This window comes from Paenilisteria portnoyi (assembly GCF_014322795.1).
Lineage (GTDB): Bacteria > Bacillota > Bacilli > Lactobacillales > Listeriaceae > Listeria_A > Listeria_A portnoyi.
The window spans coordinates 115,344-230,686 of the sequence record NZ_JAASTT010000002.1; the positions used below are offsets into that span (position 1 = coordinate 115,344).

General features: G+C 43.0%; 121 protein-coding genes, 1 riboswitch and 1 other annotated feature (2 of these 123 cut by a window edge). Of the genes, 25 read left to right on the forward strand and 96 right to left on the reverse strand.

Features of this window, described 5'->3' with window-relative positions; translation table 11 throughout:
* The 7 genes from HCJ66_RS01985 to HCJ66_RS02015 form a co-directional block, all read right to left on the reverse strand.
* Window positions 1-267 carry the 5' portion of a thioredoxin family protein gene (locus HCJ66_RS01985; protein WP_187131647.1) on the reverse strand. 153 nt of this gene lie to the left of the window's left edge, so only the first 267 of its 420 coding nucleotides appear in the window; its start codon is at window positions 265-267; the stop codon falls past the left edge of the window.
* Between the two features lie 21 nt (window positions 268-288).
* On the reverse strand, window positions 289-807 hold the full coding sequence (locus HCJ66_RS01990; RefSeq protein ID WP_187131648.1) for a GNAT family N-acetyltransferase: 519 nt from the start codon (window positions 805-807) through the stop codon (window positions 289-291).
* Window positions 808-992: 185 nt separating this feature from the next.
* Window positions 993-1,967, reverse strand: a complete 975-nt coding sequence (locus HCJ66_RS01995; RefSeq protein ID WP_187131649.1) for a biotin--[acetyl-CoA-carboxylase] ligase — start codon at window positions 1,965-1,967, stop codon at window positions 993-995.
* Window positions 1,945-3,129 carry a CCA tRNA nucleotidyltransferase gene (locus HCJ66_RS02000; RefSeq protein ID WP_187131650.1) on the reverse strand — a complete coding sequence of 395 codons (1,185 nt, stop codon included), beginning with the start codon at window positions 3,127-3,129 and terminating at the stop codon, window positions 1,945-1,947. The genes HCJ66_RS01995 and HCJ66_RS02000 overlap by 23 nt, the downstream gene beginning before the upstream one ends.
* A gap of 13 nt (window positions 3,130-3,142) precedes the next feature.
* Window positions 3,143-3,547 carry a methylglyoxal synthase gene (gene mgsA, locus HCJ66_RS02005; protein WP_181675229.1) on the reverse strand — a complete coding sequence of 135 codons (405 nt, stop codon included), beginning with the start codon at window positions 3,545-3,547 and terminating at the stop codon, window positions 3,143-3,145.
* Window positions 3,548-3,564: 17 nt separating this feature from the next.
* On the reverse strand, window positions 3,565-4,353 hold the full coding sequence (gene dapB, locus HCJ66_RS02010) for a 4-hydroxy-tetrahydrodipicolinate reductase (RefSeq protein ID WP_187131651.1): 789 nt from the start codon (window positions 4,351-4,353) through the stop codon (window positions 3,565-3,567).
* Window positions 4,354-4,683, reverse strand: a complete 330-nt coding sequence (locus tag HCJ66_RS02015; protein ID WP_036064417.1) for a nucleotide pyrophosphohydrolase — start codon at window positions 4,681-4,683, stop codon at window positions 4,354-4,356. It abuts the gene before it with no gap.
* 144 nt (window positions 4,684-4,827) lie between these two features.
* Here HCJ66_RS02015 and HCJ66_RS02020 point away from each other — a divergent pair, with 144 nt between their 5' ends.
* Window positions 4,828-5,694: a YitT family protein gene (locus HCJ66_RS02020; RefSeq protein WP_187131652.1), complete on the forward strand. Its 867-nt coding sequence runs from the start codon at window positions 4,828-4,830 to the stop codon at window positions 5,692-5,694.
* Between the two features lie 312 nt (window positions 5,695-6,006).
* Window positions 6,007-6,198: a hypothetical protein gene (locus HCJ66_RS02025; RefSeq protein ID WP_187131653.1), complete on the forward strand. Its 192-nt coding sequence runs from the start codon at window positions 6,007-6,009 to the stop codon at window positions 6,196-6,198.
* On the opposite strand, the gene HCJ66_RS02030 is transcribed toward HCJ66_RS02025, so the two are convergent.
* A complete protein-coding gene (locus tag HCJ66_RS02030) occupies window positions 6,188-7,303 on the reverse strand; it encodes an NAD(P)/FAD-dependent oxidoreductase (RefSeq protein WP_187131654.1) in 1,116 nt (371 codons plus the stop codon). The two genes, HCJ66_RS02025 and HCJ66_RS02030, sit on opposite strands and share 11 nt — an antisense overlap.
* A gap of 132 nt (window positions 7,304-7,435) precedes the next feature.
* Between HCJ66_RS02030 and HCJ66_RS02035 the strand changes: the two genes are divergently transcribed.
* Genes HCJ66_RS02035 through HCJ66_RS02045 form a run of 3 tightly spaced genes read left to right on the forward strand, consistent with a single transcriptional unit; the run spans window position 7,436 to window position 10,506 of the window.
* Window positions 7,436-9,070 carry an NAD-dependent malic enzyme gene (locus HCJ66_RS02035; RefSeq protein ID WP_187131655.1) on the forward strand — a complete coding sequence of 545 codons (1,635 nt, stop codon included), beginning with the start codon at window positions 7,436-7,438 and terminating at the stop codon, window positions 9,068-9,070.
* 6 nt (window positions 9,071-9,076) lie between these two features.
* Window positions 9,077-10,069, forward strand: a complete 993-nt coding sequence (locus HCJ66_RS02040) for a serine hydrolase domain-containing protein (protein WP_187131656.1) — start codon at window positions 9,077-9,079, stop codon at window positions 10,067-10,069.
* Window positions 10,066-10,506, forward strand: coding sequence for a DUF1801 domain-containing protein (locus HCJ66_RS02045; RefSeq protein WP_187131657.1), 441 nt, complete (start codon window positions 10,066-10,068; stop codon window positions 10,504-10,506). The genes HCJ66_RS02040 and HCJ66_RS02045 overlap by 4 nt, the downstream gene beginning before the upstream one ends.
* 57 nt (window positions 10,507-10,563) lie before the next feature.
* Here the strand turns inward: HCJ66_RS02045 and HCJ66_RS02050 are convergent, their stop codons facing one another.
* The 28 genes from HCJ66_RS02050 to HCJ66_RS16400 all read right to left on the reverse strand — a co-directional run bounded on the left by HCJ66_RS02050 (window position 10,564) and on the right by HCJ66_RS16400 (window position 38,137).
* On the reverse strand, window positions 10,564-11,820 hold the full coding sequence (locus HCJ66_RS02050) for an aminoacetone oxidase family FAD-binding enzyme (protein ID WP_187131658.1): 1,257 nt from the start codon (window positions 11,818-11,820) through the stop codon (window positions 10,564-10,566).
* A gap of 56 nt (window positions 11,821-11,876) precedes the next feature.
* Window positions 11,877-12,560: a zinc metallopeptidase gene (locus HCJ66_RS02055; RefSeq protein WP_181675212.1), complete on the reverse strand. Its 684-nt coding sequence runs from the start codon at window positions 12,558-12,560 to the stop codon at window positions 11,877-11,879.
* 73 nt (window positions 12,561-12,633) lie between these two features.
* On the reverse strand, window positions 12,634-13,227 hold the full coding sequence (gene lhaT, locus HCJ66_RS02060; RefSeq protein ID WP_187131659.1) for a lipoprotein heptaprenylglyceryl N-acetyltransferase LhaT: 594 nt from the start codon (window positions 13,225-13,227) through the stop codon (window positions 12,634-12,636).
* A gap of 104 nt (window positions 13,228-13,331) precedes the next feature.
* Window positions 13,332-13,865 (reverse strand): ReoY family proteolytic degradation factor, encoded by a 534-nt coding sequence (locus HCJ66_RS02065; RefSeq protein ID WP_187131660.1) that lies wholly within the window; start codon window positions 13,863-13,865, stop codon window positions 13,332-13,334.
* A 30-nt stretch (window positions 13,866-13,895) separates the two neighbouring features.
* Window positions 13,896-15,146: a tetratricopeptide repeat protein gene (locus HCJ66_RS02070; RefSeq protein WP_187131661.1), complete on the reverse strand. Its 1,251-nt coding sequence runs from the start codon at window positions 15,144-15,146 to the stop codon at window positions 13,896-13,898.
* A 91-nt stretch (window positions 15,147-15,237) separates the two neighbouring features.
* Window positions 15,238-16,302 carry a Fic family protein gene (locus HCJ66_RS02075; protein WP_187131662.1) on the reverse strand — a complete coding sequence of 355 codons (1,065 nt, stop codon included), beginning with the start codon at window positions 16,300-16,302 and terminating at the stop codon, window positions 15,238-15,240.
* Window positions 16,303-16,420: 118 nt separating this feature from the next.
* Entirely contained in the window at window positions 16,421-17,695 is a 1,275-nt protein-coding gene (gene aroA, locus HCJ66_RS02080) for a 3-phosphoshikimate 1-carboxyvinyltransferase (RefSeq protein ID WP_187131663.1), read from the reverse strand.
* Window positions 17,696-17,705: 10 nt separating this feature from the next.
* Complete coding sequence (locus HCJ66_RS02085; RefSeq protein WP_187131664.1) at window positions 17,706-18,806, reverse strand: prephenate dehydrogenase; 1,101 nt, start codon at window positions 18,804-18,806, stop codon at window positions 17,706-17,708.
* A gap of 13 nt (window positions 18,807-18,819) precedes the next feature.
* Window positions 18,820-19,905: a histidinol-phosphate transaminase gene (gene hisC, locus HCJ66_RS02090; protein WP_187131665.1), complete on the reverse strand. Its 1,086-nt coding sequence runs from the start codon at window positions 19,903-19,905 to the stop codon at window positions 18,820-18,822.
* 12 nt (window positions 19,906-19,917) lie between these two features.
* Window positions 19,918-20,283: a chorismate mutase gene (gene aroH / locus HCJ66_RS02095; protein WP_187131666.1), complete on the reverse strand. Its 366-nt coding sequence runs from the start codon at window positions 20,281-20,283 to the stop codon at window positions 19,918-19,920.
* Between the two features lie 2 nt (window positions 20,284-20,285).
* The gene (gene aroB / locus HCJ66_RS02100; RefSeq protein ID WP_187131667.1) at window positions 20,286-21,371 is read right to left on the reverse strand and encodes a 3-dehydroquinate synthase; all 1,086 of its coding nucleotides are present in this window, start codon (window positions 21,369-21,371) and stop codon (window positions 20,286-20,288) included.
* Window positions 21,372-21,373: 2 nt separating this feature from the next.
* Complete coding sequence (aroC, locus tag HCJ66_RS02105; RefSeq protein ID WP_187131668.1) at window positions 21,374-22,540, reverse strand: chorismate synthase; 1,167 nt, start codon at window positions 22,538-22,540, stop codon at window positions 21,374-21,376.
* Between the two features lie 245 nt (window positions 22,541-22,785).
* The gene (gene ndk / locus HCJ66_RS02110; protein ID WP_187131669.1) at window positions 22,786-23,229 is read right to left on the reverse strand and encodes a nucleoside-diphosphate kinase; all 444 of its coding nucleotides are present in this window, start codon (window positions 23,227-23,229) and stop codon (window positions 22,786-22,788) included.
* An 11-nt stretch (window positions 23,230-23,240) separates the two neighbouring features.
* Window positions 23,241-24,206, reverse strand: coding sequence for a heptaprenyl diphosphate synthase component II (hepT, locus tag HCJ66_RS02115; RefSeq protein ID WP_187131670.1), 966 nt, complete (start codon window positions 24,204-24,206; stop codon window positions 23,241-23,243).
* Between the two features lie 9 nt (window positions 24,207-24,215).
* Window positions 24,216-24,929 carry a demethylmenaquinone methyltransferase gene (locus tag HCJ66_RS02120; RefSeq protein ID WP_187131671.1) on the reverse strand — a complete coding sequence of 238 codons (714 nt, stop codon included), beginning with the start codon at window positions 24,927-24,929 and terminating at the stop codon, window positions 24,216-24,218.
* A gap of 16 nt (window positions 24,930-24,945) precedes the next feature.
* Entirely contained in the window at window positions 24,946-25,710 is a 765-nt protein-coding gene (locus HCJ66_RS02125) for a heptaprenyl diphosphate synthase component 1 (RefSeq protein ID WP_187131672.1), read from the reverse strand.
* Between the two features lie 88 nt (window positions 25,711-25,798).
* Window positions 25,799-26,365, reverse strand: coding sequence for a GTP cyclohydrolase I FolE (folE, locus tag HCJ66_RS02130; RefSeq protein WP_187131673.1), 567 nt, complete (start codon window positions 26,363-26,365; stop codon window positions 25,799-25,801).
* Window positions 26,366-26,576: 211 nt separating this feature from the next.
* Window positions 26,577-26,852, reverse strand: a complete 276-nt coding sequence (locus HCJ66_RS02135; RefSeq protein ID WP_003720260.1) for an HU family DNA-binding protein — start codon at window positions 26,850-26,852, stop codon at window positions 26,577-26,579.
* Window positions 26,853-27,261: 409 nt separating this feature from the next.
* Window positions 27,262-28,245, reverse strand: a complete 984-nt coding sequence (locus tag HCJ66_RS02140; RefSeq protein ID WP_187131777.1) for a tyrosine-protein phosphatase — start codon at window positions 28,243-28,245, stop codon at window positions 27,262-27,264.
* A gap of 353 nt (window positions 28,246-28,598) precedes the next feature.
* Complete coding sequence (locus tag HCJ66_RS02145; protein WP_187131674.1) at window positions 28,599-29,618, reverse strand: NAD(P)H-dependent glycerol-3-phosphate dehydrogenase; 1,020 nt, start codon at window positions 29,616-29,618, stop codon at window positions 28,599-28,601.
* A gap of 109 nt (window positions 29,619-29,727) precedes the next feature.
* Complete coding sequence (gene der / locus HCJ66_RS02150; RefSeq protein ID WP_181675195.1) at window positions 29,728-31,038, reverse strand: ribosome biogenesis GTPase Der; 1,311 nt, start codon at window positions 31,036-31,038, stop codon at window positions 29,728-29,730.
* 160 nt (window positions 31,039-31,198) lie between these two features.
* Window positions 31,199-32,347 carry a 30S ribosomal protein S1 gene (gene rpsA, locus HCJ66_RS02155; RefSeq protein WP_187131675.1) on the reverse strand — a complete coding sequence of 383 codons (1,149 nt, stop codon included), beginning with the start codon at window positions 32,345-32,347 and terminating at the stop codon, window positions 31,199-31,201.
* A gap of 275 nt (window positions 32,348-32,622) precedes the next feature.
* Window positions 32,623-33,297 (reverse strand): (d)CMP kinase, encoded by a 675-nt coding sequence (cmk, locus tag HCJ66_RS02160; RefSeq protein WP_187131676.1) that lies wholly within the window; start codon window positions 33,295-33,297, stop codon window positions 32,623-32,625.
* 22 nt (window positions 33,298-33,319) lie between these two features.
* Window positions 33,320-34,282: an asparaginase gene (locus tag HCJ66_RS02165; RefSeq protein WP_187131677.1), complete on the reverse strand. Its 963-nt coding sequence runs from the start codon at window positions 34,280-34,282 to the stop codon at window positions 33,320-33,322.
* An 81-nt stretch (window positions 34,283-34,363) separates the two neighbouring features.
* Window positions 34,364-35,140 carry a LysM peptidoglycan-binding domain-containing protein gene (locus tag HCJ66_RS02170; protein ID WP_343068946.1) on the reverse strand — a complete coding sequence of 259 codons (777 nt, stop codon included), beginning with the start codon at window positions 35,138-35,140 and terminating at the stop codon, window positions 34,364-34,366.
* Window positions 35,133-35,726 (reverse strand): CPBP family intramembrane glutamic endopeptidase, encoded by a 594-nt coding sequence (locus tag HCJ66_RS02175; protein ID WP_187131679.1) that lies wholly within the window; start codon window positions 35,724-35,726, stop codon window positions 35,133-35,135. The genes HCJ66_RS02170 and HCJ66_RS02175 overlap by 8 nt, the downstream gene beginning before the upstream one ends.
* Window positions 35,727-35,735: 9 nt before the next feature.
* Complete coding sequence (locus HCJ66_RS02180; RefSeq protein WP_187131680.1) at window positions 35,736-37,136, reverse strand: RecQ family ATP-dependent DNA helicase; 1,401 nt, start codon at window positions 37,134-37,136, stop codon at window positions 35,736-35,738.
* Window positions 37,127-38,137: a helix-turn-helix domain-containing protein gene (locus tag HCJ66_RS16400; protein ID WP_187131681.1), complete on the reverse strand. Its 1,011-nt coding sequence runs from the start codon at window positions 38,135-38,137 to the stop codon at window positions 37,127-37,129. The genes HCJ66_RS02180 and HCJ66_RS16400 overlap by 10 nt, the downstream gene beginning before the upstream one ends.
* Before the next feature lie 179 nt (window positions 38,138-38,316).
* On the opposite strand from HCJ66_RS16400, the gene HCJ66_RS02190 reads away from it, so the two are divergent.
* A complete protein-coding gene (locus HCJ66_RS02190) occupies window positions 38,317-38,565 on the forward strand; it encodes a ferredoxin (RefSeq protein WP_187131682.1) in 249 nt (82 codons plus the stop codon).
* A gap of 15 nt (window positions 38,566-38,580) precedes the next feature.
* Here the strand turns inward: HCJ66_RS02190 and HCJ66_RS02195 are convergent, their stop codons facing one another.
* The 15 genes from HCJ66_RS02195 to HCJ66_RS02265 all read right to left on the reverse strand — a co-directional run bounded on the left by HCJ66_RS02195 (window position 38,581) and on the right by HCJ66_RS02265 (window position 53,007).
* The gene (locus HCJ66_RS02195; RefSeq protein WP_187131683.1) at window positions 38,581-39,189 is read right to left on the reverse strand and encodes an ECF transporter S component; all 609 of its coding nucleotides are present in this window, start codon (window positions 39,187-39,189) and stop codon (window positions 38,581-38,583) included.
* Between the two features lie 249 nt (window positions 39,190-39,438).
* A riboswitch (FMN riboswitch) is annotated at window positions 39,439-39,564 on the reverse strand.
* Window positions 39,565-39,628: 64 nt separating this feature from the next.
* The gene (locus HCJ66_RS02200) at window positions 39,629-40,138 is read right to left on the reverse strand and encodes an acyl-CoA thioesterase (RefSeq protein WP_425487907.1); all 510 of its coding nucleotides are present in this window, start codon (window positions 40,136-40,138) and stop codon (window positions 39,629-39,631) included.
* A 27-nt stretch (window positions 40,139-40,165) separates the two neighbouring features.
* Window positions 40,166-41,947, reverse strand: coding sequence for a HAMP domain-containing sensor histidine kinase (locus tag HCJ66_RS02205; RefSeq protein WP_187131684.1), 1,782 nt, complete (start codon window positions 41,945-41,947; stop codon window positions 40,166-40,168).
* 121 nt (window positions 41,948-42,068) lie between these two features.
* The gene (locus HCJ66_RS02210) at window positions 42,069-42,788 is read right to left on the reverse strand and encodes a response regulator transcription factor (RefSeq protein ID WP_036078261.1); all 720 of its coding nucleotides are present in this window, start codon (window positions 42,786-42,788) and stop codon (window positions 42,069-42,071) included.
* Window positions 42,789-43,147: 359 nt separating this feature from the next.
* Window positions 43,148-43,879 (reverse strand): pseudouridine synthase, encoded by a 732-nt coding sequence (locus tag HCJ66_RS02215; RefSeq protein ID WP_181675183.1) that lies wholly within the window; start codon window positions 43,877-43,879, stop codon window positions 43,148-43,150.
* A 45-nt stretch (window positions 43,880-43,924) separates the two neighbouring features.
* Window positions 43,925-44,497, reverse strand: coding sequence for an SMC-Scp complex subunit ScpB (scpB, locus tag HCJ66_RS02220; RefSeq protein WP_343068947.1), 573 nt, complete (start codon window positions 44,495-44,497; stop codon window positions 43,925-43,927).
* Entirely contained in the window at window positions 44,494-45,237 is a 744-nt protein-coding gene (locus HCJ66_RS02225) for a segregation/condensation protein A (RefSeq protein ID WP_187131685.1), read from the reverse strand. Before HCJ66_RS02225 ends, scpB begins: the two co-directional genes overlap by 4 nt.
* Window positions 45,238-45,249: 12 nt before the next feature.
* Window positions 45,250-46,560, reverse strand: a complete 1,311-nt coding sequence (gene lysA, locus HCJ66_RS02230) for a diaminopimelate decarboxylase (RefSeq protein ID WP_187131686.1) — start codon at window positions 46,558-46,560, stop codon at window positions 45,250-45,252.
* Window positions 46,561-46,863: 303 nt separating this feature from the next.
* A complete protein-coding gene (locus HCJ66_RS02235; protein WP_187131687.1) occupies window positions 46,864-47,682 on the reverse strand; it encodes a purine-nucleoside phosphorylase in 819 nt (272 codons plus the stop codon).
* A gap of 32 nt (window positions 47,683-47,714) precedes the next feature.
* Complete coding sequence (xerD, locus tag HCJ66_RS02240; RefSeq protein ID WP_187131688.1) at window positions 47,715-48,608, reverse strand: site-specific tyrosine recombinase XerD; 894 nt, start codon at window positions 48,606-48,608, stop codon at window positions 47,715-47,717.
* Window positions 48,609-48,637: 29 nt separating this feature from the next.
* Window positions 48,638-49,006 (reverse strand): nuclear transport factor 2 family protein, encoded by a 369-nt coding sequence (locus HCJ66_RS02245; protein ID WP_187131689.1) that lies wholly within the window; start codon window positions 49,004-49,006, stop codon window positions 48,638-48,640.
* Window positions 49,007-49,268: 262 nt separating this feature from the next.
* Window positions 49,269-49,724, reverse strand: coding sequence for a ferric iron uptake transcriptional regulator (gene fur / locus HCJ66_RS02250; RefSeq protein WP_036093626.1), 456 nt, complete (start codon window positions 49,722-49,724; stop codon window positions 49,269-49,271).
* Between the two features lie 212 nt (window positions 49,725-49,936).
* The gene (locus tag HCJ66_RS02255) at window positions 49,937-50,959 is read right to left on the reverse strand and encodes a FecCD family ABC transporter permease (protein ID WP_425487904.1); all 1,023 of its coding nucleotides are present in this window, start codon (window positions 50,957-50,959) and stop codon (window positions 49,937-49,939) included.
* Entirely contained in the window at window positions 50,959-51,984 is a 1,026-nt protein-coding gene (locus HCJ66_RS02260) for a FecCD family ABC transporter permease (protein WP_187131690.1), read from the reverse strand. The genes HCJ66_RS02255 and HCJ66_RS02260 overlap by 1 nt, the downstream gene beginning before the upstream one ends.
* Window positions 51,985-52,074: 90 nt before the next feature.
* On the reverse strand, window positions 52,075-53,007 hold the full coding sequence (locus HCJ66_RS02265; protein WP_187131691.1) for an iron-hydroxamate ABC transporter substrate-binding protein: 933 nt from the start codon (window positions 53,005-53,007) through the stop codon (window positions 52,075-52,077).
* 206 nt (window positions 53,008-53,213) lie between these two features.
* On the opposite strand from HCJ66_RS02265, the gene HCJ66_RS02270 reads away from it, so the two are divergent.
* Together HCJ66_RS02270 and HCJ66_RS02275 are read left to right on the forward strand one after the other, a co-directional pair.
* Window positions 53,214-54,059, forward strand: a complete 846-nt coding sequence (locus HCJ66_RS02270; RefSeq protein ID WP_181675174.1) for an ABC transporter ATP-binding protein — start codon at window positions 53,214-53,216, stop codon at window positions 54,057-54,059.
* The gene (locus tag HCJ66_RS02275; protein WP_187131692.1) at window positions 54,043-55,041 is read left to right on the forward strand and encodes an NAD(P)/FAD-dependent oxidoreductase; all 999 of its coding nucleotides are present in this window, start codon (window positions 54,043-54,045) and stop codon (window positions 55,039-55,041) included. The genes HCJ66_RS02270 and HCJ66_RS02275 overlap by 17 nt, the downstream gene beginning before the upstream one ends.
* A 315-nt stretch (window positions 55,042-55,356) precedes the next feature.
* Here the strand turns inward: HCJ66_RS02275 and HCJ66_RS02280 are convergent, their stop codons facing one another.
* From HCJ66_RS02280 to HCJ66_RS02305, 6 genes are all read right to left on the reverse strand, one after another.
* A complete protein-coding gene (locus HCJ66_RS02280) occupies window positions 55,357-55,887 on the reverse strand; it encodes a homing endonuclease associated repeat-containing protein (protein ID WP_187131693.1) in 531 nt (176 codons plus the stop codon).
* Between the two features lie 143 nt (window positions 55,888-56,030).
* Complete coding sequence (locus HCJ66_RS02285) at window positions 56,031-56,636, reverse strand: TetR/AcrR family transcriptional regulator (protein WP_187131694.1); 606 nt, start codon at window positions 56,634-56,636, stop codon at window positions 56,031-56,033.
* Window positions 56,636-57,451, reverse strand: a complete 816-nt coding sequence (locus HCJ66_RS02290) for an ABC transporter permease (protein ID WP_187131695.1) — start codon at window positions 57,449-57,451, stop codon at window positions 56,636-56,638. Before HCJ66_RS02290 ends, HCJ66_RS02285 begins: the two co-directional genes overlap by 1 nt.
* A complete protein-coding gene (locus HCJ66_RS02295; RefSeq protein ID WP_187131696.1) occupies window positions 57,448-58,338 on the reverse strand; it encodes an ABC transporter ATP-binding protein in 891 nt (296 codons plus the stop codon). Before HCJ66_RS02295 ends, HCJ66_RS02290 begins: the two co-directional genes overlap by 4 nt.
* Window positions 58,339-58,470: 132 nt before the next feature.
* Window positions 58,471-58,896 carry a VOC family protein gene (locus HCJ66_RS02300; protein ID WP_187131697.1) on the reverse strand — a complete coding sequence of 142 codons (426 nt, stop codon included), beginning with the start codon at window positions 58,894-58,896 and terminating at the stop codon, window positions 58,471-58,473.
* Window positions 58,897-58,919: 23 nt separating this feature from the next.
* On the reverse strand, window positions 58,920-59,468 hold the full coding sequence (locus HCJ66_RS02305) for an NUDIX hydrolase (protein ID WP_187131698.1): 549 nt from the start codon (window positions 59,466-59,468) through the stop codon (window positions 58,920-58,922).
* 204 nt (window positions 59,469-59,672) lie between these two features.
* Between HCJ66_RS02305 and HCJ66_RS02310 the strand changes: the two genes are divergently transcribed.
* Together HCJ66_RS02310 and HCJ66_RS02315 are read left to right on the forward strand one after the other, a co-directional pair.
* Window positions 59,673-60,317 (forward strand): 5-bromo-4-chloroindolyl phosphate hydrolysis family protein, encoded by a 645-nt coding sequence (locus tag HCJ66_RS02310; protein ID WP_187131699.1) that lies wholly within the window; start codon window positions 59,673-59,675, stop codon window positions 60,315-60,317.
* Window positions 60,314-61,546, forward strand: coding sequence for a toxic anion resistance protein (locus HCJ66_RS02315; RefSeq protein ID WP_187131700.1), 1,233 nt, complete (start codon window positions 60,314-60,316; stop codon window positions 61,544-61,546). Before HCJ66_RS02310 ends, HCJ66_RS02315 begins: the two co-directional genes overlap by 4 nt.
* Before the next feature lie 55 nt (window positions 61,547-61,601).
* On the opposite strand, the gene HCJ66_RS02320 is transcribed toward HCJ66_RS02315, so the two are convergent.
* The 4 genes from HCJ66_RS02320 to rnz form a co-directional block, all read right to left on the reverse strand.
* A complete protein-coding gene (locus HCJ66_RS02320; protein ID WP_187131701.1) occupies window positions 61,602-62,123 on the reverse strand; it encodes a GNAT family N-acetyltransferase in 522 nt (173 codons plus the stop codon).
* A 71-nt stretch (window positions 62,124-62,194) separates the two neighbouring features.
* Complete coding sequence (gene dinB / locus HCJ66_RS02325; RefSeq protein WP_187131702.1) at window positions 62,195-63,265, reverse strand: DNA polymerase IV; 1,071 nt, start codon at window positions 63,263-63,265, stop codon at window positions 62,195-62,197.
* A 132-nt stretch (window positions 63,266-63,397) separates the two neighbouring features.
* Window positions 63,398-64,186, reverse strand: coding sequence for an SDR family NAD(P)-dependent oxidoreductase (locus HCJ66_RS02330; RefSeq protein ID WP_187131779.1), 789 nt, complete (start codon window positions 64,184-64,186; stop codon window positions 63,398-63,400).
* A gap of 15 nt (window positions 64,187-64,201) precedes the next feature.
* A complete protein-coding gene (gene rnz / locus HCJ66_RS02335; protein WP_187131703.1) occupies window positions 64,202-65,116 on the reverse strand; it encodes a ribonuclease Z in 915 nt (304 codons plus the stop codon).
* Between the two features lie 322 nt (window positions 65,117-65,438).
* Between rnz and zwf the strand changes: the two genes are divergently transcribed.
* The 3 genes from zwf to HCJ66_RS02350 all read left to right on the forward strand — a co-directional run bounded on the left by zwf (window position 65,439) and on the right by HCJ66_RS02350 (window position 67,810).
* A complete protein-coding gene (gene zwf, locus HCJ66_RS02340) occupies window positions 65,439-66,908 on the forward strand; it encodes a glucose-6-phosphate dehydrogenase (RefSeq protein ID WP_187131704.1) in 1,470 nt (489 codons plus the stop codon).
* 310 nt (window positions 66,909-67,218) lie between these two features.
* Window positions 67,219-67,656 carry a YueI family protein gene (locus HCJ66_RS02345; protein ID WP_187131705.1) on the forward strand — a complete coding sequence of 146 codons (438 nt, stop codon included), beginning with the start codon at window positions 67,219-67,221 and terminating at the stop codon, window positions 67,654-67,656.
* Between the two features lie 13 nt (window positions 67,657-67,669).
* Entirely contained in the window at window positions 67,670-67,810 is a 141-nt protein-coding gene (locus HCJ66_RS02350; protein WP_187131706.1) for a hypothetical protein, read from the forward strand.
* Window positions 67,811-67,823: 13 nt separating this feature from the next.
* On the opposite strand, the gene HCJ66_RS02355 is transcribed toward HCJ66_RS02350, so the two are convergent.
* The gene (locus tag HCJ66_RS02355; RefSeq protein ID WP_187131707.1) at window positions 67,824-68,324 is read right to left on the reverse strand and encodes a DUF6884 domain-containing protein; all 501 of its coding nucleotides are present in this window, start codon (window positions 68,322-68,324) and stop codon (window positions 67,824-67,826) included.
* Complete coding sequence (locus HCJ66_RS02360; RefSeq protein WP_187131708.1) at window positions 68,321-68,854, reverse strand: GNAT family N-acetyltransferase; 534 nt, start codon at window positions 68,852-68,854, stop codon at window positions 68,321-68,323. Before HCJ66_RS02360 ends, HCJ66_RS02355 begins: the two co-directional genes overlap by 4 nt.
* A gap of 641 nt (window positions 68,855-69,495) precedes the next feature.
* Here HCJ66_RS02360 and ilvD point away from each other — a divergent pair.
* The 9 genes from ilvD (at window position 69,496) to ilvA (ending at window position 80,531) form a co-directional block, all read left to right on the forward strand.
* A complete protein-coding gene (gene ilvD / locus HCJ66_RS02365) occupies window positions 69,496-71,187 on the forward strand; it encodes a dihydroxy-acid dehydratase (protein ID WP_187131709.1) in 1,692 nt (563 codons plus the stop codon).
* Window positions 71,188-71,199: 12 nt separating this feature from the next.
* Window positions 71,200-72,909: a biosynthetic-type acetolactate synthase large subunit gene (ilvB, locus tag HCJ66_RS02370; protein ID WP_187131710.1), complete on the forward strand. Its 1,710-nt coding sequence runs from the start codon at window positions 71,200-71,202 to the stop codon at window positions 72,907-72,909.
* A complete protein-coding gene (gene ilvN / locus HCJ66_RS02375) occupies window positions 72,910-73,392 on the forward strand; it encodes an acetolactate synthase small subunit (RefSeq protein WP_036080183.1) in 483 nt (160 codons plus the stop codon). It abuts the gene before it with no gap.
* Window positions 73,393-73,457: 65 nt separating this feature from the next.
* Window positions 73,458-74,453: a ketol-acid reductoisomerase gene (gene ilvC / locus HCJ66_RS02380; RefSeq protein ID WP_187131711.1), complete on the forward strand. Its 996-nt coding sequence runs from the start codon at window positions 73,458-73,460 to the stop codon at window positions 74,451-74,453.
* A gap of 238 nt (window positions 74,454-74,691) precedes the next feature.
* A complete protein-coding gene (locus HCJ66_RS02385) occupies window positions 74,692-76,233 on the forward strand; it encodes a 2-isopropylmalate synthase (RefSeq protein WP_187131712.1) in 1,542 nt (513 codons plus the stop codon).
* Entirely contained in the window at window positions 76,230-77,282 is a 1,053-nt protein-coding gene (gene leuB, locus HCJ66_RS02390; protein WP_187131713.1) for a 3-isopropylmalate dehydrogenase, read from the forward strand. The genes HCJ66_RS02385 and leuB overlap by 4 nt, the downstream gene beginning before the upstream one ends.
* 2 nt (window positions 77,283-77,284) lie before the next feature.
* Window positions 77,285-78,682 (forward strand): 3-isopropylmalate dehydratase large subunit, encoded by a 1,398-nt coding sequence (gene leuC, locus HCJ66_RS02395; RefSeq protein ID WP_187131714.1) that lies wholly within the window; start codon window positions 77,285-77,287, stop codon window positions 78,680-78,682.
* Window positions 78,660-79,241, forward strand: a complete 582-nt coding sequence (leuD, locus tag HCJ66_RS02400) for a 3-isopropylmalate dehydratase small subunit (protein WP_187131715.1) — start codon at window positions 78,660-78,662, stop codon at window positions 79,239-79,241. Before leuC ends, leuD begins: the two co-directional genes overlap by 23 nt.
* A 21-nt stretch (window positions 79,242-79,262) precedes the next feature.
* Window positions 79,263-80,531, forward strand: a complete 1,269-nt coding sequence (gene ilvA, locus HCJ66_RS02405; RefSeq protein WP_187131716.1) for a threonine ammonia-lyase — start codon at window positions 79,263-79,265, stop codon at window positions 80,529-80,531.
* Window positions 80,532-80,857: 326 nt separating this feature from the next.
* Here the strand turns inward: ilvA and HCJ66_RS02410 are convergent, their stop codons facing one another.
* The 22 genes from HCJ66_RS02410 to mraZ all read right to left on the reverse strand — a co-directional run bounded on the left by HCJ66_RS02410 (window position 80,858) and on the right by mraZ (window position 104,165).
* Complete coding sequence (locus tag HCJ66_RS02410; protein ID WP_187131717.1) at window positions 80,858-81,109, reverse strand: HTH domain-containing protein; 252 nt, start codon at window positions 81,107-81,109, stop codon at window positions 80,858-80,860.
* A 202-nt stretch (window positions 81,110-81,311) separates the two neighbouring features.
* On the reverse strand, window positions 81,312-81,938 hold the full coding sequence (locus HCJ66_RS02415; RefSeq protein WP_187131718.1) for a Type 1 glutamine amidotransferase-like domain-containing protein: 627 nt from the start codon (window positions 81,936-81,938) through the stop codon (window positions 81,312-81,314).
* A 703-nt stretch (window positions 81,939-82,641) separates the two neighbouring features.
* Entirely contained in the window at window positions 82,642-82,842 is a 201-nt protein-coding gene (locus HCJ66_RS02420) for a cold-shock protein (RefSeq protein ID WP_187131719.1), read from the reverse strand.
* A gap of 365 nt (window positions 82,843-83,207) precedes the next feature.
* A complete protein-coding gene (locus tag HCJ66_RS02425; protein WP_187131720.1) occupies window positions 83,208-83,900 on the reverse strand; it encodes a phosphatase PAP2 family protein in 693 nt (230 codons plus the stop codon).
* 16 nt (window positions 83,901-83,916) lie between these two features.
* Complete coding sequence (gene dapF / locus HCJ66_RS02430) at window positions 83,917-84,906, reverse strand: diaminopimelate epimerase (RefSeq protein WP_187131721.1); 990 nt, start codon at window positions 84,904-84,906, stop codon at window positions 83,917-83,919.
* Window positions 84,907-84,975: 69 nt separating this feature from the next.
* Window positions 84,976-87,741 (reverse strand): isoleucine--tRNA ligase, encoded by a 2,766-nt coding sequence (ileS, locus tag HCJ66_RS02435; protein ID WP_187131722.1) that lies wholly within the window; start codon window positions 87,739-87,741, stop codon window positions 84,976-84,978.
* 103 nt (window positions 87,742-87,844) lie between these two features.
* Window positions 87,845-88,088 (reverse strand) — a binding site (T-box leader).
* Window positions 88,076-88,618 (reverse strand): DivIVA domain-containing protein, encoded by a 543-nt coding sequence (locus tag HCJ66_RS02440; RefSeq protein WP_187131723.1) that lies wholly within the window; start codon window positions 88,616-88,618, stop codon window positions 88,076-88,078. It overlaps the preceding feature by 13 nt.
* 148 nt (window positions 88,619-88,766) lie before the next feature.
* Window positions 88,767-89,543 carry a YlmH family RNA-binding protein gene (locus HCJ66_RS02445; RefSeq protein ID WP_187131724.1) on the reverse strand — a complete coding sequence of 259 codons (777 nt, stop codon included), beginning with the start codon at window positions 89,541-89,543 and terminating at the stop codon, window positions 88,767-88,769.
* A gap of 181 nt (window positions 89,544-89,724) precedes the next feature.
* Window positions 89,725-90,012 (reverse strand): YggT family protein, encoded by a 288-nt coding sequence (locus HCJ66_RS02450; protein ID WP_343068950.1) that lies wholly within the window; start codon window positions 90,010-90,012, stop codon window positions 89,725-89,727.
* A 14-nt stretch (window positions 90,013-90,026) separates the two neighbouring features.
* Window positions 90,027-90,518, reverse strand: coding sequence for a cell division protein SepF (locus HCJ66_RS02455; protein ID WP_187131726.1), 492 nt, complete (start codon window positions 90,516-90,518; stop codon window positions 90,027-90,029).
* Window positions 90,519-90,537: 19 nt separating this feature from the next.
* Complete coding sequence (locus HCJ66_RS02460) at window positions 90,538-91,215, reverse strand: YggS family pyridoxal phosphate-dependent enzyme (RefSeq protein WP_187131727.1); 678 nt, start codon at window positions 91,213-91,215, stop codon at window positions 90,538-90,540.
* A gap of 28 nt (window positions 91,216-91,243) precedes the next feature.
* Window positions 91,244-92,422: a cell division protein FtsZ gene (gene ftsZ / locus HCJ66_RS02465; protein WP_187131728.1), complete on the reverse strand. Its 1,179-nt coding sequence runs from the start codon at window positions 92,420-92,422 to the stop codon at window positions 91,244-91,246.
* Between the two features lie 48 nt (window positions 92,423-92,470).
* Window positions 92,471-93,745, reverse strand: coding sequence for a cell division protein FtsA (gene ftsA / locus HCJ66_RS02470; protein ID WP_187131729.1), 1,275 nt, complete (start codon window positions 93,743-93,745; stop codon window positions 92,471-92,473).
* 347 nt (window positions 93,746-94,092) lie between these two features.
* A complete protein-coding gene (locus tag HCJ66_RS02475) occupies window positions 94,093-94,881 on the reverse strand; it encodes a cell division protein FtsQ/DivIB (protein WP_187131730.1) in 789 nt (262 codons plus the stop codon).
* A 22-nt stretch (window positions 94,882-94,903) separates the two neighbouring features.
* Window positions 94,904-95,998, reverse strand: a complete 1,095-nt coding sequence (gene murG, locus HCJ66_RS02480) for an undecaprenyldiphospho-muramoylpentapeptide beta-N-acetylglucosaminyltransferase (protein WP_187131731.1) — start codon at window positions 95,996-95,998, stop codon at window positions 94,904-94,906.
* On the reverse strand, window positions 95,995-97,362 hold the full coding sequence (murD, locus tag HCJ66_RS02485; RefSeq protein WP_181675137.1) for a UDP-N-acetylmuramoyl-L-alanine--D-glutamate ligase: 1,368 nt from the start codon (window positions 97,360-97,362) through the stop codon (window positions 95,995-95,997). The genes murG and murD overlap by 4 nt, the downstream gene beginning before the upstream one ends.
* Before the next feature lie 34 nt (window positions 97,363-97,396).
* On the reverse strand, window positions 97,397-98,374 hold the full coding sequence (gene mraY / locus HCJ66_RS02490; RefSeq protein ID WP_187131732.1) for a phospho-N-acetylmuramoyl-pentapeptide-transferase: 978 nt from the start codon (window positions 98,372-98,374) through the stop codon (window positions 97,397-97,399).
* A 52-nt stretch (window positions 98,375-98,426) separates the two neighbouring features.
* Window positions 98,427-99,914, reverse strand: coding sequence for a UDP-N-acetylmuramoyl-L-alanyl-D-glutamate--2,6-diaminopimelate ligase (locus HCJ66_RS02495; RefSeq protein ID WP_187131780.1), 1,488 nt, complete (start codon window positions 99,912-99,914; stop codon window positions 98,427-98,429).
* 231 nt (window positions 99,915-100,145) lie between these two features.
* On the reverse strand, window positions 100,146-102,392 hold the full coding sequence (locus tag HCJ66_RS02500; RefSeq protein WP_187131733.1) for a penicillin-binding protein: 2,247 nt from the start codon (window positions 102,390-102,392) through the stop codon (window positions 100,146-100,148).
* A complete protein-coding gene (gene ftsL / locus HCJ66_RS02505; protein ID WP_036080136.1) occupies window positions 102,389-102,760 on the reverse strand; it encodes a cell division protein FtsL in 372 nt (123 codons plus the stop codon). The genes HCJ66_RS02500 and ftsL overlap by 4 nt, the downstream gene beginning before the upstream one ends.
* Before the next feature lie 18 nt (window positions 102,761-102,778).
* On the reverse strand, window positions 102,779-103,714 hold the full coding sequence (rsmH, locus tag HCJ66_RS02510; RefSeq protein ID WP_187131734.1) for a 16S rRNA (cytosine(1402)-N(4))-methyltransferase RsmH: 936 nt from the start codon (window positions 103,712-103,714) through the stop codon (window positions 102,779-102,781).
* 19 nt (window positions 103,715-103,733) lie between these two features.
* Entirely contained in the window at window positions 103,734-104,165 is a 432-nt protein-coding gene (mraZ, locus tag HCJ66_RS02515) for a division/cell wall cluster transcriptional repressor MraZ (RefSeq protein WP_181675333.1), read from the reverse strand.
* A gap of 275 nt (window positions 104,166-104,440) precedes the next feature.
* On the opposite strand from mraZ, the gene HCJ66_RS02520 reads away from it, so the two are divergent.
* Window positions 104,441-105,178, forward strand: coding sequence for an ankyrin repeat domain-containing protein (locus HCJ66_RS02520; RefSeq protein ID WP_246438512.1), 738 nt, complete (start codon window positions 104,441-104,443; stop codon window positions 105,176-105,178).
* Between the two features lie 58 nt (window positions 105,179-105,236).
* On the opposite strand, the gene HCJ66_RS02525 is transcribed toward HCJ66_RS02520, so the two are convergent.
* Window positions 105,237-106,484, reverse strand: a complete 1,248-nt coding sequence (locus tag HCJ66_RS02525) for an MDR family MFS transporter (protein WP_187131735.1) — start codon at window positions 106,482-106,484, stop codon at window positions 105,237-105,239.
* Between the two features lie 101 nt (window positions 106,485-106,585).
* Between HCJ66_RS02525 and HCJ66_RS02530 the strand changes: the two genes are divergently transcribed.
* On the forward strand, window positions 106,586-108,316 hold the full coding sequence (locus HCJ66_RS02530; RefSeq protein WP_187131736.1) for an ABC transporter substrate-binding protein: 1,731 nt from the start codon (window positions 106,586-106,588) through the stop codon (window positions 108,314-108,316).
* Here the strand turns inward: HCJ66_RS02530 and HCJ66_RS02535 are convergent.
* The 4 genes from HCJ66_RS02535 to HCJ66_RS02550 form a co-directional block, all read right to left on the reverse strand.
* Window positions 108,313-108,678: a DUF3397 domain-containing protein gene (locus HCJ66_RS02535; protein ID WP_187131782.1), complete on the reverse strand. Its 366-nt coding sequence runs from the start codon at window positions 108,676-108,678 to the stop codon at window positions 108,313-108,315. The two genes, HCJ66_RS02530 and HCJ66_RS02535, sit on opposite strands and share 4 nt — an antisense overlap.
* Before the next feature lie 14 nt (window positions 108,679-108,692).
* Window positions 108,693-109,583, reverse strand: coding sequence for a 2-dehydropantoate 2-reductase (locus HCJ66_RS02540; protein ID WP_187131737.1), 891 nt, complete (start codon window positions 109,581-109,583; stop codon window positions 108,693-108,695).
* A gap of 212 nt (window positions 109,584-109,795) precedes the next feature.
* Window positions 109,796-109,972 carry a 50S ribosomal protein L32 gene (rpmF, locus tag HCJ66_RS02545; RefSeq protein WP_036064226.1) on the reverse strand — a complete coding sequence of 59 codons (177 nt, stop codon included), beginning with the start codon at window positions 109,970-109,972 and terminating at the stop codon, window positions 109,796-109,798.
* Between the two features lie 96 nt (window positions 109,973-110,068).
* On the reverse strand, window positions 110,069-110,596 hold the full coding sequence (locus HCJ66_RS02550) for a YceD family protein (RefSeq protein WP_187131738.1): 528 nt from the start codon (window positions 110,594-110,596) through the stop codon (window positions 110,069-110,071).
* Window positions 110,597-110,850: 254 nt separating this feature from the next.
* Here HCJ66_RS02550 and HCJ66_RS02555 point away from each other — a divergent pair, with 254 nt between their 5' ends.
* Entirely contained in the window at window positions 110,851-112,038 is a 1,188-nt protein-coding gene (locus HCJ66_RS02555; protein WP_187131739.1) for a nucleotidyltransferase, read from the forward strand.
* Between the two features lie 28 nt (window positions 112,039-112,066).
* Here HCJ66_RS02555 and HCJ66_RS02560 read toward each other — a convergent pair whose 3' ends face one another.
* The 6 genes from HCJ66_RS02560 to HCJ66_RS02585 form a co-directional block, all read right to left on the reverse strand.
* Window positions 112,067-113,113 carry a SepM family pheromone-processing serine protease gene (locus tag HCJ66_RS02560; RefSeq protein ID WP_187131783.1) on the reverse strand — a complete coding sequence of 349 codons (1,047 nt, stop codon included), beginning with the start codon at window positions 113,111-113,113 and terminating at the stop codon, window positions 112,067-112,069.
* Entirely contained in the window at window positions 113,109-113,609 is a 501-nt protein-coding gene (gene coaD / locus HCJ66_RS02565; protein ID WP_181675127.1) for a pantetheine-phosphate adenylyltransferase, read from the reverse strand. The genes HCJ66_RS02560 and coaD overlap by 5 nt, the downstream gene beginning before the upstream one ends.
* Entirely contained in the window at window positions 113,602-114,174 is a 573-nt protein-coding gene (gene rsmD / locus HCJ66_RS02570; RefSeq protein WP_187131740.1) for a 16S rRNA (guanine(966)-N(2))-methyltransferase RsmD, read from the reverse strand. The genes coaD and rsmD overlap by 8 nt, the downstream gene beginning before the upstream one ends.
* A 73-nt stretch (window positions 114,175-114,247) precedes the next feature.
* Entirely contained in the window at window positions 114,248-114,529 is a 282-nt protein-coding gene (locus HCJ66_RS02575) for a YlbG family protein (RefSeq protein WP_181675125.1), read from the reverse strand.
* 15 nt (window positions 114,530-114,544) lie between these two features.
* The gene (locus HCJ66_RS02580; RefSeq protein WP_187131741.1) at window positions 114,545-114,994 is read right to left on the reverse strand and encodes a YlbF/YmcA family competence regulator; all 450 of its coding nucleotides are present in this window, start codon (window positions 114,992-114,994) and stop codon (window positions 114,545-114,547) included.
* A 69-nt stretch (window positions 114,995-115,063) separates the two neighbouring features.
* A protein-coding gene (locus HCJ66_RS02585) for a CAP domain-containing protein (RefSeq protein ID WP_187131742.1) crosses the window boundary here: on the reverse strand, window positions 115,064-115,343 show its 3' portion. Its footprint extends 773 nt past the window's final position; only the last 280 of its 1,053 coding nucleotides appear in the window; its start codon lies off the right edge, out of view; its stop codon occupies window positions 115,064-115,066.

Here is a 115,343-nt window from a genome sequence, read left to right on the forward strand (position 1 = left end):
TTTCTCTCGTGCAGCATCTGTATCAAAATAAGCTAAGCGCATCTTCTGGTCCTTCAAAACACTATCCAAAGTTGGTTGAAAAGCTTGGCAATCCGGGCAAGTTGGTCTACCAATATAGACAAAGCCACTTTCTTTATTGTCCAATTTCGCTTGGAATTCTGCTAATGTTATCTTATCCAGCTGCTTACTATCTTCTACCTTTTCATTGCCACATGCCGCGAGCACTAAAAAAACACTCAACATGCCTAAAAATAATAATTTCTTCATCAATTCAAATCTCCTCTTTTTTTATATCGGTAAAATCAGATGAATATCCAGCGGTTCCAGCTCAAATAAATAGATATCTGGTGGATTAGCTAATTCGGCACCTAATCTTAAATAAAAGTCAACCGTATTACGAACGGGTGTCGCAGAAATATATAGTTCTTTTCCACCGAGCTCTGTTGCCTCTTGCGAAATAATATCAATAAGACGGCGACCAAGCCCTTTCGCGCGATAATCATGACTAATATATAACATGTCAAGCTTCATCGTCTTGCCATCAATAAGATAGCTTTCCAGCGAAACTAGCCCAACTAGCACATTTTCCTCATACGCACCAATAATAATACCATCTCGGTCAAAAAGCGATTCTAGTCGTTGCACATAAATCGTTAATTCACTCTCAAGCCAGCCTTCAATATCATAGTGTTCCTTCACTAAATGCAACATCTGATTCCGAACATAGTACACTTCCCCAACGAATTCCTTACGATCGATATCCTTCAACTGAGATAATTCATCCCGAACCAACCATTTAAACTCCATCTGTCAACTCTCCTTTTCAGCGGTTTTTCTTAGTATACCTGAGTATCAACTAAAAGAAAAAAAGCTAAAAAGAGATTTTAACGCCAATTTTTAAACCGTTTAGACACGACCTTTGCCTGATTCTTATTTTCCTACAGCTTACAAACGTTTTCTAACACAGTATCTCAGCCTAAAAAAAGAATTTACTAGCCAAGCAAAATATCTGCCGAATAAATCCGATGTTCTTCACCTACAGCATCTTGAACGATAAGTACGCCCTCATCTGATATGCCCTTCACTGTTCCACGAATCTCGCCTTGGATTGTTTTAGCCACAATTTTTTCACTAAAAGGAATGGCTCTCGCTTCCCAAAGTAGTTTGATTGGTGCAAAACCTTGATCTAAAAATAGCAAATAGTATTTCTCCAACTGAGAGACTATCTCGCCATATAAAGCACCTCTAGAAATGGGATGTCCCGCTAAAATAGCCAAAGAAGTAGCTTTATCACGCAATTCTTCTGGGAAAAAATCTTGATTCACGTTAATGCCTGTTCCGATAATAATCGCGTTTACCTGCTCTGCCTCTGCCTGCATTTCCGTTAAAACACCGCACACTTTACGTTTATCAATATAAAGATCATTCGGCCATTTAATTTGTGGCTCTAAACCAGTGATATTCTCAATCGCCTCTGCAACAGCTAACGATGCGATAAAAGTGAACTGCGGAACTTGCTGCATTGGGATTTCTGGTTTTAAAATCGTGCTCATCCAGATTCCTGTCCCTTTTTGTGAATTCCAAGGTCTAGCTAAGCGTCCTTTCCCAGCGGTTTGTTGATCTGCAATAACAACGGTTCCATCGACTGCGCCTTCACCAACCAATTGATGTGCAACGATTTGCGTGGATGTCACTTCTGGATAAAATGCTACTTGCTGACCGATAAATTTCGTTTTAGCACGAAAATAAAGCATGTCTTCTGTGAATATTTCTTCGGCTGGTTGAATCGCATAGCCACTTCCCCGCTTAGCCATGGTCTCAAAACCAGATTTTTTTAATTCCTCTATTTGTTTCCATACAGCTGTCCGGCTACAATTCAGCGCATCCGCAATCTCTTGCCCTGAAACTAGTTCGCCCCCTGCCGCCCGAAATACATCTAATAATTTACGGCGATTCGTTGATAACATGCTTCACCCATCCTCTAATTTCTGACTGTGTATTCGCGACTTCCCCTTCAACGATGGCTTGATCGAGCCTCGCGAGCAACTCTTTTAGCCACGGACCCCCTTTTTTATCCACCCATGCCATAATATCATCTCCGCTCGCTTGAATCTCGCTTCGTGACTGGACAGGAAGTGTGGCAAAACGTTCATGTAAGGCCATCCATTCCGTTTCACCAGTTTGAACCAATCGCGCTTTCTCGACTAGAGCTACCGTATGTTGACCCGTTGCAAACAATTCGTAGTCGCTCCATACACGCTTATTCGCTACATCATACGCTTTTGTTACCTCACGAATCAACTTATTCGGTAATTTCCAAGCACGCAAAAAGGCCCCCACATTTTCCGGCTTCATTGCTAGCACAACAATAAACCAGATAGTTTCATCATCCCTAGCAGCCGCTAAATTCCAAGATTCCAATCTCTGAATCGCAGCACCTTGACCCACAAATTCTGGTAAATAGGGCAACATCTCGAGCTCCTGCACTAATGGTAACGCAACGTTGACCGCTTGGCCTTTCATCAATTTCACGAATTCTACGGTGATTCGTTCCACCGCAATGTTTTTCAGAAGGGAAATATTTTGTTGCATAGCCTCATATGTATCTTTTTCCAGCGAAAAATCTAGCTGACTTACAAAACGAACACCGCGCATCATTCGCAGGGCATCTTCATGAAATCGTTCCCACGGCTTACCAACGGCGCGAATCTGTTTATTTGCCATATCTTGTTGCCCACCAAAAGGATCAATAAATCGGCCATCAAGCCCCATCGCAATCGCATTCATGGTGAAATCACGACGCTCCAAATCTTTCTCCAATGAACGAATAAACACAACCTCATCTGGACGTCTAAAATCGGCATACGTACCCTCTGTGCGAAACGTTGTAATCTCATATATTTCTCCCGCCTCCAACACAGAAACCGTGCCATGCTCGATACCCGTATCAAAGGTCCGCGTGAAAATCTGCTTCACTTCTTCTGGAAAAGCGCTTGTCGCAATATCAATATCCGCTACCTCACGACCTAGCAACGTGTCTCGTACAGAACCACCTACAAAATAAGCCTCAAAACCAGCCTGTTCTAGTTTTGCTAAAACAGGCACGGCTTTCTTAAAAATTGCTTTCATCCATTAAAAACTCCTATTCTTCGTTGCGTCTTAAATCGCGCCAATCCATAAATCCTTCTTGCAAACCGCGCAATAATACTTCTGCCGTTCCGATATTGGTTGCAAGTGGAATTTCATAAACATCACATAATCTGATGAGCGCTGTCACATCTGGTTCGTGAGGCTGCGCTGCGAGTGGATCGCGTAAGAAAATCACCAAGTCTATCTTGTTCTCCGAGATTCGGGAACCAATTTGCTGATCGCCACCGAGCGGACCTGACTGAAAACGGTGTACCGAAAGTCCAGTCGCCTCCATGATTCGCAAACCAGTCGTTCCTGTTGCGAACAATGTGTGTGGCTCTAAGATGAGTTTGTAAGCTAATGTAAGCTCTATCATCAATTCTTTTTTACGATCGTGTGCGATTAAGGCAATGTTCATGTATCAACCACTCCTCATCAAATTAAATTTTCTAAACCGTAGACTAATGTATCTAATTCTGCCGTTTTGCGAATCGAAAAAGCAACACCTGACATGAAAGAAATGCGGTCATAGGAATCGTGACGAATCGTTAACCCTTGGCCTTCTGCGCCAAATTGCACTTGTTGGTGCGCAATCAAACCTGGTAAACGAACACTGTGAATACGCATGCCTTCATAATCCGCGCCACGAGCACCTTCCATCGTTTCTTCCTCGTTCGCCACACCTTGACGTTTCGAGTCACGAACTTCCGCCATCATTTCCGCCGTTTTCACAGCCGTACCGCTTGGCGCGTCTAGTTTATTATCATGATGCAACTCGATAATCTCCACATCTGGGAAGTATTTCGCCGCTTTTTGCGCAAACTGCATCATTAATACTGCACCCACCGCAAAATTCGGAGCAATTATCGCGCCAATTTTTTTCGATGCTGCAAGTTCTGTCAATTCCGTAATTTGTTCCGGCGTAAAACCAGTCGTGCCAACTACAGGACTCACACCATACGTCAACACTAATTTTGTATTGGAATAGCCAACTTTTGGCGTTGTAAAATCAACAACAGCATCCAGCTCCACACTCGTTAACAATTTCTCCAAGTCGTCAAATACAGGCACATCTAAATTGGAGAATTCTGCAATCTCGCGGATATTCTTCTCTTGTGGCGCATGATCGAGTACTGCAACCAATTCCAAATCTGCTTCACGGAGGACCGTTTTTACGACCTCATGCCCCATTCTACCTTTAAAACCGAGTACTGCTACCTTCATTTATTTGTCCTCCTTCTTGGTCCATCTATCGGCGTCACGTTCCTTGAATTTCTTCATGACCGTATCGTGAGCCTCTTCTAAGCTAATATTTAGCGAATTTGCCATACAAATGAGGACAAATAGCACATCTCCAAGTTCCGCGGCTACCGTATTCTCTGGTTCGCTCGCTTTCTTCGGTTTCTCGCCGTAATAATGATTAATTTCACGAGCAAGCTCTCCTGTTTCTTCTGTCACACGCGCCATCATCGCTAAAGGAGAAAAATATCCCTCTTCGAACTGGCCAATTAGCGCGTCTACCTCATCTTGCAACTGCTGCATCGTTTTTGCCATGCTTTATTTCGCTCCTTTTGTGGTAAACTAGTATGGAAGTTTACTTTACCCATTCTATGTTCCATATACTCATTATAGCTAAGAAATCATTGCTACGTCTATAAATAAAATTGTTATCATATTATAAAAAGGGAGTGATGGTCTGTGTGGCAAGATATTCGTACTAAAAATATCGTATTTATTTTACTTGGGACAACGATTTATGGCTTCGGCCTCGTCAATTTCAATATCGCAAATGACCTTGGGGAAGGTGGTTTAACTGGGATTACCTTACTATTACTACATTTTACAGGAATTGATCCCGCCTACTCCAACCTTATTTTAAATATTCCGCTATTTTTTATAGGTTGGCGAATTCTCGGAAATCGTGCGCTGGTTTATACAATTATTGGAACAATCGGATTATCGCTATCTTTATGGATTTTCCAGCGCGTACCGTACCGTCTGGATCTCCATGATGATCTTTTGCTGGTGGCGCTTTTTGCTGGTGGTTTTACGGGGATTGGGCTTGGCTTGGTCTTTCGTTACGGTGGGACGACGGGTGGTAGCGATATCATTGCCCAAGTATTGCATCGCAAAAAAGGCGTGAGTATGGGACGGACCTTATTTGCGATTGATGCCGTTGTGTTGACGCTTTCGCTATCTTATTTAGATGTTCGACAAGTGATGTATACACTCGTTGCTGTTTTCATTGGCGCTCGCGTGATTGATTTCATGCAAGAAGGAGCCTACGCCGCCCGCGGTGCCCTGATTATTTCCGCCCACAATGACAAAATTGCCGATCATGTCATGTTAGCGATGAACCGAGGCGTGACAGTGCTTGAAGGACGCGGCGGCTTTTCGAAAAAAGACCAAGATGTGTTGTATATTGTCGTTGCAAAAAATGAGATTGTCCAGCTAAAAAACATTGTGAACGCGACAGACCCCCACGCCTTCGTCTCCGTTTCCGTCGTGCATGATGTGATGGGAGAAGGGTTTACGTTGGATGAGGATAAGAAACCTTTGATATGAAGAGTGAAAAGCTAAAACGGCCCGTTTAGCTCCGAAAAAAACTGGAGCGGCTGCAGGAAAAAGCCTCTCTTGCTTTTTGTGGAGGGCGTGAAGTTTTCGAGAAGTTGGCCGTTGAAGCTGGATCCGGAGGCGCTGAGCATGATGCTAAGCTCGTTAAGAAAGCATGATTCCTAACACCCCCAGACCTGCGTACCCCACTAAAAAAATTCTGCATTATGTTTTAAAAATAAGTCTTATTTTGCATCTTGTAAGCCGTTTTTTGGTTTAACGAAACCAAAATTGCATAAAATTGTAGCGAGGCAACTCCGAGTCATGTTTTTCTTACCACTTTTCGTGGCAGTCATTCATTCACTCGTAGCCTTCCTCGCCCTGCAAAACTTACTCGATTTCAATATTTGGCAAAATGTCGGTATCGTCATTGGTATCTTCATCGCTGTCCAAGCTGTCTATTACTTCTTTGTGAAATATCAATACTTGAAACAGCTTCGTCGCATCATGAAGTAATCGAATGACTCGGATCAAACCCGGCAATATCGGTTTTCGGTGTCTTCCCTTGAATCAAATCAACAAGAATTTTGGCAACGTAAGGGCCTGTTGTGAGTCCTGACGAGCCTAGTCCATTCGCTACAAAAATATGCTTTGCAGTCGGCAAGGTACCAATAACTGGCGTGAAGTCTGGTGTAAATGGTCGCGTACCTACCCGGATTTCCGCCAGTTTTGCTGTTTTCACAGCTGGTGCAAAACGCGCAATCTCTTCTATAATTTCTTCCATCGCCGCCTCGGTTGGTTCCAAGTCAAAACCGCCTTCATTCTCGTGCGTCGCGCCAATGATTACCCGACCATCATCAAATGGGACAATACTTTTCGCACTTGGCGGCAAAACGACTGGCCACGCGCTTGTGTCGATGCCCTCAAATTGAAGATGCAGTAATTGCCCCTTTTGCGGATGAATTGCAGCTTGGAGTCCGAGTGGTTGCAACAATTCTGGCAACCAAGCGCCTGCTGCGAGTATGATTTTGTCGGCGTTAATGACCTTGTTTCCGACTAGAACAAGCATTGCATCTCCCTGCTTTTCGAGTTGCGCCTTATCACGAATAATCTTAGCACCATTCTTCGTTGCAGCGTCTGCTAACGCCAAAACGAGCGATTTCCCGTCCACACGGGCACCTCCACTCACAAAAACGCCTCCAAATGCTGCGTCTACAATCGGAAATTTTGCTTTCGTTTCTGCTTTTGACAGCCGTTTAATTTCACCGATTTCTGGTGCTTCCACACGACGACTAATAGCGATTTGTTCCAGTTCATCGAGCCTCTTCACGTCTTCTCGCAAACACAGCGTCCCAACCATTTTATAGCCTGTATTCAGCGTCGTATCTTGCGCAAGTTCTTGGATAAACGCCGGATAGTAGCGCGCGCTATCCTTCGCTAATTCGTACCATACTTTATTGCGGCGCTTCGATAACCACGGACAAATAATCCCAGCTGCCGCAACCGTTGCCTGACCAGGCTCTTTTTTATCGATGACGATGACTTCTTTTTGTTGTTTGGCGAGTAAGTACGCCGCCGTCATGCCCACGATTCCTCCGCCTATAATGACGATTTTCTCCATTTTATGCACCCCACTTCACTTCCTCATTATACAAATTCCAAACATTTCTGACAAGTGCAGGGAAATTAGTCGATTTTTTAGCTACTTCTAGTGTAGAATATAGACAGGATAACTAAAGGAGTAGGATGCAAAATGATGAATGGATATGCACGATTAAATGACCCTTTTCAAAATAAAGGCACGGCGTTTACAGCGGAGGAACGCGCAGAATGGGGATTGGACGGCTTGATTCCTGCGACACTCGAGACGTTGGAACAGCAAGCAACGCGTGTCTATGCGGCTTTACATAAAAAAACGACACCTATGGAGAAACATTTGTTTTTGATGACGCTGTATAGTGAGAATCGGACGCTTTTTTATAAAGTAGTGATTGAGCATGTCGCGGAATTGATGCCGATTATTTATACACCCACAATCGGAGACGCAGTGATGCAGTATCACGAAAACTGGGAAAATCCGCAAGATGCCCTTTTTTTACAAGCAGATAGTGCGGTTGATTTAGTAACGGTTTTCCAAAAGAATGTGCCGAATCCTGAAAAAGTGAAAATGATTGTCGTAACGGATGGAGAAGGTATTCTAGGTATCGGCGATTGGGGCTTGAATGGCGTCAGCATTGCGATTGGGAAATTGGCAGTCTACACGGTTGCGGCGGGACTTGCACCGGATTGTGTGTTGCCGATTGTCATCGATGCTGGTACAAATAACGACGCTTTGCGCAACGACTCTCGCTATTTAGGAAGTCGGGCGCCACGCTTAGAGACACCAGCATATGATGGATTTATCGCCCGTTTTGTGGCTGCCGTCAAAACTTGTTTCCCAAAAGCCGTACTTCATTGGGAGGATTTCGGACGAGACAACGCAAGCCGAATTTTAGAAACGTATCGTCAGCAATTATGTACTTTTAACGATGATATTCAAGGAACTGGTGCGATGGTCGTTGCCGCAGCACTTGCTACTACGCGCGTTTCTAACCTCCCGCTAAGCGAGCAACGGATTGTGATTTTTGGTGCAGGAACGGCGGGCATTGGTATTGCAGATCAACTGGTCGCGGAAATGGTCGTGAATGAAGGTTTAACCACCGAACAAGCGAAATCTCGTTTTTACTTGGTAGATCGCCCTGGTTTAGTGACCGCAGACTTACCAGACCTGACTTCTGGACAGCAAAAATATGCGCGTGATGCTACCGATTTTGCCACGCCTTTAACGAACTTACTTGAGATTGTGCAACATGTGAAACCGACGATGTTAATCGGTTGTTCTGGCGTAACTGGTGCCTTTTCAGAGGAAACCGTATTGGAAATGAGTCGCCACGTGGAGCGCCCTGCCATTTTGCCGTTATCGAATCCAACAAAACTTGCGGAAGCTACTGCACACGATTTAATTGCTTGGACAAAAGGTCAGGCGCTTGTCGTGACAGGAAGTCCTTCTGAGCCTGTTTTGTTTGAGGATGACACCTATTTTATCGGGCAGGCCAACAACGCACTACTCTATCCAGGACTTGGGCTCGCAGCAGTGATCACCGAAGCGCAGGAAATTACCGATGAGATGCTCGCCGCCGCCAGTCATGCAGTTGCCACACAAGTTCGCGATGTTAACACAGTCGGTGCCGCTTTACTCCCACCTGTTGCGACATTACGCGACACATCACATGCTGTCACGCTAGCCGTTGTTGAAAAAACAATCGAACTTGGATTAAACAAACGCGCGATTTCAAATCCACTGGAAGCTGTCAATGAAGCAATTTGGCTTCCTCAATATAAGGAGTGAACGCCCATGTTGGATACGCGATTAAAAAAACTAGTCACCGATGGCATTGTGCCAGGCATTTCCTACGCTATTATCACACCTCAGCGCACCAAACAACACGTTGTCGGTATGAAACAACTAACCCCTGAAAAAGTAATGTTAGAACCAGATGCCGTCTACGATATTGCTTCCTTAACGAAGGTCATTGCGACAACAACCCTGGTTTTGCAACATATCGAAGCTGGGAATTTGCAGCTATCCGATAAAGTATGCGATTTCCTACCAGATTTCCGCTATCCAGAAGTCACGATTTTACAACTTTTAACGCATAGTTCTGGCTTGGCAAAAAATATTCCTGGCTACACCATCGCCTCAAAAGAGGATGTCTATCGTTACTGTATCGCGACGCCACAAGCTACTCCAGCTGGAACTGATGTCACGTATGCCGATGCTAATTTTTTACTACTCGGCTATATCGTCGAGCAACTCGGTGATGATTTAGAAACACAAGTCAAACGCAACATTCTGATGCCACTTGCCTTGCAAAACACAAGTTATCGTCCTGATTCACCGGAATTTTGTGTCCCAACCGAAGACCACCCAGATCGCGGCGTTATCACAGGTACCGTTCATGATTTCAAAGCTTGGCAAATGGACGGTGTCGCAGGTCACGCAGGCTTATTCAGCAATCTATCAGATCTGATTCATTTTACAAAGACACTACTTCGTGACGGCGAACCCATTCTTAGCGAAGAAAGCATTACCAATATCGCCAAAAACTACACCCCAGATTTAAATCGATCACGCGGTCTCGGCTGGGATTTAGTCCCGTCTACAGACCATTTTGCCATCTACCATACCGGCTTCACAGGCACTTTCATCGTCATCGATTTGCAACACAAAACGGCGCTGATCGTCCTCACAAATCGTGTACATCCGAGCCGAGATAATGCCATTTTTCTAGAACGCCGTGACGAAATCATAAAACAATTCATGCAAGATTTAGGAGGAAAACAATGACAATCGAAGAATATATAGATGACATAGCACCCGACAAAAAAGAAGCTTTTGCAAAACTCATGCAAGCAGTTGATACCAACATTCCAACTGGCTTTGAAAAAGAAATCCAATACGGCATGCCTTCCTATGTGGTTCCAAAATCCCGCTATCCTGATGGCTACCACTGCGATTCTAGCCTTTCGCTTTCCTTTTTCGCCATCGCAGCACAAAAACAACATATCGCCGTCTATCACATGGGAATTTTCGGCGATGAAACCCTGTTAGAGTGGTTCCAAGCCGAGTATCCCAAACATATGACAACCAAGCTCAACATGGGCAAAGGCTGCATCCGATTCACAAATCCGAAGAAAATTCCATATGAGCTTATTGGCGAATTAGCAAGTAAAGTCACAGTGGATGACTGGATTAAACAGTACGAAACAACCATGAAAAAATAAAAATGGAAGCAATCCCAATTTTTTCTCGGGAACTGCCTCCACTTTTAAATTTGCCAATTAGCGCAATGCCGCATTGACTCCAGCCAAACGCCCTGTCACAAGCGCACACGTAATATTGTAACCGCCCGTATACCCATTAATATCTAGTATCTCACCACAGAAAAATAAACCAGGCATCAACTTCGATTGCATTTCTTTCGGCATAATTTCCTTTACTGAAACACCACCACCCGTCACAAAAGCCTTCTCGAAATCCAGCGTCCCGTTCACTTGGAATGTAAATTTCTTCAATGTTTCGATGAACGCCTGCCATTTTTTCTGCGCAACTGAAATACAATCAGCATCGATATCAATTTCCGCGCGTTCCAGTAAAAACAATAACATCCGCTCTTGCATTACCGATTTCAATGCATTTTTGACGGCCTTTTTAGGATTATCCTTCACAAGTCCCATCACTTCTTGCTCCAATTCCCCTTTTGATGTATCTGGAAAAAAGTCAATCATCATCGTTAGTTCAGGAACCGCGAATTTTTTCAAACCTTGAATCACGAATTGGCTACAACGCAATGCTGCTGGCCCTGACACACCAAAATGCGTGAAAATCATGTCCATTTGATGCGTAATAATAGGCTTTCCTTTTGGATTGAGCACAGAGAGCGCCACATCACGTAAAGAGATTCCTTGCAACACTTTACTCTTGATGAAGGCCTCACGCGATGTTATCGGAACCTCTGTTGGATATAATTCCGTAATCGTATGCCCAGCCTCGCGCGCCCACGCATAACCATCTCCTGTCGAACCTGTCCGTGGTACTGATTTGCCGCCAACAGCGACAATCACCGCTTGCGCACCAATTTCTTGCCCATCCGCAAGCGTAATGCCCACAACCTGACCGTCCTGGTAGTTCACACGCTTCACTGGCGTTTTCATATAAATTTTCACGTTCAGCTTATCAAGCCGCGAAATCATCGCATCAGCCACCGAACGTGCGCTGTCCGTCACAGGAAACATCCGACCATGATCTTCTTCCTTCAAAGCCACACCCAATTTTTCAAAAAAAGCGATGATATCTTCATTATTAAACTCCGAAAATGGACTATACATAAAACGTCCATTCCCTGGTATATTCTTGATAATTTCATCCGCTGGTTTGCGATTCGTCACGTTACAACGCCCGCCACCAGACAAAATCAGTTTTCTACCTAGTTTTGGACCTTTTTCAACGAGTAATACCCGCTTATTCTTCTCCGCCGCTGCGATTGCCGCCATCAAACCCGACGGACCACCACCAATAACAATCACATCAAAATCCACAATACCCCATCCTTTTTCCCATCAAAAAACGCCCGTTTCAGAGCGCTTTTTAAAATCTAGTTTCGGTTCATACCTGTAAAAATTAAGATTAATCTCAAAAGCTCTAAAACAGCTACTGCCATTGCTGCAACGTATGTCATCGCGGCTGCGCTTAGTACTTTACGCGCTTGAGGTAATTCCGCTGAATCAACAAGACCTAATTGGTTAATCTGTACGAGCGCCCGCTTAGAGGCATCGAACTCTACTGGGAGTGTTATCAACTGGAATAAAACACCGATTGCCATTAAAACAATACCAATAAGCATCAAGTTTGGCAAGGTCGCCAGCATACCGATAATTAAGAAAACCCATGAGGCATTCGAGCTAAACATCGTAATTGGAACAAGTGCCGAGCGAAAACGCATGAACGTATAGTCTTGCGCATCCTGAATCGCATGCCCCACTTCATGTGCCGCTACCGCTGTGCCTGCAATCGAACGACCGTTAAAGTTGGCCGAAGATAGGAAAACAGCTTTTTTTCGTGGATCATAGTGATCGCTCAATACGCCGCCAGTTTCATTAACCGGTATATTCGACAAACCATTCGCGTCCAAGATCTGACGTGCCACTTGCGCCCCAGTCAATCCTGTACGAATCGCTACCTTCGAATAATGCGAATACGTACTCTTTACACGATATTGCGCCCATAAAGGTATTAACGCGACAATCAGAAAATAAATAATGTACATTTGAATACTCATATCATCCATCCCATCCTAACTGCTACTGATTACTTTTAATTATAAAGGAGAAAACGCCAAACCTCAACAACTTTTAGGCTTCATGAGGAAATTCTAATTTAAACGAATCCTTTTTCAGTGTTTTTTCATAAACCGTCCATAACACAAAAATCGTCAACCAAAATGTGAAGTAACCAATCGTTGTAATGTATTGGTCAAGTCCACCATAAATCGGCATCTGACCAAATAAGTAGTCAATGACATCATTATGTAACACCCAAATCGCTGCAATCGCAAAATGCTCATACTTTATTCGATAAAATGGGGCATACACAAGCCCTTGCACCGCCATCAAACCATGCGACGTCAACAACATCAAACTCATTGTATCCAAATACCCTAAATTTATCATGTAAGCAATATTCATACCGACAGCCCACAATCCGTATTTCACCAAACAGACAAAAGCCAGCGCCTCCATTAACGGCCAATGTTTCTTCGCCAACCAAGCCATCAATACAAATACGAAAAATAAAATCGCAGTCGGGCTATCCGGTACAAAAACCCAAAAGCGCGGTTCCGTAATTTTCAGTTGAGGGATGTACCAAATATACCCATAAATAGCCCCCAATAAATTCACAATGAACAGCAATCGCAAAAACGACCTGTTCGCTAAGTAACGATACATTGTGCACCCCCATAAAAACTCTCTTTTTTAAGAATACCAGACTCCACAGAAAACAAAAAGCAAAAACACCTGCCGCTCACACGACAAGTGCTTCTTAATTAAAACTAACTATATTGCTTAAATTGCTCCATCAAACGTTGGAATCGCTCTTCATCATGCGCGTCCAATGCCTCATCGATTTCCAGCAATAATTTCTCTTTTGAAAAATGCTCTACAACCGTATCCAAAAACTGGGATGCGATTTGCTTTTCCTTGTCCGAAATCAGTAACTCTTCAAACGGATTATCCTCGCGAACAAAAGCGTAACGAGGGGATGTCAAGCTTTCCGGGAAATGCAACTGAATATAAATATCTTCATCCCAATTCAAACGAATATCATGAAACGCCTTCTCAGGATCCGTCGTCACAATATTCCCTTTAAAGAATCGAAACGGCTCGTCATCCACTCCGAGAGAAGTGAGCACAAGACCACGTGGGCACCCTTCTGCATTATCGACGAAGTGAACGTATTTCATGATTTGGTCATGACCCGCAATATAATTTAGAATCCACATCGATTCTCTAATTTTCATTTGATGCTTATTTAACAACCATCTAACAAATTCCTTCTTGTCTTCAATGCTAATTGATGCTTTCATTTCACTCACTCCTTCCCATCAAAATGGGGATTAATAACCTAGTAAACTTAAAACCTCTTCATCACCTGGCTCAAGTGTCAAATACATCGCCAATACTTCTTCTGACTTCGCAATATCACCGTCTTCGCGTAAAAATAAGCCATATTCCTTCAAAAATGTTGCGTTTTCGCTGAAGTGCGGGTGTGCTAATTCATAGTTTTCTTTTGCTTTATTATAGATATCTAACTCCTGATATGCAACACTTACGTCCCAGAAAATTTGCGGTTCCGTGACAATTTCGCGTTCTAACGACTCCACAAGTTCCACAACGCCCTCATGATCGTCCTTTTTAAGCAAAATTTTGTTCACCTCTAAAATAGCATCGATAAACTCTGGGTCAAGCGCAATAGCTTGACGGAAATAATGTTCCGCATCCGCAGCCTGATCATTTTTCCAAGCTAATTTTCCAGCTTCTAAAAACAATTCTTTATTGAATTCATCCTGCTTCAAACCATCGACCAATGCTTCCAGCGCTTTCTCCGGCTCGCCATTTTCCTCATAGCTCTTGGCAAGGTACGTGTAAAGCGTCGTGAAACCAGGATCGTGTTCTTTCAAGCGTTCCAAAGCCGAAATCGCCTTCGTGTAATCCTTTGCCTGAAAACTGGTCAGTCCAAGCCCGAATAACGTATTGACATCCTCTTGTTCCACAATCGCCTTCTCATAATAGCGAATCGCCTCTTCAAATGAACCGCTACTCGCCAAACTCTCCGCAATCCGTTCAAAAATCTGGCTACCCGCTATTTCCGTCACGCCCGCATCAAGCACCGCCTGATAGCTCTGCACCGCCGACGCAAATCGTGCTGTCGACAAATAAAATTCGCCCAATGCAAAATCAATCACAGCCTCATTCGGTAACAAACTTTTGGCTTGCTGCAACTTCGCTTCCGTCACTTCAAAAAGCCCCTGCATCTGATATAAATCCGCGAGCACTAATAAACTCTCTGGATACGCTTCGTCTTGCGTATTTACCTGCTCCAAATATTCCATCGCCGTCTCGATATCATCCTTCTCAATCGCGACCTCTGCTGCACGAACCAATAATTCCCCTTCATCCTTGTACTTCGCAAGCAAAAGTTCATACAAATCTTCTGCTTCTTCTAAGAACCCCAGTTGCATTAATTGTTCCGCTAACCAATACTGCTCCTCATCCGTTCCATCCTGTAAGGCTTGCTTAAAATATTTCTGCGCCTCAGGCAAGTTTTCCTGCTCTAAAGCCGCTAACATCTGCTCTGCAAATTTCATAATCAATCTCCTCACATCTATCCTAGTTTCGTAGGCTTATTATAACGGAAAGGTCAAAACAAGTCAAACAGTCTTTCTCCCATTCCCCAACTTACTTGTTCGCCTGCTCAATCAAATCAAACAGCACTTTATTCTTATATACCCGCTCTCTTCCAATCATCTCCGAAATAAGAAAGCCGTGCTCCTCCAGCTTTTGCAAATAAGTCACCGCAGTTCTCCTAGAAACGTTCAGATGTTGCTCCACATACATAATCTTCGTATAAAATTCATAAAACAGCGTCTCGACTAGCTCCTTCGAGTATAATTTAGGCAACTTTTCCTTCAGTTCCTGCCCATATACGGCCATTGCCTCTGTAATCGAGCGAATGATTTTTAATGTCTCTTTCGCCGTTTCCTCGACACCTTTTAAAATATACACGACCCACTCTTCAAAATAATCGCTATTCTGCTGTATTTGTCGAAGTAACACATAATATTCTTTCTTCGTCCGCAAAATATACTTGCTCAAATAAAGCACCGGACTCTCGAGTAACCCTATCAATACCAGGTACAATATGTTCAAAATTCGTCCGCTACGCCCATTCCCATCATAAAATGGATGAATCGCCTCAAACTGGTAATGAATAAGCGCCAACTTGATTAGTGGATCCGTTCCATCATCCAAATTAATATACCTCTCCAAGCCCGCAAGTAAATCTCTAATTTCTAATTCTGATTGCGGTGGTGTATAGATAATTTCATCTGTTGTCATGTTTTTGATTGCCGTACCTGGTACTTTACGAATCCCCATTTTGCTATTTTCAATGATACGCTGGACATGCTCGATGAGACCGGTCGTAATGATATCGCGTTTTAAGATATATTGATAGCCTTCCCAAAGTGCATGTCGGTAGTTGAGTACTTCTTTTGTTGCCGCATCGCGCACTTTATCTTTAGACATGGCTTGATATAAATCATCATGTGTCGTAATAATTTGTTCAATTGCCGAACTATCTTTGGCTTCATTGAGCGTCATGGCATTAATCAAAATATACTGATTCGGGATTGTCGCGGAATATCCTTTTAATTCTGCCAAGGCACGATTCGACTTTGCCAACTGCTTATAAATGGTTACTGTATCTGTATTTATGTTGTGATTAGGCAATTCTAATAGCATTCGACTCCGTCCTTTCTCTCTCTTTCAGTATAACACACAAATCATAACACGTGCAAAAAAACTATATTATTGCACACATTGTAAAAACGTGTGCAATAGTTGCACACGTTTTTTTCGCTTAATATAAAGAGGCAACATCCTCAAAGAAAGTAGGATAAGAAACTTTGACCGCTTCGGCATCTTCTAAAGTTACCTCAGATTCTGCGAGCAATGCTGCCATTTGCAACATCATTCCCATGCGATGATCCCCGTATGATTTTACAGTAGCGCCATGCAGGCTTTGTTGCCCTTCAATAATCATGCCGTCCTCTGTCCCAACAAGTGCCACTCCCATTTTCGAGAGTTCCGTAACGACAGCATCAATACGATTCGTTTCTTTTACTTTCAATTCTTCTGCGTCTTTAATGACCGTTTTCCCAGTCGCTTGAGATGCCAATAACGCGATGACTGGTAGTTCATCGATGAGCCGTGGAATAATGTCCCCACCTATCTCGATGCCCTTCAATTCGCTCGTTTCAACGGTAATCGTTCCAGCCGGCTCGTCCCCAACCGCGCTTGTTTTTTCAACGGTAATTTTCCCGCCCATCGCTTGGACAACATCGATAATCCCTGTTCGCGTTGGGTTAATGCCGACATTTTCTAAACGAATTTTGCTATTAGGAATGATTAATCCCGCCACAATGAAGAACGCTGCGGAGGAGATATCACCTGGAACAACGACTTCTTGTCCGCGGAATTTCTGCCCACCGGAAACACGAATCGTCAGGTCATCGACTTCGATTTCACCGCCGAATTGACGAATCATTTGCTCGGTATGATCACGCGTCTTTTCTTTTTCGATAATCGTTGTTTCACCCTCTGCTTGTAGCGCTGCAAAAATAATCGCACTCTTCACTTGCGCACTAGCAACGGGTAACGTATATTCCATCGGACGCAGTTTATTTCCAATCACTTTTACCGGTGCAAAATTCGCATCCTTTGCTTCAAAAGTTGCGCCCATTTCACGAAGCGGCTTCATCACGCGGCCCATTGGACGTTTCGCAATAGACGCATCACCCTCGATAGTCGCGTCAAACGAACGCCCAGCTAAGATGCCTAACATCAACCGAATCGTCGTTCCTGAATTGCCAACATCCAATTTTCCCGCTGGTTTTTGCAAGCCGTCCCAGCCCTTACCTTGCACCACTATTTTTGAGGGCGTTACGTCAATGCTCACGCCTAGCGCTCGAAATACGCCAATCGTGCTCAGACAATCTTCTCCCATCAAAAAATTCGTCACCGTCGTTGTGCCTTCTGCCAGCGCACCAAACATAATACTTCTATGAGAGATCGACTTATCTCCTGGAACTCGAATTGTCCCATTTAATCCTTGTTTATTCGTAATTAACTGCATCGTTTTCCCCCTAAAAGTGACATTGATACTGACTATATTTTTCGATACAACGCTTCGCACGTTCCCGATCTTTTTCGTTTTGGAACGTAATCTGCAAAATTCCCATGATGTCTTCGCGTGTTTCTAGAATTTTAATATTAATCAAGCTAATTTCTTCTTGCGCGAGAAAACCAGTTACCTCCGAAATAACACCTGGATAATCAGGCACATCAACAAATAAGTCGTAAAAAGATGGAATCGCGCCTTCTTGATGGACTGGCAACGAATCCCGAAATTCCTTTGCCGTATCGAAAAATTGATAGATCGCGTGACTGTCTTCTTTTTCCAGCATATCAATCGCTTCATTCATGCCATCGCGCCAATTTCCAAGCAATTCGCGTAACGTATCTTTATTGGAAAGCGAAATATCCGTCCACATAGTTGGATCCGAGGAAGCAATCCGGGTAATATCGCGAAAACCGCCTGCTGCCAAGCGAAATGCCGCGGGATGTTCTTGCGTAAAAGCACTCGTCTGATTTACAAGCGCCGCCGCTACAATATGTGGTAAATGACTCAACATGCCCGTGATGTTATCATGCTCTGTCGCCGAAAGCTCCAAAAATTTCGCGTTTGTGCCCTCCAACCATTCTCGTAAAAGAGCCACATGCTTTGGATCCTCATTCTCACCTGGTGTCAATAAATAGTAAGCATTCTCAAACAATAATGATTTAGCCGCCGTCACGCCACTTTTATGAGAACCCGCCATCGGATGTCCACCAATAAACGTATAACCTGCTTCCTGAATGGCCGCCGCATGCTCCATCACCCGCAATTTCGTACTTCCGGTATCCGTGATAAGCAAATTATCTTTCAGCGGAAGTCCTGGTAACTCGACTAAGAATCGCTCTGTTTGCTGTACGGGACAACAAAAAATAAGCAAATCCGCGCGTGCGATAACATCCGCCAAATTCGTCGTTCCCTCATCGATAATACCGAGCGAATCCCCTGCTAAAATCGTTTGTTCTGAAATATCGACACCAATAATATGAGCCTGTGGATGTTTTGCACGAATACAAAGTGCGATAGACCCACCAATCAGACCAAGTCCGACGATAACGACTGTTCCTTTCATCCTCCAAAACCCCTTACTTTACTAATTGTTGCAGCAACATAATCACCGCTGCATTTTCCGACGCTTTCCCAATGGTTATACGCACAGCAGTAGGAAATCCAAGTGCCGAACCAGAACGCACAATGTAGCCGTTCTTTTCTAAATAGCGAAATACATCGTCCGCTGGCTGAGCCATATCGACTAAAACAAAATTTCCTTGTGACGGATAGACAAAAACCGCCTCATTTTTCGCCGCGAAAGCTTCATACTGTTTACGACCAGCTGCATTTTCCACACGGCATGTCTCAATAAAATCTTGATCCGCAAGAGCAATCTGAGCTAATTTTTGCCCCATTGTCGTCGTATTAAATGGCGGTCTCACGATGTTAATTTGGCTAATAATTTCAGCGTTTGCAATACCATAACCAACGCGAGAACTAGCCAATCCATAAATTTTACTAAATGTGCGCGTAATGATTAGATTCGAAAACTCATAAATTAGCGCGGTGTGTGTCTCTGGCTGCGGTTCCACATATTCAATATACGCCTCATCCAGCACAACTAAGACGTCTTCTGGAACCTGGCGCAAAAATTGATTAATCTCATCTAGCGCTATGTAATTCCCAGTTGGATTATTCGGGTTACAAAGCCAAACAATACTCGTCGTTTCATCCATCGCCGCAAGCATTGCCGGTAAATCATGATCTCCATTTTTCGTTAGCGCGATTTCACGCACTTCTGCACCTTCAATGCACGCATTTTGACGATATTGCGGGAAAGTTGGTGCAGCCATAACGGTGCTCGTTGAAGGAGACAACAAAGTCCGTGATAATAAGGCAATCAACTCATCCACACCGCTTGTGAAAATCAGCTCGTCCTCTTTCACGCTATGATACGTCGCCAGTTGCGTTCGTAAATCCGATGCCCAACCGTCTGGATAGATTTCAACGCTCACATCGACTTGCTTCAAATAATCCGCCACTTTTTCTGAAACACCGTGTGGATTTTCATTCGAAGACAGCTTTGTAATTTCCGTCAAGCCAAGTTCTGCCATTACCTGCTCTTCTCGTTTTCCTGGTTTATATGAATGTAAGCCGTTCAATGTCTTTTTCCATTTCATTCCTGTTACCTCCTACTTCGCTAAATCCGGTCGTAAAACCCTTGCGCCTTCTAAATAAACGTGTACCACATCTTGCTGTGCGACTCCGCCAACCTCCGCGTTCACCATCAACCGAATGCACATCGCAAGCGCGCCTGTTACAGGAATTTCCATCACACCCATAATCGGTACAAACTGAAAACCAGCTAATTCACGAATCGGCTTAGCAGGAAACGCCGCATCAATATCACTCGTTACCGATGTCAAAACCGATGAAATCACATCTGGCGCCAAATCATTTTCTGCCACAATCGCTTGGAATAAATCAATCGTTGCCTTATAAATCGCTTCTGGCGTATTCTCCGTCACTGTTGTTGCCCCTCTAATACCTCTGATCATTTCTACGCCTCCTGACTTACTCTTCTAAATGTTGCTTCTATCACATCATCCGACACTTTTTGAATTTTCGGCTTGCCAATTTCTTCAAGCAATACCATCGTTATTTCGTTAAATGTCGTCTTTTTATCATGTTTCATATTTTCTAGCAAAACGGCAAAATCAAGATTCGCAGGCATTTTCACATCATATCCCAGTGCCGCAAGCCATTTGAGCAATGCCTCTTTATCAAAGGAAAGACCTAACAACTGCTCACTCATGTCCAGCGCATAAATCATCCCGAACATAATAGATTCCCCATGAAGCCATTTACCAAACTCGCCGTATGCCTCAATCGCATGACCCATCGTATGCCCAAAATTCAAATAAGCACGAACACCTTGCTCCGTCTCATCCTGTGACACAATCTCGGCCTTAATTTCGATACCGCGCGCAAGATAGTTGGTCAAATCCACGCTGTACAAATCCATCGGCGTTTTGTAAGTTGCCATCAATTCCACAAGTAACGCCGGGTCCTGAATCAACGCGTGCTTCACCAATTCCGCAAAACCAGAACGCATTTCCCGCTCCGAAAGCGTCCCAAGTAAAGACGTATCATAAATCACGGCCTCCGGTTGATAAAAATTCCCGACCATATTTTTGCCTAATGGGTGATTGATCGCGACTTTCCCGCCAACCGCACTATCATGCGCCAAAACAGTCGTCGGGATTTGATAAAACGCGATGCCTCGCATGTACGTCGAAGCTACAAACCCACCGAGGTCACCAATCACGCCACCACCAAAAGCGAGCAAGACCGATTTGCGATCCAGACCAATCTCAATCGCTTTCGTCATCGCATCTTCGTAAACCGCAAATGTCTTCGCCTCTTCACCAGCTGGCGTCACATAATAGGAAACCTTTTCAAGTGGCGCAAGCAGATCGTTCATTTTTGACATATGAGCTTTCGCGACATTCGTATCTGTCATCACGAATACTTGCGAAAAATGGCTCAGTTCTGCAACTAAGCCCTCCGCTTGCTCACGTAACGCATTCTGGCTAATATAGACCGAGTAGACCTTATCCTTCGTCGTCACTGTGATTTCTGCCATCCTTAAAACTCCCTCGTCATTGCGCGATGTTCTTCCACATGCGCCCGTAGTACGTCAAAACGATCACTATCAAATTTCTCCAATACCGCTTGCGCAACTTCCCAAGCAACAACCGCCTCCGCTACAACACTCGCCGCAGGAACCGCACAGCTATCCGAACGCTCCACACTGGCATTAAATACTTCCTTCGAATCAATATCTACACTTTGCAGAGGCTTGTATAGAGTCGGGATCGGCTTCATAACACCGCGAACCACAATCGGCATCCCGTTCGTCATACCACCTTCAAAACCACCAAGATTGTTCGTGCGTCTCGTATAGCCATCGTCCTCCGACCATAGAATTTCATCCATAACCTCGCTACCCGGTTTACGTGCCGCCTCAAAGCCAACGCCAAACTCCGCACCTTTAAATGCATTAATACTCACGATGGCCTGCGCAATTTTTGCATCGAGTTTGCGATCCCATTGCACAAAGCTTCCAAGACCTGCAGGTACCCCGCCAACGACAACCTCAACAATACCGCCGATCGTGTCGCCATTTTTCTTCGCTTTATCGATTTTCTGTTTCATCTCTTCCTCTTTTGCCGTATCCAAACAACGCACAGAAGACGCCTCAGAAATCTCTTGAATCTCCTTAATCGAGTAATCACGCGTCAATTCCGCCCGCACGCCACCGATTTCCAATACATGCCCAGCAACCTCGATGCCAAGCTCTAGCAATAATTTCCGAGCAATCGCGCCAGCCGCCACACGTACCGTTGTCTCACGAGCCGAAGAACGCTCCAACACATTGCGCATATCACGATGTCCATATTTCATTCCACCAACCAAATCCGCATGACCTGGACGTGGTCGAGAAACTTTCCGCGATGCCTCTTTCTCCGCCGGTACCGGCTCAATACTCATTACTGTTTCCCATTTTTTCCAATCTTTATTCTCCACAAAAATAGCAACAGGCGATCCCATCGTTTTACCGTGGCGAACTCCTGCTGAAATTTGTGCCCGATCCGTTTCAATACGCATCCGTGCCCCGCGTCCGTGCCCACCTTGACGTCTCTTCAAATCCGTATTAATATCCTCCGCCAAAAGAGGCATCCCCGCTGGCAATCCTTCAATAATCGTCGTAAGTCCTGGGCCGTGCGATTCTCCCGCTGTTAAATATCTCATTTTTCAACTTCCTCTCCATCTATTTAATCTTTCTTTTATATTAAAAATAAGTCGCATTGTTTTAGCGCTTTAAAGTGTATGTGTAGTATCATATCATAATTTGCCACCTACGTAAACAGGAAAGTCGCCAAAACGCACGAAATACACAAAAAGCGCTCCTATTTGGAAGACTTGCGAACTTCCGGCTCTTTCCGTACATCCCGGTTCACTTCAATCTCCAAATACAAACGCCCTAGCATCTCTATCTATAACCACACATCTATCGCTTTATCATACAACAGCAACTCTTCCGGTTTGAAAAACAAGCCAATCTCACGCGACGCATTTTCGACCGAATCCGAGCCATGAATCACATTCCGGTTCATATGTACCGCGAAATCACCACGAATCGTCCCTTGACCTGCTTCCAGTGGATTCGTTTTGCCCATCATCAAACGCGCAATCGCGACCGCCTCATCACCTTCCCAAACCATCGCAAAAACTGGACCAGACGTAATAAATTGTAAAAGATCCGGAAAGAATGGCTTACCGACATGTTCCGCATAATGTTGTGTTGCTAAGTCTTCATCGATACGCATCAATTTTGCACCAACTAATTTGAGCCCTTTTTTCTCCAAGCGCGCAACGACCTCACCAATCAAGCCACGCTCGACACCATCCGGTTTTACCATCAAATACGTTCTTTCCATCTTCCTACCTCCTAGTATTTTCTCTTATCCAAAAATTGCACAATCTGCTTCAAAGGCTTTAGTTCCTTCGACGGCGGAAACTCATCTAAAATCGCAATCGCCTTTTGCAAATAACTCTCTGCCACAGCCTCCGATTTCTTAATCGCCCCAGAAGCCTTGATTTCCTTAATAAACGTCTGCATCTCATCTTTTGGAGTCTGCTCCGTAATCTCACGCAACCTCATCTGAAAATCCTTATCTTCCATCGCAAAAAAAACAGGTAAAGTAATATTTCCTTGTCGCAGATCCTCACCCGCCGGTTTGCCCAGCGACTTCTCCGATCCCGTAAAATCAAGAATATCATCTGTAATTTGGAACGACATCCCAACGTAATACCCAAACAAAAACAGTTTTCGATGCATTTTCGGGTCCAGTTGTGCCACAATCCCGCCAAGTTGACAACTTGCTGCAATCAAAAGCGCCGTCTTACGTTTAATCCGCCGCAAATACGTCCGCACATTTTGGTCAAAGTTGTACTTCGCGCGCAATTGTTCGATTTCGCCAACAGCCAGCTCCACCGTCACGTTCGAAAGCACTTGATGCGCCTCTGGATTCAGAATTTTTGTCATGTATTCCAGTGACTTCGCAAACAAAAAATCCCCTGTATACATCGCAACATGGTTTCCCCACTTCGACTTGATTGTCGACCGGCCGCGCCTCACATCCGCATCATCCACCACATCATCATGCACAATGGACGCCATATGTATTAACTCTACTGCAACGGCTGCCTGCTCTACCTGATTCCATTCAAACTGACCAAGCCGAGCTGTGAGGCAAACAAAAATCGGTCTAATCCGTTTTCCCCCTGCATCTAGAAGTTGTAAAGCGGCCTCTTCAATTAAAGGCGCCTGTTCGGAGGCAACTGCTCTGCGTAACTCCTCTTCAATGGCTGCCACATCCGCCTGAATATTAGAATATAGAAAATTAAGTTTCATCTGCCCCACCTATTGTTCTTTCTTTTTGTACCCAAAATGCGTTGCGCTCGCCCCACCACTATGCGGAACGTAACGGACATGGTCAAATCCGGCGTCTTGGAACATATCTGCTAATTTTTTCATACCTGGGAAACTTCGCGTCGATTCTTCCAACCAAGCATATTCCTCGTAACTTTTCGCAAATAATCTGCCCATCAAAGGCATCATATGGCGGAAATAAAAGAAGAATAACTGATTATAACCCGGAATTGTTGGTGTTGATGTATCCAAACAAGTCAACAACCCACCTGGTTTCAACACACGATACATCTCACGTAAAACCGTCATATAATCCGGCACGTTACGCAGACCAAAACCAATCGTCACATACTCAAACGAATTATCCGCAAATGGTAATTCCATCGCATTCCCATGCATCAACGTAATATTAGAATACGGCGATGCCACCACTTTTTCTTGACCTACCGCCAACATATTCTCACTAAAATCCAGACCAATAACCGAACCTTCCACACCGACTGCTTCCGCCATTGCAAGCGTCCAATCCGCCGTCCCACAACATACATCAAGCGCTGAAGAACCAGCCTTCACACGCATAAAATCCATCGTTGTTTGACGCCATTTCGAATGTAAATGGAAACTAATCAAGCTATTCATTCGGTCATAGCTAGGAGAAATTTTTTCGAACACATTGTGAACCTTCTCTTCTTTCGTCTCTATCATACCCATCATTTCTCCTCTATTGTCCGAGTAGCTCTTGCAAGCGTTTCTCTGTCATATCAGAAATCGCTAACCCGCCCATATTTGCCTTAATCTCAGCCTTTAGTGTCACAATCAAATCCTCAAGCCATGTCGCAAAATCAGCCTGCGCATTTAACGCCATATAACCATGTTCATACGCCGTTTCAAATAGTGAACTACCCGTTAGCAGCCAATTTTTGCGTTCCGTTAAAAGATACGTCAACAAAATCGCGCGCGCACCAACAAACGTAAAAGCCTCATCACATCCAAAATAAGTCGCAAACCTAGAAAAAATGGCTGCTTTTGACATCACTAAATGCGCTAAATAATCCTCATCACCAGTAATATGCAATTGATACAAGTTAACCTTTGCCTCATTCGTCTCCTGCACACCTCGCTGTAAAGCCGCCAATAAGTCAATCATACCAAATTCCGACAACGCCCGATAATATAAACTACTATAAAAATCCCCAGCAAGCACTGTTAATTGCCGTTCTTGCCACGTCTTTTGCTTCACATCGCTCGGTTCATCAATCCCATCATGCGTGTCATGAGCTAAAATGACATACAGCGTCGCACCGATCACTTGATGAGCCGCACTATCTTCTAAGTCCGTTCCTCTAATCGCCTCATGTAGCCACAGCATTTGATCCTTATCCATTTTTGGCCCGTCAAAATTTTCACCTAAAAATCGATAAGCGGTCTGATCTAAAACAAGTGCCTCTACCTGTTTCAGCTGCGCTACGCCACCTTGATAACTCATTTACAAAATCCCCTTCAAATCTCGTTTATCCTGTATCGTAAATTATACCATAACCTTCACAAAAATCGCCATTAGCTTGGCTAGGCGCTTAATTCTTAATTAACGCCATAACCTCACTACGCAACTTATCATCATTTCGAAAAGCCCCACGAACAGCACTTGTAACCGTTCTGGCACCTGGTTTATTGACTCCGCGGATGGTCATACACATATGCTCTGCTTCCAAAATAACCATGACACCCAATGGCTTTAATTTATCCATCATAATCTCCGCTACATTTGTCGTAATACGCTCCTGCAATTGCGGGCGCTTACTCACATCATCCACCACACGGGCCAATTTACTAAGCCCCGCTACTCGACCATTTTGCGGCAAATAGGCCACATGCGCCACACCAAAAAACGGTACTAGGTGATGCTCACACATCGATGAAAAGCGAATATCTTTCACTAAAACTAATTCCTCATGTTGCTCTTCAAAAACCGTATTAAAATGAATTGAAGGATCTTTTTTGAGTCCCGAAAATACTTCTTCATACATTCTGGCAACACGCATTGGCGTATCTAGTAACCCCTCACGCTCCGGATTCTCCCCAACCGCCTCTAAAATCATTTTGACTGCATCCGCAATCTTTTGTTTATCTATTTGCTCCATAATAATCCCCTTTATAAACACGTCATTATCTACCTCGTTATTTTAACATAGCAAACAAACCAGGTAAATGTTAATCCCTTGTGGTCTTGTGGTTACAACGTATAAATCCGCGGCAAGCGTTCGCAATCAGCAAATTTGGCCGACTTCATTTTAAGCACAAAAAAAGGAATTCCGAGGAACTCCTTTTTTTGTGCTTAAAAAGTGTATGTAGTTATTTAACAGCTTCTTTAAGCGCCTTACCTGGTTTGAATGCTGGAACTTTGCTTGCAGGAATGTCAATCTCTTCCTTCGTACGTGGGTTGCGTCCTTTACGGGCAGCACGCTCACGAACTTCAAAGTTACCAAATCCGATTAATTGAACTTTTTCACCTTTAGATAAAGAAGTTTGGATAGTTTCAAAAACAGCTTCTACAGCTTTAGCAGCGTCTTTTTTAGAAAGATCTGCAAGTTCTGCTACGCTATTTACTAAATCAGTTTTGTTTGCCATTGTTTTTTCACCTCCTTAAGAGAATAATACCAAATGAGCAGGTCTTACCTAACACTCAGAATATTCATTTTCCAAAATAAGCTAAACTTCTATGGAAATTCTAAGAAGAATTTCGGCTGGAATGGCGTTTTATCGCCGTTTCAGTGATTCTGATAAAAGATTATCACATTATCCTTACAACTGCAAGGATTTAGAAGCGAAAAGCCTTATTTTTCACAAAAAGAGCTTTCGTAATTCTCCTAGTCCTAGTTCTGGAAACGTGATTGTATCAAGCTGTTAAGCATAATACTAACGCGAGAGACCTATAATAGCAAGTAAAAACACGCCAAATAAGAAAAATAGTTCAAATTCCTTAAAAAAAGCGCTAAAAACGACGCTTTTGCCTGACAACTCTAGGTTTCAACTACTACTATCCTTCTAACATCATAGATTGGAATTTGGCTTTCTTGGAAGCGCTAATCCCAATTCCTTTTTCTAAATAAGCATCTACCGAACCGTATTCTTTCTTCATCTCATCAAAAGCAATTTCTAAGTAGGCTGGTTTAGCTTCTGCCATTGGTCGGAAATTCTCTAATTCTATTTTTTCTGTACTTCCCGAGAAAGCTTCCACCAAACCTTGCATTTCACCAAGAATGGCATCCGCATATTGATTTGTAAGCTCGTAATCGGCTAGAATCGTTTTTTCTGGCACATCTAGTAACTTTAGCAAAAGTGCTCCTAAAACGCCTGTACGGTCCTTTCCAGCTGTACAGTGGAATAGGAACGGCAATTCTGCTTGATCAATGACATATTCTAAAATTTCGCGAAAACCATCTTTAGATTGCACAAAAACACGATAGCTTTCTCCCATTAATGGCTCATAGACACGGTGATCTTCTGGAATATCCATTTTTTGCGTTTCACTTGATTCATTTTTTGCCGTACCAATCGGAATATGACGGTTCGCAATATCTGGAAGCGACAGGGATGGCTTCGCGGTAATCTCGGAAGTACTACGCAGATCGCAAATCCACTTTATTCCCATTGTCTCTAATGTTTTTTGATCCTTAACTGTCAAATTAGTGAGGAGTGAAGAGCGGTATAATTGCCCCCACTTTACCGTTTTACCAGCTGTATTCACATAACCTCCTAGATCGCGAAAATTGAAGCACCCCTCTAGCGGAATGATTCGCTCCCCGATGATTTCACTTGATCCATCTGGTTTTTGAATCGTGAAAAAGACTGGTAAATCTTCTGTTAAAAGCAGCAGATGCGTTTCTTTATCTGTTACTAATAACTGTTTTTTAGACGCGCTAGGTTCTACAGTATGGCTTTGATAAATAATGGAACCCGCTGGAATATCGTCTGGTGACCATGTAAGCGACAATTGCGTTCCTGTTCTTCGCACTTGAATCATTAGTATCCCTCCAAATTTGTACCGATTGATACCTCTATAGTAACATAAAAGGGTCTGGGACATAACCCAGATAAATCGGCGAGAAGCGCTCGCATTCAGAGGCCTTGGCGGACTTCCGGTTCGGCTACGCAATACTTGCTACGCTTAACTTCTTGCATGGTCGAGGAAACTACCCTCTCCCTGCTTTCAGTCATCACATACACGAGTATGCTCCGCTTCCGGCTTCCGCCAAGTCCTCTGAATACAAACGCTTTCGCTCGATTTGTATAAAGCAGAATTTTTCGTCCTACCCGAAGAAATGGTAGGGCGCTTTTGCTTTATCTTGAGTTTTGTCTCAGACTCTTTCTTCATCAATATTCTTCTTTTTCCAATTTGCGATCGCGCCCCATTAAGCGGTCAACCGCAATCTGAGGGTCTTCTTTTTCAAATAGGACTTGGTAGATTGCTTCTGTGATTGGCATGTCAATAGCAAGCTTTTTCGCCCATTGGTGAACTGCTTTGGCTGTGCGCACGCCTTCAACGACCATTCCCATGTTTTCAAGAACGCGTTCTAAGCTCTCGCCTTTACCAAGCATATTACCAGCACGCCAGTTTCTTGAGTGCACGCTTGTACACGTAACAATCAAATCACCAATACCAGTCAGTCCATAAAATGTCTGTGGATCAGCGCCAGCCGTTACGCCAAGTCGCGTAATCTCTGCCATACCGCGTGTCATGAGTGCTGCTTTAGCATTATCACCATAACCGAGGCCATCTGTGATACCAGCGCCAAGTGCGATAATATTTTTCAAAGCGCCACCAATTTCAGCACCAATCACGTCTTCATTCGTATAAATCCGCAAATTATTGTTTAAAAAGGCATCCTGAACTATTTCTGCTGCTGCTAAATCTTTGCAACTCGCACAAAGCGTTGTCGGATGGTGACGGACAACCTCTTCGGCGTGACTAGGGCCAGATAAAACAACGAGGGCAGAACGTTTCTCAGGTGCAATTTCTTCCTCAATCACCTGTGTCATCCGCAAGTTCGTATCAGGCTCGATACCTTTACTCACGTGCACAAGCAATGTCGGCTCTTTTAAGGCGTCATTTAGTTGACTACAAACAATCCTCATAGCGCTCGTTGGAATCGCAATAACGACCATCTCTGCACCAACTAAGGCTTCCTCCAATACGAGAGTTGCCCGCATCTTCGGTGAAAGCGTCATATCAGGAAGATAATGTTGATTGGTATGCTTTGTATTCAGTTCCTCAACCACTTCTGCGTGATTTCCCCAAATAACAACATCATGCCCATTTTCAATCAAAACTAGTGCCAATCCAGTGCCCCAACTTCCAGCACCAAGAACAGCAATCTTTTGTTTTCTCGCCATTAAATCGTCACTCCTTTACATCATTAGTGTATGTGAGAACCGGAAGTCCGCCAAATTGGTTGAATGCGAGCGCTTGTCGCCGATTTACTTGGTGTAAACAACAACACTTTTATTTTCTTTGGCGTGCTATTAGACGAATTGGCGTACCATCGAACGGGAAGGCTTCGCGAATTCGGTTTTCTAGGAAACGTTCGTAAGAGAAATGCATCATTTCTGGTTCGTTTACAAAGACTACAAATGTTGGTGGTCTAACCGCAACTTGTGTCGTGTAGTAGATTTTCAGACGTTTACCTTTATCCATTGGTGATGGATTCATCGCAACAGCATCCATGATAACATCGTTCAACAGACTTGATTGTACGCGTAACGAATGGTTGTTGCTGATATCGTTAATCATTGGGAAAAGATTGGTCAAGCGTTGTTTCGTTACCGCTGACACGAATACAATCGGTGCATAGGACAAGAACAAGAACTGTTCGCGAATATCTTGAATAAACGCATTCATTGTTTTCTCGTCTTTTTCGATGGCATCCCACTTATTCACTACAACTAAAATTCCGCGCCCCGCTTCATGTGCATAGCCCGCAATTCGCTTATCTTGCTCGCGAATTCCTTCTTCTGCATTTAGCACAACTAAAACAACGTCGCTTCGTTCAATCGCTCGCATCGCACGTAGTACACTATATTTTTCTGTCGATTCATAGACCTTTCCACGCTTACGCATACCAGCCGTATCAATCATGACATATTCTTGCCCTTCAAATTCATAAGGCGTATCAATCGCATCACGCGTCGTCCCAGCAACATCCGAAACAATCACGCGCTGTTCGCCTAATAAAGCATTTAAAATAGAGGATTTTCCAACATTCGGACGGCCAATAAGCGAGAATTTGATAACATTTTCATCGTATTCTTCTTCGTCCAGTTCTGGGAATTTCTTAAAGACTTCATCTAGTAAATCTCCAAGTCCCAAACCATGTGATCCCGAAATTGGGAATGGCTCGCCGAATCCAAGCGAATAGAAATCATAAATCTGATCGCGCATCTCTGGATTATCGACTTTATTAATCGCTAAAACAATCGGTTTTTTAGATCGATACAAAATTTTGGCCACTTGTTCATCGGCATCTGTTACGCCCTCACGACCATTTGTAATAAAAATGATAACATCTGCTTCATCAATCGCGATCTCTGCCTGCGCCTTGATTTGCGCTAAGAATGGCTCGTCTCCTAAATCGATTCCACCTGTATCAATAATATTAAAATCACGTCCAAGCCAATCAGCCGAATTATAAATCCGGTCCCGCGTGACACCTGGAATATCTTCCACAATCGAGACACGTTCGCCTACGATGCGGTTGAAAATAGTGGATTTGCCGACGTTCGGACGACCGACAATTGCTACTACTGGTTTAACCATTATTTCACCTTCTTTTTCTTTAAATTACTTCAGACTTTCTTTAGTTTAACAGTAAACACGCCTAGTATCAACTTAAATTTCACAAATAAAAAAACGGGGAGCTGGTAACACGTAAACAATACGTGATACTAGCTTCCCGCTCTGGCGGATACTCAATCGCTTATTTATCGTCTGTTGTCTTTAGATTCTTTAGTTTGTCGCCGATTAAATCGCCAAGTTGGAATCCAGTATTTTCTTCTGGCAACTCATAATCAGAAACCTCAGCTGGCGCTTCTGTCAATTCTTTAATGCTAAGTGACAAACGTTTGTCAGCTTCGTTCACATCAAGAACTTTGACTTCGATTTCTTGACCCTCTTTCAATACTTCTTGAGGTGTACCAATGTGTTGATGCGAAATTTGCGAAATGTGGACTAATCCTTCCACACCTGGGAAAATTTCAACGAAGGCACCGAATGTTACAAGGCGTGCTACTTTACCTTTTAGAACAGAACCAACAGGCGCTTTTTCAGAGATATCATCCCAAGGACCTGGTTGTGTTTCTTTAATCGATAAAGAAATACGTTCGTTTGCTGGATCTACACCGATAACTTTTACAGTCACGGTTTGCCCTTCTTCTAAAACGTCAGATGGTGATGCGATATGTTGGTAAGAGATTTGGGAAATGTGAACCAAACCATCAATGCCATTCATATCAACGAAAGCGCCAAAGCTAGTTAAGCGTTGAACAGTACCTTCGACAACATCGCCTTCTTTAATTTCATTCAAACGTTCTTGTTTTTTGCCAGATTTTTCAGCTTCGACAACAGCACGATGCGATAAAATCACACGGTTGTTCTCCGGCTCAAATTCTACCACTTTAAATGTCAATGTTTGATCTTTGTAAGATGCGAAATCTTCTACAAAATGATCTTCTACAAGCGACGCTGGCACAAATGCACGCACGCCAAGATCTACTACTAAGCCGCCTTTTACGACATCGTTAACCACTGCTTCGAATACTTCACCAGATTCGAATTTCGCTTTAATATCATCGACAGATTGAAGCGCGTCTACTTTACGTTTAGATAATACCAATACATCGTCTTCTACTTTCAAAACGATTAGGTCTAACGTATCGCCAACACTCGCAACATCAGATGCTTGCTCAATATGAACATTAGATAATTCACTGATTGGGACAACACCATCTAGTTTGGAATCAGGAATACCAACGTAAACCTGTTTATCCTCTACACTAGTAACAGTACCAGTAACTTTGTCGCCTTCTTCAAAATTTCTAACTTCTACATCATTTAATTCTTCAGACATGCATAGCCCTCCTCTAAAAACGTTTATCGTAAGCTAGGATTACCCAAGATTGACTGTTTCAAGAATAAGTAAGCGCAAAAAAGCGATAAAATATGCATGAATACGACTTCAATCTAATGGGTTTTCAAAAATCCTATTAACGAGATAAATTCTCTCTCTACTAACTTCCTACAAATACGTTCATTTGTCAAGTTTTTTAGGTTGAATTCACGTGATTTTTCTTACTAAAATAAAAATAAATTATAAATCTAGACTTCTATTAAAATGGTATAGACTTACTCAGCGATTTTTTCTTCCGCTAATTGGTGAATTGTAGTCGCTACTTCTGCAATCGTCATCGATGTCGTGTCAAGCTCAATCGCGTCGTCCGCCTTCTGTAATGGGGAATGTTCTCTCGTATAATCGAGATGATCGCGTTCTTCTATCTCTTTTTTCAATTGCTCCAAATTACTTGGGAACCCTTTGGAAACATTCTCTTTGTACCTGCGTTCTGCACGTTCATCCACGCTTGCTAGTAAAAATATTTTTAACTCCGCATGTGGTAACACCGCCGTACCAATATCACGGCCGTCCATCACAATACCACCTTCTGTCGCGAAAACTTGTTGGCGTTTCTGCAACTCTTCTCGAACAACAGGGTGAGCCGCAACTTCGGATACATTTGCAGTTACTTCCAACGAACGAATAACCTCCGTTACATTTTCTGCCCCGATAAATACTTGCTGTACTTCCCCTGGTTCAAAGCGAATCGATGCTTCCTCCAGCATTTTGCCGAGCGCCGCTTCATCATTTAGCGGTACCTTTTGCGAAACTGCAGCATAGGTAACAGCACGGTACATCGCTCCTGTATCGATATAGATATAGTGCAATTCCTTCGCGACAATTTTTGCCACCGTACTTTTTCCCGCGGCGGCAGGTCCATCAATCGCGATACAAATCTTTTTACTCATTTTATGGTTCGACTCCTTCGTCTTATCTGAAATTAGTTTGGCAAATTTCTTCTTCCGCGGCAATTAAAACCGCCAATTTCATGCGCGCCTTTTTACTATCATAATCTTTTCCAAGTATGACGCCTTTTTTATAGAGATCATACGTGCTACCCTCGTAATCGTAGGTAGTATAAACATTGCCTTCTTCGGCGCTTGTCGATATAACAATTGGAATTCCCGCTGCCAGTGCGCGCTCAATTGCTGGCATCATTTTAGGCGCAACTTGCCCACGTCCAACACCTTCCAATACAACGCCATCCGCACCAGCTTCACGTGCCGCATCAATAAATAACCCATCCGCTTCCAAGTAACATTTCACGATGTAAACTGACGGCATCCCACGCTTAATCGGATACGATTCATGCTCCACAGGCTTCTGGTATAGAAAAACTTGATCATTGTCAATAATCCCTAAATAACCAAAACCAAACGCGCCAAACCCTTGTATATTGGATGCATGTACTTTTTTTACATAGCGCGCCGCAAAAATACGTTCATTAAAAACGACGACTGTCCCTGTATCGCGTAATTCCTTTACACTCGCTGTATAAATGGCATGCCGAATATTAATATAAGCATCCGTCCCAGCCTCACCTGGTGCCCGTTGCGACCCCGTCACGACAACCGGTCTAGCGTCACTAATCACCAAATCAAGAAAATAAGCCGTCTCCTCCAGCGAATCCGTCCCGTGTGTCACAACAATCCCATCGTATGTATCATCCTCAAAAACTTGCATCACCAAGTCCTTTAGCGACAATAGATCTTGGAACGTAATGTGCATCGATGGCAACTGAAACGTCGAAAAAATGTCAATCTGAATTTCTACAGGCAGCTCACAAAGCGCCGCTAACTCTTGCCCCGAAAGCTCTCCCGAAGCCAATCGCCCCGACTCCGTCTTCGTACTCGCAATCGTTCCACCAGTCGTAATCAAAGCTACTTTTGCCAAAAAACACACCTTGCTTCCCAGAAAAAAATCGAGAAAAACGGTTCATTGTCATTCTCGATTTTTCTTATTTTTTTCATATGCTTATTGCGGAATCTTAAGCACCGTTCCAATTGGCACATTGTCATTCGTTATGCCATTCGCTTGCTTAATTTTTGCGACATTCGCGGCCACGTTTGTATTACCATAAGCTTGGCGCGCAATTTTGTATAGCGTATCGCCAGCTGCAACCGTATGGGATGACGCTGCCTCATTTGCTGCTTTTTCTGCCGCATCTTTTTCTTTTTGTCTCGCCTCAGCAGCTAAGCGATCTTCCTCTGCTTGTTTGGCAGCTGCGGCTTCTTCTTGCTTACGCGTTTCTTCGGCTTTGGCGGCTGCAATACGATCTTGCTCTGCTTTTTCAGCTGCTGCTTTCTGAGCCTCTTCTTCCTTCTTCGCTGCCTCTTCCGCTTGTTGTTTCTCGAGCGCTGCCTTTTTGTCCGCTTCTTCTTTAGCTTTTGCATCAGCTGCGGCTTTTTCTTTTGCTTCTTTTATTTTTGCTTCATTGCTCGCGATGTTTACTTCTTTAGGCTTTGTTGTCTCCGTTTGGGCATTTTCCGTTGTCACTTTGTCCTCACTATTAGAGCCAAAATTAAGCACGAACAAATACACACCTAAACACACAATCGGAATAAGCAAAAAGAAAATAATTAATAAATTCAATATTGGATAGCGAAAAATGGCTTTCTTTGATTTATTAGCGCGTCTGCTTTGGGAGCGTGATGGGATCGAATCAATATAATCATCATCGTACTCTTCACCTAATTGTTTAAACTCTTGATCGTCTGCTCTACCTGTGTTTTCGTCTTCTTTCTTAACCACGCGCGACCCCTCCTTCATTCTGATATCTATTTCTCATATCTAACGCACCAATAAAATTGAACACGATATGAAATATTATTACGGCAATTAAATTCTGATTACTAATTTGAAATAGTCCTGCAATAATTATACTAGTTATTATAACATTGAACAACAGATATACTTTATTTAAATACCGAAAATGCACAAGTACGAATAAAATAATACTCGCCCAAAAACCGAAATAAACTTGGATGATCCCACGAAAAATAAATTCTTCCGTGATACCAATCAAACAACAAAGCAAAAAAATATCTAGCGGTTTTCGGTGCTTAAAAATAAGCCTATTCATCCCACCATCATCTGTTAAGCGTTCTGGCAACAAGCGATCCAACCAGATATTGAGCCCTCCAACTACACATGCCAAAGCAATACCTAGGAAAACAAAAAGCCAATCAAAGCTCAATTGCCCCATCCAATTTAAAATACCAGTACTGATAAAAATAATACCAATTCCAAGTAAAATTAACAACCCATTTTGCAATAAAAAAACACGTGTTATTTCTTTTTTGGACATATTTTTCATTATCTCAACCGAATTCGCCATATGTCATCCTCATTTCAGTAAGTACTCCAGATATTTCCGCCAATCTTGTTGCTCCTCAATCGTCACGTTTTCCCCTTCAAAATCGGAATGGTCCACACCACAAATATCACAACAATTAGAAACAGCCACCTGCTTTGCCTCTTCCTCAAAATAATGACGAACAAACTGGCGCCGACACGTAATCCCTTTTATAAAATTCAAAAAGGTGTAGAGGTTTTCACGTTTCCAGCGCTTACGAAACTGGATTTTCTCTTTAATTTGGTTGGGCGTCAATCCAAGCTCTCGGTAAAATTCCAAAAAACGTCGCTCCGTTATTGGCAACTGCTCCGTTAAAGCCGGACTCAGATGCACCAACTCCTCTTCAGGCAAATCACGATCCTGTAATTGAAGCTGAATCGCCTCGTCCCCGTCCGCGTAAAGTAAAATCGCAATGCTCGGTGCACCATCTCGCCCAGCACGGCCAATTTCCTGCAAATAAGCCTCCAGATCTCCTGGCATATGAAAATGAATCACATAGCGAATATCTCCTTTATCGATGCCCATCCCAAACGCACTAGTCGCACAAATAAGGTGCAGCTGATTCTGAATAAACTGCTGCTGAATCGTCACACGGTCCTCACCACTCATATCCCCATGATAAAAAGCTGTACGCAATCCGTGCTGTTCTGCAATCTCATACGCATATCGTTCCGCCAATTTTTTACTAGAAAAATAAACGATGCCAGGTCCCTTTAGCAAACCCGTCCATTTCAAAAGTTGTGCCTGTTTCTCAAGCCTCGAATCCAGTTTTTGCACATCCAGCGCGATATTCGGTCGATCCACCGAATGAATTACATCTACACACGCCGTCAAGCGCAATTGCCTTTTAATATCCGCTCGCACTTTTTTCGTTGCTGTTGCCGTCAAAACGAGCGTCACTGGGGAGCCAAGTTCCGCCCTAACTGTACCAAGTTCCAAATAATCAGGTCTGAAATCATGGCCCCACTGCGAAATACAGTGAGCTTCATCCACTACAAAAAGTCCAATCGTTAAACGCTGAATTGCCATCCGAATCTGCCTATTAGCAAGCATTTCCGGAGAAACAAAAATAAATTTATAGGCCGATAAATCCTCAAGTGCGCGCTGTTTCTCTTGCAAACTCAAAAAACTATTTAGCGCAACGACTCGTTTTTCCCCGTTAGCCCGCATCCGTTCTACCTGATCTTGCATCAATGACAAAAGCGGCGACACGATAAGCACCGTACCATCTAGCAAATATCCCGACAATTGGTAACACACCGTTTTCCCAGTCCCCGTCGGTAGCATCGCAAAGCAATCTTTCCCATCCAGTACATGCGTCACGACTTCCCGTTGCCCAACTCTAAAATCACGAAATCCTAAAAACCGCTCTAATTCTTGCTCTAACCGCATATGACGCCACTCCTTCTAGCAATCAGCGCTAATCTAATTTGGAAATAATCCAATGCCGGAAAAGCCTGTTTGATATCCTTTAACGAGCGCCATTGTTGTTGTGAAATTGCCGCAATCATCTCACTATCCACCCAAGAAAGCACATTAAATCCAGGAATCGTCGCCGCAATTTCGACAATATGATCTTGAATCGTACTTTCCTTCAAACGCCTGATTGCCGCCATGTTCTCAAACAACACACCTTGTTCCGCAAGCTGCCACGTTTTCCTGGCCGAACTCGTCAACCCGTGAGCCGCACCTGGCATTAGCCCTTCTAAAAGTGGAAAATCATCCGTTATTCGAGCAAACAACTGATGCAAGCCATTCAGCCACTCGAAATAATATTTCCAAGGCGACAATCCTAATTCCGCGGCTACTTGAAGCGCCGTCTTACCAATGTAAACCCCGCCAGAAAAACGTGGGACATAAAGTGCTCCATCCACCTGCTGCAACCACTGCTCTAGCTCTACATAAAAACGCCCGCGCACCACATCTCTTGTCTCTCCCGCCAAATGTTCTGCCAGCCAGCGTTTCACTGCAAATTGCGCCTGCTCATCCCGAACAATAGGTAAATAATGCTTCTGTTCATGCTTAAAATTACTAAAAACCTGAATCGCCAATAATAATCTTTCAAAAAAAGCATTCGTCCTATTCTGATATAAAAACCCGTCTATGTACGGAAAACGCGTCTTAAAAGGGGACTCGATTTCTCTCAATAACGCCACGCCATCTTCCGTAATCCCGAGCAAACCGTCCTCTTGCATCCGCTTTAACCTTGCGTCGAAATTCACCTGCCGGAGTGTTGGCACACAGCCAAACAAAGCTGTCACTTCAAACAAATGTGAATCCTGCACAGCCTGACCTGTCCTTTTCCCCGTTGCAACCGCGAATAAAAAAGCTGGTTTTCGTTTCAATGGAAAAGAAGCTATAATCCCTAACAAATAATGATCTAATTCATCCACCCCAACCAGCTCCTTCCCGTTCTTTTCATCTATTTTAACACGAAAACATTTGTTCGACATCCCTATTTCCCAAAAAACTTTTTTACCCCTTATTTAAACACAACTGTACAGAATCTCCAAATGGTTCTATAATAACAGAAAGAACCATTACACAGCTAAAATCAGGAGGTATCAAAACGATGAAATATACTATTGTCGATCAATCTACCTGCATCGCATGCGGCGCCTGTTCCGTCCATGCTCCCGATATTTTCGACTACAACGACGAAGGACTAGCCTACAACACCCTTGACAATAACTGCGGCACACATCCAATTCCACCGACATTAGAAAACGACGCGATAGACGCCGAACAAGCCTGCCCATCCCTATCCATAAAGATAGCGGACCACCCATTTCAAGGCGACCCGCTAAAATTTGAATCCTAATTATATCGAAAACCATTATACAACGCCGTGATTCTTTTTATCTTTCTTCACTTTTAATTTAACAATCGTATTTTTCAAAATCCACGATCTCATTCTACCGTAAACAAGAATGAACACAGCTCCCACAACAACACCTTTTAGTAAATTGAATGGCACAATCGCTGTCGTAACAAGCGCCGCAATATTCGTGCCAGCTGGCAAACCACCAATCGTGATATAAAACGGCAATAGGATAAAGTAGTTAAACAACGACATCATAACCGTCATCGTCACCGTCCCAACCCCAGCACCTAAAATCATTGCTTTCGTCGAGCGTGTATAGCGGAAAACATAGTAAATTGGTAACACGAAACAAATACCAGATAAGAAATTCGCTAGTTCCCCGATTGGAACCCCAACAAAACTCCCTGTTACTAAATACTCCAACACATTCTTCACAAACTCAATCAGTACAATCGCGAGCGGTCCGAATAATAAACCGCCAATAATAGCAGGAATATCACTGAAATCCAATTTTAAAAATGGTGCACTTGGCAATAACGGAAATTGAATTAACATGATGACAAACGCCACCGCTCCCAATACTGCAATACTTACAAACGCCTTTAAAGAATACTTCTTCATCAAAATCACTTCTCCTTAGATGTTCATCCTAAGAATCTGCGGTTTCCCTTTATCCCTACGCACACAAACACGAAAAAAATCCCACGAAAAAATATTCGAGGGATGGTATGTGAAAATCCAAACAAGCATAGTATATTCAAATAAGACTCTAGAAAACCACACTAAAAAAAACCGTAGCTTAAAAACGTCCAATCCAAATAGACCATAACTAGCCAATTTTTCAAGTAAGTGCGCCAAAAGTAAGCGAACCAACATCTCCTCCCATCCAGACTATACTGTCGGTTTTGGAATTACACCAAATCAACCATCTCAAAAAGAAACAGTTCGTGGACTTTAACCACCGGTCGGGAATTACACCCTGCCCCGAAGATGAACTATATTTTATTGTATTACGTACGTTATTGTACCATAAGCAAAGCCTTCATGCAAAACCGCTTGCTTACCCCCATGGAATCTCCGTCGAAAGAGCCGCCGCAAGTTCCCGACTTTGTGTCAAGCGTTTCTTTCTTGCCAAACTACGTTCTTGTGCATCACGGCTGATCATTTTTTCCTCATCTGACTGTGCGACAACCGTTGGGACTTCGACTGTTTTGCCATTATCATCAATCGCGACAAACGTCAGGAAAGAAGTAGCCGCCAAATAACGATCGCCATTTTTCAGGTTTTCCGCAATTACTTTCACGAAAATTTCCATCGATGAACGACCCGTTGAAGCCACATAAGACTCCAAACATACCGAATGATCATTTTTAATGGGCTGCAAGAAATCGACCGAATCCGTGGAAGCCGTCACAATACCCGTCCGACAATGACGAGAAGCGCTGATAGAGGCAGTATCATCAATATACGTCATCAAACGCCCTCCAAATAGCGTATTATGATTATTTGTATCAGATGGAAACACCCGACTTGTCTTAATTACCAATGAATCTTTACAAAATTTTTGCATGCGTTCTGTCAATTTCATCAAACTCCTTTATATATCCGTAGAAAGCGGCAACGTGACAATAAATGTGGAACCAATGCCAAGTTGACTTTCTACTGTTATTTTACCATTGTGCGCTTCGACGATATTTTTTACAATGGATAAGCCAATTCCCGTCCCCGTTTTCCCACGAGTACGCGCCTTGTCCGCTTTATAAAACCGCTCAAACAAGAATGGAATATCCGCCTCAGGAATGCCACTTCCGTTATCGATAATCTTAATCACGAGCTCATCCGCATGAAAATCTGCCGTTTCATGTACTTCCACAACACCTTCGTAATCCTCTCGACCCGTGTGACGAATCGCATTCATGATTAAATTCACCAACACCTGCTCCATTCGATCTGGGTCAAATGTATACTCCAAGTCATGATCATCTACCACCAGCTGTAATTTCACATTATTATCCTTCGCCAATACTTCAAAATTGGAAACGACTTTATCTAGGAACGGCTCGACCGGCAAGCGCTGTTTATCCAACTGCTCAAAACCTGCTTCCATCCGAGCTAAATCTAGCATATCATTCACAAGCCGACCAATTCGCAGTGACTCATCATAAATAATCTGGGCAAATTCGCGCACCTCTTCATCCGTCTGCGCCACACCATCAATAATCGCCTCGCTGTAGCCTTGAAGCATCGAAATTGGCGTCCGCAACTCATGCGACACATTGTTCACAAAATCCGTTTTCATCTTCTCTAGTCGCTTCTCCTCCGTCATATCCCGGATCACCGTCACGATACTTCGAATATCATCCCCATTATAAAGCAATGTCAAAATGGCTACATACGTTTGATCACCAAACACAATCTCGCCAACCTGCTCCTCACGCGTTTCCAAAATATTCGTCAGCATCAAATCTAAATTAGGCGGGATAAGCACTTTATCCTCATTTTCCGTCGAGAAAAACCAATCATGTAAAAATTGCTCCGCCGGCGGGTTACTCAAAATAATCGTCTTATCAATGTTAAACTTAATAACCCCATCCGCCATCCCAACTAAAATATTGGATAACTGTTCCTTCTCTTGCCTTAGCGCGCTAATATTATATTTCAGTTGTTGCGCCATTTTGTTAAATGCAATCCCTAAGTCCCCAATTTCATCATGCGTATAGGTTGGCACCCGATTGTCAAAATTCCCCTTCGAAACAGCGATAGCAACCTTCTTCATTTCCCTGAGCGGATACGCCATACGTGACGATAAAATAAACGACAATACCGAAGTAACTAGAATCGCCATAATCCCCGATATAAGCAATGTTTTCGTAACTTGTCCCGTTAATTTCAAAATATCTTCATAGGATCTGTAAACATAGACCGTACTAATATTACCGTCCAATGTCTTAAAATGCTGGGCTCCCATATGTACTGTATCATCATTACCCTCACCATAGAAATTATATTTTTCAAGGATAAATTTCCCCTCAGATAAGTGCTCATTCATTTTCTCATCTTCAAACAAATGATCATAGGCTGCACTCTCTAAATGCATCGATGTTTGTTTGGAAGCAACCACTTTCCCATTCTGCTCTACAATAACACCTGTAGACTTATCCAATAATTGAAAAGCAGACTCCAGCGCGTCCAAGTCAATTCCACCTTCGATTAAATTCCCGACATGTTCTGTCGTTGTTTCGATTCCGCCAGTGATTTGCTCTGTATTTTTATCTTCGTAAACAATCGCAACAAAAAATCCGGTGGCCACCAAAACTCCTGTTAGTAAAAGAATAATCGTACCCCAAATTTTCCCTACGATACTATGCCAAAATCTCATTGTCACCAGCCCTTTAATCCGAATTTCAAGCATCCCGTTGCTTGCTTTTCTCGCAGAAACTTACAATATACCAAGAAATAGATAGGCATTGTTAAACCTATCTATTCCTATATAGCTTATTTTACTCTGTTTCTGTCACTTCAAACTTGTAGCCTAAGCCCCAGACAGTCACAATCATTTTAGCAGCTTCCTCTGAAACATCGAATAACTTCTCACGTAGACGTTTGACATGCGTATCAATCGTACGCAAATCCCCGAAAAATTCATAACGCCAAACTTCTTTTAATAACGATTCACGATCAAACACTTTATCTGGTGATTTCGCTAAATAGTATAGTAAATCATATTCTTTAGGTGTCAAATTGATTTCCTGGCCTTCCACAATAACTCGGTGCGCCTCATTATCAATTTTTAAGTGTGGGAAAGTAATAATATCACCTGGTACGCTCGTTGCAACAGGTTGGCTATGTTGTTGCGCGCGTCTTAAAACAGCTTTGACACGCAGGACAACTTCACGCGGACTAAACGGTTTCACGATATAATCGTCTGCACCGACTTCAAATCCTTGCACCCGATTTGCTTCCTCGCCTTTCGCTGTCAACATAACAACCGGAGTCGCTTTATATTCACGCAATTCACGACAAACCTCAATGCCGTCTTTTCCTGGCATCATTAAATCAAGCAAAATGACATCATAACTATTATCAATTGCGAGCTGTAACGCTTGATCTCCATCACTAGCTTCTTCAATTTTATAATTCTCACGTTCAAGATACATCTTAAGTAAACGCCTGATCCGGTCTTCGTCATCCACAACGAGAATTTTAACTTGCTCACTCATAGGTAATCATCCCCTTACTCGTTTCTCTAAAAAAGGAAACTTATTTCGGTATGTATTCATTTTCCCCAAGTCTTTCGTACCTTTTTATTGTCATTTTGTTCACAACTTTACTATAGCACAGACAACTCCAAATTAAAAAAAGAAAGCTACTATCTTGGACAAATTATACATGCTTTTTTTTATTTTAGCTATTTTTAAGCCTTAGTTTGTGAAAAACAATGAATACTTTGCATAAAACGGCAACAAAAAACTAGGGATAAAGACACACATTCCCTAGACTTTCATTGAAAAAGTAATATTATCTGTAATTCTCTACGGCAGTTGTATTTTCCCTGAATTCTAAGCTATTTATTTGAAAACTACTTCTTGTCACCAAACTGAGTCAATGCCTTCAATCGCTTCACTTCATGATGCGTCAACTCTCTACGTTCACCAGCATTCAACCCTTTTAAATCAAGAAAAGCATATGCTTCACGTGATAATTTCTGAACTGGATGCCCAATGGTGTCAAACATCTTACGGACTTGGCGATTACGTCCTTCATGAATGACAACCTCGATGATTGCTTTTTCTTTCTTCTTATCAAAAGTCTGCAAACGAACTTTCGCTTTCGCCGTCTTGCGTCCTTCAATCATGACGCCATTTTCTAATTTACGCAGGGCTTCTTTTGACGGAATACCTTTCACACGCGCGATGTATTTCTTTTCAACCTCATATTTTGGATGCATTAATTGATTGGCAAAATCGCCATCATTCGTCATCAGAAGCAAGCCAGAAGTATCATAATCTAAGCGACCAACCGGGTATAACCGTTCTGGAATATCCACGAAAAAGTCAGAGACAACGCGCCGTTTCTTGTCATCCGATACAGCAGACATAACGCTACGTGGTTTATATAACAGGAAATAGCGTTTCACTTCTTGTGTTAGCTCGATGCCGTTTACCTCAATTTTGTCTGAGTTTCCGACCTTAAGTCCTAACTCTCGAACTACTTTTCCGTTGACCTTTACTTTTCCTTCTTCGATCATCACTTCGGCTTTTCTACGCGACGTGATTCCTGCATTCGCAATTACTTTTTGTAACCGTTCCATCTTGCACCTCTTTTTAGCTATTCACTAATTATTGTACTATCTATCCTATTTCCCACCAAAACGATCGAAAAACAAGTCCATCTCATCTTGAATCATTTCCTCAGAATCAATGTTCTCCATCGATGGTAAGTCGTCTAAATTCTTCAATCCGAAGCAATCCAAAAATTCGGATGTCGTCACATACAGTTTAGCACGACCAGCACCTTCTACGCGACCTTTATCCATTATCAAGCCCTTCGCAATCAGCGTATGAATCGGACCATCCGTTTTCACACCACGAATATCATCAATCTCCATTCGCGTAATCGGCTGGCGATAGGCAACGATCGCTAACGTTTCAAGCGATGCCTGAGAAAGCGTCGTGTTGCCAGGTACTTCGACTAATTTCCGTAAATATGTCGCATGCTCTTTTTTCGTCGCTAGCTGAAACGTCCCTGCGAGCTCTAACAGAACAATACCACGTTCTGCCGATTTTGCATAGCTATCACTGAGCGTTTCCAACAAATTCAGCGCTTCAATATGACTGATTTCCATGACCTCTGTCAGTTGTTTCGTGCTCAGACCTTCATCCCCCGCTGCAAACAGCAAGCTCTCAAGGATTCCTAATTTTTTACTCACAGCTCTTCTTCACCTCTACTAAAAACATATAACGTGGCAAAACTACCAGACTGCTCCACACTGATTTGGCGGCGTTTCATCAATTCTAACACGGCCAAAAATGTCACAATCAGGTCGTCCTTTGTCACCGCATCGAACAAATCCTCAAATACAACCCGACCTCGCGCAACTTCAATCCGGTCCATCACATCATTCATTCGCTGATCAATCGAAATTTCCTGCTTTGTGATGCGCGTATGAAGCGGTTGACTCATTTTTTTACGGCGGAGCATCTTATGAAAAGCCCCTAACATATCATTGAGCGACACGTCTAAATTCGCCTGTTTACCTGACGTATCGTATTCTCCCAGATCCATCGGCGCCTTCCCAAAATAAAAATTGCGTTCCGATTCCTTTTCTTTCAATTGTTTCGCGGCCTCTTTAAAACGCTTGTATTCCATCAATTTCTCCACTAATTCATCACGCGGATCGACAGAATCATCGAATTCAAAGTCAACCTCAAGCTCTTGCTTTGGCAACAACATTTTACTTTTAATCGCCAAAAGTGTCGCCGCCATCACGAGATATTCGCTAGCAACATCTAGCTCCATCTCTTTCATTAAATGAATATATTCCAAATATTGATCGGTAATATCCGCCATTGGGATATCATAAATATCAATTTCCAGTTGTTGAATCAGTTGTAGAAGCAAATCAAGCGGTCCTTCAAATGCCTCTACCTTAAAATTAATTCCTGTCATAGAAAACCCACCTTAATGAAGCGGTAAATCCAGTTGTACCAGATTTTCGTAACTTTCTCGTGCGACAACCAACTTATCTTCCCCATTCTCCACGAAAACAACCGCAGCACGAGGAATCCGATTGTAATTGTTCGCCATGGAATAGCCATAAGCACCGGTACAAAATACTGCCAGAACCTCACCAGCATCCGATTTTGGAAGTGGTAAATCCCAAATTAGCATATCGCCAGACTCACAACATTTCCCAGCAATCGATACCGTCTCATCCGGTTCTTCTAACGGACGTTCCGCGATGACAGCATCATATTTCGCCTCATATAAAGAAGGTCTAATATTATCTGACATTCCGCCATCCACAGCCACATAACTACGAATCTCCGGCACCTCTTTACGCGAACCAATCGTATAAAGCGTCGTGCCCGCCTCACCAACAAGCGAACGACCCGGCTCAATCCATATTTCTGGCATATCCAAATTATTCGCCATCGCAACCTCACGCACATCCGCAATAATTTCGCGCACATACTGAGCTGGTGGTAACGGTTGATCGTCCGCCGTATAGCGCACCCCAAACCCACCACCGAGATTCAGCACGTCCGCATGAAAACCAAGCGTATCACGCCAAGTAACCAGTTGCTCCATAATCCGATGTGCCGCCAATTTAAAACCCGTCGTCTCAAAAATTTGCGACCCAATATGACAATGTAGCCCAATCAAATGGAAAACATCGATTGCCAGCACACGCTTAATCGCATCCTCCGCCTGGCCATTCGTCAAACCAAATCCAAATTTAGAATCATCTTGCCCTGTCAAAATATAATCATGCGTATGCGCCTCAATACCAGGCGTTACGCGAATCAAAACAGACACAGAAGCCGCTTTTTCACGCAAAATTTCTGCTAATAGTTCAATCTCATAAAAATTATCGATGACGATACAGCCAATCCCATAATCAATCGCCATTTCCATCTCTTGTCTCGTTTTATTGTTCCCATGAAAATGAATTCGCTCCGCCGGAAATCCAGCTTGCATCGCCGTATATAATTCACCACCAGAAACAACGTCAAGCGACAAACCCTCTTCATGCATTAATTGATAAATCGCAATCGCCGAAAAAGCCTTACTCGCATAAGCAACCTGCGCTTTTACACCGAGCTCCTCAAACGTTTTCTTAAAACCACGGGCACGCTCTTTGATCAACGCAACGTCATATACATAAAGCGGTGTGCCATATTTTTGCACCAGCTTCAAAGTGTCCACCCCTCCAATTTCTAGATGTCCAACTTCATTCACTCGCATAGTCCCAAATGATTCAAACGCCACGTCAATCCCACCTTTGCTTGATTAATCACACTTTGTCCCCAGACACCAACAACCACTTAAACCCTAGAAAATGAGAACCGACACGAAAAGCATCGAAACAGCATTTTTAACAACGGTAATGAGCGTTTGGCTGTGCGCAGAAGATATAAAAGTTCTTTTATATAGTAGCATACAAGCACGTTCCAGAACAATAGCCAATATCACGTTTTCCAATTCTTTTAGATTTCGGATGATTTTTATGTACTGCCAAAAAGGAGTCTGATGCCCAATTCGTAAGTGTTGCACCAGACTCCGTTCTTATTTTTATTTTACATTTCCAACGAGCGTTTTCACGTATGTTAGGAACGTTTCTTTCACCTGCTCCGTCGTTTCAATAACCTCTTCATGACTTAGTGGTTGATCCAGAATCCCTGCCGCCATGTTCGTAATGCACGAAATGCCAAGGCAACGCAGGCCACAATGATTAGCAACGATGACCTCAGAAACTGTTGACATCCCAACAGCATCTGCGCCAAGCGTACGCATCATTCGAATTTCCGCAGGCGTTTCGTATGTTGGTCCCGTAAATCCTGCGTAAATACCTTCGCGAACTTCTATTTCCAAATCTTGCGCTAGCAATCGTGCTTGTTCCCGCAAATCTAAACGATACGCATCAGACATATCCGGGAAGCGCGGCCCGAAATGCTCATCATTTTGCCCAATTAACGGGCTTGTTCCAGTGAAATTAATATGATCTGAAATCAGCATCAAGTCCCCTGCATGGAACAACTCATTCACACCGCCAGCCGCATTCGTTACGATTAAAATTTCAACGCCCAGCTCCTTCATAACGCGAACAGGAAACGTCACATCTTGCATCGAATAGCCTTCGTAGAAATGGAATCTCCCTTGCATCGCAACCACTTCTTGTTGCTCTAATTTACCAAAAACAAATTGACCCGCATGACCTTCCACTGTAGAAACTGGAAAATACGGCACATCATTGTATTTCATCACAGTTGGCTCTGTAATTTCATCTGCCAAAACGCCCAACCCCGACCCTAAAATAAGTCCGATTCTCGGTTTACCGCTATATGTTTCCTTAATTTTTTTGACCGCTTCCATAACCTTTGTATAATTCATTGTCAAAATCGCTCCTTTTTCATTATCCAAACTTAAGCACGTGGATGATACTGTTTGTAAACATCCTTTAAACGAGCCTTCGTAACATGTGTATAAATCTGCGTCGTTGAAATATCCGCATGGCCTAGTAATTCCTGAACAGAGCGTAAATCGGCCCCATTTTCCAGCAGATGCGTCGCGAAGGAATGACGCAATGTATGCGGAGTAATCGGTTTATCAATCCCAGCCTTAGCCGCAATCTGTTTCAAATTCTTCCAAAAACCTTGCCGTGTCATGCCGCGTCCATGATGATTCAAAAACACAAAATCATTGCGCTCCGACACCCGTCGCAATTTCGGACGTCCAAATTCCAAATAATGCTCCAAAACTGTTGTCGCTGTTTTGCCAAGCGGTATAATACGCTCTTTATCCCCTTTTCCAATCGTCTGAATAAAGCCCATCTGCAAATGCAAATCGTCCATCTGAAGCCTTACCAACTCCGTCACCCGAAGCCCCGTCGCATACAAGACCTCTAACATGGCCTGATCTCGCATCCCCAGCGGATTTGCCCCATTTGGCGCCTCCAGCAACTTCTCCACATCATTCAGATTCAAAATTTTCGGTAAAGCCTGCGCCTGTTTCGGCGTCTCAATTTGAATCATCGGGTCCCGGTCCGCTAATTTTTCATGTAGCAGAAAATGAAAAAAAGAACGCAATGAGGCAATGTAGCGCGCAATCGTTCTCGGTGATTTCCCCTCTAATTTAGCATAAGCCATAAAGCTCACAATATGTATTCGTTCTACGTCGCGAATCGCCACCGCTTCCTGCTCTTCCTCCAAATAACGCGCAAAATAACGCAGATCCCGTTCATAGGCCACCAACGTATTTGCCGACAAACCCTTCTCAACCTGCAAAAAATGTAAAAAATCGAGTATCAAATCATTCATAAGTAATCTCCTCAAATGGCGTTCCTAAGCTACTTAATCCGCGTACACCGTCCCGACGTCACTTGCCAACCATGTTCGACATCCTTCCGCCAAACCCTCGTATACACCAATCGATCCGTAAACGCTTCTCCATCAGTAATACCAGCAAGTACCACTTCAGAAACCGTGACTACATTCCCGCCAACGACACGCTTATCCTGCGCCACAATATCCAGTTGATGCAACTGAAAACGCTTCTGCCTATGCGCCTCTAAATCATCCCGCTTCGTCACTTTTCGACCGAGATGATCCACAAAAACAAGCTCATCCGCTAGCAGCTTATCTAAACTAGAAACATCACTTGCCAACATTGCCCTACGCAACGCTTCCTCCCGCAAAACAACTTCCTTCCAATCCAAAATCAGACGCCTCCTGCCCTGCCACACCAGTATACCAAAAACCGCACCATTACGAAAGTAAAAACGAAATACTTCGACCGATACTCGATCAAACGCTCTCATCTCCGATGGTTCACATGTCCACCGTCGAACCCCAGCGGGCCGACAAATGCTCAAATCCTAGGCAAAAGCGAGCACCGTAGCGGAATGTACGAAAGTACATGAGCAACGGAGCACAGCTTTTAACAACGGAGGTGAGCGTTTGTCGGCCTGCTGGGCGATTTTATTCGGCTTTTTTGATGTTGCTTTTGCACACCGTACAAATGCCTTGAAATGTTAGGCGGTGATCCTTGACAAGAAAGTCCCACTTCTGTTCTACAATTTTCTCAACATCATCTAAAAGATCCTCTTGAATTTCCTCGACAGAGCCGCATTCTAAACATACCAAATGATGATGGAAATGCTTAGCGCCTTCTTTACGAAGATCATAACGTGCCACGCCGTCTCCAAAATTAATTTTGTCAACCACGCGTAATTCTGTTAAAAGTTCCAGCGTACGATAAACTGTGGCTAATCCAATATCTGGTGAAATATCTTTGACGCGTAAATAAACATCCTCCGCGCTCAGATGGTCTTTCTCATTTTCTAATAAAATACGTACGGTTGCTTCGCGCTGTGGTGTTAATTTATAGCTTGCTTCATGCAATTGTGATTTAATCCGTTGAATACGGCCTTCCATTTTATGCCCTCCCTCGGGAACAAACAATCATTCTCACTTAGTAGTTTATAATAATTATAAATAAAAATCAAGTCTACTTACTCACTCTTTATCTTGCTCAAACAATTGGAGTAAGTGGATTTTTTATCTATTCAAAGATAGCATAAAAGTTTTGAAAAGTCTATCTAGATTATCAATTACGATGAAAGAAAGCTACTTCTTTAGAATCATTATCATTTAGTTTTAGCAAGCAAGTACAAGAAATATGGTGCCCCAATTACCGCGACAACAATGCCGGCGAAAATTTCTGATGGCTGCACAATAATACGCCCTATCGTATCTGCGACGAGAAGTAAAAGTGCACCAATAAGTGCCGAAATTGGTAATACCCATTTATGGCCACTACCAACGAGCCGTCTCGCAATATGTGGACCGATTAAACCTATAAAAGCAATGCCACCACTGACAGAGACGCAAGCCGCCGCTAGAGCCACTGCAACAATAAGCAAAATAATTTTTTCTTTTTCCGTTTTCACGCCTAGCCCTGTTGCTACTTGATCGCCAAAACCTAGAATATCTAGCGTTTTTATTTTGAACATCGCTACTGTTACTAAAACAATAAGCCATGGAAGTAGCGCAAAAACATATTGCCAATTACTGGCCCAAATGTTCCCTGCAAGCCATTCTGCAACAACTTGATAATTTTCAGGGTCAAGACGAATTGTTAAGAGCGTCATCAAGGCAGCCACAGCAGCCGAAACCGCCACACCTGTTAATACGAGGCGATTTGGCAATAAACCTTCTTGCCGGCTATAGGATAAACCATACACAACAAACGCCGTTAGAATAGCACCCGTGAAACCAACTAAAGGCATAAACATCACTGGCACGTCTAGCGTTGATGGAAAATAAGAGATATAGAGCATAACTGCCAATCCTGCGCCATTATTTATTCCCAATATTCCTGGGTCTGCCAAGCTATTTTGCGAAACGGCTTGTAACAAGGCGCCTGAAATCGCTAATCCTGCACCAACGAGGACGGCAACGATGATACGCGGTAATCGAAACTGCGAAATAATCAACGTATCTTGTGGTGAGCCTTGTCCGAATAAAGTTTTGATAACATCTATAAATGGAATTTTCGAGAATCCTGCATTGACACTGTAAATGAACGTACCTACGAGTAAAATAGCGAGTAAAATCAATATGAGCCAACGTTTTCGCGCGACTTTTTGTTCCGTTGCCGTTCCCATCATCACAGACTCCTCCTTTCTTTACGCGCCACATAAAGGAAGAAAGGTACACCAATAAGGGCAAAAATAACACTAATCGGCGTTTCATACGGCGGATTCACCATCCGTGCACCTATATCCGCATATAGCGTCAACAGCGCACCAATAATAGCGGAACACGGAATAATCCAACGATAATCTACACCAACCATGTAACGAACTAGATGCGGCACAATCAAGCCGATAAATCCGACTGGACCGACAACGGAAACAGCAAGGCCTGCCAAAATCAACACGACAAGCATCGATAGTAGTTTTGTCCGCGTCGTGTTTTGTCCGAGTCCAATTGCAATGTCATCGCCAAGGCTCAGAATCGTCACTGACTTGCTGAGTAATATTGCCGCAATCAACGCACCAATGAGCCACGGCCAAACGACTACAATTTGCGACCATTTCACGCCCGCAACACCGCCCGCAAACCAGAACGCTAAATCTTGGCTCAGTTTAAAATAAATAGCAATTCCTTCACTTAACGCCGTCAATAAAGACGCTACTGCAGCCCCAGCCAAAACAAGTCGCGTCGGTGACAAACCACCTTTTACAAGAGCACTCACACCAAAAACAAGCAGGCAACCAAGCGCCGCGCCGAGGAAAGAAAAGAAAATCAAATAATTGTAGCTAAGACCTGGTAAAAAAGCGAAACAGACAGCAATCATAAATGCTGATCCCGCATTGAGCCCTAGCAAACCACTATCGGCAAGCGGATTCCGTGTCATGCCTTGCATCACCGCACCAGCAACCGCGAATGCCGCGCCGACCATCATATCTGCAAGCACACGCGGAATGCGCAACTCCCAAATAATTTGATGTGTCGTTAAACTTTTATTGTAATGAAATAACGCGTCCCATACCGTTGCTAAATCGATGTCTGCCGCACCAACAGCGATACCGATAAAAGCAGAAACGATAAGTAGCGCAACGCCAGCCGTCAAAATCACGGTAGCCATTGCCGGTCGCGTTTTTAATTGGGAAAGTTCCTTCGTTTTCATCGTACCCTGATCCCCTCATAATATGTATCGATTCGGTGAAAGGAGAAGCTTTTCAACCTGCCTCTGCCATCCCGCACGAATCGTTGTTACTTATTTATTGCTATCCACTATTTTATTCACAATCAAATCCATTTGACCTTCTACTGCAATCGGATCATAATTATACATCTCATCAAAATCCATCGTGAAAATATGGTTTGCCTTATACGCTGGCAAGTCTTTCCAAATACTCGATGCCTCTATCCCATCAAGCGCCCCATTTCTAGTATCTCCCTGTTTAAAACGCGTCACAAACATGTAGTCTGCCGCAAAATCTGGGAGCACTTCTAGCGAAATTTGCTTGTATCCTTCCCCATTAATGACCTCATCTTGAATTTTCTTAGGCGCCTTTAATTGTAATGCGTTATAAAGAACTTGTCCACCCCGACCCCAATTATCTCCGAATACATAAAAGTTTTTATCGTCGCCTTCATATAATCCGACCGTTGCATTTGGTGCTACAACCCCTTTTATCTTCTCCCGTGCTTTTGCAGCTTTCTTATCAAAATCCGCTAACCAATCCTTCGCTTCTTGCTCTTTTCCAACGATTTCAGCAATCGCCGTTAACTCATCCTGCACACTTTTGTATGTATTGTATGGTATTAAAATAGTCGGCGCAATTTTCTTCATTTGATTGAACTGATCCTCACCTGAGACAATGATTAAATCAGGTTGTAGTTCTGCCACTTTTTCAACAGAAGCCGGGTCACCAATGTCTTCTACCCCTTTTTTATAGGCATCTAGGTATGGGTTTTTTAACACAAAAGATGTAGCGCCAATCGGCTTCACACCCAAAGCTGAGAGCGATCCCATATACTCAGTCACAACGATTTTTTTCGGATTATTCGGGATTTCTACCTTTTTCCCGTTCGGCATCTTATACGCATGCGTTTCAGATTTCCCCTTCGCCGCTTCGTCACTACCACACCCAGCCAAAACAACCACCATCACAGCAGTCAACATTAAAAATACTATTTTCTTCATAAAATTTGCTCCTCCTTTTCAATTGATAATGATTATCAATCTCATCAGGAATTATAGCAAGACACCCACCAAAAAGCAAGACTAAAAATGTCTTCCGTGCGAAAAAATAACAATAATAAGCACTTAGCTATTGCAACTTTCGTCAAAAAATTCTATACTAGTCATGAGAATGATTATCAATCGCGAAACTAAGGAGCGATGTATAGATGAATAACTTAAGAACAGACGGCTTACAAATCGCCTACGACAAGCGTGTGATCGTAGACGCTTTAAATATTGAAATACCGAAAGGCAAAATCACGGCACTAGTCGGCGCTAATGGCTCAGGTAAATCGACCATTTTAAAAACGATGTCTCGTCTGATGAAGCCTTCTAAAGGTAATGTTTTCTTAGATGGAAAAGCGATTCACCGCCAATCCACAAAAGAAATCGCCAAACAACTAGCAATCCTGCCACAAAACCCAACCGCACCTGATGGCCTGACTGTAACCGAACTCGTTTCCTATGGCAGATCCCCCCATCAAAGCGGTTTTAAATCCATGTCCGTCAAAGATCGCGACATGATTCAATGGGCCATTCGCGTGACGAGCTTAAACGATTTCGCCGACCGCCCGATCGATAGTTTATCTGGCGGACAACGACAACGCGCTTGGATTGCCATGGCATTAGCACAAGAAACCGATATTTTATTCTTAGATGAGCCAACGACATTTCTCGATATGACCCATCAATTAGAAGTATTGATGTTGCTGAAACAACTAAACCTACAAGAAAATCGTACAATTGTCATGGTTGTCCATGATTTAAATCACGCCTCTCGCTTTGCCGATCATATGATTGCAATCCGTTCTGGTCAAGTCATTTCCGAGGGTGCCCCAGTAAATGTGATGACCGAACAAACACTAGAAGATGTTTTTGGAATTAAAGCCGATATCATGCTTGACCCACGTACTGGCGTTCCACTATGTTTACCGTACGAAACATGTCAAGCTTGTGAAATCAGACAAGTCGCAACCAAGATAGCAGGTGAAGTCGTTGTCAAACTTGTATGATGTAACAATTATCGGAGCAGGACCAGTCGGCTTATTCACCACTTTTTACAGCGGTCTACGCTCCCTAAAAACAAAAATTATCGACGCCGAGCCAGCAGTTGGCGGTAAAATCCGTTACTTCTACCCAGAAAAAATCATCCGCGATATCGGCGGGATTCCAGCAATCGAAGGACAGGAACTTGTGAAAAACTTACATGATCAAGCAAAAACGTTCCACCCCACTATTGTATGCGGCGAACGTATCACAGAACTTCACCTGCAAAAGGACGGCACCTTCCAACTAATAGCAGAAAACGGCAATGAACATCACAGTAAAACGATTATCATCGCGGCTGGAAGTGGCACATACGAAGTTCATCCACTAGAAGTATCCGGTAGCGAAACATTTGCCAGTAACCTCTATTACGACATTAAAAATCTAGCGAGTTTCCAAAATAAAACTGTTGTTGTTTCCGGCGGTGGCAATGCAGCTATTGACTGGGCGCAATCACTAGAGCCCATCGCTAAGGAAGTCCACCTCGTATACCGTGGGGAGAATTTCAAAGGGCATGAAGAACGCGTCAAAGAAATGCACGATTCCTCCATCTGCATCCACGTGAATCACGAAATAACAGCCCTACAAGGCGATTTTACCAACCTGAAAAGCTGTGTGATTCATTGTAATAAAAACGGCAGCACAACAAAAATCGACACCGATGCCATCGTCGTGAATCATGGCGTTAAGGTGAACCTCGGTTCCATGCTTGATTGGGGCTTCGATACATCCGAATACGGCATCCTTGTCAATCAAGAAATGGAAACTAGTGTCCCTGGTATTTATGCATGTGGCGATATCTGCACCTATCCCCGCAAAATGCGCATCATCGCAGCTGGCCTCCACGAAGGACCCATCGCTATCAACAGCGCTAAAAACTTCTTAGATCCAGATGCTGAAGAAGTTGCCATGGTCAGCACACACCACGAAAGTTTCACAGAAGTCTAGACGAAAAAGAGGCTGAGACAAAACTCAAGACAAAGCAAAAGCGCCCTCCCATTTCTTCGGGTAGGGCGAAAATTATGCTTTATACAAATCGAGCGAAAGCGTTTGTATTCAGGGGATTTGGTGGAAGCCGGAAGCGGAGCATACTGGTGTATGTGATGACTGAAAACAGGGAGAGGGTAGTTTCCTCGACCATGTAAGAAGTTAAGCGTAGCAAGTATTGCGTAGCCGAACCGGAAGTCCGCCAAATCCCCTGAATGCGAACGCTTGTCGCCGATTTATCTGGTTTATGTCCCAAACTCTTTGCTATATCTATTTTTAAGAAACTTCTTGCCGTTTCTCCTCACAAGCCACTTTAAAATTCTTCCAACTACCAAAATAATAACGCACCAATCGGTAGTCAGCGAACTCACTCATCGTAGGAAATCTCCGCATAATCCGTTCCATTTCCAAAATATCGAGAATCAATTTCTCTTTGACTTCCTTACCTTCCTCTTCCTTTGCAAACTTCGTCAAACCAGCCTGCTCGAGAAAAGCTTCCCAAGAATCATAATACTCCATGACAGACATATAAAGCGGAAACTCATGTGGTCCACTAATCGGCGGACGCCCCAACTGCTCTGAAATTCGCTTTACCTCTGCAATCAAATAATCTTCTTTATAAAAACGTTTCTGCTCATTCTCCAAACCCGCCGCCCTTAACGCGTCTGGCCACGAACCAAATAATTGTCGTGCTTTCTCAAAATGATTGTACATGCTACGCCTTGGCACACGCCCCTGTTCCTGCGCCAATTGTTGTAATTCCGCAATAATCTGTTCTTTTGTCACAACAGCTGTATTGTCCATCATCTTTCCCCTTCTCCTGTGTAGTAACTGCATTTGCATTACATTTATGTTGTATCATAAAAGAGCAATTGAAACAACTGAAAAATATTCCAATTTACAAAAAAACAAACCTAAATCACAAAATTCAGGTTTGTTTTCCCATTTATTCATGTTTTTTGAATCATTCCACGCTCCACAATTGCCATCATGTTCATAAATTTATCAACAAGCGGCTGCATTTCTTCCATCGTAGCATCGGGGTTTTCCCGAATATAATCCGTCGCCATTTTAATAATATAATCGAACAAGGCGCGAACCAAATCATGCGCATCCTCAGAAACAACATCTGCCCGCAATGTCACTTTCTCTAAAATCTGGTTCATATAAACATCTTGTACTTGCAACGCCTCCATATAATACGTATGCAAACGTTCCGCAAGCGGCGCCGGAGGATTTGCATAAGATTGCATAATCAACTTAAAAACAGCAGGATAGTTCTTACTAAAATCTAACTTCTGCTTCGTCGACCAAATTGCCCCCTGCACAAAGTCTTCCGTCGGCATATCCCCAATTGGCACTTCCTGCATTGCTAAATCCACGGAATAAGTAACCGCTGCAGTATACAGTTTTTCTTTTGAGCCAAAATAATGGAAAATCAGCCCCTTTGAAACACCAGCAACCTCCGAAATCCGATTTGTACTAGCCGCCTTATACCCATGATCCGCGAACTCCTCCACCGCGACCATCAAAATTTTATCCCGTTTATCTTCCATCACACTCTCAAATCCTTTTTCCGATACAGCACGAAAGTCAGCACGATAAAGACAATCATCGAAATCACGGTAATCCAGACATTCACGCTCTCCATCGAAGCTTTGATCATATCAGACGGAATCGCAAAATTAATTGGAGAAAAGTATTTAAAGAAGTCTACCTTATCGTTCAACCCCGCAAGAATTCCTAAAATATACGTGAAGAAAACGAGTCCTAGAGCCACCGGTGTCGCCTGTTTCGCTGAATGAACAATCGCTGAAAAACAGAATCCAGCACTCATAAACAGCAAAGCAACCAGTAATTCATTCGAGAAAACCCGCACGAGCGCCTGCACCAAATCTCCCGTATTCGCCCCATCTTGCTTCAAGAAAACGACCAATACCGTCGACACGACAAACGTAATAGCCCAAAAAGCAATAAATGAAATCGCGTTTCCAACCATTTTCCAAGCCACTAACTCCGAGCGCGTAATCGGTTGCGCGTATAAGAACTCAATCGTCCCGTCCGTCTCCTCTTTCACTAACGCCTGCGCCCCAATCATCGCCGCATACACACACGCTGCAATAAAAATATACTGGAACACATAGGCAAAATAAGCATCAATTTTTGTTAAATCCGCCATCGAACTAATATGCAAAACATTCATCATTTCTTTCGGTAAAGCATTCATTTTTGTGTTCACTAAATCCTGCATCCCGCTCGACTGCATACTCGGAAAGAACGCCATGAACATACCGAGTACTAACGCCACAACCCCCGACCAAACGAGCAAGCTCTTAAAATGCGTTTTCCATTCAATCTTTAAAATAGTCATTTTGTCTTTCCTCCTTCATAAAGCGTCATGAATTTATCTTCCAACTCTTGATTCGTAATTGACAAATCTTTAATTCCTTCTGCCGCAAGAATTGGCAACACGGTCTGCACATTTCCATCAAACGTCAGTCTAGCGCTCGTTTCCGTCGTTTCCACAACTTTCGCGCCCGCATTGACAAGCTCCGTCACAGGTAACCCAGTTCCTTTCAAAACAATCACTTTCCCTGACATTTCTTGATCCGCAATATTTTCAAGCGCTACAATTTCGCCCTCACGAATAAAAGCAGCACGCGTACTATATTCCTGAATTTCGCGCAAATTATGGCTCGACAAAAAGATCGTCATACCATCCTCTTGATTTTGACGCGTCATCTCCTTAAATAAATGGTGCTGCATCAAAGGATCAAGCCCATTTGTAGGCTCATCTAAAATTAATAATTTCGGCCTCGTAATAAGCCCAGCCACAATCGCAACTTTCTTTTTATTCCCAAGTGACATGTCCCCAAAACGTTTATGCGGATCGATATCAAACATCTCATAATAGCGCTTCATCTGAATCCCAGCCTGGTCAATATGATGAAACTTCGCAGCAAATCCAATAATATCATTCGCCGTCATTTGCGGATAATAACGCACTTCACTCGGCACATACCCAACCATTTTTTTAATCTCGGCCGAATTTTTCACAATATCCTTACCAAGTATTGTCGCATGGCCGTTCGAAGCATAAATAAAATTCAGCAACAGCTTGATTGTCGTGGATTTACCAGCACCATTCGGACCAATAAATCCAAACAATTCTCCCTCTTCCACTGACAAATTCACCCCTTCTATCGCCCGCTTCTTATGATAGAACTTCGTCAAATCATTCGTCTCTATCGCTTTCATCTTTATCCCTCCAATTCACAATTGACCATCTAGTCAATGTGATTATACTCTCGTTTGACCACCCAGTCAACAAATAACCATTTTCACAAAAAAAGCGCACCAGAATGCTATCTGATACGCTACTCTATTTTTCTATTTCGTCAAAAAATCACCGTAACTTAAGTGCCACTGCATTCCGAATTTGTCAGCAATCATCGCATAGCCCTTACTCCAAAACGTTTCTTCCAGTGGCATATAAACCTTACTCTCTTTTTCAAACTTAGCAAAAATTGCTTTCAGGTCTTCCAAATCATCACTTTCCACAACAATACTAACATTATCACCTTGAGTCGCTGGAACACCATCCGGCATATCCGACATCATCACGCGTAAACCCCTGACATCGATTTCACTATACATAATCTTATCCGCGTTGGCATCTTTATTTTCGCCAGCATTCGGATTCGGCGGTGCCTCACCGTATGTCGCTATATCCTTTGGCTCCACCTCAAAAATACCCGCGTAATAATCGAGCGCCTCTCGGCAGTTCCCTGTAAAATGCAGAAAAATAGCTGTCATCTTCCTCTACTTCCTCTCCAACATTATTTAGTCGCTTCAAGTAATTGCCAATATTGCACAGCATACACTGTTTTTGCATCACAAATTACCTTTTCTTCTATTAACTGTAGCGCTTCATCTAAACTTATCTCCACTATATTCACAAACTCATCCTCATCTGCTTGAAGCGGATTGACTTGCTTCTTCAAATCTCCCGCAAGATAAATATGTAGTAACTCATCCGCAAAACCCGGTGACGTATAAAAAGATACCAGATGCTTCAAATCATCCGTTTTGTATCCCGTTTCCTCTTCTAACTCACGCCCAGCCGTCAATTTCGGCTCCTCATCTGGTTCAATTTTACCAGCCGGAATTTCGATTATCGCCTTCTCGAGCGGCTTCCGATACTGTTCCACCATCACCATTTTGTTCTCAGGCGTAATGGCAATTACCGCCACCGCACCAGGATGCTTCACGATTTCGCGCTTACTCGCAGCACCATTCGGTAACACAACATCATCCACCATTAATTTAATAATCTTCCCGTCAAAAATCGTCTCACGCTTCACTGTTTTTTCCTCTAACGAATCCATGCTACCACTCCATTTCTAAGGCTTTTTTATCATTATACCATAATCAAGTCTGAGGGGAATTTACATCGCACGACTGATAACATCTTTTCCGCCAATATGGTATGATATACTCAAATCAGTTAACCTTTTCAAATGATTTTCTAAAACAATTTTCACAAATACTTAATCCTTAAAAAAATAAGGAAGCCTAAGGAGAAGATAGACATGGTAGTTTTCAAAAAATTTATGGCCTTCACTGGCTCAATCGTTTTAACACTCATTTTGTTCGGCATCTTGGCAAGCATCTTTGTGAACAACTGGTTACTTATTAGCGCCGTAACACTTGTCGTGGCCGCCTTCCTGTTCTTCTTTTCTGCAAAAGCGGGAGATAAGGCACATGCAATTCAGACTGGGCTTACAAAAAAAGAATACAAATACATTCGCACAAACCTAGAAGAATCACGAGCAAAAATACTTCGTCTGCAAAAGATCACAGCTGCTCATCGCACTCTCTTCACATTCCAAGAACGCGATAAAACGTTAATACTGACAAAACGTATCTACGGTATTGTAAAAGAAGAGCCAAAACGCTTTTATGACGCAGAAGATTTCTTTTTCTCCCACTTGGACTCTTTAGTCGAGCTAACAGAAAAATACGCTTTCCTAAACAGCCAACCTGTGAAAGACAAGAAGATTTACCAAACACTTTCTGACACGCGCGCACTTTTGAATGACTTAGGTCGTGTGATTGAGAAAGACCTCTTCGCACTACTTAACAAGGACGTATCGAGCCTTGATTTTGAACTGGAAGTGGCGAAGAATTCTATTTCCAAACAGGAGAAGAAATTTGAAAGGAGAACACCCAAATGACCGAGAACCAAAAGCCAAACGAACCTGAACTAGAAACAAAAGAAACACCAACATATGATCAACCAAAAGCCGAGGTCATCGATGCTAATTTCAACAAAACATTGGACGATCTACTCGCCGATCCATTTGGCACAAACGGCTCACAAACCGTTCAAGAAATCGTGAATAACGAAACCGATAAAGCTCCACGCTTGGTTGACATGCTTCCCGAAGCTAATCGTCGCCAAGCAGTGGAACTTGCCAAACAAATAGAGCCTGGAAATCAAGCCGCAATCCTAGGATATGGCGCACCAGCACAAGCAAAGTTGCACGATTTTTCCCATTCCATGCTCAATCAAGTTCAAAAACAAGATGTAGGACCAATCGGCGAAATCATTAGCGATCTAATGTTCCGCTTACAAGAAGCCGATCCAGACGAACTTGCCGCGCGAAACAAGAACGTTTTCACAAAAATGTTCTCTCGCGTGAAGCAATCGATTAATGAAATTACGTCCAAATATCAAAAAATGGGCACACAAATTGATCGAATTGCCCTGAAACTAGAACATGCAAAAAAACGTTTAATGGAAGACAACTCTTTCTTAGAACAACTTTATGATAAGAATAAAGACTACTTCCAAGCGTTAAATATTTATATCGCAGCAGGTGAACTAAAACAAGAAGAAATCAATACAAAGCTACTTCCAGAACTGCGCAAAAAAGCGGAACAATCCGGCGATCAAATGGATTTTCAGGAAGTAAACGATCTCACACAATTCGCAGATCGCTTGGAAAAACGCGTACACGACTTGAAGCTTAGCCGTCAGATTACGATTCAGCAAGCACCGCAAATTCGTCTTATTCAGAATACGAATCAAGTGCTTGCTGAAAAAATCCAATCATCTATCATGACAGCTATTCCATTATGGAAAAATCAAGTAGCTATCGCACTTACCCTACTACGTCAGCAACAAGCAGCGGAAGCACAACGTCAAGTAGCCGAAACAACCAATGAGCTTCTAAAACGCAATGCTGACATGTTAAAAACAAATGCTATCGAAACAGCCCGCGAAAACGAAAGGGGTATTGTTGATATCGAAACACTAAAAGAAACACAATCAAGCCTTATAGAAACATTGCAAGAGACATTGAAGATTCAACAAGAAGGCCGTGCTAAACGCGCCGTTGCAGAAAAAGAACTCGTATCGATGGAACAAGAATTGAAAGATCGTTTGTTAGAAATGAAATAACGCTTTTTAAGAAAGGTGCAGTATCCACTGATTATACCAACGGATACCGCACCTTTTATTTATTAAATTCTGTTCGCATCATACTGAATAGGACCAAATCATGATATACCCCTCGAAAAAACTCATGCTCCCGTAGTATTCCATCTCTATGAAATCCTAAGGAATCCATCATATTAAGCGACCGCTGATTAAATGTATACACCTCACAATAAACTTTATGTAAATGCAATTCATGGAACGCTACATCTAGCAATTCTAAAATAGCTTCTTTCCCATATCCATTCCCCCAACTAGACTGCTCACCAATGACGATTCCAAACGCAGCATTTCCATTTTCTCTATCAATCAAGCCTAGCTCTGCGCGACCAATAACCCGTTCATCTAATACAATGCTATAAAGCTTGAGCGCATGAGTCACCTTCAAAAAGTATTTCTCATACATCGTTTGAAAAACTTCTAATGATCGTGGTTTCGTAACACCGCTAGCCATCGCGATTTCCTCATTTAATTCCCATTCGTGCATTCCCAGTACATCTTCGCGCTTAATTGGCCTAATTCTATACCACTCCCTTGTCATCACCCAACAACTCCCATTATTCATTATTGAATAAATATAACAACGACTCGACATAATAAACAAGCACTTTCCTAAAAACCTTCTAATTTCAAGTTCTCAAAGTGTAGTGGCTTCAAATTCGTGACTGTCAAACCAACAAGCCTAACACTATCTTCTCCACTATAGACATCACGCAACAAACTTGTGCCGGCATCATAAATAACACGAGCATCTCGCGTGTACTCCATTAGTGATAATCGCTTTGTAATCGTGCTGAAATCACTATACCTTAACTTTAAAACGACAGTCTTCCCGTGCTTTCCAATACGCTCCAGCGAACTTTCAATCTTTCGCGAAAATAATAACAGCATCTCCTGCATTTCTCGTTCATCAAAAATATTGTTTGCAAATGTCGTTTCCCTGCCTACTGATTTCCTTTCGCGATGTGGATTTACTTTTGAATCCGATAGGCCTCTTACTGCCCTGTACAGACGATAGCCTTGTTTATTCAATTCACGAATAAGGTCCCACTCATCCCAAGCTTTTAAATCAGCGCCTGTATGAATGCCTAATCCATGTAACTTCTCTGCGGTTACTTTGCCAACACCGTGGAATTTCGTAACTGGAAGGCTCTCTAAAAAAGCCTCTGCTTCCTCAGGCAATACTACAGTCATTCCTGCTGGTTTCTTAAAATCGGAAGCGATTTTAGCGATGAATTTGTTATAGGACACGCCTGCTGATGCAGTTAATCCTAACTCATGATAAATCGCATGCTGAATCTCAAGCGCGATTTTCATAGCAGACTTCATGCCTTTCTTGTTCTCTGTTACATCTAAATACGCCTCGTCTAAAGACATCGGTTCTACTAAATCTGTGTAGCGATGGAATATTTCACGAATCTGGACGGATACTTCTCGGTAATGCGCCATATTTCCGTGAATAAAAATACCGTGTGGGCATAGCTTATATGCTTGTTTCGTCGGCATTGCGGAGTGAACGCCAAACTTCCTTGCCTCATATGAACATGTGGAGACCACGCCTCGCTTATTCGGATCACCACCGATGATTAGCGCTTTTCCACGGTATTCCGGATGATTTCGCTCCTCAACCGAAGCAAAAAAAGCATCCATATCAATGTGAATAATTTTACGCGTCTTATCCATTTTAGTCATCACCTTTCAAACGAAAACGAACATTTGTTCTATATTTTGATTATACGCTGTTCTCATAAATAATGCAAGCTTTGATTCAGGATTTACTGCACAAAAAAAAGCAAGACTATTTCTTACATAGCCTCACTTTTTCTCAAATGCACCTTTGGCAAAAAATTCGATGAAACGCGGTATAACTTGATATATACGCGAACTAACATTCATCAGGAACGGCAGATTTATTTCTCGCTTTGATTTGCCCATAATAGCTACAGTTTTAGCGGCAACTTTTTCAGGTTTTAAGACGAGAAAACCTATACTATCTAGATAATCACCTGTTTTGTCGGCGATGTCGAAAAAGCTTGTTGCAATTGGTCCAGGATTTACGGTAGTGACATGAATACCAGCGGACTTTGTTTCCATGCGCAGTGCATTGGAATAGCCTAAAACGGCAAATTTCGTTGCAGAATACGCGGATGATTTCGGCGTGGCCATTTTTCCGGCTTGGGAAGCGATGTTAATAATGTGCCCCGACTTGCGTGCTAACATATCTGGGAGGGCGAGCTGTGTCAGACGCATTAACCCTAAAACATTCGTATCAAACATCTGCTCAACCGTGTCAAAATCTGTCTTTACCGCTTCTTCAAAAATACCAAATCCGGCACAGTTTACCAACACGTCAATCTTTGTGTCACCAATTTTTTGCATTACTTGGGCAATCTCTTCGAAGTTAGTCATATCCATCTTATGGTAAGTGCTGATGACGCCGTAATCTGACTGAATTTGTGTTGCCAAATCTGCTAACTTCTCTGTGCGACGTGCCGTCAAAATTGTGTGGGCACCGACCGCTGCGACTTGCCGCGCAATCTCAGCTCCAAGTCCATTGGAAGCACCTGTAATCATTACGGTTTTTCCTTTTAGAAAATCATTCATTCGTTTCAAACTCCTTTATAGTTCAAATATAGCAAAATCCGTTGCTATTTCCGTATTTGGAAAAATTTCGCGACACTCTGAGACAAGTTTGCGGTTGTCTTCTCTGTTATATCGCGAGCTAATATGCGTGATAATAAGCCGTTTCGCTTCTGCATTTTTGGCGAGAGTTGCAGCTTCTAGTGTTGTAGAATGCATATATTCACCAGCCATGTCACCCATTTCGGCGCCAAATGTAGCCTCGTGAATGATGACATCTGCCTGATTCGCTATTACTAATTCGTTTGGCGTCGTTCTCGTATCACCAAAAATCGCGATGGTACGTCCTTTTTTGGTAGGTCCAATAAACTCGCTCCCATTAATGACTTTGCCGTTTTCTAGCATCACCGTCTTGCCTTCTTTCAGTTCCTTGAAAACTGGGCCCGGCTTCACGCCGAATGCCGAAAGTCCAGCAGCATCAAGCGATCCTGGTTTATCCGCTTCTTCAATTCGGTAACCATAACTCAAAATGCCGTGATCGAGCTCGCGACAAATGACTTTGAATTCGGCGTCCTCAAACACGACCTCCTCCTCAATTTCCACAATCTCAAGCGAGTATTTCAAATGCGTACCACTCACCGCTAAACTCGTCCGAATATAACTCGCAATCCCAACTGGGCCGTAGACTGTGAGCTCTGTTTCCCCACCTTGAAAAGAACGACTGCTAAGAAGTCCTGGCAACCCGAAAATATGATCGCCGTGTAAATGCGTAATAAAGATTTTTTCTAATTTACTTAATCGAATCGAGCTTCGTAAAATCTGATGTTGCGTCGCTTCTCCACAGTCAAAAAGCCAAATACTATTTCGTTCATTGAGCATCGTGAGCGCAATTGCCGTTACGTTACGGCCTTTGGAAGGGACACCCGCTCCTGTTCCGAGAAAAATCAGTTCCATCTTTGTCTCACAACCCTTTCTCTAATCCTCTATTAATCATACCATATTTAGCGCATTTATTGCACTCTCATCGCTAAGATTTTCCGACTTTTCCGGTTCAATCAGTTGCACATTAGAAATCAAACGGCTAAAATAGTAAGGAATAATGAGGGCGACTATGATTATATCTTAATTGTCTCATTCTCAGATTAAGCTTTGAAACATCTTCCCATTTATCAGGTAAGCTGTAGTCTTTGCTTTACGCAAATCGAGCGAATGCGAACACTTGCTACCGATTTGTCTGAGGTATGTTCCATAGAATAAAGAAAGAGGGTAAGCACGTATGACAGAAGTGAAAGAACAAGTAGCTTTAATTACTATTTTTGGCGGTACGGGAGATTTGGCAAATCGCAAACTTTACCCTTCGCTATACCATCTCTTCACGAAAGGCTTTTTGAAAGAAAATTTCGCAGTGATCGGTACAGCTCGTCGTCCATGGACCAATGATTTCTTCCGTGAAAAAGTCGTGGAATCATTGAAAGGCATCGAAAAAGAAGGCTTCGATCCAGAAGAATTTGCGTCACATTTCTACTATCAATCACACGATGTAACCAATCGTGAATCGTATGTCGAACTTAAAGACTTATCGGATGAACTCGATAAAAAATACGAACTACAAGGAAATCGCCTATTCTATCTTGCCATGGCGCCAAATTTCTTTGGAACGATTGCAAGTCGATTAAAGTCAGAAGGTTTTGTCGATAATGCAGGATTTAGTCGTTTAATCATTGAAAAACCATTTGGTCGCGATTTAGCGAGTGCAAAAGAACTTAATGAGTCGCTTCGTCAAGCATTTGATGAAAACGAGATTTACCGCATTGACCATTATTTAGGCAAAGAAATGATTCAAAACATTTCTGTGATTCGTTTTGCGAACTCTATTATTGAATCCCTTTGGAATAATCGCTATATCGACAACATCCAAGTAACATTGAGTGAAACGCTTGGTGTAGAGGATCGTGGCCGTTATTACGAGGAAAGTGGCGCGCTTCGCGATATGGTTCAAAATCATATTTTACAAATCGTATCCTTACTTGCGATGGAGCCACCGATTAAATTAACAACACAAGAAATTCGTCACGAAAAAGTGCGCGCGCTCCGTTCTTTGCGTGTCATTGAAGGCGACGATGTGTACAAATATTTCGTACGCGGTCAATACGGCCCTGGAAAAGTGGATGGCGAAGATTTGCTGGGTTATCGCCAAGCAGAGAACGTCGATTCCGATTCTAATACCGAAACATTTGTAGCAGCAAAACTCATGATTGACAATTTTCGCTGGAGCGGCGTTCCATTTTATATTAGAACTGGTAAACGTCTTGCGAAGAAAACAACCCAAATTGCGATTCAGTTCAAAAACGTACCGATGAACCTCTTTGGTCCAGGCCAATCGCTTGGAGGCAACGTGCTGGTGATACATATTCAACCAGACGAAGGTATCACGCTACACATGAATGTCAAAGAACCAGGCCAAGGAATGCTGACGATGCCAGTCAACCTGAACTACGCGCACTCATCACCAGATGGCATGAACACACCCGAAGCCTACGAAAAACTGATTCAAGACTGCCTAAACGGCGATGCAACTTACTTCTCACATTGGGATGAAGTCTCCCTATCATGGAATTTCGTGGATAAAGTAGCCGCAGTCTGGTCGAATACGAAAGAACATTTCCCGAACTACACATCCGGCACTATGGGACCAAAAGAAGCAGATAAATTGGTGTCACAAGATGGGTTTGAGTGGTTTGAATAACGAAAAGCTGAAAGAGCCCGTTAGACCCGAAAAAATTTGTTAGGGGCCGCAGTGAAAACCCGCACTTGGTTTTTGCGGAGGCACCGAAATTTCCGAGAGGCTGGGAATTGGAAGGCAGTTTCATTGCATTCCACTGCATATTGAGGTTCTAAAATCTAAAAACTCCTAACTCGTTTTACCTCCACAAACCGTGAAGTAAAACAAGCTAGGAGTTTTTCCTCTCTGCATCGTCTGCAATCCCTAATGTTGTTCCTTTTTTCACACATCCATGTTACAATTAAGAGGAATACACAGTAAAAGGAGAATCAATATGCCAGAAAGCATTGACGATTATATCGATCGCGGTATCCATGGCGCAAAAGAAATTAACCCAGCCGAACGTAAAAAATATCTTGGCACTTTTCGAGAACGCGTCGAAATCCAAATGAGTAAACAAGAAGTTTTTCAAAAATATTGTACGAAAGAATTAGAACAGGAAATGAAAGATCACCCGAAAGCCAAGTTACTCTTAAACGGCTCCATTTCCTATGAAATATTGCGTTCTTACATCATGTTGGCCGAGAAACATAAGATGCCCTTCTCGATTGTTGCACGCGAAGATGATGATACACCAGTTGGCCTAGTTCTAGCGGAAGATCATGAAATCAACCGCGAAGACACACACCTCCACGAAACACCGGTTATCACAGAAGACACAACTGGTAGGGTAAGTCTGCTCGACAAAATCAAAGCTATTTTTCAAGAGTAAGGAAGTGACATACATGCTCCACACGATTGTACTTGCACTCGCGATTCTTGTTTTTTTACAAACGATTTACTTTTTCATACGCAAAAATACCGATATGGGCGTGATGTTCCTGCTCATCGGCATCGCATTGCTTATTATTTCTACGATTAGCTGAATGAACGATAGAGTTACTGAAACAGGGTATTCCAGCAAATCGAACCGACGCTTACCGCCGATTTACAACCCAAAGGCTCGCCAGTGTCTATCGCTGTGCGTAGCCTTTTTTGCATGTCGCCGATTCCTCTTGTCCCGTGCAGTGGGAATGAAAATCGTTGCTTCCTCTCTGTAATTGCCGCAAGTAATGGCGCGAATTTCTTTCCTCCCAGCATCACAATCATCTCTTCGTCGATTGCAAGTTCCTGCCATTGCCGCATTAATTCTTCTAACGAAATCGTCTCTGTCGTCACGCCTCGCGCTGTAAACCTCACATCATATGTCCCTAAAACAAGCGAATCAGGGGTTAAAAAGCCATACTTTGGTGACAGAATCAAATAATCTCCATCAAATTTTTCAGCATAGGCTCGGCATAAACGATGAAAGTTTCCTGTGTAGGCTTGACTAGCTGTAACTGGGCCTGCCTCCTCCTGTTTGTCCCAAATCTTCGGCTTTCCTGACGGTATAATAATCATAACGTCTCCTCATCCATTGGGTATTCCCACAAAATAATCTTACCACGAGCCTCTGTTTTATCATATTTCGGCTGGTGTAAAAATCCGGACTTTCGCAAAACTTGTATCGAATGCGGATTACTCTCGAAGCTTCTAGCGAAAATACGCTTAATTTCTGGCTGTTTTTTAAGCCATACTAACAACTCTCCTAGTGCTTCAGTTACATAGCCATTATTTTGATACGCTGGCACAATGCTGTACCCTAACTCGATTTCTCCAGTTTCTTCTGGTTTACCTTGTCCGCCAATTTCTCCGATGACCTTGTTTTCCTCTTTCAACACGATTAAATGCGTCCATTTCGTCATCTCTAGCTCTTTTTTTACGTTTTCTAATACGTATGGTAGGTAAAAAAAGAAATCGATTCCAGGCCACTCTCTGGACACTGTGTAGCCCGATACGCGTTCCAATTCATCCACACCTGCAATCGTCGCTTGAATCCACTCCAAATTGTATTCTACTAACAGCAACCGTTCCGTTTCTAATTTTCCCATGTCAATACCTGGCTTTCCGTTTCAATATATCTTCCCTCTAAAATTATCAAATTCTACCTCATTACGCAAACTTTTTGCAGAATACCACCTGTTATTATCACCACATACTAATTTTTTGAAAACTTTTTTCATCATGTTTGTATGCGATTACATCGTTATCTCCCAATTGATTTAGCTATGTATTCTAGTTTTTCAATGAAATCCAAAAGCAACAAATTTTCAAATAACAGTTGACATTTTTCTGCCAAAAGCTATAATTAATAATAATATTACATTGATTGATATTTATTTGAATTCATATAGGCTACATACGAATGAAGTATCTCATTGTTGATAAATTTGATTTAGAGGAGTTAATGACTTATGAAAACAGCTAACCGAAACTATGTCATTACAATTTTATTACTCTAGCAAGGGTCTGGAACACTGTTTAAAACAAGCAGTCGTTTAGATCCTGTTTATCATTAAATGGGATTCTTATCTAGGCATCCCATTTTTTTACTCAAAAATGGGATGCTTTTTCTATTGCCACGATTGCTTTATCAATGTTAATTTTTCGCTTTAAAAGGTCATGCTAATTGATATATTCTAAAAATTCAGCTTCGGCCAACAATTATAATAAAGAAACGGGGAATATACTCATGCGTAGTGATAAAATCAAAAAAGGTGTCGAACAAGCTCCAGCTCGGAGTCTTCTACATGCAACTGGTCAAATTAAAAGTCCGGGTGATATGGATAAGCCATTTATCGCCATTTGTAACTCTTATATTGATATCGTTCCGGGTCATGTTCATTTGAGAGAGCTCGCGGATATTGCGAAAGAAGCCATTCGTGAAGCTGGCGGTATTCCTTTTGAATTTAATACGATTGGTGTCGATGATGGGATTGCGATGGGTCATATCGGGATGCGTTACTCCCTTCCGAGTCGTGAAGTTATCGCGGATGCTGCCGAAACGGTTATCAACGCTCACTGGTTTGACGGCGTTATGTATATTCCAAACTGTGACAAAATCACGCCTGGTATGTTGCTTGCATCCGTACGTACGAACGTGCCGGCAATCTTCTGTTCTGGTGGCCCGATGAAAGCTGGACTTTCTGCTACCGGTAAAGCCTTGACGCTTTCTTCTGTATTCGAAGCGGTTGGTGCTTTTAAAGAAGGTAGCATGTCCCAAGAAGAATTTTTAGATATGGAAGCGAATGCTTGTCCGACATGCGGATCGTGTGCAGGTATGTTTACAGCGAACTCGATGAACTGCTTGATGGAAGTACTTGGTATGGCGATTCCGTTCAATGGGACGACGCTTGCTGTATCGGAGGCGCGCCGCGAGTTGATTCGTGAATCGGCTTTCCACTTGATGGATCTCGTGAAAAAAGATATTCGTCCTCGCGACATTATTACGCGTGATGCAATTGATGATGCTTTTGCGCTAGATATGGCAATGGGTGGCTCGACAAACACGGTGCTTCACGTTTTGGCTTTAGCGAACGAAGCGGAAATCGATTATGATTTGGAACGTATTAATGAAATTGCAAGTCGTGTTCCTTATCTTTCCAAAATCGCGCCATCGTCGGCGTACTCGATGCATGATGTCCATGAGGCTGGCGGTGTTCCTGCTATTATGAAGGAATTGGTTGACCTCGAAAACGCGATTCATCCCGATCGGATTACGGTGACTGGGAAAACGATTCGTGAAAATGTGGAAAATGCGAAAATTAATAATACGGACGTGATCCATCCAAAAGAAGATCCGTATACGAAAACGGGCGGTCTCTCCATTCTTTTCGGAAATATTGCGCCAAAAGGTTCGGCAATCAAAGTCGGCGGTGTCGATCCATCGGTATCCGTCTTTACTGGGAAAGCGATTTGTTTCGACTCGCATGACGCAGCTGTTGAAGCGATTGACAATCATACGGTTCGCGAAGGTCATGTGGTCGTGATTCGTTATGAAGGTCCTCGTGGTGGTCCTGGAATGCCTGAGATGCTTGCTCCGACATCTTCTATCGTTGGACGCGGACTTGGAAAAGATGTCGCGCTGATTACGGATGGTCGCTTCTCTGGTGCGACGCGTGGGATCGCGATTGGACATATTTCTCCCGAAGCGGCTTCTGGTGGTCCGATTGCCTTGATTGAAGATGGCGATACAATCGTGATTGACTTACCGAATCGGACTTTGAACGTGGACGTAGCGCCTGATGTATTAGAGGCACGCCGCGCTGGGATTCCTAAATTTGTTCCTAAAATTAAAAAAGGCTATCTGGCTCGCTATGCTGCACTCGTGACTTCTGCTCACACTGGTGGCGTACTGCAACTTCCAGATGATTTCTTAGAGTGATAAGGAGAGGTGATGAAAATGATCAAAGTAGAGAAAGAAACGACGACAAAAAGCGGTGCCGAACTTTTAATTGATGCTCTGAATGCGCAAGAGGTAGAGATGATTTTTGGCTATCCGGGTGGCGCTGTATTACCACTATATGATGCGTTTTATGATTGCGATATTCCGCATATTCTGACGCGTCACGAACAAGGCGCCGTGCATGCAGCGGAAGGTTATGCTCGTGTGACTGGAAAAGCCGGTGTTGTTGTCGTTACAAGTGGGCCTGGTGCAACGAATGCTTTAACGGGGATTGCGGACGCGATGAGCGATTCGATTCCAATGGTCGTTTTCACTGGTCAAGTCGCCACACCTGGTATCGGGAAGGATGCGTTCCAAGAGGCAGACATGATTGGCTTAACCATTCCGATTACAAAATATAATTATCAAGTACGCGATGTAAAAGATATTCCGAGAATCATTAAAGAAGCTTTCCATATCGCCACAACAGGTCGTCAAGGTCCAGTCGTGATTGATTTACCGAAAGATATGTCTATCGCGACAACCGATAAAGTCAATGATGACACGATTAACTTGCCTGGTTATCAGCCAACCGTGAAACCAAATGGCATGCAACTTGAAAAATTGATGCAGGCGTTGGCGGCTTCTAGTAAACCTGTTATCTTAGCAGGAGCTGGCGTGAATCATTCACGCGCGACGGCTGAACTGCTTGATTTTGCGGAGCGGTATCAAATTCCAGTCGTGAATACATTGCTTGGGCTTGGTAGTTTTCCACAAGATCATCCCCTCTTCCTCGGAATGGGCGGGATGCATGGTTCTTACGCCGCAAATATGGCGCTTACGGATCCTGATTTACTCATTAATTTTGGATCGCGATTTGATGACCGGATGGTTGGTTCACCACAAGATTTTGCGAAACATGCGGTGATTGCGCATATCGATATTGACCCTGCGGAAATCGGTAAAGTTTTAACAACAAAAATTCCGATTGTTGCGGATATTAAGGAAACGTTGACGCAGTTGCTAGAAATGACTGTGACAGAGGAAACCGACAAAACGCATTGGTATAAGCTTAATATGACGCGTAAAGAACGCCACCCTTTCACGTATAATCGTGGTTCTAAAGCCGAAATCAAGCCGCAAAAAGTGATTGAGATTATCGGTAAAATCACGGATGGTAACGCACTTGTTGCAACAGATGTTGGGCAGCACCAAATGTGGGTCGCACAATTTTATCCGTTCCGCCATGATCACCAAATCATGACGAGTGGCGGGCTTGGCACGATGGGCTTTGGTTTTCCTGCCGCGATTGGCGCACAACTTGCCTATCCGGAGCGAACGGTTGTCGCTTTTGTTGGAGACGGTGGTTTCCAGATGACCAATCAGGAGCTGGCGATTTTGAATGATTACAATATTAATTTGAAAACGGTCATTTTGAACAATGGGTCGCTTGGTATGGTTCGGCAGTGGCAAGAGAAGTTTCATAATGAACGCTTCTCCCACTCCATTTTCCAAAGTCAGCCTGATTTCGTGAAACTTTCGGAAGCATACGGTGTTAAAGGGGTTCGGCTTGAGAATCCGGAAACGTTGGAAGAAGATTTGGCAGCGGCATTTGCTCATCCTGGTCCAATCGTTATCGAATGTGTTGTATCGCCGAGTGAGCTGGTATTACCAATGATTCCGCCGGGCAAAGCGAATCATCAAATGGAAGGAGTGGAATAAATGCGACGTATCATTACAGCGACTGTTAATAACTCAAGTGGTGTGCTTAATCGGATTACTGGTGTTATCTCTCGTCGCCAATACAATATTGATAGTATCTCTGTTGGCTGGACCGAAACGCCGAATGTTTCCCGCATTACCATCGTCGTTCATGTCGATTCACTCTATGAAATTGAACAAGTGACGAAGCAGTTAAACAAACAAATTGATGTGTTAAAAGTGAGTGATATTACCGATGATCCGCATATGGAACGCGAACTTGCTTTAATTAAAGTCAACGCCCCTGCGACAACACGAGCGGAACTTAATTCCATTATTGAGCCGTTTCGTGCAACGATTATCGATGTTGGTAAAACGAGCGTTGTTGTGCAAGTCGCTGGAACGAGTGAAAAAGTCAATGCTTTTGTTGACAGCATTCGCCCCTACGGCATTCAACAAATGGCTCGCACTGGTGTTACTGGCTTTACTCGTAGCGCTAAATAAATAGTTTGAATCCCAGAAAATCTTTTCTGAGAAATATATAAAGATAATTTATGGAGGTTAGGAAAATGACAAAAGTTTATTATGAAGATGCAGTACAAGAAAGCGCGTTACAAGGTAAGAAAGTGGCAGTAATCGGTTATGGTTCGCAAGGACACGCGCATTCGCAAAACTTACGCGATAACGGGAACAATGTCATTATCGGGATTCGTGAAGGAAAATCAGCAGAAGCGGCTCGCAATGACGGTTTTGAAGTCTTGTCTGTAGCAGATGCAACAAAAGCGGCTGATGTCGTGATGATCCTTTTACCAGATGAAACACAAGGAGATACTTATGAAGCTGAAATCAAGCCGAACTTAGAGGCTGGCAACGCATTAGCTTTCGCGCATGGTTTTAACATTCATTTTGACGTAATTAAACCACCTGCTGACGTGGATGTGTTCTTAGTAGCACCAAAAGGTCCGGGACATTTAGTTCGTCGTACATTCGTTGAAGGTGGCGCTGTTCCAGGTTTATTCGCGGTTTACCAAGACGCTACTGGAAAAGCAACAGATGTCGCTTTATCTTACGCAAAAGGCATTGGCGCAACTCGTGCTGGTGTTATCGAAACGACATTTAAAGAAGAAACAGAAACCGATCTATTCGGCGAACAAGCCGTTCTATGTGGCGGTACAACGCATTTAGTACAAGCTGGTTTCGAGACTTTAGTGGAAGCTGGATACCAACCGGAACTTGCTTATTTTGAAGTATTACATGAGTTAAAATTGATTGTTGACTTGATGTATGAAGGCGGCATGGAAAAAATGCGTGATTCGATCTCAAACACAGCGGAGTACGGCGATTATGTTTCTGGCCCACGCGTTGTAACGAGCGACACGAAAAAAGCAATGAAAGAAGTCTTGACGGACATCCAAAACGGTAACTTTGCCAAAGCATTTATTGATGATAATAAAAATGGTTTCAAAGAATTCCATCGTCTGCGCGCAGAGCAAAAAGGGCACCAAATCGAAGCAGTTGGTGCGAGCTTGCGCGAAATGATGCCTTTCGTTAAACCAAGTAACTGAAGAGGAGCATACCCGCAATAATCGGCGACAAGCGTTCGCATTCCACATGTTCGGCGGACTTCCGGTTCTCATGTACAATCGTACACTCCGCTTCCGGCTTCCACCAAACATGCGGAATACAAACGCTTTCGCTCGATTTGTTTAAAGCGAAGATAGAATTCTACTAAATAAAATTGGCAGTGTTCTTCTACATTTATAGTTAGGGTATAGCAAGTTCTAAAACTAAGGAGTGAAAACTATGGCTTATATTCAATTTTTCGATACGACCCTACGTGATGGTGAACAAACGCCGGGCGTCAATTTTAATCAACAGGAAAAAATTCAGATTGCGCGTCAGCTTGAGACTTACGGGATTGATGTTATTGAAGCGGGATTCCCGATTGCGTCTGACGGTGATTTCCATTCGGTGAAAGAGATTGCTAGTATTATTAAGAATGCAACGGTTTGCGGGCTTGCTCGTGCTGTGGAACGTGATATCGACCGCGCTTATGAGGCGTTACGCGGTGCTGCGAGTTCCCAAGTACACGTTTTTCTTGCTACTAGTGATGTACATATGAAGCATAAATTAAACATGAGCAGGCCGCAGGTGTTGGCGTCGATCAAACACCATGTCGCGCATGCTCGAAAACTTTTCCCAATCGTTCAGTTTTCACCAGAAGATGCGACGCGTACGGATCCTGCTTTTCTTGTGGAAGCTGTGCAAACCGCGATCGATGCTGGGGCGACGGTGATTAATATTCCGGATACGGTTGGCTTTACGAACCCGACGGAATTTGGTGCCCTCTTTCGCTACTTGCGTGACAATATTCCGCGTTTTGATGAGGTTATTTTCTCGACACATTGTCATGATGATCTTGGAATGTCTGTCGCCAACGCGCTTGCTGCCATCGAAAATGGGGCGCGACGTGTGGAAGGAACGGTCAACGGAATCGGCGAACGTGCTGGAAATACCGCGCTTGAAGAAGTTGCTGTGGCACTTCACATCCGCAATGATTACTACAAATCAGAGTCTGGCATTATTTTGAATCAGACGAAGAAAACGAGCGACCTGATTAGCCGCCTTTCTGGTATGCCTGTCCCGCGCAATAAAGCGATTATCGGTGGTAATGCTTACGCGCATGAATCGGGTATCCATCAAGATGGCGTTTTGAAAGAACCGACAACATATGAGATTATCACGCCTGCTTTGGTTGGTGTGGAGAAAAACTCGCTTCCACTTGGAAAACTATCTGGTCGCCACGCTTTTGTGACGCGTATGGAGGAACTTGGCTATACGATGACCGACGAGGAGAAAAACGATGCGTTTAAACGATTCAAGCATTTGGCAGATGTGAAAAAAGACGTGACAGAAGACGATTTGCACGCGCTTATTCTTGGTCAAACTTCCGAAAAAGCGGATGATTATGAATTGAATCATTTGCAAGTACAATATGTGACAGGAGGCGTACAAGGCGCGATTGTCCGCATTCATACGGAAGACGGTTCTGTTTTAGAAGATGCAGCAACTGGGGCTGGTAGTATTGAAGCGATTTATAATACGATTAACCGCCTGATGGAGCAAGATGTCGAGCTCACCGATTACCGGATTCAAGCGATTACGGCTGGACACGATGCACAAGCCGAGGTTCATGTTATCGTCAAAGACAAAGACGGCGCAACGTATCATGGCATCGGCATTGATAATGACGTTCTGACCGCTTCCGCCAAGTCGTACCTTCATGCGAGCGCAAAAGCCAATGAGGCAAAACAACAAACAAACGAGGAGGTACCAGTCAAGTGACCTATTCCATTACAGCCCTTCCTGGCGACGGGATTGGACCAGAAATCATGGCGAGCGGTCTAGAGATTCTCGAAACCCTCGCCGAGAAATTCCAACTCGATTTTAAAATTGAAACACACCCATTTGGCGGGGCTGGCATTGACGCCTTGTCCGATCCACTTCCAGAAACAACACTTGCTGCTTGTCAAAAAGCGGATGCCATTTTGCTTGGTGCTATCGGTGGCCCGAAATGGGATGATGCACCGAAACGCCCAGAACAAGGCTTACTAGCACTCCGTAAAGCACTTGGCCTATTCGCAAATATCCGCCCTATTCAAGTTCCAAACACGATTGCGCACCTCTCTCCTTTAAAAAAGGAAATTGTTGAAGGTACTGATTTTATCGTCGTCCGTGAGCTCACTGGTGGTATTTATTTCGGCGAACCAAAACATTGGGATGAAACGAGTGCGGTGGACACGTTAACGTATACCGCCTCCGAAATCGAGCGAATCGCTGTTCAAGCTTTTGAGCTTGCAAAAACGCGACGTAATAAGGTTACTTCGGTGGACAAAGCGAACGTACTGGCATCTAGCAAACTATGGCGTCAAGTCGTGGAAAGTGTTGCCAAACACTATCCTGAGGTTACGTTGGAGCATCTATATGTAGACGCCGCAGCAATGATTCTCATTCAGCGCCCGACCACTTTTGATGTGATTGTTACGGAAAATATGTTTGGCGACATTTTGAGTGATGAAGCATCCGTAATCACTGGTTCGCTGGGCATGTTACCATCCGCGAGTCATCCAGAATCCGGCCCATCGTTGTATGAACCGATTCATGGTTCTGCACCTGACATCGCCGGTCAAAATATTGCCAATCCGATGTCGATGATTTCATCTGTGTCGATGATGCTACGCCAGTCTTTCCAACTTTTCGAAGCAGCAGATTATCTTGACAAAGCGGCTGCCGCTACGATGGAAGCAGGATTTCTAACTAAAGATCTGGGCGGAAATACATCGACTACTGATTTTACAAATGAAGTTAAAAAACGAGTTAAAGGAGGAGAATAACAATGGCTAAAACAATGTTCGATAAGTTGTGGGATCGTCACGTCATATTTGGAAAAGAAGGTGAGCCGCAACTGTTATACATTGATCTGCATTTGGTGCATGAAGTTACCTCCCCTCAAGCTTTTGAAGGATTGCGAATGGAAGGAAGACAAGTTCGCCGCACAGATCGCACGTTTGCCACGATGGATCACAACGTCCCAACCGAAGACATTTTCAACATTCAAGACGTCGTTGCAAAAAAACAAATCGATGCACTTCGCAAAAATTGTGAAGAGTTTGGCGTTACGCTTGCTGATGTCGGCAGTGAACGTCAAGGAATCGTGCACATGGTTGGACCTGAAACGGGGCTAACTCAACCTGGCAAAACAATCGTATGTGGTGACTCGCATACCGCAACACATGGCGCTTTCGGAGCGATGGCTTTTGGCATTGGCTCGAGTGAAGTAGAACATGTCCTTGCTACGCAGTCCATCTGGCAACAAAAACCAAAATCAATGGGTGTCAAAATCAACGGTACCCTTCCAAAAGGTGTTTATGCAAAAGATGTTATTCTGCATCTGATTGCAACATACGGCGTCGCGTTCGGTAACGGATACGCTGTTGAATACTACGGAGAAGCGGTTCGGAAGATGACGATGGAGGAACGCATGACGATTTGCAACATGTCGATCGAAGGCGGCGCTAAAATGGGCATGATGGCACCTGATGCCACCACATTCGCCTACATCAAAGGACGCGAATACGCACCAACAAATTGGGAAGCAGCTATCGCCGATTGGTCAACTTTACCGAGTGATCCTGATGCAACATACGATCGTGACATTGAAATTGATGTTTCTGAACTTGCGCCATACGTTACCTGGGGAACCAATCCGGGTATGGGCGTTCCAGTTACAGAAAGCTTTCCAGCTACTCAAAGTATCGATGACGAGCGTGCCTATCAGTACATGGGGCTCAAACCCGGCCAATCAGCTTCTGAAATCGATCTTGGCTATGTGTTCATCGGATCTTGTACCAACTCACGACTTTCTGATCTCGAAGAAGCCGCCCAAATTGTGAAAGGTCATCAAGTCGCATCTGGCATCCGCGCAATGGTCGTTCCTGGTTCCCGCCAAGTCCGCCTAGCTGCAGAACGCATAGGTCTTGATCAAGTTTTCATCGATGCCGGTTTTGAATGGCGTGAACCAGGTTGCTCGATGTGCCTTGGCATGAATCCCGACCAAGTCCCAGACGGCGTTCACTGTGCCTCCACATCGAATCGTAATTTTGAAGGACGTCAAGGAAAAGGCGCACGAACACATTTGGTCAGTCCAGCAATGGCCGCAGCAGCCGCAATTAACGGTCGCTTTATCGATATTCGCAAAGGAGTGTGGCAAAATGGAAGCAATGGTGTTGCATAAAGGAAAAACAGTAGCCCTCATGAACGATAACATTGATACCGATCAAATTATCCCGAAACAATTTCTAAAACGTATCGAACGAACAGGATTTGGCGAATTTCTCTTTGACGAATGGCGCTATCTTCCTGATCGTTCCTTGAATCCAGAGTTTCCGCTAAACGCTCCTGACCGACAAGAAGCTACCATCCTTGTCACCGGCGATAATTTTGGCTGCGGCTCTAGTCGTGAACACGCTCCTTGGGCCCTACTCGACTACCGTTTCCGCGTCATTATTGCCGGCGGATACAGCGATATTTTCTACATGAACTGCACGAAAAATGGTATTTTGCCAATTAGTTTGCCAAAAGAAGTACGCGTGAAATTGGCGGCAATTCCTGCGAACGAAGAGATTGCTATCGATTTGCCGAAACAACAAGTTATTAGCTCGGTGAGGACGTATGATTTTGACATCGATGCGACCTGGAAAGAGAAGTTCATCAAAGGCCTCGATGATATCGCCCAAACAATGGAGCATGAATCCATGATTACCGATTACGAAAACAAGGCACGCGCCTATTAAAAATGAGGATGTGAGGATGTTATGGAAATGGTTGATGTCGATGCTTTAGTTAGCAAACAAGACGTGCTCGACGCGTATGATACATTAAAATCTATCGTCAAGCACACGCCACTTGAAAAAGACTACTACTTATCACAAAAATATGACTGCAACGTCTACTTAAAACGCGAAGATTTACAGTGGGTTCGTTCGTTCAAACTACGCGGTGCCTATTACGCCATCGCTCAACTGACCGAAGAACAACTGAAAAACGGTGTCACATGCGCCAGTGCTGGAAATCATGCACAAGGAGTCGCCTTCACATGCCAAAAACTAGGCGTACCAGCAACAATCTTCATGCCAACGACGACGCCACAACAAAAAGTATCGCAAGTTCGCTTTTTCGGTGGAGAGTTTGTCGAAGTTCGCCTCACCGGTGATACATTTGACGCTTCTGCTTATTCAGCTAAAAAATTTAGCGAAGAGCATAACAAAGCGTTTATCGCCCCGTTTGATGATGCCGATATTATCGCTGGTCAAGGAACGGTTGCTGTCGAAATGTTGGATGACCTCGGTTCGGAAAGTTGCGACTTCATTTTTGCAGCAATTGGTGGTGGTGGCTTAGTTTCTGGTGTTGCTTCTTATGTGAAAGCGGTACGCCCTGATACCACCATTATCGGTGTAGAACCAAGTGGTGCCCCATCGATGGCCAAATCATTACTTGCTGGTAAAGTTGTCAATCTGCCAAAAATCGATAAATTTGTCGATGGCGCTGCTGTAAAACAAGTCGGCCAACTGACATATAAACATTGTGAGAAGCTTGTGGATGAAGTGACAGAAGTCGATGAAGGCGAAGTTTGCTCGACGATTCTAGATATGTATACGAAGCAAGCCATTGTCGCAGAGCCAGCTGGTGCCCTCTCTGTCGCGGCACTCAACCATTTCCGCCCACAAATCAAAGGGAAAAACGTCGTGTGCATTGTCAGCGGTGGTAATAACGATATCAACCGGATGCAGGAGATTGAAGAACGTTCCCTCGTTTTCGAAGGCCTGAAGCATTATTTCATCGTTAATTTCCCACAACGTCCAGGTGCCTTGCGTGAGTTCGTAAATGACGTCCTCGGTCCATATGATGACATCACTAAGTTCGAATATACAAAAAAAGTGAATCGGAATCAAGGCCCGGTTATCATCGGCGTCCTACTCCAAGACCCAAACGACTACGAAAAATTACTTGAGCGTATTGCCGTCTTTGATCCTAGTTTCATGCCGATCAATGATAATCAAATGCTGTATACATTACTCGTTTAATAGTAATCCTATGAGACCCTATGCCTGTTTGGGTCTCTTTTGGTGTAGGGAGAGCAAAGTACAGATTTACAACGCTAAGAAATTTTAAAAAGTCAAGCAAACCTTTAGATAGCAAACTTTTTGCTTTTTTTTGTCATCCTCTATTCCTCCAGTGTGCTTTTCTTTTATTGTACACACCTTATTTTTCTGTCCAGTTCAGTATAACCTATCCAACCAGTGTTTGAAGCCATTGAAATTTCATATCCGTTGTTAATTTATTTTTTCTTGTGAAGCACCTTCCTTCTATCTTCTCGAGCTGCATTAAAACCTCTAATTGTCCATCAAACCTATAACACTGTTTTTTCATAGGCTTTTTTCCAGCGGCTGGCACATTGCTCGACACGTTTTATCCCAAGGATGGTAACATCAAAATGGTGTGCTTCAAAAATAGCGCGTGGTAATTCTCCTGCTAAATAACGCGCTACAAAGATATGCCTGAAAGCGTTGGAGTATGTGCTGGTGCGTGGCGAAACGTTTCTTACATTTGGGTTTTGTTTTAATTTTTGGATTTCGGCGTTCGAGAATAGTTTTTTGCTCATGATTCCTTCCTTTCTGGTGGCGTTATTGCTTTATTTGAGTATACAAAAAACACCTATAGAATGCACTTCTTTTTTTGAAGTGATCATTCTATAGGTACCATTGTAACTTCTTAATTATTTTCTTCTAATATAATTAAATCAGGGTCAACTAATACGTTTTTTTCAAAGTGACTAACAAGATTATATGCCATATTTTTCTCCTTTATAAAGAATAAACTGATCCTAGGAATCTAAAGCCAAATTCATCACTATAAATGACATAAGAATTATCATCAATGCCAAAAGTATTTGTATTATTCATTTGCCTTTTAGCTTTTTTTAAGTTATCAAAATCATTCCATTTTGTATAGTGAACACCTACTATAAAATTATGATAAATTCCTATACCTGATTTATATAAAGTAATTTTCTCATCGTTATCATGGGGGGAAATCACTATATCCTCTCCCATAATCAATGCTCCTGCTGAAAATCCTATGACAGGATTTCCATCGTTATAAAAATTTTGTATAGATTCCCGAATCTCTGATTTGCAGTATACTTTGTGATATAAACTGGTGTTTCCTCCTCCAATTATTAATATATCTGCTTGTTCAATTTTCTTGATTATCGATTTGGGTTCATTTTTATCTCCTAGCACGACAGTGAATAAACATTCTCTTAGCGATTTAAAAGGCGCTATATACTTTTCAATATAAGGTTCCCAAGCTTTTCTATAAACCGTTAGTATAACAATGCTTGGGCTTCCTCCAGATACCCGATTCATTAAAAATTGCGCTATCTCTTTACTCATAGGAGGATTACCTCCAGCTAAAACAAAAGTTCCCAATACCTTCCTCCCAGTCTCATCATACAAGCTATTCATACGAAGAAGAATTCATTTGTACGCAACAGAATTAGTACTTAAATTAACTAGATGATTAATTGTCTTTAAAATAGATTCTTGTGTTTCGCCTGCTACTACATATGATTCAATAGATACATCAACAACTAAGGATGCAGTAAACATTAACTGTCACCAAATATAAATTCCTACATCTATACTAATCAATACGGCAGACAACAATTGGCACCCAATAATCCATCTACTTAAACCATCACTCTCATGCTAATTGATCATTTTTTCTTTTTATTGCAAATTATATATAGATTATCACACTATATTACTTCATATTTTCTTACAAATCAAATGAAAATGATAACATAAAAAGGTTTTCTTTTTTTCTTAGCGTTGTAAATCTGTACCTTACTCTCTCTACCCCCTTTTGGTGTATAATGGCATGACATCCTTCTTTGCTATTCTAAAAAATAGGCTCTAAGGAGAACTACCATATGAAATAGAAAGAATCGACTTTTCCAGTATTCTACCATGGCTGCCCTGATTTCGGAACGCTAGATCGCTCAGACGGCGGACTTATCATGTCTGAACAAATTAACGCCGCAGAAAAAGAAGCTAACGACAAAAAAGATTGAGCAAATACCCTCCTAAAAAGGCAGTCGCTCAATCTCTATTTCGCATTCTCTCAGTAGAATTAAAGCTTTGTTACGTTATCCGCTTGAGGTCCGCGTTGTCCTTCTACGATTTCAAATTCCACTTTTTGACCTTCATCAAGTGTTTTAAAACCGTCTCCTTGAATCGCGCTGAAATGTACGAATACATCGTCGCCGCCTTCAATTTCGATAAATCCAAAACCTTTTTCGCCATTGAACCATTTCACTGTACCTTCTTGCATGTGTCAAAAACCTCCAAAAATTTTTTCTTAATATGTTCCTTTTACAAATAAAAAACTTACTGGGAAACTGCTAAACAACAAGCTCACCTTGGTTTTCATATAAAAATTCACATATTATAAAAGATACTCATAGTTTAAGGATCAGTACCCTTTATAACATGTGAATAAGCTCTTGCTAAGCACCTACAGCATCCCAACAATGCATTTGTAAGGGCGATATTAATTTCATCGATACAATCATTTTAACGCTTTCATTCCAAAAATGCAAGCAATATTTACCTAAGTGCGCCATTATTGCGACAACTTCCCAAAAGTGGAAAAACCATGAAGGAACGGCTTATGCGACGCTCCTTCATGGTCTTTTTTTATTTAATGACACTACGATCTTTTATACGCCATTTCACTAATAAGTTGTGTAATGGTTCGCGGACGAGGAAGTACACGCCAAGCGAAATGAAGATAGATGCGATTCCGAATAAGAAGCCGCCAAATACATCAGTTGGATAGTGAACGCCTAGGTATACGCGAGAACACATGATAAAGATTATCCAGCCTAAAGCAACGACGCCGATTACGATTTTAGCCCACATTTGTTTCACGGTGAAAATTAAGAACATCGCCGCTAAGCCGTAAAAAATCGTCGTGCCTGTTGCGTGACCACTTGGAAAACTAAAACCAGTTTCGGAAATCAGACGGTCAAAGTTTGGACGTGGGCGCTCAAAGATATGTTTTAGAACCGTATTCATCAGTACCGCGCACACAAGCACCGTTCCACCAAACCATAACCCAACGACGAATTTACGCAAGATGAAGAGGATTATAACAACGATTACCGTTAAAATAATCGCAAATTCTGCACTCCCAAAGAATGTTAAATTCTCGATTAGACTCGTTTTAGATGCTGATATGTTTGTTTGTATACGACTGATCCAGCTTAAATCAAATTTGACAACCCATCGTGGTTCCGAATTAACTGCTAGAGCGACAATGACGAAGATCAGCAAAGCAAAACCGCCAATAGTGAATAACGGTATAGCTTTCTTTTTGTTTGTATTCATAAATCTACTCCTAACTTCACTTGTTTTTTTGTAGGAAGGTTTGTACTTCTTCCACCATCGCTTGATATTGCGCTTGTTCCTTAGTATCGCTTTTTTCAAGTAGATTGATTGTCGTGTCAGTGACTGCAAGCGTGCCATGATACACAAAAGTCGCATTACCAATCAGTTGCAAATGTAGCGCACCATCTGCATCTTTGCTAGCTGTGACCTTGACACGACCGCCATTATTATACACATGAACAGGCGTTTCCAGCTTATCATTATGAAGCAATTTTTTCATCAGACTAGAGGCCGACATTGCTGTTCCACAAGCATTTGTAAAACCTACACCACGTTCAAAAGTCCGAACATAGATCGCGTCTTCCCCAAGTTCTTTGACAAAGCTAACATTGACACCGTCTGTGAAATAAGGATTTTCTCCATTAAGAAAAGTGGATAGCTTCGTTTGTTTATCTGAGTCGAGCGTTTTCTGATCCACAAACGTAATTAAATGAGGATTCGGTACGGCTACTGCTGAAAAACGTAAATCAGCATCAAACGCAGGCACCAACTCATCTAGCATCTGCGCCTTGTCCCAGTTTAGCGGTAGCGTTTCTGGCGCAAATAAGACCGGTGAAATTTCCACTTGATAGGTTGGAATATCAGCACCGATTTCTTCCGCTTTCGAAACGTGGAGCGTCGCTTTCATCGTCTCAACCGTTGCTTCCTGTAAGTCATGCTGTTCTAACAGGTAACGCGCCACCGTACGCAAACCATTTCCACACATCGATGCTTCAGAGCCATCTGCATTAAAAACGCGCATACGGCCGATGGAAGCCTTATCTGAGCTTTCTGATACAAACAAGATACCATCCGCGCCACCCAACATTTCATCACGATTACAAATTCGGACGGCTAACTTGGAACGTGCGGCATCTTCCCAGTCGGTTAAGTTGTTTTTTATCTCATCAATCAAGAAAAAATCATTTTGAGAGCCATGAACTTTAATGAACTCAATATGCGACATCCTTATTCCCCCATTTCTCCATTTTTATGCGTGAAGGTTCTACCGGGATATCCCAGTAGAACCTCACTATTAGTTACTATAATTCGCAACCACAATATCCGCGCATCGTTTACACAACGTCGGGTGATCATGATTCTCGCCAACATCTTTCTTCACGACACGACAACGTTCGCATGTTTCGCCTTCTGCTACCGTAATCGCAACGGCAACATGATGATCTTTCACCGCATTGGCCGGTGCTCCTTCTAAGCCCTCCACTAATTCAAAATCAGAAACGATTAGCAGTTGTGCGAAGTCTCCTTCCAATGAATCAAATAATTGCTTCGCTTCACCATCAACAAACAGCGTTACTTTTGCCAACATTGATTTACCGATAATCTTTTCATTACGCGCTTCTTCCAATGCTTTTTGAACCACATCGCGAATTTGCATGAATTGATCCCATTTCTCCGTGATCGCTTCTGTTGCAGGATAGTTCTTCACTTCCGGCATCTCTGTCAAATGAATGCTCGCCTCCTCTTGATCCGTTAAATGCGACCAAACCTCGTCCGCCGTATGTGGCAAAATTGGCGCCAATAACTTCGTCAAAACAACGACCGCTTCATGGAATACCGTTTGCATCGCGCGACGATCTTTGCTACCGGCTGCTTCGATATACACAACATCCTTTGCAAAATCCATATAAAATTGGCTAAGCTCTACTGTACAAAAATTATTAATTTGGTGATAAATCGTTGAAAACTCATACTTATCATAGCTCGTACGAACATTTTTAACGAGCTCATCCAGTTTAATTAGTAAATATTGATCGACTTCACGCAAATCTTCATAGGCAATCGCATCTGTTGCTGGTGTAAAATCAGAAATATTTCCAAGCAAGAAACGCATCGTGTTACGAATTTTACGATACACTTCGGAAACCTGTTTTAGAATATTGTCACTGATACGCACATCTGCTTGATAATCCACGGACGCAACCCACAAACGTACGATATCCGCACCCAATTGGTTGATGACTTTCCCTGGAAGCATCGTATTCCCAAGCGATTTACTCATTTTACGTCCATCACCATCTAAAGCAAAACCATGACTCAAAACGTTGCGGTACGGCGCTTCACCACTGATAGCAACACTCGTCGTTAGTGAGGAGTTGAACCAACCGCGATATTGGTCAGAACCTTCCATGTAAAGATCCGCTGGGCGATTCAAGTAAGGGCGTGCTTCAAGAACGGCTTGGTGACTTGATCCTGAATCGAACCAAACATCCATAATATCATTCTCTTTCGTAAATTCGCCATTTGGACTTGCTTCATGCGTGAATCCAGCTGGTAATAGATCTTTGGCTTCCCGCTCAAACCAGATGTCTGATCCGTGCTCACGGAATAATTCAGAAACATGATTAATCGTCTCATCCGTGATAATAGAATCACCATTTTCCGCATAAAAAATCGGAAGTGGCACGCCCCATACACGTTGACGCGAAATAACCCAGTCCCCGCGATCGCGAACCATGTTGAATAAACGCGTTTCACCCCATGCAGGCGTCCAAGTCACACCTTGCACAGCATCAAGCAACTCTTGACGGAAGGCATTAATCGACGCAAACCATTGCGGTGTCGCGCGGAAAATAACTGGTTTCTTCGTACGCCAATCATGCGGATACGAGTGCGTAATGAATTCCATTTTTAATAACGCGCCGACTTCTTCCAACTTCTCCGTCACCATTTTATTGGCTGTATCATAAAACACACCTTCAAAGCCCGGTGCTTCATCTGTGAAAACACCACGATCATCTAGCGGTGCTAATGTCTCTAAACCATATTTTTGACCGATGATAAAGTCGTCTTCCCCGTGTCCAGGTGCTGTATGAACCGCTCCCGTACCAGCTTCTGCTGTGGCATGTCCACCGTTCATCACGAGCGAATCACGATCATAAAATGGGTGTTTCGTTACCACACGATCAATTTCGGAGCCACGTACGGTTTTCACAACCTCAGCCCCTTCCCAACCTAATGTTTCGCGAAGGCTTGGGAGAAGCGCTTCAGCTACGACATATTTTTCGCCAGCAACCGCTACAACAACGTATTCTAAATCTGGATTTACCGTAATCCCCTTATTCGCAGGCATCGTCCACGGTGTCGTAGTCCAAATTACGATATTCGTGCCTTCTTCCAGCACTCCTTTACCATCCGTTACTTTAAACGCCACAAAAATCGAGGCAGATTTCTTATCTTGATATTCAATTTCCGCTTCAGCCAAAGCAGACTCACTAGATGGCGACCAATAAACCGGCTTCTTCCCTTTGTAAATATAGCCTTTTTTAGCCATCTCACCGAAAACTTTGATTTGTTCCGCTTCATATTCCGGTTGCAACGTGATGTAAGGATTTGCCCACTCGCCTGTCACGCCCAGACGTTTGAATCCTGTGCGTTGAATATCGACTTGTTTATACGCGTACTCTGCGCAAAGTTTACGGAATTCAGCAACGGTCATTTCTTTCCGTTTTACGCCTTTATTCGCAAGCGCCTGTTCAATCGGTAAACCATGTGTATCCCAGCCAGGAACGTACGGCGAACGGAAGCCGCTCATCGATTTTTGACGAACAATCATATCCTTGATTACTTTATTCATCGCATGGCCCATATGTAGCTCACCATTCGCATAAGGCGGTCCATCATGCAAAATAAACGTTGGCTTATCCGCATTTTTTTGTTGAATTTGGTCGTATAAATCCATCTCTTCCCATTTCGCTTGCCATTCTGGTTCCTTATTCGGTAAATTACCTCGCATTGGGAATTCTGTTTTTGGCATTAATAGTGTATCTTTATATTCCATCAGTTCATTCTCCTTTGTATTATGATTATTTTTTGCTTTCCTGTACTCGGCAAAGGTTGCAGCCTCTTTTCAGCATTTCACGACAAAAAGACCCCTCCCTCAAAAAAGGGACGAGTCTAATAGTCGCGGTACCACCCTTGTTGACATCGATCATACATCTTTGCCCACTTCGTTCCATCGTTAACGCCGATATACGCTTCTTTCTAATTGGCACGCATGCCGTTCAAAAAAAGAGCTCCTGAGTGATTTCCACCTTCTATCCTACTTGCTGGGCTCTCACCATCCCTAGCTCGCTTTAAAAATAGAATATCTCTAGAAAGTGTACTTGTCTCTATTATTGCTTTTCAATATCGTTTTCTTCTACTACATCTAATTTCTCTGGCTCTGCTGATTTCAATTCGGTTGCATCGACTTCGTATTCCATCAATTGCTTCCAATCATCACTCTTAATCAGATCCATTTGTGTTTCCACTAGTAAACGCAGACGTTCGCGGAACACTTTTGATTGACGTTTCAAGTCTTCAATTTCAATCGCAATTTTGCGGGCTTTGGATAGCGAATCACTCAAAATACGGTCCGCGTCTTTCTCCGCTTCACGCACGATTAATTTCGCTTCTTTATCTGCGTTATCAATGACCTGGTTCGCAGCTTCTTGCGCCACTATCAAGGATTTATTTAGCGTTTCTTCAATATTTGTAAAATGTCCTAAACGGTCATCTCTTGAAGATAGCGTCTCCTCTAAGCGTTTCTTTTCTTTAATCAGTTGTTCATAATCCTTAATAATTTGGTCGAGGAATTCATTTACCTCGTCCTCTTCGTAACCTCTAAAACCACGGCTAAACTCTTTATTATGTATATCCAGCGGTGATAATGGCATGTTCAACACCTCCATATGGTCAAAACCTAACTAAATCTAGGCTAGCCCTTCTATTATAACATAAAACTTCATTCCATATATACCTGTCTCTTACTATAATAAAATTCTGACTATCTCGCAAGTATTATCTTCTCAAAAACCGAAAATATTAGTGTAAATAACCTATTTCTATCCGAATCTTATCCTTCTTCGTGTGTCCGTTGATTTCTCCCAGCCTCACACGACCATAGCCGCGCGCTGAAATAATATCCAATTCTTCACATTCAAAATCTGGATTTTCAACGATTTTCCAATTCACCTTCACCAGTTTCCCTTGTACGAGTTGTTTGGCTTTTTGACGCGAAATATTGTGCGCTGTTGCCACAACAAGATCCAAGCGCAAACTCGTAATTGTCGTCCCAACATATTCCCAATCCGTACGAACAGGTAACGCTTGATTTAGGTCCAGTTCCTCCAACATGATATTAACTTTCCCTATTTTATCAAGCTGCAAACTAACGTACTCTTTCATCTCGCTCATCACAAAAAACTGCCACAATTCATTTTCCGTCAAAATATCACCGAAAATATCGCGCTTCATCCCGAGCGACATCACTGTTCCGAGAATCGACTGGTGCGATAATGTCGTGAACTTAACCGGATAGCGAATATCAAACAATGTAACTTGAAAATCTGCATCGGTCGGCTCATAATAATCCGGATAAATAAGCGCGCGACGACGTTCTGCATGCGCTACCCCGCCCCAGAATTTCACCTTGATATGATCATAACCGCCAACAACCGACTCCAAAATCAAACGCTGACGTGGATCAAGGAAATCCGTCAAACGCGGCGTGTACTGATCCTCGACCTGCACAATCCACTCTAACGCTACGTCAATAAAACTATGCTCTTCTGCTCTAAAATGCTGATAAATCCCTTCCATGTTCCCCTTACTCCCTTTAATAACAAAATACCTCTCATAAAAAGCCATTTTGTAATATAGTCATACTTTAATAACTACCATTATAGCACGCTTCATCGTTTTTTAACACCCACGCAATTCCAAAAAATACCGAATGAAAGCACTCCTGATTTCCAGGCAACTTTCATTTCGGTATCAACATTTAGAAAAATAGTGGCAATAAATAATTATACACTAAGTACTGTAACCCAAACGTCGCCATTCTTATTGCAAAAAAGGCAATGATTGGTGATAAATCAAGGACCCCACCAATTGGCGGAATGATTTTCCGGAACGGCGCTAAAACAGGTTCACAAATTTTCGCTAAAAAGCGGCCAAATGTCGTTTCGTAAGCACCTGGAAACCAAGACATTAAAATATAAACAAACAGTACGTACGGGAAGTAATCCAGTACTAGAAAAACATAATGTGCAATCTGATATGCTAAAATGTGTTACACCTCATTTACATAAAATCTTGTTCTTCTAACATCTCAGAAATAGCGCCATCAACTTCGACGTTTTCTGGTGTGCAGAGGAAAATATTGTTGCCAATACGTTGAATATCTCCACCTAAAGCATACACAGTCCCGCTTAAAAAGTCCACAATTCGGATTGCTTGGTCATGACTAATGCGTTGTAAATTCACAACCACCGTTTTGTACTCCTTCAAGTAGTCAGAAAGCTCTTGCGCTTCTGCATAAACACGCGGTTCCACGAGTACCATTTGGCTCGAAAATTGGGCGCCATTCATGCTTACTACTTTCTGTTCAGCAACTGGTGCTACTTCACTTTGATTCGTAAAATAGTTTTTTCCTGTTGGTTTTTTCATTTTTTTCTCAGTTGGAACCTCGCGAAGTGGTTGAGGTTTTGTCGCAACCGGTTCCTCTTCATAATAATCTTCGCCCGATTCCTCATCTAAGAAAAAGTAAGATTTAAATTTATTTTTTAATCCCATCTGATTTACACCTCCACATTTAGTTTTCCTCTACTAAAGCTCTTCCTACTCTGATAAACGTTGCGCCTTCCTCGATTGCAATCTCAAAATCATTCGTCATTCCCATCGATAATTCGTGACACGGAACATTCAGGATTCCAAGTTTCTCTATTTCTAGTTGCACTGCTTTTAATCCTTGAAAAACGTGATGTAAAGTCTGCTCATCATCGGTGTTTGGAGCCATTGTCATCAATCCAACAATTTCAACATGTTCATAGTTCTGTGCTTGCACAAACGCGATGGCTTCTTCCGCACTAAAACCATGTTTTGATTCTTCCTCAGAAATATTTACTTGTAAGAAACATGATACTTTCTGAGTCGCACGTTTTTCAATTTCATCAGCTAAAGACTTGCGATCTAATGAATGCAAAAAATGCGTATATGGTAGGATGGCTCTCACTTTTCGTGTTTGTAATGATCCGATAAAATGCCAAACAATATCCGGTTTATCAGCGAATGCCTCTACTTTTTCCGTAAAAACTTCCGCTCGATTTTCACCAAAATGACGAATGCCGAGATTGTACAGTGTCTCCATCGCAGCAACATCCACAGTCTTCGTTACGGCGACCAAATGAACGTCTGCCGCCTCACGACCATTTTTTTTCGCTGCGTTAGAAATTTTATCTTCCATCACTTGTAAGTTGTCGTTATAGCTCATCACATATCACCTATTTTTTTTCATACTTTTATTGATTTCGACGATTTCTGTTGCGAATGAACGCAGGCACTTCTACGTCGAGATTTTGGCGCTGTTCTTCTACGTGAGGCGTTGCTTGTTGCTGCTCTTCTTTCGGCGCTTGCGCTTGTTGTTGTGGCGCATTAGATTCTTCCTTCACAGCATAACCAGGACGATTGACTTGAATTGCTGGATTAGGACGATTTTGCGCTTGCGCTTGTTGTTTTGCTTGAGCTGCTTCGTCAAAACCAGTCGCGATAACCGTCACAATCAACTCTTCTTGCAAATCATCATTGATAACCGAACCGAAAATCATATTCACATCTTCATCTGACGCAGAAGACACGATTTCAGCTGCTTCTTGCACTTCATAGAGGCTCAAATTAGAACCACCAGTGATGTTCATCAGCACGCCTTTTGCACCGTCAATCGATGTTTCAAGCAGTGGAGATGAGATCGCTTTTTTCGCCGCGTCTGCCGCACGATTTTCACCAGTACCGATACCGATGCCCATCAATGCTGAACCACGATTCGTCATAATTGTTTTTACATCAGCGAAATCCAAGTTGATTAAACCAGGAACAGCAATTAAATCTGATATACCCTGTACACCTTGACGTAAAACATTATCCGCTTCACGAAACGCTTCTAACATCGGTGTATTTTTATCAACAATTTGTAGTAAACGATCATTTGGGATCACAATCAACGTGTCTACTGCTTCCTTCATAGCTTCTGTACCAATCGCTGCTTGTTTCGAACGTTTGGGACCTTCAAAGCCAAATGGACGCGTGACAACACCTACCGTTAAGGCACCCATTTCTTTCGCAATTGTCGCGATAACAGGCGCTGCGCCCGTTCCAGTTCCGCCACCCATACCAGCCGTTACGAAAACCATATCCGCACCTTTTAGCGCTTCTTCGATCATTTCGCGACTTTCTTCTGCTGCTTTTTTCCCAATTTCAGGAACAGCTCCTGCTCCTAGTCCACGCGTTAATTTCGTGCCTATTTGCAAGTGAACTTCTGCTTTAGAAAGATTCAAAGCTTGTGCATCCGTATTTGCTGCGACAAAATCGACACCTTGGACACCATGTTCAATCATTCGGTTGACAGCATTATTTCCGCCGCCACCGATTCCGATTACTTTAATTGTTGCTAAGCTTTCTGCACTCGTGTCAAAATCTAACATACTATTTGCCTCCTAATTTTACCTTTTTAACGAAAACACTTGCTTCTTCTAATCGAAAAATGCACCGAAGAAATTCTTCATCTTGGTGGAAACATTCTCTTCTTCTGTTTTCTTTGGTTTTTGCTTTGGTTTCGAATACTGTTCTTCATGAATTTCTGTTGTTTCGGATGGTTCGGAATTTAAGCTTCTACCTTCTTTTTCAGCCATCTGATAGGCATATTTTATTAAACCAACAGCAGTCGTGAAACTCGGCTCACGAACACCGATATAATCTGGAATTGCTAATCTTACATGCGCTTGAAATATTTTACCAGCGAGATCAATAGCTCCTGGAATCGCCATCGCGCCACCAGTTAACACGTAACCACCAGGCAGATGACCTTTGCCAACACGGGCCAGTTCTTCTAATGTTAACGTATAAATTTCTTCCATGCGAGCTTCAATGATATCGGCTACTTCTAGCTGTGTGAAATGTTGTTGTTGATCACTGCCGATCACATCGATACCAAATGCGATATCAGCCGAAGCATCGTCGTAAAAAGCATACCCGTGTTCTAATTTTACTTTTTCGGCGTTGGCTGTCGATGTATTTAAGCCTAGTGACAAATCTTTCGTCACATGGTCACCACCAACTGGTAATACGGTCGTGTACGTTAATTTTCCTTGTTCGAATACACTAATTGTCGTCGTACCAGCACCAATATTCACCAGAGCCGTGCCGAATTCTTTATCATCTTCTGTTAAGGAAACCGAGCCTTCTGCGAGTGGTTGAAGCACAATATCTGTAATTTCTAACCCAGCACGTTCTACGCAACGCAGCGTATTATGTAGGATCGTTTTTGAACCAGTAATAAGTGTTCCTTCCATTTCTAGACGCACGCCAATCATTCCTCTTGGATTCACGCCTTCAAAGCCATCGACCACGTATTGATCGGGAATCACATTGATAATTTCTCGATCAGGAGCTAGAGAAATGACCTGCGCGGAATCAATAACATTCCACACATCGTCGTCTGTAATTTCACGATTTTCACCACTAATCGCAACGACGCCACGGCAAGCTTCCAGTCGTACTTGGCTAGAAACGATCCCAACAATGACTTGGGATACATGCACGCCCACCATACGTTCTGCCTGTTCAATGGCTTTTTTAATCGATTCGACGGTCTTATCAATATCAACTATGACGCCTTTTTTAACTCCTTGGGACGCCACATTACCCACACCGATAATATTGAGTCTGTCATTGGCCATCTCTGCAATAATCACTTTCACAGATGATGTTCCAATATCCAAGCTTACATAAATTTCGTTTTCTCCCATTTATCGGCACCTCCTTTATTTCATAATCTGTCTTATTTTATTTGCCTATACGCAAAAATTCAGTAGTAAGTTTTATTTAAGAGTTTCTTTTAATGGTTGGTGTTTGTCCTTCGAGATTCCCCTCTCCAGCAAACATAATAGTAGAAGATAAAAGATACACTATTCAATCAACACATATCTACAGTCTACACCAAGAAGCATGGTAATAAAAGCACAAAGGATATTTTTCAGCAACTTTTTAGCTTTTCTTTAAATTCAACGCAAAAAGAGGAACGTGCATTCTTATCCAACAAGCGATTATGTGTTAAATCGTACGTTTCATCCAGCGTTTCTTTGTAATATAATCATCAATTTTTCTTATCTAGCGCGGCTTGTTCTTCTTTATTTTTTAAATAAGTACGGAAATAAGAACCAATTTCTAAATCAATGATACCTTTTTGATCTTCTTTTAATTGCGCGACGATAGATGGATAGTGTGCCATTTTTTCAGCGAAGGTTGAGATTGTCGCGGAGACTTGGTTTCCATCGTTCATATAGAGACTAATATGCTCATCGTCACTTTTTGTTGGCGCAAAATGAATCTCTGAAATCGATAGCAGAACGCCTTCTGGTAGTTGGTTGAGCTGCGATACCATGTCTTCTAGCACTCGCCCATTTTTGAAACCGCTAAATATAGGGTTATTTCCAATTGGGAATTGCTTTGGCTGTGTCGTGAGTAGCTTACCTGTTTCTAAAATATCGAAATACTGACCGTTCTTTTCTTGATAGCCTATCGTTTTATTTTCTGTAATATGGACGCGTAGTGTGTTTAGCCCTTGCAACTTGATTGTTGCTTCTTTAATCAGCGGATTTTTCTCTAGTGCATCAGTGCTTCGTGACTTATTTATCCCAAAAACGAATGCTTCTAGATTTAAATCACCTTCTGTCAAAATGGTTTTCTCATCGACTTGATGATTTCCATCGACATAGATACGCTGAACTTTACTCAGTGGCGAAAGAAAATAGAGCGTAATTAGAATGAGAAGAACGAAGATACTAATTAGAATCGACATATGACGAATTAATTTCTTTTTGCGGTATTTTTTTAGTTCTGGAATTCTGCTCTCGATAGAAACTATCTTTTTATTATTCGCCATCTGGTCGTCCTCCTCATCTGTTTTATTTGTTGATTATGTCGTAGATTGCATCTACGAGCTTGTCTGCCGCATCAGGAACACCTAATTGCTTAGCTTCATATTGCATTTTTGCCAATTTTTCAGGGCTCCCCATGATCGTATCGATTTCATCTAGTAAGCGCACAGGCGATAATTCGGACTCTGCGATGACAGATGCCGCAGCTTTTTTAGCCAATGATTCTGCATTTTTAGCTTGGTGATTTGCTGTCACGTACGGGCTTGGAATTAAGATACTCGGTACGCCTAGTGCTGTCAGTTCCGCAAGCGATGTGGCACCGGCTCTTGATACGACTAGGGTACTGACATTAAGTACTTTTGGCATGTCGTAGATGAACGGTTGAATGCTAATATTGTCGTTTAGCTCCATATCTGCTAGCTTTTCTTGGATCTTCTCAAAATGGGCATCACCGGTAACGTAAAGTAGTTGATAACTGCGCTTACCGATTTTAGCAAGGTTGGCTTCAATGGCTTCATTAATTCCTCGGGCACCGCGGCTACCACCGAAAACAAGAACGGTTGGCTTGTCTTGCTCCAGGCCATATTCGGTTAAAACATTCCCTGATTCGATACCTACCACTTCTGATGCTCGTGGGTTGCCTGTGAAAACAACTTTTTCAGCGGCAAAAGAATCGCTCACTTCTTCAAAGCAAATCGCGACACGGTCAGCATAACGACTCAAAAACTTATTCGTCAGACCAGCCACACTATTTTGTTCATGAATAAGTGTTGGGATGTTCAGTTTCGCCGCTGCATACACAACAGGGCCACAAACATAGCCACCTGTTCCGATAACCGCGTCTGGTTTGAAAGCACGAATCAATGCTTTACTACGCGTCACACCTTTGAAAAAGCGCGTCACTGTTTTGACGTTTTCAAAGGAGAGCGCGCGTTTAAAGCCAGTGATTTCGATTGTTTCAAAAGGAATTCCTTCACGCCTTACGATAGTTGATTCGAGCCCCTTTTCAGTCCCAATATAGAGAAATTCGGCTTCGGGGTCTCTTTTTTTTATGACTCGGATTAGCGCAAGGGCCGGATAAATATGTCCACCCGTTCCGCCACCGCTTATGACAAATTTCATTTTTCCACCTCATCTGGCAATTCTTCGATGGCATCCATAAAGGCACGTCCTCGAACTTCGAATGTTCTGTATTGATCCCAGCTCGCGCACGCTGGTGAAAGTAAAATGATATCACCTGGATTGGATAGCTCGTAAGCAAGTGGCACAGCAGCAGTCACATCATGTACACGATGCACATCCACGCCTGCTTCTTTACCAACACGACCTACTTTTTCAGCCGTTTCGCCGAATGTAATCAATGTTTTCACGTTCTTGAAAAATGGTTTGAGTTCGTCAAATTCAATACCCCGATCAAGTCCACCAGCCAGAAGCACCACTGGTTTATTAAAACCGCTAAGCGCGCTCTGTGTTGCCAAAATATTCGTTGCCTTGGAATCGTTGTAAAATTTGCGGCCGTTTAGTTCTTTGACAAACTGCGTCCGGTGTTCTACGCCTTTGAATGTTTCCAGCACCTGCATGATTTGCTCGTTGCTCACTTCACAGATTTTAGCGACTGCGATAGAGGCAAGAATATTTTCCAAATTATGTTCCCCTGGAAGTAAGATATCATCGCGTTTGCCAATAATTTCATCGTAAAACATGATATTACCATCTTTGACATAAGCACCTTCGCCCAGTTTTTGTGTTGGTGAGAACGGAATGACTTTCGCTTTAGTACGCTTCGTCATATTCCGTAATTCATCTTGATCCCAGTTGATAACTAAGAATTCATTTTTTGTTTGATTTTCCTGGATGCGCCATTTCGCTTTTACGTAATCCTCACGTGTTTTATGATAGTCGATATGCGCCTCATAAATATTCGTGATTACCGCGATTTTCGGGCAAAATGTGCGAATCCCCATCAGCTGGAATGAAGAGAGCTCCATCGCGATGTATTGATCTGCTGTCGCTTTTTCGGCAACTTCTGAACCTGGAAAACCGATGTTCCCAGCAAGTAATGATTTATTTGGTGTCATTTCATTTAGCATATGGTGCACGATAGTCGTCGTCGTCGTTTTCCCGTTTGTACCAGTGATACCAATGATTGGTGCATCGGAAATTTGATAGGCTAACTCGACTTCGGTAATAATCGGGATCATCAAATCTTGTGCTTTTTTAATCATCGGGTTGTCATACGGAATACCAGGATTTTTCACGACAAGTTCAAATCCCTCGTCTAAAAGTTCCACGGGATGCGAACCACAGATTACTTTAATTCCTTGTTCTAGCAGGCCTTGTGCTTCTGGATTTTCACTAAACGGCTTTTGATCGTTCACTGTCACAAAGGCGCCGAGTTTATGAAGAAGGGACGCCGCACCGACACCACTTCTCGCTAAGCCCAATACAAGTACTTTGCGATGCTTATATTGAATAATGTTTTTCATTTTTATTCCCCCAATTTCAACTCATTCCCATTTTTTACAGGATAACGAACAGTGCAATAATCGCACAGACAAGCCCCGCACCCCAGAAAGTGAAGACGATACGCCATTCTGACCAGCCGATATCGACATGCTCAAAGTGATGGTGAATCGGACTCATTTTGAATAATCTTTTACCGTTTGTAACTTTAAAATAGAAGACTTGGATGATAACCGAAGCCGTTTCAATGACGAATACGAGGCCGATTAAAAGCAACATCCATTCTTGTTGTAATAGAATCGAAATGGCGGCAATTGCACCCCCGAGCGCTAACGATCCTGTATCCCCCATGAAAATTTTTGCCGGATTCTTGTTGAAAAGCAGGAACCCTAACATCGCTCCAACAATTGCTAAACAAAACATCGCTATGACATCTTGGTCTTGGAAAATCGCGATGATTCCTAAAGCGCCAAAAGCAATAACGGAAAGCCCTGAAACCAAACCATCCAAGCCATCTGTCAAATTCACAGCATTCGAAAATCCTACGAGCCAGAAAATCACGAAGATGAGGAAGAACCAGCCTAGGTTGACTTCCGTTGATGTGAACGGAATCGTCAGTGTTTCTGGATAGCCATTCCAGCGATAGATTGCGTAGAACAAGACGGAAATAACAACTTGTCCTAGAAACTTCTGCTTCGAACGCAACCCTAAGTTTTGTTTTTTCACGACTTTAATATAATCATCTAAGAATCCTAATGCGCCGAATAACACGAGCGGGATTAGTAGTAGCAATGCTTCACTGCCAAACCAACCGCCGATTAGCGTCATGATTACGAAACTAATAATCATCGCGAGAAGGAATACGAGTCCTCCCATTGTCGGTGTTCCTGATTTTTTCTGATGGCTTTGTGGGCCTTCCTCACGAATACTTTGACCAAACTTTAATTTTTGTAAAAACGGGATAAATAAAGGTACCCCGATGACGGTAATAATGAAAGCCATCGCAAATGTTGTAACTATCCAATATAATGACACGCTTTTTCGCTCCAATCTATTTTGTATCTTTCGCTATCGTAAAAATGTCTCGTTATAATATCTTTGCTAAAATGGCTTCGCGTGCTTCTTTGCGATCATCGAAATCATGAACAACATCGCCAATGATTTGATACGTTTCATGCCCTTTTCCAGCTATCAAAATAACATCTTCGGGATTGGCCTGCTTTACTGCGAAACGAATCGCATCATGCCGGTGTTCTTTCACTGTATATGTCGCGTCTGGCACACCAGCTAGCATATCCTCAATAATCTGCATCGGCACTTCCGTCCGCGGGTTATCCGATGTGAAAATTGGGTTCGTCGCGTACTTCACAGCAATTTGGGCCATCTGTGGACGCTTCCCTTTATCACGATCACCACCGCAACTGACGACGACAAAAATACGTCCTGTAGCGAATTCCGTCACCGTTTTTAATACATTTTCCAAACCATCTGGCGTATGCGCGTAATCTACAATGACTGGAAATTGTTGCCCTGCATCAACGAGCTCAAAACGTCCCGCTACACCTTGCACTTTCTCAAGGGATGCGATAATTTCTGGAATCGTTTCTGGCGCTTCGTTTGTCGCATAAACCGTCGCAATCGCAGCGAGTGCGTTATACACGTTAAATTTGCCAATCAATTTCAGCTGCACCGTGAAAACCTCATCTTGAAAATGAAGTTGGAATCCCGTCCCCTTACTACTAATTCTAATATCACTAGCTCGGAAAGACGCCGCACCATCAATACCGTATGTCAATAAACTCACGCCTGTAGCCTCGATCATCATTTTTGCATGGGGGTCATCTGCATTAATGATCGCCGTTTTCGAAGAGCCGCCATAGCCATTTCCGAGTTGGGCGAACAATAAGCTTTTCGCGTGGGCATATTCCTCCATCGTTTTATGATAATCCAAATGATCCTGCGACAAATTCGTAAATACCGCTATATCGTATTCGGAACCATAGACACGACCTTGCACAAGCGCGTGCGAGGACACCTCCATAATTGCCGTCGTTACTTCCTGATCACGCATTTGTCGAAACGTCTTTTGCAATGTTAAACTGTCAGGCGTCGTGTTTTTCGTTTCCAAAATCTCCGCGCCAATTTTGCGATACATTGTACCAATCAAGCCCGTCGTCACGGCATTATCCGCTAAGATAAATTCCACTAGATGGCTCACCGTCGTCTTACCGTTTGTTCCCGTAATTCCAATCAAATTCATTTCCGTCGTTGGATATGAGTAAAACGCCGCGGCAAGCATCGCCATCGCCCGTTTCCCATCCTCTACCAAAATGACCGGAATCGTCATATCAGCCAGCATCCGCTCCGCTACAATCGCGACTGCGCCTTGTTCCTGCGCTGTTCTCGCAAACGCATGTCCGTCTACCACTTCCCCATCGATGCATACAAATAGCGTCCCCGCCGTCACCTGTCTGCTGTCCTGCTCGACGCTTTTCACTTCTATATGTAGCGTATCTTCCTCGGCTTGCAACAACCGGCTGTAAGGAATTGCCTCTATCAACTTCTCTAATTCCATTTCGAACGTCCCTTCCATCTCATCGCCTCCAAAGTCCAACGCAAAAAATGATATCGCAATCTCTAAAAAAACGAGTGCATATCAGCGCGCGTAACGATGACAAATCTTCTATTCTATATTAGCAAAAACAGCGGCGAAATACTAGTCTTTTAGCAATCTTTCCCCTGCTATCAAAATAGGTAGACGCATCACGCTTACGAATCCCGAAAAAGTGTGCGCCTACCCCATTTACTAATTTAATAAAGCATTTAGCCCCGTCGCCTCTTGCACCGTCGTATCTGCCGAGTCCTCTTCATTTTTCTCTACTTTCGGGACCTTATTAAAATTTGGAATTTTGTCTGGTGTCGTGAGATCAATCGTCACCTGCGACTTATCATTGAGTACTGAACCCGCAGAAAGGCTCTGCTTCAACACATACCCATCTCCATTGACCTTAAAAGGAACGCCTGTTATTTCCGAGACTTTGAGCACATCATTCTTCGCCCAATCCTTCATATCCGGAATTGTCATGTCACCTTCTGTCATCAAGATAACTCGTTGCCCTTCCAAAATCTTCTCACCAGCGAGCGGCAACTGTTGCACAATTTTCTTACCGTTACCAATGACGACTGGAATCAATTTCTTCGCTTCTAACTCTTTTCTAGCAGCATCTGGCGTCTTACCAGCCATCGATGTCATCTCGACGGTTTTCAGCTTGGCCGTATCCGCCGATTTAATATTCAAATACTGCAAACTATTTTTCATCACTGGATTAAAAATTTCCGACACCGCTTTTCCGCCCGTCTCCGTTCCAGATAATTGCGGCTGTTGCATCGTCACGTACATCACAAGCTCCGGATCTTTCGCTGGTGCCATGCCCATGAAGGAGAAAATATAATTATCATTTCCCGTCATATAGCCACCACCATCTGGATTTGGAATCTGCGATGTGCCTGTTTTCCCAGCAATATCATAGCCATCAATCGCGTACAATTTCCCTGTTCCAACCTTGCCCGTAATAACATTTCGCAACTCTTCACGCGTCTGTTTCGCCGTTGCTGCGCTGATTGGTTTCCCAGTTGTGACCGCCTTTGTTTCCGTCACTTTACCCGTATTCGGATCGACAATTTTCGACACAACATACGGCTGTTTCATCGTACCATCACTCGCGATTGCCGTCGCGCCTTGAAGCATCTGCATCATCGTTACCGTTGTTCCTTGACCGAAAACCGTCGTCACCTGCTCAATTCTCCGATCAAAAAGAATTTTACCCGTCGCTTCATTCGGAAGGTCAATCCCCGTTTTCGCTCCAAAGCCAAAGTTTTGCAAATACGTCTTAAATTTATCCGGTCCCATACCAGCTAAGAGTTTCGCAAAAGCAACGTTACTCGAACGCTCAACACCTTCACGATACGTAATCGAGCCCCAACCAACACCAGCATTATGATCATGAATCGGTATGTTACCAACATTATACGTCCCCGATTGGTAGTATGCATTCGGATGATACACACCTAAATCAATCGCAGAGGCGAGCGAAAATATCTTCATAACCGAACCAGGCTCATACGTAATCTCGACTGGCAAATTCGCCCATTGATCCGTCAAACCTTCCTTGGTCGTCGGATTAAACGTATCCCGCTGACTCATCGCTAAAATCTCGCCCGTTTTCGGATTCATCACAACCGCCATCATGTTTTTCGGATTATATTTCGCATCCACCGTATTTAGCGTATCCTCCAAAAACGTCTGAATCTTCTTATCAAGCGTCAAATAAATATCTTGCCCATCTTGCGCCTCTTTCACCACACTCTTCGCATTCGGCAAAATATAGCCATATTTATCCGCATCATAATTTATCGAACCGTTTTTACCAGTCAAAATATCATTATACGCCTTCTCAATGCCCATTTTACCAATCAACTTCGAAATGCCATCCTTGCCAGTTTCTTGCTGCGCATAACCAATCAGATGAGAGGCAAAAACGCCATTCGGATAAAATCGTTCCGCCTGTTTCGTGAACACCAATCCCGGTAATTTCGACGCTTCAATCTTATCCTTCACTTCCGCCGATAAATTCTTACCCGCTTTTCCAAACTCGACTTGGAAGATATCCTTCTTTTGCAGTTTTTTCAAAATATCCGCTTCTTTCATTGGCAAATATTTCGCTAAAACGGCTGCCGTTTCTTCTTTTTCTACCACATGATACGGATTTTTCGGATCCACCGTCTGCTTCGGATCAAGCACCGCCGCCAACGTATAAGAAGCAGTGTCCTTTGCAATCACTTCGCCCTTTTGATCTAAAATAGAGCCGCGATTTGCTTCAATGACACTGCTTCGTAAATGCTGTTTAGCCGCTTTGGCCGCAAGTGGAACGCCGTTAACATCGCCAACGACTTGCATGTAAAAGAAGCGTCCGATAACCGACAGAAAAATAACTCCAAAGATGATAAAAAGAACCAGGGCGCCTCGTCTCATGTTTCCTACTCGTTTTTTCATTTACCTTCCACTACCTTCACATTATCTGGATCAAGTTTCAATCCAAGTTCTTTCGCTTTTTTCCATACGCGTTCGTAACGACTAAGGTCCGCCACTTCTGCTGACAAATCCTCATTCGCCTTCACTTGTTTATCCACATCTGCCTGTTTCTCTTGAATGCCTTGGTTCACGCTATATACTTGCGCTTGTACATGAATAATTTTGAAAGCAAATACCGCAATAACGATAATAAATACAGAGGCGATTAATTTCTCACCCAACGTTATTTTACCACGTTTTAAAATTTGTTTTTTAGGTTGTGGTTGTGGCGCTTCCCTATGTACGCGTTTCGGTTCCGCATTCGTTTTGTAGGCTACGTTGTTACTCATCTACTTCACTCCTACTTCCTAAATATTCCGCTCTATCACTCTAAGTTTTGCTGAGCGTGCACGGTTATTCGCTGCCAGTTCTTCCTCAGATGGCAAAATCGGTTTTCTTGTTACTAACTTCATTTTCGGCTTATACTCATCTGGAATAATCGGTAATCCTGGTGGCAGTTCTGGTCCCTTGGCTTCCTCTGTAAACATTTGTTTTGTAATTCTGTCTTCTAAAGAATGGAATGTAATCACGCTGATTCGTCCGCCAGGCTTCAATAAATCCATCGCCTCTTTCAGCGAATCCTCCACTGCCCCTAACTCGTCGTTCACCGCAATACGAATCGCTTGGAAAACCCGTTTTGCCGGATGTCCACCTTTTCGCCTTGCTGGTGCTGGAATCGCGGCTTTAATCGCATCCACTAATTCCCCAGTCGTCTCAATTGGTGCCACTTCACGCCTGCGCTCAATCTCACGCGCCACTTGTTTCGAAAATTTCTCCTCACCATAACGGAAAAAAATACGCACAAGATCCTCGTAACGCCAATCATTCACGACATCACGTGCCGTAAGTTCTGCCTCTTGATCCATTCGCATATCTAGCGGTGCATCTTGATGATAACTAAATCCACGTTCCCGTTCATCTAGTTGTGGTGACGAAACACCCAAATCATACAAAATGCCATCCACTTCCGTAATGCCAACTTCTAGCAATGCTTCCTTAATATATCTAAAGTTGCTTTTGATAAACGTGACCTGTCCTTCGTATTCCTGTAATCGCTCTTTGGCGTGAGCGAGCGCCTTGTTATCTTGGTCAAACGCGAATAAATGTCCTGCGTCTGAAAGCTGGCTTAATAAGTAAGCACTGTGTCCTGCACCACCTAGCGTACAGTCAACATACACACCATCAGGTTTTATATTCAAGCTATCAACCGTTTCTTTTAATAATACTGTCTCGTGTTGGAACATCTTTGTGCCCCTCCTCTTTTTAAATATCAAAGCCAATCATATTTTCGGCAATATCGGCGAACGAATCTTCGGCTTCATCAAAGAATTTATCCCATTCCGACTTGCTCCAAATTTCAATACGACTTGCGACCCCGACAATCACCGTCTCCTTCTCGAGTTCCGCATAGCTTGTTAAATTGGACGGAATATTAATCCGGCCCTGCTTATCAAGCTCACATTCCGAAGCCCCAGAAAAGAAAAAACGGGTAAAAGAACGAGCATCTTTTTTAGTCAGTGGGAGTGTCTGGATCTTTTCTTCTACTTTCGTCCACTCATCAAGCGGATAAGCAAAGAGACATTTATCAAGCCCTCGGGTAATGACAAATTGATCCCCTAATTGTTCACGGAATTTAGATGGCACGATTAAACGGCCCTTTATATCAATGTTATGTTGATATTCGCCCATGAACATAGTTCATCCCCACTTTCTTATAGACAACTTTACCACAACTCCCCACTTCGTACCACCATAAACTAAAAAAAAGCGTAAAAAAGAGACACCTCACAAAAAATAAGTATCTCAATCCATGTTATAGCAACATTTTATTATCTTAAAAAAATGTGGGGGTTAGTGGAGCGTATAGTAAAATAGATGACAAAAAATATAGGGTAACACTATTTTAAGCTCCAGTTAATCTCTAGTTTATCTTTATATGCCATAATTAGACTAAAGAAGGAGGTTATCCGATGGTGAAATTAGTTGTCATACTCATGACATTATTACTCACAGCCTGCTCAAACGCCCACATAGAAAAGCCAACTACCAACACACCAGAAACCGCGACTAAAAATGAAACGGAGGAGAAAACCGTGACAAAAAATATAGCAGATTTAAATCAAGCCCTACTTAAAGCAACGGAAGCCGGCGATATCCAACAACTCAAATCCCTATTACAACAAGGCGCGCAGGTCGACACAGTCAATACTCGAGGCGAGAGTGGGTTACTCGTTGCGACACATACCAACAATATTTCAATGGCAAAACTATTTCTCCAATACGGCGCAAACGTCAATTTGCAGGATAAAATAAAGGATAGCCCCTTCTTATACGCCGGTGCAGAAGGACGGACGGAGATTTTGAAATTAATGATTCCGCACAAACCCGACTATACACTAACCAACCGTTTTGGAGGAACCGCCCTTATTCCAGCCGCCGAAAAAGGCCATCTCGCCAACGTTCGACTACTTTTAGCCGAAACCGATATCGATGTGAACCACGTCAACAATCCCGGCTGGACGGCACTTTTAGAAGCGATCGTGCTTTCTGATGGCAGCAAAACACAACAGCAAATCGTCCAAGTATTACTTGAAAACGGCGCTGACCCGAACATCGCAGACTCAAATGGCATTACGCCTCTTGCACACGCGAAACAGCAAGGCTATCAGGTTATCGTGGACTCACTAATAACTCATGGCGCAAAATAACGCAAAAAAGAAGAGATATCTACCGAAATTGTTCCCTCGGTCGTGTCTCTTCTTTTTCCTATTCTTGTTTCACTTTCCTCGTTGTCGGTTTAAGCGCCCAGAATGTCATCACCACACCAACAAGCCCACATAATAAGATGAATAAAGCCATACCATACTTCCCGATATAAGGCGAGAACATCAAACTTCCGGCCCCGATTAATTTTCCGATTTGAAAAACAAAACCGTTAAAAGCCATGTAAGTCCCGCGCATCGCATCATCCACAATATCCGCCAAAATCGTCTGCCGCGTCGGCACATAAAGTAACTCCCCAACAGATAAAATAACCGTGGCACCAAAAAGTATCCAAACACTATCCGTAAGTGCGCACACCGCAAATCCGAATGCAAAAATCATAAAACCAACATACATCCACTTTTGCAAATCGCGATCTCGAACCCACTTTGCAATCGGGGCTGTAAAAAGCACAATCATCAACGCGTTGACTAATGTCAAAATACTGACCAACTTTACACCATCAAAAGGTATATTTCCTAGCCAACCAAAATGATACATCATCGGCGGAAACACATCGGCTAGCCGTACTGAAATAAAATTATTACGTTGGAACTCGATTGACAATACCGCGATTCCTCCCGCTGTGAACCATAGAAAACGCGCATCATACAAAATTTTTCGATAACTCCGAAACAAACTTCTTATCCCCGCAACGCTTGCCACATCCTTGTCGCCATGCTCCAGCGTTTCCGTAATCAGCGTAATCGTTAGCCAGGTTGTCACAAGCGACATCACGAGCAAACCGATGAGCAGTTCGAATAAATAACTTTGGAAAAACCAGCCACCTATAACGACGCCAAGCATCACGGATAAATTATTTGCCCAGTAATTAATGGAATACATGTAAGCCCGTTCCTCTCGCGTACTCACATCAATCAACATCGCGTCACTTGCTGGGATCGTGAAACCTTGTGACACCGCAATCAAAAGTAGCGCTACAAATGTTAACCACGGGGACACCACCCAAGGCGAATTCACGAACAACATCAGTGCAAACGCCCCAACTTTCACCCATTCTCCCCAAACCATCAACGTTCGCCGTCCGATATGATCCGCCAAATGCCCGCCATAAATACTTGCCAGAAACTGCACAGCGATGTTTATCATCAGCAAAATACCAGCGACACCAATATTAATCTCCTTCGCAAAATAAATCGCCATAAACGGAAATATCATGGAACCAATCAGCTTGCTCAAAAACGAAATACCAATCCGCGCTTTTATATTCGGATGCAATGTACGAAACATTGACTTCACCTCCTAAACATAGTATAACTAGTTTTAAAAAGGAGAAAAAGGGATAGTATCATATATTTTTGTCCCCTTTTATAATAGAAGGAGGTTCTATCATGCGCGATCTCGCCTATTACGATATGCGTGCTTTTTTATTAGAAAGACAAATTGGCGACACAGCCACATTCCGCCTGAACGAACTAGCTGAAAAATGGGAATGCAGTGACAAAAACGTCAAGCGAAAACTTAAAAAATATCAAGAACTCCAATTTTGCCATTATCAACCTGGTCGGGGTCGGGGTAATGCGTCGAAAATAACATTCACACAGAGCTTCCAGTCAGAAATCGAGGACTTTATTCGTAATGCAGTAGCGCAAGAAAATCTAGATAAACTGCTCACCCTTTTGCAGCTAGATATCCCACGCGAATGGTTTAGCGCTGTATCCTCCGAAATAAACGAACTATTTGGACTTCATACCGAAAAAGGCGATCAAGATATATTGCGCCTCGTCATTGCACGCCCTTTTAGCATCCTTGATCCACTTCATACGTCGATTAATATGGAGAGCTCCCTGCTACTTCAGCTCGGCGACCCACTCGTTCGTTTTGACACGACAACCAACACCGTTATGCCCTGCATCGCGCACCATTGGAAAGCCGAGAATAACAGCACCATTTGGACTTTTTACATTCGAAAAGGCATTCGCTTTCATCACGGCCGGACCTTGACGAGTACCGATATTCGCCACACCCTGGAAAAAGCCATGCAAAAAGGAACTGTGACCCATTGGTATCTAACGGATATCATACGAATCGAGCTCCTATCTGAAACTAAAATCACGATTCATCTCCATAAACCAAACCCGTTCTTCATTCGCTATCTTTGCTTAGGAAACCTTGTTATCCTACCACACGACATCCCGTTTGACGAATATAAATGGACCAGCACTGGCGCCTTCAAATTAGCACAAAGAAGTTCTCAAAAACTAGTTTTAGAAGCATTCGATTCCCATTTCCTAGAACGTCCGTTTCTCGACCGTATTGAGTTCTGGCTCGTGAAAGATCAGACTAATCCTGTCCTCACTGTCACAAATATGGGGAATGCTGATAATCTAGACTATACAGATCACGCAACGAAAGATTATGGCGTCAATATCGTTACGTTTAATTTCAAGCATTGCGCTTTTGCACATCATCCCGCATTCCGCGAAGCCTTTTATCACTTACTTGATCCTCAAAAAATGATCCGCGACCTAGAAAATCATGAGGAGTCCGAGGCTTCCAGCTACTTTTTTCATAAATCCAGCGCGCAGCAAAGGGATTCAAGCAAAATAAAGAGATTACTAGAAACCGCCCACTATACCGGTGAAACATTGCGGTTCGCGATTCTTTCACATGCAAAATCCATCCGCCAAGGTCAATGGATTGTCGCGCAGGCAGCCAAATTTGGCATTTCGCTCGACTTGCATATTATCGATATCAGCTCTGAATTTTATCAGACTAGCCAATGGGAAAATATTGATATTAGTATGGGCGCCGATGTCCCAAGTAGCGATATTGAAGTGGCTTTTATGGATTTTTACGGAAATCCTAATCTGGCGCCACAACGTTTTTTGGCAAAAAAAGAGCTCCAGCAAATAGAGGAGCTACTACATCAGGCCCGGCAATGCACTCGATTCAGTGACCGCGATCACTTTTACGACCAGATAGAGAGCTTTGTGCGCGATAATCACCTATTTCTTTTCTTAGAACATCTCACCAAACATCAATTCATCCACGCCACCATCCAAACCGAGGACAAGCATCTATACGGTCACTTAAACTTGAAAAAGCTATGGATTGACTAAAAAACTAATACGATACTTTTCACAATACCTATCACGAACAGCAGTAAATACAAAATCGCAAAAGCAAAGAAACAAATGCGCCAATAACCACGGATTACTTTGTGAAAATTAATATCTCCTTGCGACTTGGCGTATAATGCAACAAATAGAATGCCAATCAAGAATAATAGCAACAGAATGTACAATAAGAATGACTGATCAAATAACACAATCATGAAAAAATGATCCGCTAAAATCAGGAAAAATGTCGTCACATCCGCGCTCCGTTTCACCGCTTTTGGCGTTCTCTTTGTCATATGTTGCGTCACCATGAAAGTCACTGTAAAAATAAGTACTGGGGCGATGATAACAAGCGCCGTCATATTCGTTAACCAACTCACTGTAAGTATTCTCCTTCTAGCCCTTTCACTAGGCCGTATAATGTTTCTGAAATCGGCGCTACCTTCCCCTGTTCCAGAGCGAGCGTAACTACAGCCCCCGAAATACCTGCAATCTCCGTCTGCCGCTTCTCTTGCACATCCGTCGCCATCGAAGAATAATTAGCCGATGTCGCCGTACATATCGCAGTCACTTTCTCTAGCGCGTCATCACGATGCAAGACATCTGCCACTTCTCGCGTTAGATTTTCTAACAGTCCATACCAGTATTCATTATGTAGCAAAGCACCATTTGGCACGCCTAGAATGGCTGTCAACGGATTAATTACCGCATTCGCCAATAACTTATTATAAACCATTTCTTCAAAATCCGCTTGTTCGGAAAAAAGAAAGTCTGGATTAGCCGTCAGTACGGTCCGTAAATTCGAGTTTGCCTCACCTTGATACACAGCCCAGTTTGTTTGACCCACACCACGCCACACTACTGTTGTCGCATCCATTTTCCCAGCGCCATGCTCACATGTTCCGATTAGGACTGTTTTTTGTGGTAGGCTAGGGAGCTGCGCTAAATGAGCTATGCCGTTTTGTAAGAATAAAAGTGGAATGTTTGCAGGTATCTTCCTAAGGGTTTCCATCACATTTTCCAGCTGGTAAGATTTCACGGTTATGATGACGAAATCTACGGTTGTGAAGTTGGCGTTAGAAAGCGGTGTCGCGTGAACATTGATGCGGGTCTTTGTATTATCGGAAATGAGCGTTATACCGCCTTGTTTTTCGATAATATCTGCTTGCTTCTTTGTGCGTGTGTAAAGCGTCACATTAGCTCGCAGTAAACCTGCATATAAGAGTCCTAATGCACCTGCTCCAATAATGCCTACTCGGTAAGTCATGTCATTCACTCCTCTTTCATAGCTTGACTCTATTTTAGCAAAATTTGCGCGGGTTTGCATTTTGAGGATGGTGGTAGGGTTTTATTGTGGCGTTTGATTTGGTGGGCACGGGCTTCGCAAGTTCATCAACAGAAAACCCCCAGAAGATCCATGGCGTCTTCTGGGGGTTTTCATGTGACAAGCGTACGTATCGCTTGTTTTGTTCACGCAAATTAGTTGCTTTCTACTACTTCTTTGCCGTTATATTGACCACATTCAGGACAAATACGGTGAGAAAGTTTGTACTCGCCACAATTAGGGCACTCAACCATACCAGGCACTTGTAATTTGAAGTGCGTACGACGCTTGCGTTTTTTCGCTTTAGATGTTCTTCTAAAAGGTACTGCCATTTCCATACACCTCCTTCGCGACTTCAGGATATCTCCTTGGTCGCAATCCATCTAAGAAAAATTTCTTTCTCTTAAAATATATTCCAGCTCTTAGAATTAGTCTTCTTTCTTCTCAAAGAAATCGGCTAATCCCGCAAGACGAGGATCCACTTTTGTTTCTTCTTGTTTCGCTTGTTGCTCCAGCTCTTCTTCCGTGATAACATTCCAATCGTTTCCTTCTGATAACGCATTCTCTACATTATCGCTGTAAACTTGCATCGGAATCTCTAACAAAAGTAATTCTTCAATCACTGGCAACACATCAATTTTATCGCCGTCCATCATATGATGTGTCTCGTCCAGTACCTTCTCCTCTTTGTTCACATAGGTTTCCACAGATTCGATATGATACGGATAAATAACATCCTCAAACGTTCTGGCACATGGCAATACAAAGGTTCCATCTAAAACAAGGTCAATCAAAACCGAATCTTGACGCACCGTAATATTTCCAGAAACCTTTACTAGGCTTGCTGAACGAACATCATGATTGTGCTCTTTCAAGTATTCCGTTACGCCTATTTCCTGTTCAAATGGCACTTTCTTGCCACGGTATTTCTGTAGTTGAATTAATGACCATTTCATCGTTTATCACTCCAAGCGCAACAAAAAATATTATAGACTTTTCTAAGCCTTTTGTCAATCCCTATTTCCTAAGCGAACCATGTTCTCCCGCCCATTTTTGTGGTATTCTGGAAGTAATCAGAAATAGTAACCAACGAATCCCTTTAAACGGCATCCTTTTTTAGTCTAACATGATTTACTTGCTAAACTCAAATAGTAGACTTAGTAAGCTTATGAGAGCTACTCAATATTACCGTGACTTGGAGTTGATAAAAATGAAAGCAACTGGCATTATCGTAGAATATAATCCGTTCCACAATGGGCATTTATTACATCTACAAGAAGCAAAGAAGCAGACGCAAGCCGATGTTATTATCGCTGTTATGAGTGGTTCTTTTTTGCAAAGGGGGGAACCTGCTCTTCTGCCAAAATGGGAGCGTGCGCAAATGGCGGTTGATGCTGGTGTGGATTTGGTTATTGAACTTCCATTCCACTTCGCAACACAGCAAGCCGCGATTTTTGCTAACGGAGCCGTCGAGATCTTAGGCGCATTAGGTGTTCAGTCGATCTTTTTCGGTAGTGAAAGCGGGGATGCGAATGCTTTTAGTTCTGCGGCCAAGTTAATGACAGAACAAAGCGCCCTCTTTAAAGCGTCTATGCGGCGTTTCTTGGACAATAAGGCGAATAGTTATGCAACAGCTTGGAATGCCGCGTTTCACGAACTGGCGCCCGATTTGACGCTTGATTTAGCGCAACCAAACAATATTCTAGGATTCCACTATGCACTCGCAATCGCTGAGCAAGGCAAAGAAATAGAAATCGCAACAATGGCTCGACAAAATGCTGCCTATCACGACACGAATCCAACGCATCATTCTATTGCGAGCGCAACCGCGATTCGAACGATGTTGCTTGATAACAACTGGAAAAAAGTCCGCCAATACGTTCCCGATACCACATTACACCTTTTGCAGAAATTCCGCGAAACGCATTCCTTTGTGTCTTGGGACGATTTTTGGCCACTACTAAAATACCAGCTCATTACCGCGCCCGCCACTCAGCTTCAAATCATACGTGGTGTCTCAGAAGGCATCGAAAACCGATTGCAACAAGCGGCACTTCACGCGACCAGTTTCGATGAATTCCTAGCAGTCTCAACAGCGAAACGCTACAGTAAATCCCGCATCAAGCGCACCACCCTTCAAATACTGGCGCAACAGACAGAAACTACGATACCAACACAAAACTATATCCGGCTTCTAGGCATGTCGGCCATTGGGCAACAATACCTCCGCCAAATCAAAAAAGACATCGAGTTACCAATCATCAGTACCGCTTCAAAGGCAAGCCCTGCGTTGATTGAAAACGATATTCGTGCGACAAAACTATACTCTTTCGCGCCTACACTAGAAAAACAGATTTTGCGTGATTTTAATACTTCTCCATACAGAAAAACTCCTTGATCAACGTAATCAAGGAGTTTTCGTATACCTATTTCTCTTTCACTGTTTTCAAATAATCCAACGCGTCTTGGAATGTTTTCACGGGAACGACTTTCATCTTAGAATCAATCGCTTTCGCTGTCTTCACTGCATCTTCATAATTACTCACAACGCCTGGTTGCGCCTTCTTCATTTCTGGCGTTATCGTATCATCTGGTGCAAAGAAAATCTCCACATCATTGCGGTCTGCAGCTACAATTTTCTGATCAATGCCGCCAATCCGTCCGACATTGCCATCGACATCAATCGTGCCCGTTCCTGCAATATTATGACCTTTCGTCCAATCCGTTTTGCCAAAATGATTATAGATTTCAAGCGTGAACATCAAACCAGCAGATGGTCCACCAATCTTCTCTGAATCGATTTTGATTTTCGGATCTGTCACTAATTTTTGATCATCCACAAGTGAAATGCCGATTCCAGGTGTTCCTTTTTTATCAATATCGATTAATTCGACCGATGCTTTTTCAGACTTATCTTGGTGCTTGTAGCTTACCTCGACTTCATCACCTACTTTTTTACTGCGTACATAATCAATAAATTCCGTGCTTGATTCAAATGACTTTCCGTCGATTGCCGTAATTAAATCGCCTGCTTCCAAAACTTTCGCAGCTGGCGCATCTGGCATGACACTAAGAACATACACACCGCGATATTCGATTTTAACCGATTGTCCTGCCGCTTTGTATGCCACTTGAATCGCATTGTTTTTAGACTGATTCATGAGCGACAATTGACGAACATTGTATTCCTCATCCGTCTCATTTTCCCCACGAACGTCTGATTCTTTCTCAATCTCCTGATACGGCAATACTTTCGCTGCTAAGTACGAATAAATATTAGCCTGACCCATTGCGATCGTTACCAACCGAAACACGCCTTCACTATTACTGGGATGCCCTTCTACCGTCACTAGCGGGCTAAGTTTATCTGCGCTTCCCGGTCGCGTCACATAATACGGCAACGGCACAAAAAATGCCACAACCAGCGCCAACACAATCAGTCCAGCTAAAAGTTTTTTCCAATTCTTTTTAATCATCTTTTTTCTCCTGTATTCCTAGTTTATTTAACAACGCCTGGTGCACAATCGGTGGCACTAATTCCGCGATATTCCCGTTATACTGCGCCACTTCCTTCACAATACTCGAGCTGAGAAAAGAATACTGCGAACTCGTCATAATAAAAAATGTCTCGATATGATCATCCAACACCCGGTTCATCGACGTAATCTGCATCTCGTATTCAAAATCACTAATCGCCCGCAACCCGCGCACAATCACGTCCGCCTCTTTCTCTTTTGCATAATCAACTAGCAATCCAGTCGCACTCTCGACACGCACATTTGGCAAATGCTTCGTTACCTGCTCCATCAAATAAATCCGCTCTTCCACATCAAATAACGACTTTTTCGACGAATTATTCAAAACTGCTACATACAACACATCAAAAACCTTCGCCGCACGCGTAATAATATCTAAATGACCATTCGTAATCGGGTCAAAACTACCCGGACACACCGCCACTTTATTCATTTTCAGCCACTTCCTTCTCATATTCAAAAATCGAAAGCACCGTAATTCCGTAGCGCTCTTCCCGAATTTTTTTAAATCCAGCAACCGCATCTGGCAACACGGCATCCGCGTCATGTTCACAAATCACAAGCGCCATATCATTCACCAATTCAAGCTCCGAAAGCGACGCCATCAACTGCTCCAACTGCTGCTTCTTATACGGCGGATCAAGGAACACCAAATCAAACGCCCACTCATTCTTAGCCAAAACCTTCAATGCCCGTTTCGCTTCATTTCTAAAAATATGCGCCTGCTTCTCCAAGTGACACGCTGATACATTCAAATGCACCGTCTTTATCGCCGCCTGCGCTTGATCAATAAACACACATTCACTTGCCCCACGACTCAGCGCTTCGATGCCAAGCCCACCACTTCCAGCAAACAAATCAAGCACCTTTTCGCCATCAAAAAAAGGCCCAATAATCGAAAACAACGACTCTTTAATTTTGTCCGTCGTCGGCCTTGTATTCGTTCCTGGCACTGCCTTCAAATGATGCCCTTTACGTTCTCCTGCAATAACTCTCATCTATTATGTACCTCCAAATACAAAACAGCACAACCCAACCTTGCAAAAGCAAAGCCGAATCATGCCGCTGTTATTAAATACTGATTTGTACGTCGTCCATGCGGTCACGAAATTTCATGTCTTTCTTCGATTCGTATTCGGTGTTTAAAAACGGCCGATACGAAAGTTCCACTCGTTTCACATAATGGAAACGCGATAACTTGGCAGCAACATCTTCAATCTCCGCCATATCGCAATATAAAACCGCATATTTCAACTTCCTAGAAACATAGTGCACATTTCCAAAACGCTTTAAAGAACGTACTTGCTTCAAATGATTCATCCAAATAATGATGGATTGACGTTCATTCTCCATTGCCTTTCCCCCTCTTTAAGCTGAACAGCCACAACCGCCGCCTGAACCGCATCCACCTGTCGAACAAGAAGATTTCGTTTCAAAGAACGGATTTCCAGTTGGGACTTTTATATTTTCCGAGACAGCATCTGCCAAAATAAAACTAATTTCGTCGAGCAAACTTTGCAAATCCATCTCCGCTTGTCGAAACGCCGCGACATGTTCATCCATATCGACATCACGTTTATACTGACGAGCTAGACGATTCACCTCTTTATAATCTGGATGATAGCGACCAAAACGTTGCACTTCATCGTATTGTTCTTTTATCTTTGCCAAGCGCTTAATACGCTGTTGTGTGAGCAAATTCGTCGTCATCTGGTGCAGACATTCGCGATATCGATCTGCCTCCTCCGACGCCAAAATCATCGATGCAAGATCATCTGACATATCAAGCAACGCCAGATTTTCCATTGTAGCAAGCATGTTGCCACCTTCTTTCCATCGTAAATCAAATTACAAGCTCCATTATAGCACGATTCCCCGAAAAACGCTTTACTTTTGCAAGAAGTTCTGCGTATAAAATTTCCGATAAGTTCCAGCTCCCATATCCGTAAAGCTGTCATCAAATAGATTTTTGCGGTGCCCAGCTGAATTCAACCAGCCTTCTACTGCCGCGGGTCCATCCAAATAATTGGAAGCGATGTTTTCCGCCGCCTTCATATAATCGATATTCGCGCGATTCAAACGATCTGCAAGCGTTCCATACGTCGGCGAATCATGATCAAAATACTTGTTCTGATACATGTCTACACTATGCCCATACGCGACTTCC

Bases quoted from the DNA above. Each gene is read 5' to 3' on its own strand.
- HCJ66_RS01990 (WP_187131648.1), bottom strand. From the start codon at position 807: ATGGAGTTTAAATGGTTGGTTCGGGATGAATTATCTCAGTTGAAGGAT.
- HCJ66_RS01995 (WP_187131649.1), bottom strand. From the start codon at position 1,967: ATGTTATCAACGAATCGCCGTAAATTATTAGATGTATTTCGGGCGGCA.
- HCJ66_RS02000 (WP_187131650.1), bottom strand. From the start codon at position 3,129: ATGAAAGCAATTTTTAAGAAAGCCGTGCCTGTTTTAGCAAAACTAGAA.
- mgsA (WP_181675229.1), bottom strand. From the start codon at position 3,547: ATGAACATTGCCTTAATCGCACACGATCGTAAAAAAGAATTGATGATA.
- dapB (WP_187131651.1), bottom strand. From the start codon at position 4,353: ATGAAGGTAGCAGTACTCGGTTTTAAAGGTAGAATGGGGCATGAGGTC.
- HCJ66_RS02015 (WP_036064417.1), bottom strand. From the start codon at position 4,683: ATGGCAAAAACGATGCAGCAGTTGCAAGATGAGGTAGACGCGCTAATT.
- HCJ66_RS02025 (WP_187131653.1), top strand. From the start codon at position 6,007: ATGTTTTTCTTACCACTTTTCGTGGCAGTCATTCATTCACTCGTAGCC.
- HCJ66_RS02030 (WP_187131654.1), bottom strand. From the start codon at position 7,303: ATGGAGAAAATCGTCATTATAGGCGGAGGAATCGTGGGCATGACGGCG.
- HCJ66_RS02035 (WP_187131655.1), top strand. From the start codon at position 7,436: ATGATGAATGGATATGCACGATTAAATGACCCTTTTCAAAATAAAGGC.
- HCJ66_RS02040 (WP_187131656.1), top strand. From the start codon at position 9,077: ATGTTGGATACGCGATTAAAAAAACTAGTCACCGATGGCATTGTGCCA.
- HCJ66_RS02045 (WP_187131657.1), top strand. From the start codon at position 10,066: ATGACAATCGAAGAATATATAGATGACATAGCACCCGACAAAAAAGAA.
- HCJ66_RS02055 (WP_181675212.1), bottom strand. From the start codon at position 12,560: ATGAGTATTCAAATGTACATTATTTATTTTCTGATTGTCGCGTTAATA.
- lhaT (WP_187131659.1), bottom strand. From the start codon at position 13,227: ATGTATCGTTACTTAGCGAACAGGTCGTTTTTGCGATTGCTGTTCATT.
- HCJ66_RS02065 (WP_187131660.1), bottom strand. From the start codon at position 13,865: ATGAAAGCATCAATTAGCATTGAAGACAAGAAGGAATTTGTTAGATGG.
- HCJ66_RS02070 (WP_187131661.1), bottom strand. From the start codon at position 15,146: ATGAAATTTGCAGAGCAGATGTTAGCGGCTTTAGAGCAGGAAAACTTG.
- HCJ66_RS02075 (WP_187131662.1), bottom strand. From the start codon at position 16,302: ATGCTATTAGAATTGCCTAATCACAACATAAATACAGATACAGTAACC.
- aroA (WP_187131663.1), bottom strand. From the start codon at position 17,695: ATGCAGTTAATTACGAATAAACAAGGATTAAATGGGACAATTCGAGTT.
- HCJ66_RS02085 (WP_187131664.1), bottom strand. From the start codon at position 18,806: ATGAAAGGAACAGTCGTTATCGTCGGACTTGGTCTGATTGGTGGGTCT.
- hisC (WP_187131665.1), bottom strand. From the start codon at position 19,905: ATGAAATGGAAAAAGACATTGAACGGCTTACATTCATATAAACCAGGA.
- aroH (WP_187131666.1), bottom strand. From the start codon at position 20,283: ATGATCAGAGGTATTAGAGGGGCAACAACAGTGACGGAGAATACGCCA.
- aroB (WP_187131667.1), bottom strand. From the start codon at position 21,371: ATGGCAGAAATCACAGTGACGACGAAGGATAAGGTCTACTCGGTCTAT.
- aroC (WP_187131668.1), bottom strand. From the start codon at position 22,540: ATGAGATATTTAACAGCGGGAGAATCGCACGGCCCAGGACTTACGACG.
- ndk (WP_187131669.1), bottom strand. From the start codon at position 23,229: ATGGAAAGAACGTATTTGATGGTAAAACCGGATGGTGTCGAGCGTGGC.
- hepT (WP_187131670.1), bottom strand. From the start codon at position 24,206: ATGAAACTTAATTTTCTATATTCTAATATTCAGGCGGATGTGGCAGCC.
- HCJ66_RS02120 (WP_187131671.1), bottom strand. From the start codon at position 24,929: ATGATAGAGACGAAAGAAGAGAAGGTTCACAATGTGTTCGAAAAAATT.
- HCJ66_RS02125 (WP_187131672.1), bottom strand. From the start codon at position 25,710: ATGAGTTATCAAGGTGGCGTAGCGCAGCTGAAACAGGTAGAGGCACTT.
- folE (WP_187131673.1), bottom strand. From the start codon at position 26,365: ATGGAGCAAATAGATAAACAAAAGATTGCGGATGCAGTCAAAATGATT.
- HCJ66_RS02135 (WP_003720260.1), bottom strand. From the start codon at position 26,852: ATGGCAAACAAAACTGATTTAGTAAATAGCGTAGCAGAACTTGCAGAT.
- HCJ66_RS02145 (WP_187131674.1), bottom strand. From the start codon at position 29,618: ATGGCGAGAAAACAAAAGATTGCTGTTCTTGGTGCTGGAAGTTGGGGC.
- der (WP_181675195.1), bottom strand. From the start codon at position 31,038: ATGGTTAAACCAGTAGTAGCAATTGTCGGTCGTCCGAACGTCGGCAAA.
- rpsA (WP_187131675.1), bottom strand. From the start codon at position 32,347: ATGTCTGAAGAATTAAATGATGTAGAAGTTAGAAATTTTGAAGAAGGC.
- cmk (WP_187131676.1), bottom strand. From the start codon at position 33,297: ATGAGTAAAAAGATTTGTATCGCGATTGATGGACCTGCCGCCGCGGGA.
- HCJ66_RS02175 (WP_187131679.1), bottom strand. From the start codon at position 35,726: ATGGCGAATTCGGTTGAGATAATGAAAAATATGTCCAAAAAAGAAATA.
- HCJ66_RS02180 (WP_187131680.1), bottom strand. From the start codon at position 37,136: ATGCGGTTAGAGCAAGAATTAGAGCGGTTTTTAGGATTTCGTGATTTT.
- HCJ66_RS02190 (WP_187131682.1), top strand. From the start codon at position 38,317: ATGAAATATACTATTGTCGATCAATCTACCTGCATCGCATGCGGCGCC.
- HCJ66_RS02195 (WP_187131683.1), bottom strand. From the start codon at position 39,189: ATGAAGAAGTATTCTTTAAAGGCGTTTGTAAGTATTGCAGTATTGGGA.
- HCJ66_RS02200 (WP_425487907.1), bottom strand. From the start codon at position 40,138: ATGCAAAAATTTTGTAAAGATTCATTGGTAATTAAGACAAGTCGGGTG.
- HCJ66_RS02205 (WP_187131684.1), bottom strand. From the start codon at position 41,947: ATGAGATTTTGGCATAGTATCGTAGGGAAAATTTGGGGTACGATTATT.
- HCJ66_RS02210 (WP_036078261.1), bottom strand. From the start codon at position 42,788: ATGAGTGAGCAAGTTAAAATTCTCGTTGTGGATGACGAAGACCGGATC.
- HCJ66_RS02215 (WP_181675183.1), bottom strand. From the start codon at position 43,879: ATGGAACGGTTACAAAAAGTAATTGCGAATGCAGGAATCACGTCGCGT.
- HCJ66_RS02225 (WP_187131685.1), bottom strand. From the start codon at position 45,237: ATGACAGGAATTAATTTTAAGGTAGAGGCATTTGAAGGACCGCTTGAT.
- HCJ66_RS02235 (WP_187131687.1), bottom strand. From the start codon at position 47,682: ATGAATTATACAAAGGTTATGGAAGCGGTCAAAAAAATTAAGGAAACA.
- xerD (WP_187131688.1), bottom strand. From the start codon at position 48,608: ATGAATGATTTGATACTCGATTTTTTACATTTTTTGCAGGTTGAGAAG.
- fur (WP_036093626.1), bottom strand. From the start codon at position 49,724: ATGGAAGGCCGTATTCAACGGATTAAATCACAATTGCATGAAGCAAGC.
- HCJ66_RS02255 (WP_425487904.1), bottom strand. From the start codon at position 50,959: ATGATGGGAACGGCAACGGAACAAAAAGTCGCGCGAAAACGTTGGCTC.
- HCJ66_RS02260 (WP_187131690.1), bottom strand. From the start codon at position 51,984: ATGAAAACGAAGGAACTTTCCCAATTAAAAACGCGACCGGCAATGGCT.
- HCJ66_RS02265 (WP_187131691.1), bottom strand. From the start codon at position 53,007: ATGAAGAAAATAGTATTTTTAATGTTGACTGCTGTGATGGTGGTTGTT.
- HCJ66_RS02270 (WP_181675174.1), top strand. From the start codon at position 53,214: ATGAATAACTTAAGAACAGACGGCTTACAAATCGCCTACGACAAGCGT.
- HCJ66_RS02280 (WP_187131693.1), bottom strand. From the start codon at position 55,887: ATGATGGACAATACAGCTGTTGTGACAAAAGAACAGATTATTGCGGAA.
- HCJ66_RS02285 (WP_187131694.1), bottom strand. From the start codon at position 56,636: ATGGAAGATAAACGGGATAAAATTTTGATGGTCGCGGTGGAGGAGTTC.
- HCJ66_RS02290 (WP_187131695.1), bottom strand. From the start codon at position 57,451: ATGACTATTTTAAAGATTGAATGGAAAACGCATTTTAAGAGCTTGCTC.
- HCJ66_RS02295 (WP_187131696.1), bottom strand. From the start codon at position 58,338: ATGAAAGCGATAGAGACGAATGATTTGACGAAGTTCTATCATAAGAAG.
- HCJ66_RS02300 (WP_187131697.1), bottom strand. From the start codon at position 58,896: ATGACAGCTATTTTTCTGCATTTTACAGGGAACTGCCGAGAGGCGCTC.
- HCJ66_RS02305 (WP_187131698.1), bottom strand. From the start codon at position 59,468: ATGGATTCGTTAGAGGAAAAAACAGTGAAGCGTGAGACGATTTTTGAC.
- HCJ66_RS02310 (WP_187131699.1), top strand. From the start codon at position 59,673: ATGGTAGTTTTCAAAAAATTTATGGCCTTCACTGGCTCAATCGTTTTA.
- HCJ66_RS02315 (WP_187131700.1), top strand. From the start codon at position 60,314: ATGACCGAGAACCAAAAGCCAAACGAACCTGAACTAGAAACAAAAGAA.
- HCJ66_RS02320 (WP_187131701.1), bottom strand. From the start codon at position 62,123: ATGACAAGGGAGTGGTATAGAATTAGGCCAATTAAGCGCGAAGATGTA.
- dinB (WP_187131702.1), bottom strand. From the start codon at position 63,265: ATGGATAAGACGCGTAAAATTATTCACATTGATATGGATGCTTTTTTT.
- HCJ66_RS02330 (WP_187131779.1), bottom strand. From the start codon at position 64,186: ATGAATGATTTTCTAAAAGGAAAAACCGTAATGATTACAGGTGCTTCC.
- rnz (WP_187131703.1), bottom strand. From the start codon at position 65,116: ATGGAACTGATTTTTCTCGGAACAGGAGCGGGTGTCCCTTCCAAAGGC.
- zwf (WP_187131704.1), top strand. From the start codon at position 65,439: ATGACAGAAGTGAAAGAACAAGTAGCTTTAATTACTATTTTTGGCGGT.
- HCJ66_RS02345 (WP_187131705.1), top strand. From the start codon at position 67,219: ATGCCAGAAAGCATTGACGATTATATCGATCGCGGTATCCATGGCGCA.
- HCJ66_RS02350 (WP_187131706.1), top strand. From the start codon at position 67,670: ATGCTCCACACGATTGTACTTGCACTCGCGATTCTTGTTTTTTTACAA.
- HCJ66_RS02355 (WP_187131707.1), bottom strand. From the start codon at position 68,324: ATGATTATTATACCGTCAGGAAAGCCGAAGATTTGGGACAAACAGGAG.
- HCJ66_RS02360 (WP_187131708.1), bottom strand. From the start codon at position 68,854: ATGGGAAAATTAGAAACGGAACGGTTGCTGTTAGTAGAATACAATTTG.
- ilvD (WP_187131709.1), top strand. From the start codon at position 69,496: ATGCGTAGTGATAAAATCAAAAAAGGTGTCGAACAAGCTCCAGCTCGG.
- ilvB (WP_187131710.1), top strand. From the start codon at position 71,200: ATGAAAATGATCAAAGTAGAGAAAGAAACGACGACAAAAAGCGGTGCC.
- ilvN (WP_036080183.1), top strand. From the start codon at position 72,910: ATGCGACGTATCATTACAGCGACTGTTAATAACTCAAGTGGTGTGCTT.
- ilvC (WP_187131711.1), top strand. From the start codon at position 73,458: ATGACAAAAGTTTATTATGAAGATGCAGTACAAGAAAGCGCGTTACAA.
- HCJ66_RS02385 (WP_187131712.1), top strand. From the start codon at position 74,692: ATGGCTTATATTCAATTTTTCGATACGACCCTACGTGATGGTGAACAA.
- leuC (WP_187131714.1), top strand. From the start codon at position 77,285: ATGGCTAAAACAATGTTCGATAAGTTGTGGGATCGTCACGTCATATTT.
- leuD (WP_187131715.1), top strand. From the start codon at position 78,660: ATGGAAGCAATGGTGTTGCATAAAGGAAAAACAGTAGCCCTCATGAAC.
- ilvA (WP_187131716.1), top strand. From the start codon at position 79,263: ATGGAAATGGTTGATGTCGATGCTTTAGTTAGCAAACAAGACGTGCTC.
- HCJ66_RS02410 (WP_187131717.1), bottom strand. From the start codon at position 81,109: ATGAGCAAAAAACTATTCTCGAACGCCGAAATCCAAAAATTAAAACAA.
- HCJ66_RS02420 (WP_187131719.1), bottom strand. From the start codon at position 82,842: ATGCAAGAAGGTACAGTGAAATGGTTCAATGGCGAAAAAGGTTTTGGA.
- HCJ66_RS02425 (WP_187131720.1), bottom strand. From the start codon at position 83,900: ATGAATACAAACAAAAAGAAAGCTATACCGTTATTCACTATTGGCGGT.
- dapF (WP_187131721.1), bottom strand. From the start codon at position 84,906: ATGTCGCATATTGAGTTCATTAAAGTTCATGGCTCTCAAAATGATTTT.
- ileS (WP_187131722.1), bottom strand. From the start codon at position 87,741: ATGGAATATAAAGATACACTATTAATGCCAAAAACAGAATTCCCAATG.
- HCJ66_RS02440 (WP_187131723.1), bottom strand. From the start codon at position 88,618: ATGCCATTATCACCGCTGGATATACATAATAAAGAGTTTAGCCGTGGT.
- HCJ66_RS02445 (WP_187131724.1), bottom strand. From the start codon at position 89,543: ATGGAAGGGATTTATCAGCATTTTAGAGCAGAAGAGCATAGTTTTATT.
- HCJ66_RS02455 (WP_187131726.1), bottom strand. From the start codon at position 90,518: ATGGGATTAAAAAATAAATTTAAATCTTACTTTTTCTTAGATGAGGAA.
- HCJ66_RS02460 (WP_187131727.1), bottom strand. From the start codon at position 91,215: ATGAGCTATAACGACAACTTACAAGTGATGGAAGATAAAATTTCTAAC.
- ftsZ (WP_187131728.1), bottom strand. From the start codon at position 92,422: ATGTTAGATTTTGACACGAGTGCAGAAAGCTTAGCAACAATTAAAGTA.
- ftsA (WP_187131729.1), bottom strand. From the start codon at position 93,745: ATGGGAGAAAACGAAATTTATGTAAGCTTGGATATTGGAACATCATCT.
- HCJ66_RS02475 (WP_187131730.1), bottom strand. From the start codon at position 94,881: ATGGCGAATAATAAAAAGATAGTTTCTATCGAGAGCAGAATTCCAGAA.
- murG (WP_187131731.1), bottom strand. From the start codon at position 95,998: ATGAAATTTGTCATAAGCGGTGGCGGAACGGGTGGACATATTTATCCG.
- murD (WP_181675137.1), bottom strand. From the start codon at position 97,362: ATGAAAAACATTATTCAATATAAGCATCGCAAAGTACTTGTATTGGGC.
- HCJ66_RS02495 (WP_187131780.1), bottom strand. From the start codon at position 99,914: ATGGAATTAGAGAAGTTGATAGAGGCAATTCCTTACAGCCGGTTGTTG.
- HCJ66_RS02500 (WP_187131733.1), bottom strand. From the start codon at position 102,392: ATGAAAAAACGAGTAGGAAACATGAGACGAGGCGCCCTGGTTCTTTTT.
- ftsL (WP_036080136.1), bottom strand. From the start codon at position 102,760: ATGAGTAACAACGTAGCCTACAAAACGAATGCGGAACCGAAACGCGTA.
- rsmH (WP_187131734.1), bottom strand. From the start codon at position 103,714: ATGTTCCAACACGAGACAGTATTATTAAAAGAAACGGTTGATAGCTTG.
- mraZ (WP_181675333.1), bottom strand. From the start codon at position 104,165: ATGTTCATGGGCGAATATCAACATAACATTGATATAAAGGGCCGTTTA.
- HCJ66_RS02520 (WP_246438512.1), top strand. From the start codon at position 104,441: ATGGTGAAATTAGTTGTCATACTCATGACATTATTACTCACAGCCTGC.
- HCJ66_RS02525 (WP_187131735.1), bottom strand. From the start codon at position 106,484: ATGTTTCGTACATTGCATCCGAATATAAAAGCGCGGATTGGTATTTCG.
- HCJ66_RS02530 (WP_187131736.1), top strand. From the start codon at position 106,586: ATGCGCGATCTCGCCTATTACGATATGCGTGCTTTTTTATTAGAAAGA.
- HCJ66_RS02535 (WP_187131782.1), bottom strand. From the start codon at position 108,678: ATGACGGCGCTTGTTATCATCGCCCCAGTACTTATTTTTACAGTGACT.
- HCJ66_RS02540 (WP_187131737.1), bottom strand. From the start codon at position 109,583: ATGACTTACCGAGTAGGCATTATTGGAGCAGGTGCATTAGGACTCTTA.
- rpmF (WP_036064226.1), bottom strand. From the start codon at position 109,972: ATGGCAGTACCTTTTAGAAGAACATCTAAAGCGAAAAAACGCAAGCGT.
- HCJ66_RS02550 (WP_187131738.1), bottom strand. From the start codon at position 110,596: ATGAAATGGTCATTAATTCAACTACAGAAATACCGTGGCAAGAAAGTG.
- HCJ66_RS02555 (WP_187131739.1), top strand. From the start codon at position 110,851: ATGAAAGCAACTGGCATTATCGTAGAATATAATCCGTTCCACAATGGG.
- coaD (WP_181675127.1), bottom strand. From the start codon at position 113,609: ATGAATAAAGTGGCGGTGTGTCCGGGTAGTTTTGACCCGATTACGAAT.
- rsmD (WP_187131740.1), bottom strand. From the start codon at position 114,174: ATGAGAGTTATTGCAGGAGAACGTAAAGGGCATCATTTGAAGGCAGTG.
- HCJ66_RS02575 (WP_181675125.1), bottom strand. From the start codon at position 114,529: ATGGAGAATGAACGTCAATCCATCATTATTTGGATGAATCATTTGAAG.
- HCJ66_RS02580 (WP_187131741.1), bottom strand. From the start codon at position 114,994: ATGCTTGCTACAATGGAAAATCTGGCGTTGCTTGATATGTCAGATGAT.